The organism is Pseudarthrobacter sp. 01T43, from assembly GCF_056398665.1.
In genome coordinates, this window is record NZ_JBFTPV010000020.1 from 1 (window position 1) to 110,742 (window position 110,742).

The 110,742-nt window shown below is 65.8% G+C and carries 104 protein-coding genes, 2 pseudogenes and 1 riboswitch; of the genes and pseudogenes, 67 read left to right on the top strand and 39 right to left on the bottom strand.

Annotated elements, in window-relative coordinates; translation table 11 throughout:
• Both AC1DIM_RS15505 and AC1DIM_RS15510 read right to left on the bottom strand, forming a co-directional pair.
• Positions 1 to 735 (bottom strand): DUF222 domain-containing protein (locus AC1DIM_RS15505; RefSeq protein ID WP_477711393.1); only part of this gene is annotated, 735 nt, incomplete at its 3' end.
• Between the two features lie 314 nt (positions 736 to 1,049).
• A complete protein-coding gene (locus AC1DIM_RS15510) occupies positions 1,050 to 1,424 on the bottom strand; it encodes a hypothetical protein (protein ID WP_477711394.1) in 375 nt (124 codons plus the stop codon).
• A 145-nt stretch (positions 1,425 to 1,569) separates the two neighbouring features.
• On the opposite strand from AC1DIM_RS15510, the gene AC1DIM_RS15515 reads away from it, so the two are divergent.
• Positions 1,570 to 1,944 (top strand): DUF3846 domain-containing protein, encoded by a 375-nt coding sequence (locus tag AC1DIM_RS15515; protein ID WP_477711395.1) that lies wholly within the window; start codon positions 1,570 to 1,572, stop codon positions 1,942 to 1,944.
• Positions 1,945 to 1,997: 53 nt separating this feature from the next.
• On the opposite strand, the gene AC1DIM_RS15520 is transcribed toward AC1DIM_RS15515, so the two are convergent.
• Entirely contained in the window at positions 1,998 to 3,044 is a 1,047-nt protein-coding gene (locus tag AC1DIM_RS15520; RefSeq protein ID WP_477711396.1) for a LacI family DNA-binding transcriptional regulator, read from the bottom strand.
• Positions 3,045 to 3,271: 227 nt separating this feature from the next.
• Between AC1DIM_RS15520 and AC1DIM_RS15525 the strand changes: the two genes are divergently transcribed.
• From AC1DIM_RS15525 to AC1DIM_RS15560, 8 genes are all read left to right on the top strand, one after another.
• Positions 3,272 to 3,628 carry an L-rhamnose mutarotase gene (locus AC1DIM_RS15525; RefSeq protein WP_477711397.1) on the top strand — a complete coding sequence of 119 codons (357 nt, stop codon included), beginning with the start codon at positions 3,272 to 3,274 and terminating at the stop codon, positions 3,626 to 3,628.
• Between the two features lie 88 nt (positions 3,629 to 3,716).
• Positions 3,717 to 4,883: an L-rhamnose isomerase gene (gene rhaI / locus AC1DIM_RS15530; protein WP_477711398.1), complete on the top strand. Its 1,167-nt coding sequence runs from the start codon at positions 3,717 to 3,719 to the stop codon at positions 4,881 to 4,883.
• A 4-nt stretch (positions 4,884 to 4,887) separates the two neighbouring features.
• Positions 4,888 to 6,924, top strand: coding sequence for a bifunctional aldolase/short-chain dehydrogenase (locus AC1DIM_RS15535; protein ID WP_477711399.1), 2,037 nt, complete (start codon positions 4,888 to 4,890; stop codon positions 6,922 to 6,924).
• Positions 6,921 to 8,435 (top strand): rhamnulokinase, encoded by a 1,515-nt coding sequence (locus AC1DIM_RS15540; RefSeq protein WP_477711400.1) that lies wholly within the window; start codon positions 6,921 to 6,923, stop codon positions 8,433 to 8,435. The genes AC1DIM_RS15535 and AC1DIM_RS15540 overlap by 4 nt, the downstream gene beginning before the upstream one ends.
• A gap of 46 nt (positions 8,436 to 8,481) precedes the next feature.
• Positions 8,482 to 9,501 carry an acetylxylan esterase gene (locus AC1DIM_RS15545; protein WP_477711401.1) on the top strand — a complete coding sequence of 340 codons (1,020 nt, stop codon included), beginning with the start codon at positions 8,482 to 8,484 and terminating at the stop codon, positions 9,499 to 9,501.
• 330 nt (positions 9,502 to 9,831) lie between these two features.
• Entirely contained in the window at positions 9,832 to 10,938 is a 1,107-nt protein-coding gene (locus AC1DIM_RS15550) for a 3-deoxy-7-phosphoheptulonate synthase (protein WP_477711402.1), read from the top strand.
• A 141-nt stretch (positions 10,939 to 11,079) separates the two neighbouring features.
• Positions 11,080 to 11,292 carry a helix-turn-helix domain-containing protein gene (locus AC1DIM_RS15555; RefSeq protein ID WP_477711403.1) on the top strand — a complete coding sequence of 71 codons (213 nt, stop codon included), beginning with the start codon at positions 11,080 to 11,082 and terminating at the stop codon, positions 11,290 to 11,292.
• A 174-nt stretch (positions 11,293 to 11,466) separates the two neighbouring features.
• Positions 11,467 to 11,565: a 30S ribosomal protein bS22 gene (locus AC1DIM_RS15560; RefSeq protein WP_003792170.1), complete on the top strand. Its 99-nt coding sequence runs from the start codon at positions 11,467 to 11,469 to the stop codon at positions 11,563 to 11,565.
• Positions 11,566 to 11,710: 145 nt separating this feature from the next.
• On the opposite strand, the gene AC1DIM_RS15565 is transcribed toward AC1DIM_RS15560, so the two are convergent.
• Entirely contained in the window at positions 11,711 to 12,529 is an 819-nt protein-coding gene (locus AC1DIM_RS15565) for an HAD family hydrolase (protein ID WP_477711404.1), read from the bottom strand.
• A gap of 114 nt (positions 12,530 to 12,643) precedes the next feature.
• Here AC1DIM_RS15565 and AC1DIM_RS15570 point away from each other — a divergent pair, with 114 nt between their 5' ends.
• Entirely contained in the window at positions 12,644 to 12,898 is a 255-nt protein-coding gene (locus AC1DIM_RS15570; protein WP_477711405.1) for a glutaredoxin family protein, read from the top strand.
• Positions 12,899 to 12,988: 90 nt separating this feature from the next.
• Positions 12,989 to 13,696: a redox-sensing transcriptional repressor Rex gene (locus tag AC1DIM_RS15575; RefSeq protein ID WP_477711406.1), complete on the top strand. Its 708-nt coding sequence runs from the start codon at positions 12,989 to 12,991 to the stop codon at positions 13,694 to 13,696.
• A gap of 60 nt (positions 13,697 to 13,756) precedes the next feature.
• Here AC1DIM_RS15575 and AC1DIM_RS15580 read toward each other — a convergent pair whose 3' ends face one another.
• The 3 genes from AC1DIM_RS15580 to AC1DIM_RS15590 all read right to left on the bottom strand — a co-directional run bounded on the left by AC1DIM_RS15580 (position 13,757) and on the right by AC1DIM_RS15590 (position 15,994).
• Positions 13,757 to 14,521 (bottom strand): hypothetical protein, encoded by a 765-nt coding sequence (locus AC1DIM_RS15580; RefSeq protein ID WP_477711407.1) that lies wholly within the window; start codon positions 14,519 to 14,521, stop codon positions 13,757 to 13,759.
• 227 nt (positions 14,522 to 14,748) lie between these two features.
• Entirely contained in the window at positions 14,749 to 15,243 is a 495-nt protein-coding gene (locus AC1DIM_RS15585) for a hypothetical protein (RefSeq protein ID WP_477711408.1), read from the bottom strand.
• A 202-nt stretch (positions 15,244 to 15,445) separates the two neighbouring features.
• Entirely contained in the window at positions 15,446 to 15,994 is a 549-nt protein-coding gene (locus tag AC1DIM_RS15590) for a YceI family protein (RefSeq protein WP_477711409.1), read from the bottom strand.
• A 196-nt stretch (positions 15,995 to 16,190) separates the two neighbouring features.
• On the opposite strand from AC1DIM_RS15590, the gene AC1DIM_RS15595 reads away from it, so the two are divergent.
• The 10 genes from AC1DIM_RS15595 (at position 16,191) to AC1DIM_RS15640 (ending at position 30,144) form a co-directional block, all read left to right on the top strand.
• Positions 16,191 to 16,871, top strand: a complete 681-nt coding sequence (locus tag AC1DIM_RS15595) for a histidine phosphatase family protein (protein WP_477711410.1) — start codon at positions 16,191 to 16,193, stop codon at positions 16,869 to 16,871.
• Between the two features lies 1 nt (position 16,872).
• On the top strand, positions 16,873 to 17,502 hold the full coding sequence (locus AC1DIM_RS15600) for a TlpA family protein disulfide reductase (protein WP_477711411.1): 630 nt from the start codon (positions 16,873 to 16,875) through the stop codon (positions 17,500 to 17,502).
• 15 nt (positions 17,503 to 17,517) lie between these two features.
• The gene (locus AC1DIM_RS15605) at positions 17,518 to 18,273 is read left to right on the top strand and encodes a cytochrome c biogenesis CcdA family protein (RefSeq protein ID WP_477711412.1); all 756 of its coding nucleotides are present in this window, start codon (positions 17,518 to 17,520) and stop codon (positions 18,271 to 18,273) included.
• Positions 18,273 to 19,997 (top strand): cytochrome c biogenesis protein ResB, encoded by a 1,725-nt coding sequence (resB, locus tag AC1DIM_RS15610; RefSeq protein ID WP_477711413.1) that lies wholly within the window; start codon positions 18,273 to 18,275, stop codon positions 19,995 to 19,997. The genes AC1DIM_RS15605 and resB overlap by 1 nt, the downstream gene beginning before the upstream one ends.
• Positions 19,997 to 21,130 (top strand): c-type cytochrome biogenesis protein CcsB, encoded by a 1,134-nt coding sequence (gene ccsB, locus AC1DIM_RS15615; RefSeq protein WP_477711414.1) that lies wholly within the window; start codon positions 19,997 to 19,999, stop codon positions 21,128 to 21,130. The genes resB and ccsB overlap by 1 nt, the downstream gene beginning before the upstream one ends.
• 156 nt (positions 21,131 to 21,286) lie before the next feature.
• Positions 21,287 to 23,425 carry an Hsp70 family protein gene (locus AC1DIM_RS15620; protein ID WP_477711415.1) on the top strand — a complete coding sequence of 713 codons (2,139 nt, stop codon included), beginning with the start codon at positions 21,287 to 21,289 and terminating at the stop codon, positions 23,423 to 23,425.
• Complete coding sequence (locus AC1DIM_RS15625; RefSeq protein WP_477711416.1) at positions 23,422 to 25,467, top strand: LuxR C-terminal-related transcriptional regulator; 2,046 nt, start codon at positions 23,422 to 23,424, stop codon at positions 25,465 to 25,467. Before AC1DIM_RS15620 ends, AC1DIM_RS15625 begins: the two co-directional genes overlap by 4 nt.
• Before the next feature lie 165 nt (positions 25,468 to 25,632).
• Positions 25,633 to 26,685 (top strand): IniB N-terminal domain-containing protein, encoded by a 1,053-nt coding sequence (locus AC1DIM_RS15630; RefSeq protein ID WP_477711417.1) that lies wholly within the window; start codon positions 25,633 to 25,635, stop codon positions 26,683 to 26,685.
• Positions 26,686 to 26,731: 46 nt separating this feature from the next.
• Positions 26,732 to 28,654, top strand: a complete 1,923-nt coding sequence (locus tag AC1DIM_RS15635; RefSeq protein WP_477711418.1) for a dynamin family protein — start codon at positions 26,732 to 26,734, stop codon at positions 28,652 to 28,654.
• Positions 28,651 to 30,144 (top strand): dynamin family protein, encoded by a 1,494-nt coding sequence (locus AC1DIM_RS15640; RefSeq protein ID WP_477711419.1) that lies wholly within the window; start codon positions 28,651 to 28,653, stop codon positions 30,142 to 30,144. Before AC1DIM_RS15635 ends, AC1DIM_RS15640 begins: the two co-directional genes overlap by 4 nt.
• A 7-nt stretch (positions 30,145 to 30,151) precedes the next feature.
• Here AC1DIM_RS15640 and AC1DIM_RS15645 read toward each other — a convergent pair whose 3' ends face one another.
• Together AC1DIM_RS15645 and AC1DIM_RS15650 are read right to left on the bottom strand one after the other, a co-directional pair.
• Positions 30,152 to 30,745, bottom strand: coding sequence for a hypothetical protein (locus tag AC1DIM_RS15645; protein ID WP_477711420.1), 594 nt, complete (start codon positions 30,743 to 30,745; stop codon positions 30,152 to 30,154).
• 5 nt (positions 30,746 to 30,750) lie between these two features.
• Positions 30,751 to 31,152, bottom strand: coding sequence for a PLD nuclease N-terminal domain-containing protein (locus AC1DIM_RS15650; RefSeq protein WP_477711421.1), 402 nt, complete (start codon positions 31,150 to 31,152; stop codon positions 30,751 to 30,753).
• A 57-nt stretch (positions 31,153 to 31,209) separates the two neighbouring features.
• On the opposite strand from AC1DIM_RS15650, the gene AC1DIM_RS15655 reads away from it, so the two are divergent.
• Entirely contained in the window at positions 31,210 to 31,524 is a 315-nt protein-coding gene (locus AC1DIM_RS15655; RefSeq protein ID WP_477711422.1) for a DUF4229 domain-containing protein, read from the top strand.
• 57 nt (positions 31,525 to 31,581) lie between these two features.
• Here AC1DIM_RS15655 and AC1DIM_RS15660 read toward each other — a convergent pair whose 3' ends face one another.
• The 6 genes from AC1DIM_RS15660 to AC1DIM_RS15685 form a co-directional block, all read right to left on the bottom strand.
• Positions 31,582 to 32,463: a 1,4-dihydroxy-2-naphthoate polyprenyltransferase gene (locus tag AC1DIM_RS15660; RefSeq protein WP_477711423.1), complete on the bottom strand. Its 882-nt coding sequence runs from the start codon at positions 32,461 to 32,463 to the stop codon at positions 31,582 to 31,584.
• 79 nt (positions 32,464 to 32,542) lie between these two features.
• On the bottom strand, positions 32,543 to 33,769 hold the full coding sequence (locus tag AC1DIM_RS15665; protein WP_477711424.1) for an AMP-binding protein: 1,227 nt from the start codon (positions 33,767 to 33,769) through the stop codon (positions 32,543 to 32,545).
• 13 nt (positions 33,770 to 33,782) lie between these two features.
• The gene (locus AC1DIM_RS15670) at positions 33,783 to 34,736 is read right to left on the bottom strand and encodes a 1,4-dihydroxy-2-naphthoyl-CoA synthase (RefSeq protein WP_477711425.1); all 954 of its coding nucleotides are present in this window, start codon (positions 34,734 to 34,736) and stop codon (positions 33,783 to 33,785) included.
• 21 nt (positions 34,737 to 34,757) lie between these two features.
• A complete protein-coding gene (locus AC1DIM_RS15675; RefSeq protein WP_477711426.1) occupies positions 34,758 to 35,198 on the bottom strand; it encodes a VOC family protein in 441 nt (146 codons plus the stop codon).
• Between the two features lie 87 nt (positions 35,199 to 35,285).
• Positions 35,286 to 36,047: a lysostaphin resistance A-like protein gene (locus tag AC1DIM_RS15680; RefSeq protein WP_477711427.1), complete on the bottom strand. Its 762-nt coding sequence runs from the start codon at positions 36,045 to 36,047 to the stop codon at positions 35,286 to 35,288.
• Positions 36,048 to 36,147: 100 nt separating this feature from the next.
• Entirely contained in the window at positions 36,148 to 37,398 is a 1,251-nt protein-coding gene (locus AC1DIM_RS15685) for an Nramp family divalent metal transporter (protein WP_477711428.1), read from the bottom strand.
• A gap of 261 nt (positions 37,399 to 37,659) precedes the next feature.
• Here AC1DIM_RS15685 and AC1DIM_RS15690 point away from each other — a divergent pair, with 261 nt between their 5' ends.
• Both AC1DIM_RS15690 and AC1DIM_RS15695 read left to right on the top strand, forming a co-directional pair.
• The gene (locus AC1DIM_RS15690; RefSeq protein ID WP_477711429.1) at positions 37,660 to 39,345 is read left to right on the top strand and encodes an ABC-F family ATP-binding cassette domain-containing protein; all 1,686 of its coding nucleotides are present in this window, start codon (positions 37,660 to 37,662) and stop codon (positions 39,343 to 39,345) included.
• Positions 39,346 to 39,571: 226 nt separating this feature from the next.
• Complete coding sequence (locus AC1DIM_RS15695) at positions 39,572 to 41,032, top strand: amino acid permease (RefSeq protein ID WP_477711430.1); 1,461 nt, start codon at positions 39,572 to 39,574, stop codon at positions 41,030 to 41,032.
• 124 nt (positions 41,033 to 41,156) lie between these two features.
• On the opposite strand, the gene AC1DIM_RS15700 is transcribed toward AC1DIM_RS15695, so the two are convergent.
• Both AC1DIM_RS15700 and AC1DIM_RS15705 read right to left on the bottom strand, forming a co-directional pair.
• Complete coding sequence (locus AC1DIM_RS15700; RefSeq protein WP_477711431.1) at positions 41,157 to 41,906, bottom strand: dienelactone hydrolase family protein; 750 nt, start codon at positions 41,904 to 41,906, stop codon at positions 41,157 to 41,159.
• A 155-nt stretch (positions 41,907 to 42,061) separates the two neighbouring features.
• A complete protein-coding gene (locus tag AC1DIM_RS15705; RefSeq protein ID WP_477711432.1) occupies positions 42,062 to 42,238 on the bottom strand; it encodes a CsbD family protein in 177 nt (58 codons plus the stop codon).
• Positions 42,239 to 42,364: 126 nt separating this feature from the next.
• Between AC1DIM_RS15705 and AC1DIM_RS15710 the strand changes: the two genes are divergently transcribed.
• From AC1DIM_RS15710 to AC1DIM_RS15720, 3 genes are read left to right on the top strand one after another with little or no spacing between them, the layout of a single operon-like run.
• On the top strand, positions 42,365 to 42,823 hold the full coding sequence (locus tag AC1DIM_RS15710) for an SRPBCC family protein (protein ID WP_477711433.1): 459 nt from the start codon (positions 42,365 to 42,367) through the stop codon (positions 42,821 to 42,823).
• Entirely contained in the window at positions 42,823 to 43,485 is a 663-nt protein-coding gene (locus AC1DIM_RS15715; protein WP_477711434.1) for a pentapeptide repeat-containing protein, read from the top strand. Before AC1DIM_RS15710 ends, AC1DIM_RS15715 begins: the two co-directional genes overlap by 1 nt.
• Before the next feature lie 55 nt (positions 43,486 to 43,540).
• A complete protein-coding gene (locus tag AC1DIM_RS15720; protein ID WP_477711435.1) occupies positions 43,541 to 44,149 on the top strand; it encodes a GNAT family N-acetyltransferase in 609 nt (202 codons plus the stop codon).
• A 33-nt stretch (positions 44,150 to 44,182) separates the two neighbouring features.
• Here AC1DIM_RS15720 and AC1DIM_RS15725 read toward each other — a convergent pair whose 3' ends face one another.
• A complete protein-coding gene (locus AC1DIM_RS15725; RefSeq protein ID WP_477711436.1) occupies positions 44,183 to 45,037 on the bottom strand; it encodes an SGNH/GDSL hydrolase family protein in 855 nt (284 codons plus the stop codon).
• Between the two features lie 176 nt (positions 45,038 to 45,213).
• Here AC1DIM_RS15725 and AC1DIM_RS15730 point away from each other — a divergent pair, with 176 nt between their 5' ends.
• The 3 genes from AC1DIM_RS15730 (at position 45,214) to AC1DIM_RS15740 (ending at position 48,683) form a co-directional block, all read left to right on the top strand.
• Complete coding sequence (locus tag AC1DIM_RS15730; RefSeq protein WP_477711437.1) at positions 45,214 to 45,927, top strand: tyrosine-protein phosphatase; 714 nt, start codon at positions 45,214 to 45,216, stop codon at positions 45,925 to 45,927.
• A 104-nt stretch (positions 45,928 to 46,031) separates the two neighbouring features.
• A complete protein-coding gene (locus AC1DIM_RS15735; protein WP_477711438.1) occupies positions 46,032 to 48,173 on the top strand; it encodes a S1 family peptidase in 2,142 nt (713 codons plus the stop codon).
• 102 nt (positions 48,174 to 48,275) lie between these two features.
• A complete protein-coding gene (locus AC1DIM_RS15740) occupies positions 48,276 to 48,683 on the top strand; it encodes a VOC family protein (RefSeq protein ID WP_477711439.1) in 408 nt (135 codons plus the stop codon).
• A gap of 69 nt (positions 48,684 to 48,752) precedes the next feature.
• Here AC1DIM_RS15740 and AC1DIM_RS15745 read toward each other — a convergent pair whose 3' ends face one another.
• A complete protein-coding gene (locus AC1DIM_RS15745) occupies positions 48,753 to 49,040 on the bottom strand; it encodes a hypothetical protein (RefSeq protein ID WP_477711440.1) in 288 nt (95 codons plus the stop codon).
• Between the two features lie 119 nt (positions 49,041 to 49,159).
• The gene (locus tag AC1DIM_RS15750; protein ID WP_477711441.1) at positions 49,160 to 49,339 is read right to left on the bottom strand and encodes a hypothetical protein; all 180 of its coding nucleotides are present in this window, start codon (positions 49,337 to 49,339) and stop codon (positions 49,160 to 49,162) included.
• 21 nt (positions 49,340 to 49,360) lie between these two features.
• Between AC1DIM_RS15750 and AC1DIM_RS15755 the strand changes: the two genes are divergently transcribed.
• Positions 49,361 to 49,810, top strand: coding sequence for a cupin domain-containing protein (locus AC1DIM_RS15755; protein ID WP_477711442.1), 450 nt, complete (start codon positions 49,361 to 49,363; stop codon positions 49,808 to 49,810).
• A 48-nt stretch (positions 49,811 to 49,858) separates the two neighbouring features.
• On the opposite strand, the gene AC1DIM_RS15760 is transcribed toward AC1DIM_RS15755, so the two are convergent.
• Together AC1DIM_RS15760 and AC1DIM_RS15765 are read right to left on the bottom strand one after the other, a co-directional pair.
• Positions 49,859 to 51,055, bottom strand: coding sequence for an acyl-CoA dehydrogenase family protein (locus tag AC1DIM_RS15760; RefSeq protein WP_477711443.1), 1,197 nt, complete (start codon positions 51,053 to 51,055; stop codon positions 49,859 to 49,861).
• A gap of 3 nt (positions 51,056 to 51,058) precedes the next feature.
• Complete coding sequence (locus tag AC1DIM_RS15765; protein ID WP_477711444.1) at positions 51,059 to 51,553, bottom strand: MaoC/PaaZ C-terminal domain-containing protein; 495 nt, start codon at positions 51,551 to 51,553, stop codon at positions 51,059 to 51,061.
• Positions 51,554 to 51,686: 133 nt separating this feature from the next.
• Between AC1DIM_RS15765 and AC1DIM_RS15770 the strand changes: the two genes are divergently transcribed.
• The 3 genes from AC1DIM_RS15770 to AC1DIM_RS15780 are packed head-to-tail and all read left to right on the top strand — an operon-like array spanning position 51,687 to position 54,268.
• Complete coding sequence (locus AC1DIM_RS15770) at positions 51,687 to 53,270, top strand: acyl-CoA carboxylase subunit beta (protein WP_477711445.1); 1,584 nt, start codon at positions 51,687 to 51,689, stop codon at positions 53,268 to 53,270.
• Positions 53,271 to 53,281: 11 nt separating this feature from the next.
• A complete protein-coding gene (locus AC1DIM_RS15775) occupies positions 53,282 to 53,608 on the top strand; it encodes an EthD family reductase (RefSeq protein WP_477711446.1) in 327 nt (108 codons plus the stop codon).
• 3 nt (positions 53,609 to 53,611) lie between these two features.
• A complete protein-coding gene (locus AC1DIM_RS15780; RefSeq protein WP_477711447.1) occupies positions 53,612 to 54,268 on the top strand; it encodes an EthD family reductase in 657 nt (218 codons plus the stop codon).
• Positions 54,269 to 54,344: 76 nt separating this feature from the next.
• Here AC1DIM_RS15780 and AC1DIM_RS15785 read toward each other — a convergent pair whose 3' ends face one another.
• The 3 genes from AC1DIM_RS15785 to AC1DIM_RS15795 form a co-directional block, all read right to left on the bottom strand.
• The gene (locus AC1DIM_RS15785) at positions 54,345 to 55,391 is read right to left on the bottom strand and encodes an MBL fold metallo-hydrolase (RefSeq protein WP_477711448.1); all 1,047 of its coding nucleotides are present in this window, start codon (positions 55,389 to 55,391) and stop codon (positions 54,345 to 54,347) included.
• Between the two features lie 4 nt (positions 55,392 to 55,395).
• Positions 55,396 to 56,154: an SDR family NAD(P)-dependent oxidoreductase gene (locus AC1DIM_RS15790; protein ID WP_477711449.1), complete on the bottom strand. Its 759-nt coding sequence runs from the start codon at positions 56,152 to 56,154 to the stop codon at positions 55,396 to 55,398.
• A gap of 72 nt (positions 56,155 to 56,226) precedes the next feature.
• Positions 56,227 to 57,336, bottom strand: coding sequence for an alkene reductase (locus tag AC1DIM_RS15795; protein ID WP_477711450.1), 1,110 nt, complete (start codon positions 57,334 to 57,336; stop codon positions 56,227 to 56,229).
• Positions 57,337 to 57,454: 118 nt separating this feature from the next.
• Between AC1DIM_RS15795 and AC1DIM_RS15800 the strand changes: the two genes are divergently transcribed.
• A complete protein-coding gene (locus AC1DIM_RS15800) occupies positions 57,455 to 58,126 on the top strand; it encodes a TetR/AcrR family transcriptional regulator (RefSeq protein ID WP_477711451.1) in 672 nt (223 codons plus the stop codon).
• Positions 58,127 to 58,230: 104 nt separating this feature from the next.
• Here the strand turns inward: AC1DIM_RS15800 and AC1DIM_RS15805 are convergent, their stop codons facing one another.
• Positions 58,231 to 59,496: an MFS transporter gene (locus AC1DIM_RS15805; RefSeq protein WP_477711452.1), complete on the bottom strand. Its 1,266-nt coding sequence runs from the start codon at positions 59,494 to 59,496 to the stop codon at positions 58,231 to 58,233.
• Positions 59,497 to 60,013: 517 nt separating this feature from the next.
• On the opposite strand from AC1DIM_RS15805, the gene AC1DIM_RS15810 reads away from it, so the two are divergent.
• From AC1DIM_RS15810 to AC1DIM_RS15850, 9 genes are all read left to right on the top strand, one after another.
• Positions 60,014 to 61,549 carry a class I adenylate-forming enzyme family protein gene (locus AC1DIM_RS15810; RefSeq protein WP_477711453.1) on the top strand — a complete coding sequence of 512 codons (1,536 nt, stop codon included), beginning with the start codon at positions 60,014 to 60,016 and terminating at the stop codon, positions 61,547 to 61,549.
• A complete protein-coding gene (locus AC1DIM_RS15815; RefSeq protein WP_477711454.1) occupies positions 61,546 to 62,367 on the top strand; it encodes a fumarylacetoacetate hydrolase family protein in 822 nt (273 codons plus the stop codon). Before AC1DIM_RS15810 ends, AC1DIM_RS15815 begins: the two co-directional genes overlap by 4 nt.
• A 28-nt stretch (positions 62,368 to 62,395) precedes the next feature.
• A complete protein-coding gene (locus tag AC1DIM_RS15820) occupies positions 62,396 to 64,156 on the top strand; it encodes an acetyl/propionyl/methylcrotonyl-CoA carboxylase subunit alpha (protein ID WP_477711455.1) in 1,761 nt (586 codons plus the stop codon).
• Entirely contained in the window at positions 64,153 to 65,019 is an 867-nt protein-coding gene (locus AC1DIM_RS15825; RefSeq protein WP_477711456.1) for an HpcH/HpaI aldolase/citrate lyase family protein, read from the top strand. Before AC1DIM_RS15820 ends, AC1DIM_RS15825 begins: the two co-directional genes overlap by 4 nt.
• Before the next feature lie 42 nt (positions 65,020 to 65,061).
• The gene (locus AC1DIM_RS15830) at positions 65,062 to 65,559 is read left to right on the top strand and encodes a MaoC family dehydratase (protein WP_477711457.1); all 498 of its coding nucleotides are present in this window, start codon (positions 65,062 to 65,064) and stop codon (positions 65,557 to 65,559) included.
• Positions 65,560 to 65,698: 139 nt separating this feature from the next.
• Positions 65,699 to 67,777 carry a phosphate acetyltransferase gene (gene pta / locus AC1DIM_RS15835; RefSeq protein WP_477711458.1) on the top strand — a complete coding sequence of 693 codons (2,079 nt, stop codon included), beginning with the start codon at positions 65,699 to 65,701 and terminating at the stop codon, positions 67,775 to 67,777.
• A gap of 145 nt (positions 67,778 to 67,922) precedes the next feature.
• Complete coding sequence (locus AC1DIM_RS15840) at positions 67,923 to 70,706, top strand: winged helix-turn-helix domain-containing protein (RefSeq protein ID WP_477711459.1); 2,784 nt, start codon at positions 67,923 to 67,925, stop codon at positions 70,704 to 70,706.
• Between the two features lie 122 nt (positions 70,707 to 70,828).
• Positions 70,829 to 71,518 (top strand): hypothetical protein, encoded by a 690-nt coding sequence (locus AC1DIM_RS15845; RefSeq protein ID WP_477711460.1) that lies wholly within the window; start codon positions 70,829 to 70,831, stop codon positions 71,516 to 71,518.
• A gap of 31 nt (positions 71,519 to 71,549) precedes the next feature.
• A complete protein-coding gene (locus AC1DIM_RS15850; RefSeq protein ID WP_477711461.1) occupies positions 71,550 to 71,789 on the top strand; it encodes a hypothetical protein in 240 nt (79 codons plus the stop codon).
• Here AC1DIM_RS15850 and AC1DIM_RS15855 read toward each other — a convergent pair.
• Positions 71,786 to 72,067 carry a hypothetical protein gene (locus tag AC1DIM_RS15855; protein WP_477711462.1) on the bottom strand — a complete coding sequence of 94 codons (282 nt, stop codon included), beginning with the start codon at positions 72,065 to 72,067 and terminating at the stop codon, positions 71,786 to 71,788. The genes AC1DIM_RS15850 and AC1DIM_RS15855 overlap by 4 nt on opposite strands.
• A 148-nt stretch (positions 72,068 to 72,215) precedes the next feature.
• On the opposite strand from AC1DIM_RS15855, the gene AC1DIM_RS15860 reads away from it, so the two are divergent.
• The 4 genes from AC1DIM_RS15860 to AC1DIM_RS15875 all read left to right on the top strand — a co-directional run bounded on the left by AC1DIM_RS15860 (position 72,216) and on the right by AC1DIM_RS15875 (position 74,838).
• A complete protein-coding gene (locus AC1DIM_RS15860; protein ID WP_477711463.1) occupies positions 72,216 to 72,659 on the top strand; it encodes a hypothetical protein in 444 nt (147 codons plus the stop codon).
• Entirely contained in the window at positions 72,656 to 72,961 is a 306-nt protein-coding gene (locus AC1DIM_RS15865) for a winged helix-turn-helix domain-containing protein (protein WP_477711464.1), read from the top strand. The genes AC1DIM_RS15860 and AC1DIM_RS15865 overlap by 4 nt, the downstream gene beginning before the upstream one ends.
• A gap of 84 nt (positions 72,962 to 73,045) precedes the next feature.
• Positions 73,046 to 74,212: an acetate kinase gene (locus tag AC1DIM_RS15870; RefSeq protein WP_477711465.1), complete on the top strand. Its 1,167-nt coding sequence runs from the start codon at positions 73,046 to 73,048 to the stop codon at positions 74,210 to 74,212.
• Positions 74,213 to 74,280: 68 nt separating this feature from the next.
• The gene (locus AC1DIM_RS15875; RefSeq protein ID WP_477711466.1) at positions 74,281 to 74,838 is read left to right on the top strand and encodes a GNAT family N-acetyltransferase; all 558 of its coding nucleotides are present in this window, start codon (positions 74,281 to 74,283) and stop codon (positions 74,836 to 74,838) included.
• Positions 74,839 to 74,907: 69 nt separating this feature from the next.
• On the opposite strand, the gene AC1DIM_RS15880 is transcribed toward AC1DIM_RS15875, so the two are convergent.
• Positions 74,908 to 76,533, bottom strand: a complete 1,626-nt coding sequence (locus tag AC1DIM_RS15880) for a PucR family transcriptional regulator (RefSeq protein ID WP_477711467.1) — start codon at positions 76,531 to 76,533, stop codon at positions 74,908 to 74,910.
• Positions 76,534 to 76,662: 129 nt separating this feature from the next.
• On the opposite strand from AC1DIM_RS15880, the gene AC1DIM_RS15885 reads away from it, so the two are divergent.
• The 7 genes from AC1DIM_RS15885 to AC1DIM_RS15915 are packed head-to-tail and all read left to right on the top strand — an operon-like array spanning position 76,663 to position 83,798.
• Positions 76,663 to 77,958, top strand: coding sequence for an alpha-hydroxy acid oxidase (locus AC1DIM_RS15885; RefSeq protein WP_477711468.1), 1,296 nt, complete (start codon positions 76,663 to 76,665; stop codon positions 77,956 to 77,958).
• A complete protein-coding gene (locus AC1DIM_RS15890) occupies positions 77,958 to 78,911 on the top strand; it encodes an ABC transporter substrate-binding protein (RefSeq protein WP_477711469.1) in 954 nt (317 codons plus the stop codon). The genes AC1DIM_RS15885 and AC1DIM_RS15890 overlap by 1 nt, the downstream gene beginning before the upstream one ends.
• Before the next feature lie 12 nt (positions 78,912 to 78,923).
• Positions 78,924 to 79,904 carry an amino acid ABC transporter permease gene (locus AC1DIM_RS15895; RefSeq protein ID WP_477711470.1) on the top strand — a complete coding sequence of 327 codons (981 nt, stop codon included), beginning with the start codon at positions 78,924 to 78,926 and terminating at the stop codon, positions 79,902 to 79,904.
• Positions 79,901 to 80,665 carry an amino acid ABC transporter ATP-binding protein gene (locus AC1DIM_RS15900; RefSeq protein WP_477711471.1) on the top strand — a complete coding sequence of 255 codons (765 nt, stop codon included), beginning with the start codon at positions 79,901 to 79,903 and terminating at the stop codon, positions 80,663 to 80,665. Before AC1DIM_RS15895 ends, AC1DIM_RS15900 begins: the two co-directional genes overlap by 4 nt.
• A gap of 59 nt (positions 80,666 to 80,724) precedes the next feature.
• Positions 80,725 to 81,117, top strand: coding sequence for a RidA family protein (locus AC1DIM_RS15905; RefSeq protein WP_477711472.1), 393 nt, complete (start codon positions 80,725 to 80,727; stop codon positions 81,115 to 81,117).
• Positions 81,114 to 82,571, top strand: a complete 1,458-nt coding sequence (locus AC1DIM_RS15910) for a flavin monoamine oxidase family protein (RefSeq protein ID WP_477711473.1) — start codon at positions 81,114 to 81,116, stop codon at positions 82,569 to 82,571. Before AC1DIM_RS15905 ends, AC1DIM_RS15910 begins: the two co-directional genes overlap by 4 nt.
• 42 nt (positions 82,572 to 82,613) lie before the next feature.
• Positions 82,614 to 83,798 carry a metallophosphoesterase family protein gene (locus AC1DIM_RS15915; protein WP_477711474.1) on the top strand — a complete coding sequence of 395 codons (1,185 nt, stop codon included), beginning with the start codon at positions 82,614 to 82,616 and terminating at the stop codon, positions 83,796 to 83,798.
• Between the two features lie 102 nt (positions 83,799 to 83,900).
• On the opposite strand, the gene AC1DIM_RS15920 is transcribed toward AC1DIM_RS15915, so the two are convergent.
• The 8 genes and pseudogenes from AC1DIM_RS15920 to AC1DIM_RS15955 form a co-directional block, all read right to left on the bottom strand.
• Positions 83,901 to 84,272 carry a hypothetical protein gene (locus AC1DIM_RS15920; RefSeq protein WP_477711475.1) on the bottom strand — a complete coding sequence of 124 codons (372 nt, stop codon included), beginning with the start codon at positions 84,270 to 84,272 and terminating at the stop codon, positions 83,901 to 83,903.
• Between the two features lie 13 nt (positions 84,273 to 84,285).
• Positions 84,286 to 86,262, bottom strand: coding sequence for an APC family permease (locus AC1DIM_RS15925; RefSeq protein ID WP_477711476.1), 1,977 nt, complete (start codon positions 86,260 to 86,262; stop codon positions 84,286 to 84,288).
• Positions 86,263 to 86,364: 102 nt separating this feature from the next.
• Complete coding sequence (locus tag AC1DIM_RS15930; RefSeq protein ID WP_477711477.1) at positions 86,365 to 87,048, bottom strand: response regulator; 684 nt, start codon at positions 87,046 to 87,048, stop codon at positions 86,365 to 86,367.
• Complete coding sequence (locus AC1DIM_RS15935; RefSeq protein ID WP_477711478.1) at positions 87,045 to 88,628, bottom strand: sensor histidine kinase; 1,584 nt, start codon at positions 88,626 to 88,628, stop codon at positions 87,045 to 87,047. Before AC1DIM_RS15935 ends, AC1DIM_RS15930 begins: the two co-directional genes overlap by 4 nt.
• A 117-nt stretch (positions 88,629 to 88,745) precedes the next feature.
• On the bottom strand, positions 88,746 to 89,600 hold the full coding sequence (locus tag AC1DIM_RS15940) for a hypothetical protein (RefSeq protein WP_477711479.1): 855 nt from the start codon (positions 89,598 to 89,600) through the stop codon (positions 88,746 to 88,748).
• A 173-nt stretch (positions 89,601 to 89,773) separates the two neighbouring features.
• Complete coding sequence (locus AC1DIM_RS15945; protein WP_477711480.1) at positions 89,774 to 92,047, bottom strand: S9 family peptidase; 2,274 nt, start codon at positions 92,045 to 92,047, stop codon at positions 89,774 to 89,776.
• A gap of 376 nt (positions 92,048 to 92,423) precedes the next feature.
• Entirely contained in the window at positions 92,424 to 93,368 is a 945-nt protein-coding gene (locus AC1DIM_RS15950; RefSeq protein ID WP_477711481.1) for an NAD(P)H-hydrate dehydratase, read from the bottom strand.
• Between the two features lie 22 nt (positions 93,369 to 93,390).
• A pseudogene (locus AC1DIM_RS15955) lies at positions 93,391 to 93,663 on the bottom strand (hypothetical protein); the annotation flags it as partial.
• 242 nt (positions 93,664 to 93,905) lie between these two features.
• Here AC1DIM_RS15955 and AC1DIM_RS15960 point away from each other — a divergent pair.
• The gene (locus AC1DIM_RS15960) at positions 93,906 to 94,244 is read left to right on the top strand and encodes a hypothetical protein (RefSeq protein ID WP_477711482.1); all 339 of its coding nucleotides are present in this window, start codon (positions 93,906 to 93,908) and stop codon (positions 94,242 to 94,244) included.
• Positions 94,245 to 94,655: 411 nt separating this feature from the next.
• Here the strand turns inward: AC1DIM_RS15960 and AC1DIM_RS15965 are convergent, their stop codons facing one another.
• The 3 genes from AC1DIM_RS15965 to AC1DIM_RS15975 all read right to left on the bottom strand — a co-directional run bounded on the left by AC1DIM_RS15965 (position 94,656) and on the right by AC1DIM_RS15975 (position 98,412).
• Entirely contained in the window at positions 94,656 to 96,335 is a 1,680-nt protein-coding gene (locus AC1DIM_RS15965) for an alkaline phosphatase D family protein (RefSeq protein ID WP_477711483.1), read from the bottom strand.
• A gap of 113 nt (positions 96,336 to 96,448) precedes the next feature.
• Positions 96,449 to 97,558 carry an LCP family protein gene (locus AC1DIM_RS15970; RefSeq protein WP_477711484.1) on the bottom strand — a complete coding sequence of 370 codons (1,110 nt, stop codon included), beginning with the start codon at positions 97,556 to 97,558 and terminating at the stop codon, positions 96,449 to 96,451.
• Positions 97,559 to 97,740: 182 nt separating this feature from the next.
• Complete coding sequence (locus AC1DIM_RS15975) at positions 97,741 to 98,412, bottom strand: arsenate reductase/protein-tyrosine-phosphatase family protein (protein ID WP_477711485.1); 672 nt, start codon at positions 98,410 to 98,412, stop codon at positions 97,741 to 97,743.
• 159 nt (positions 98,413 to 98,571) lie between these two features.
• On the opposite strand from AC1DIM_RS15975, the gene AC1DIM_RS15980 reads away from it, so the two are divergent.
• From AC1DIM_RS15980 to AC1DIM_RS16030, 11 genes and pseudogenes are all read left to right on the top strand, one after another.
• Positions 98,572 to 98,946, top strand: a complete 375-nt coding sequence (locus AC1DIM_RS15980) for an ArsR/SmtB family transcription factor (RefSeq protein WP_477711486.1) — start codon at positions 98,572 to 98,574, stop codon at positions 98,944 to 98,946.
• Entirely contained in the window at positions 98,943 to 100,028 is a 1,086-nt protein-coding gene (locus tag AC1DIM_RS15985) for a cation diffusion facilitator family transporter (RefSeq protein WP_477711487.1), read from the top strand. The genes AC1DIM_RS15980 and AC1DIM_RS15985 overlap by 4 nt, the downstream gene beginning before the upstream one ends.
• 179 nt (positions 100,029 to 100,207) lie before the next feature.
• Positions 100,208 to 101,509 carry an alpha/beta hydrolase gene (locus AC1DIM_RS15990; protein ID WP_477711488.1) on the top strand — a complete coding sequence of 434 codons (1,302 nt, stop codon included), beginning with the start codon at positions 100,208 to 100,210 and terminating at the stop codon, positions 101,507 to 101,509.
• Positions 101,510 to 101,592: 83 nt separating this feature from the next.
• Complete coding sequence (locus tag AC1DIM_RS15995) at positions 101,593 to 102,177, top strand: histidine phosphatase family protein (protein ID WP_477711489.1); 585 nt, start codon at positions 101,593 to 101,595, stop codon at positions 102,175 to 102,177.
• A 71-nt stretch (positions 102,178 to 102,248) separates the two neighbouring features.
• The gene (locus AC1DIM_RS16000; RefSeq protein ID WP_477711490.1) at positions 102,249 to 102,623 is read left to right on the top strand and encodes a LapA family protein; all 375 of its coding nucleotides are present in this window, start codon (positions 102,249 to 102,251) and stop codon (positions 102,621 to 102,623) included.
• A gap of 194 nt (positions 102,624 to 102,817) precedes the next feature.
• Positions 102,818 to 102,915: riboswitch (glycine riboswitch) on the top strand.
• 162 nt (positions 102,916 to 103,077) lie between these two features.
• Positions 103,078 to 105,930, top strand: a complete 2,853-nt coding sequence (gcvP, locus tag AC1DIM_RS16005; RefSeq protein ID WP_477711491.1) for an aminomethyl-transferring glycine dehydrogenase — start codon at positions 103,078 to 103,080, stop codon at positions 105,928 to 105,930.
• Positions 105,931 to 105,940: 10 nt separating this feature from the next.
• Complete coding sequence (gene gcvT, locus AC1DIM_RS16010) at positions 105,941 to 107,053, top strand: glycine cleavage system aminomethyltransferase GcvT (protein ID WP_477711492.1); 1,113 nt, start codon at positions 105,941 to 105,943, stop codon at positions 107,051 to 107,053.
• Between the two features lie 187 nt (positions 107,054 to 107,240).
• Complete coding sequence (gene gcvH / locus AC1DIM_RS16015) at positions 107,241 to 107,624, top strand: glycine cleavage system protein GcvH (RefSeq protein ID WP_190987581.1); 384 nt, start codon at positions 107,241 to 107,243, stop codon at positions 107,622 to 107,624.
• A complete protein-coding gene (gene glyA / locus AC1DIM_RS16020; RefSeq protein WP_477711493.1) occupies positions 107,621 to 108,928 on the top strand; it encodes a serine hydroxymethyltransferase in 1,308 nt (435 codons plus the stop codon). Before gcvH ends, glyA begins: the two co-directional genes overlap by 4 nt.
• A 113-nt stretch (positions 108,929 to 109,041) precedes the next feature.
• Positions 109,042 to 110,454: an L-serine ammonia-lyase gene (locus AC1DIM_RS16025; RefSeq protein WP_477711494.1), complete on the top strand. Its 1,413-nt coding sequence runs from the start codon at positions 109,042 to 109,044 to the stop codon at positions 110,452 to 110,454.
• A 13-nt stretch (positions 110,455 to 110,467) separates the two neighbouring features.
• A pseudogene (locus AC1DIM_RS16030) lies at positions 110,468 to 110,742 on the top strand (lipoyl synthase); the annotation flags it as partial.

The following is a 110,742-nucleotide window of genomic DNA, read 5'->3' on the forward strand; positions in this document are numbered from 1 at the left end:
TTGGGTGTGGCGGAGGGCTTCTTCGGTGGGTTCGGTGCCGTCGGTGTCGAGGGTGTCGGCCCAGCGGCGGGCAACGCGGGCGAGGAAGTCGGGGTCGGCGGTCGCGGCGGTGCGGGTGAGGTCGTGTTCGATCCGGTTCAGGGTCTCGGCGGTGGTGTGGTGTTTGAGGCGGTCCAGGGTGGCGGTGATGATGGTCCCGGCCCGGGAGGAGAGCACCGGCCCGGAACCGGCCGGGAACGCAGGTTCCGTAGTCTCCTCGGTGCAGGGTTCCTCGACGGCGGGGGTGAAGGCTGCAGCGAGGTGTTCGCGGGCCGGGGGGATCCGGTCTCCGGTGAGGGTGGTTTCGGGCAGGATAGCGTGGGCGAGGTGGAGGCGGCGTTTGGCTTCGCCGAGCCCGATCCGCAGCCGGACCCGGAGGAACTCGGCGGTGTTTTTGCAGCCGTCGTCCGCCGGGGAGCATGGAACAGCCCTCACGTCCCCATCGTTGGTGATGGCCTGGGTTCGGGTGCGGTCCACGGCCCCTGCGGAGAGGATCTGGGCGTAGTCCACGGAACGGGAGAGCTCCTCGACCTGGGCGGCGAACTCGGCGGCCTCAACGTAGCCGGCCATGGCCAGGTGGTCCGGGGCGGCGGCCACCGCGGCGCGGACCACCGCGATCGCCGTAGCCAGGCTCGCGGGCGCAGGCACCGCGGAACTACCGCCGTTCCCCGCAAGCCGCTCCGTCAAAGCCTCCATGGGAATACTCTGCCGCGCGGGTACGACATTATTGCCGCCGTCGGGCTTCTGTTGTGTGGAACTCACGCCGCTCCCGGCGGCGACGTTCAAAGGAGGGGGCCGTCACCGGGCAGGTTCCATCGAGAGTCCCAACCACCATGGGCTGCCCCTGGTCTGTGAGAATCTCAGCGTTGTGTCAAAATCCCCGAGGACACCTTCGGCCGAGCAGCTGACGGTGTTGCTGTTCGTGTAGGTGAGTCTGCAGTGCTGGTAGTCAATTAGGAGCGTGCCCTGCCAGCCGCTGCGCCGGATGACCTCTTCCAAGTCCRCCCGGGTCAGTTCGAGGAGTTCGGGGCCGGACCACTGGCGGTGCAGGGACGGGCAGTAGGCAGTAACAGCCATGCACGGCAGGAAGGCGGTCGCGCTGACCACTCTTTCCCCCTGAAGTCCTCGGCCTGGCCGGAGTCGAACCCCTCGGGGACTGCGAGCTGATCTGCAACCCTCAGCATCGCGTTGGTCCTGGCGGTTTCGATGTACCCGCTGGCCAGGACCCATCCAGCGATCAGGAGGACGGATGAGATCCCGACGAGCAAGGCAAGAAGCCGCTTCTTCCTTCGGGCAAGGACCAAAGTGATAATGCCGACCATGACGGTGAGGGGAACAGCGACAAGCATCACCGGGAAGCTGATCGAAAAATTGGCGTAATCCATGGGTGTCCTTTGCCCTTGAGGTGCACCCTACAGGTTGCGTCAACCCCCTGCCGCCGGGCTTGTGGTCCTGGCGCCGCAGCACCTTCCCTGCCGGCCTCCGCTGTATCGCCTCGGGCCTTGGGCGGGGAACATCCGGCTCCCGGCGGTGGTTAAAACCATAGGACGAAAAATGAACACCATGTTTACAGCACTAATAATCCCGGCCCGCACCGGAGAACCAGTTCGCGTTGAGCCGATCGAAGCCACTCTGAAGAACCTTCAGGAATTGGTTGAGGGCGATATTGGGTCGATCACGCGCGGCGACTGGCATGTCTACCTCAACGCGGAAGGCATGATCCGGGACCTGCCGTTGAACCTGCGCGCAGCCCAGTTGACCTATGACCGGGGCCTTGACTTGGCCGGAGCCGCACGCGGATGTGCCGTTTTCCTGGGAAATGATGAACACCGGGGAGAAATGGACGTGCCGGAGCATCTTGTCAGGCGGGCCGAGGAGCTTTTTGGGATGCCGCTGGCCGCCTAGTACGGCGTCCGGAGTGCGTCATCAGCCTTCGTTGGCAACCTGAATGGCTGTTACTACCGGATCTCGGCGGCAGCGCCGGCTGTACTTTGGGCTGCGCCCGAGCTCTCGCGCACCACCAACTCGGGGGTGAAGATGACCGCCCGGTGGTTCGGGCTGTCAGCTTCAGCTTCCGCCACCAGGAGTTCGACGGCGGTCCGTCCCAGCGCCTCCGTGGGTTGGCGGATGGAAGAGAGTGGCACAACGGCGGAGGCAGCAAAATCGATGTCGTCATAGCCGATGAGGGCAACGTCCTCGGGAATCCTTAACCGGTGCGTCATGGCCAGCGACTGCATCACGCCGAGGGCCAGCAGATCATTGGCACAGAAGATGCCATCCGGCAGTTCGCCACGTCCTCGCTCGACTAGCATGTCGCCCACGCTCCGACCAGCCAGCACGGTTTGCCCGTCCGAATCCAGAACCTCCAGGGTGGCGTCGGCTTCTTCCTTCACAGCGCGCTCCGCACCCTGGAGCCGGTCCGTGATCTGGCGGATGATGGTGGGACCTCCCACAAAGGCGAGCCGGCGGCGGCCGGTGTCCAACAGGTGCCGCGCGGCGAGGTAGCCCCCGGCGTCGTCGTCCACAGAGACGGAACTGTACTTGCTCTCATCGGCAAGCCGGTCCACGAGGACGGTAGGGATGCCGCGTTCCCGGAGCTGGTCAATTCGGCCGGTGACGTCTCCGACAGGAGAGATCAATAGGCCTTGCACGCGCTGCTCCTGGAAGAGGTCGATGTAGCTGGATTCGCGGCTCGCGTCATGGCCGCTGTCGCCCAGCAAGACTGCGCTGCCCTGGAGCGCGGCGGCATCTTCGGCCGCACGCACTACCGCCGTGAAGAACGGATTGCCAACGTCGAGCACGATCAGCCCAATGGTTCTGCTGTGACCTGCCCGCAACTGCCGGGCGGCGTCGTTGCGGACGAAGCCCAGCTCATCGATAGCCTGCTGCACCCGCTCTTTGGTCCGGGGAGACACTCTGTCCGGGTAATTGAGGACGTTGGACACTGTTCCCACAGCCACGCCGGCCTGGTTGGCGACGTCCTTGATGCTGGCTGAGCGATTCATGGTCCTCCGTGCTGATTTGCCGCGTGCAGTACTTTCCCCGGGTTCCGTAACAGGCGAACGCCCCCAACTAGGTAGCAGCAGGTGTCGTTTTGAGAGGTCATAACGACACCTGCTGCTACCTAGTTGGGTCAGCGGGCCGGGGATTGCTTGACACCTATTTGCCTCAAGGGTACTTTGAATCGTAACAATGAAACGATTCAAATCATGAAAATTCAGGAGAGGCGCAGATGAGGGTGTGTTTCCGCTCGTCGGTCCAGCCGCAACTGATCGACGAATACCGACGGCGGCACGCGGCTGTGTGGCCGGAGATGCTGCGCGCACTCCAAGCGGCGGGGTGGCGTAACTATTCGCTGTTCCTCGGCGCGGACGGGCTCCTGATCGGGTACCTCGAATGCGACGATTTCGACGCCGTCAAGGCGCAGATGGCGCTGACCAGAGTTAACGCCCGTTGGCAGGCCGAGATGGCCGGATTGTTCGACAATCCAGAGAACCCTGACCGGGCGCCAGACGAAGGGTTCCAGGTTCTCGAGGAAGTTTTCAACCTTGATGATCAGCTGGCCGTGACGGAAGCCACCGCGCGCTAGTCACCGGCTCCAGCAGGGCCGAAACCTGGCACCGCACTGGCAACCCAGTACGTATTGATCACAGCATCACCGACCGGAAAGAACCATCATGAATGACGTAGCAACGGCGCTGGGCAGGCTCGGGGAGCTTGCCATCGAGGTCCCTTCGTGGGCCTATGGAAACTCGGGCACGAGGTTCAAGGTGTTCGGCACGCCGGGCACGCCGCGGACGGTGCAGGAGAAGATCGTGGATGCCGCGAAGGTGCACGAGCTGACCGGGCTGGCCCCCACTGTGGCGCTGCATATCCCGTGGGACAAGGTGGATGACTACGCGGCCCTGAAAGAATACGCGGCTGGTCTTGGCGTGGGCCTTGGCACCATCAACTCCAACACGTTCCAGGATGACGAGTACAAGTTCGGTTCCCTGACGTCCTCTAACGAGTCGGTGCGGCGCCGGGCCATCGCCCACCACTTGGAGTGCATCGAGATCATGCACGCCACGGGCTCGCAGGATCTGAAGGTCTGGCTGGCGGACGGCACGAACTACCCKGGCCAGGAYGATATGCGCGGCCGCCAGGACCGSCTSGCSGARTCCCTGCAGGAGATCTAYGCRGGMCTGGGCGRRAACCAGCGCCTGGTCCTGGAATACAAGTTCTTCGAGCCGGCTTTTTACCACACCGAYGTTCCGGACTGGGGTACTTCCTATGCGCAGACCCTGGCGTTGGGGGAGAAGGCGTTGGTCTGCCTGGATACCGGCCACCACGCGCCGGGCACCAACATCGAGTTCATCGTGATGCAGTTGCTGCGCTTGGGCAAGCTGGGCTCCTTTGACTTCAACTCCCGCTTCTACGCCGATGATGACCTGATCGTGGGGGCGGCCGACCCGTTCCAGCTGTTCCGGATCATGTACGAGGTCATCCGCGGCGGCGGCTTCGGGAAGGAGTCCGGCGTTGCGTTGATGCTGGATCAGTGCCACAACCTGGAAGAGAAGATCCCGGGCCAGATCCGCTCGGTGCTCAATGTCCAGGAGATGACGGCCCGCGCCCTGCTGGTGGACACCGCAGCCCTGGGTGAGGCCCAGCGCAGCGGCGATGTTCTGGCCGCCAACGGCATCTTCAACGACGCCTTCTACACCGACGTCCGGCCCATCCTGGCCGACTGGCGTGAAGCCCGCGGCCTGCCCGCGGACCCGATGGCCGCGTTCAAGGCCAGCGGTTACCAGAAACAGATCAACGAGGACCGCGCAGGCGGCCAGCAAGCCGGATGGGGCGCCTAAGAGCATGACTAACAAGACTGTTGAAGACCTGATTTCCCGTTCCAACCGCCTGGGTGCGGACAAGCGGAACACCAACTTCGCCGGCGGCAACACCTCGGCCAAGGGCACGGAGAAGGACCCGGTGACGGGTGAGGATGTTCAGCTGCTGTGGGTCAAGGGCTCCGGCGGGGACCTGGGCACGCTGAAGGCCGGCAACCTGGCCGTCCTCCGCCTGGACCGGCTGACTGCGCTGAAGAACGTCTACCCCGGGGTGGACCGCGAAGATGAGATGGTGGCCGCTTTTGATTACTGCCTGCATGGCAAGGGCGGCGCCGCGCCGTCGATCGATACCGCCATGCATGGCCTGGTGGATGCCGCGCACGTTGACCACCTGCACCCGGACTCCGGGATCGCGATTGCCACCGCCGTGGACGGCGAGGCGCTGACCTCCAAGGTCTTTGGCGACAAGGTGGTGTGGGTGCCGTGGCGCCGGCCCGGTTTTCAGCTGGGCCTGGACATCGCGGCGATCAAGGACGCCAACCCGCAGGCTATCGGCACCATCCTGGGCGGCCACGGCATCACCGCCTGGGGCTCCACGTCACAAGAGGCTGAAGCCAACTCGCTGTGGATCATCGAGCAGGCCGAGAACTACATCGAGGCCAACGGCAAGGCCGAGCCCTTCGGCGCGCAGCTCAAGGGCTACGGTCCGCTGCCGGAGGCAGAACGGCGCGCGAAGGCTGCCACCCTCGCTCCGGTGATCCGTGGGCTGGCTTCCACGGACAAGCCGCAGCTGGGGCACTTCAGCGATGACGCCGTCGTGCTTGAATTCCTGGAGTCTGCGGAGCATGCGCGTCTGGGCGCCCTTGGCACGTCCTGCCCGGACCACTTCCTGCGCACCAAGGTCAAGCCGCTGATCCTGGACCTGCCCGCCGACGCCTCCATCGAGGAATCGATCAGCCGGCTGAAGGAACTCCACACCGCCTACCGTGAGGATTACCAGGCCTACTACGACCGCCACGCGACCCCGGATTCCCCGGCGCTGCGCGGCGCGGACCCGGCCATCGTGCTGGTCCCTGGCGTGGGCATGTTCTCCTTCGGGGCGAACAAGCAGACCGCCCGCGTTGCCGGCGAGTTCTACCTCAACGCCATCAACGTGATGCGCGGGGCCGAGGCGATCTCCACCTACGCCCCGATCGAGGAATCCGAGAAGTTCCGGATCGAATACTGGTCCCTCGAGGAAGCCAAGCTCGCCCGCCTGCCCAAGCCTAAGTCCCACGCGACCCGCATCGCGCTGGTCACGGGCGCGGCGTCGGGCATCGGCAAGGCGATCGCCACCCGGTTGGCGTCCGACGGCGCGTGCGTGGTCATTGCCGACCTGAACCTTGAGAACGCGCAGAAGGTCGCCGATGAGCTGGGCGGCGCGGACGTCGCCATCGGTGTCCAGACTGACGTGACCGACGAAGCCCAGATCGCCGCGGCCATCCAGGAAGCCGTGCTGGCCTTCGGTGGGCTGGACCTGGTGGTCAACAACGCCGGCCTGTCCGTCTCCAAGCCGCTGCTCGAAACCACAGAGAAGGACTGGGACCTGCAGCACAACGTCATGGCCAAGGGCTCCTTCCTGGTCTCCAAGGCCGCGGCGAAGGTCATGATCAGCCAGGACATGGGCGGGGACATCATCTACATCTCGTCCAAGAACTCCGTATTCGCTGGGCCGAACAACATCGCCTACTCCGCCACCAAGGCAGACCAGGCCCACCAGGTCCGGCTCCTCGCGGCCGAGTTGGGCGAGTACGGGATCCGCGTCAACGGCATCAACCCCGACGGCGTGGTCCGCGGCTCGGGCATCTTCGCGGGCGGCTGGGGCGCCAAACGCGCCGCTGTCTACGGAGTGGACGAGCAGGAACTGGGCAAGTACTACGCCCAGCGAACCTTGCTCAAACGCGAGGTCCTGCCCGAGCACGTGGCCAACGCCGCCGCCGTGCTCACCAGCGCCGAACTGTCCCACACCACAGGACTCCACATCCCCGTGGACGCCGGCGTCGCAGCAGCCTTCCTGCGATGAGCGGCATTTCAACCACTGATGTCGACGGCGGTGTGTTCGCCGCCGTCGACATCGGGGCCTCCTCGGGCAGGGTCATTCTGGGCCGGATCGACCGCGGTGCCTCCGCCGCATCGAGCGTGGGACTAGACGTGGTGCACCGGTTTCCCAACGGTGTAGTGGAGGTCGACGGCGGCCTCCGCTGGGACTTCGACGCCCTGTTCGCGGAAGTCCTCACCGGCCTCGCTGCCGCGGCCCGCGTCGCCGGGGAGCGCGGCGAAACCATCACCAGCATCGGCATTGACACCTGGGCGGTGGATTATGGCCTCGTCAACACGGCGGGGGAGCTGATCGCGCAGCCGTACAGCTACCGCGATGACCGCAGCCGCGCCGCCGTCGCGCCCGTGCACCAGAAACTGGACCCTGTCCGGCTTTACGGCACCACGGGCCTGCAGTTCCTGCAGTTCAACACGATCTACCAGCTCGCCACCGAGCCGGACCTGAAGGGTCTGCAGGCGCTGCTCATCCCGGACCTGATCGCGTTCCTCCTGACGGGACAACGCCGCACCGAATCCACCAACGCCTCCACCACAGGCCTGTTCGACGCCGTCGCGGGGGAGTGGGCCACCGAATTCCTCACCGCCCTAGGCCTGCCCAAGGACCTGTTTCCGCCGCTGATTGAACCGGGCGAAACCGTCGGCACACTGCTCCCGGGCATCGCATCCCGCACGGGACTGGACCAGACAACCAAGGCGGTGGCCGTCGGCTCGCACGACACCGCCTCCGCCGTCGTCGCCGTCCCCGCCGGGGCATCCGCGGCCGACGCGGAGACCTTCGCCTACATCTCCTCCGGCACCTGGTCGCTGGTAGGGCTCGAGCTCAAGCATCCGGTCCTGACCGAGGCCAGCCGGGAAGCAAACTTCACCAACGAGCGCGGCGTGGACGGCACCATCCGCTACCTCCGCAACATGGGCGGCCTTTGGCTGCTCAGCGAATGCCAGCGCACCTGGGCGCAGGAGGGGTTCACGCCGGATCTCGATACCCTGCTCAACGCCGCCGCGGCGCTGCCACCGGGCGGCCCGCAGATCAACCCGGATGATCCCTATTTCATCGCCCCGGACAACATGCCCGAACGCATCCGCGCCGCCATCCGCCACACCGGCGACATCCTGCCAGACAACCCCGCAGCCATCACCCGCTGCATCATGGACAGCCTCGCCACCGGCTACGCCCGGACGATCCGAGACGCCGAACGCCTCGCGGGCCGCACCGTGGACGTGGTGCATATCGTGGGCGGCGGCTCCCAAAACCGACTGCTCTGCCAGCTCACCGCGGACGCCACCGGCAAACGCGTCATCGCGGGCCCGGTCGAGGCCACGGCGCTCGGCAACATCCTCGTGCAAGCCCGAGCCGCCGGACGGGTCACCGGCGGACTCGTCGGTCTGCGCCGGTTGGTGGCGGCGTCTCATCGGCTTCATACGTTTGCACCGCAGGTCGCCGGGTTGGCCCCGGGCTGCCGCCGCACAGTTGTATGACATAGGATCTCCAGAGGAATTCCAGACGAGACAGGACCGGCCAACCATGCCCCTCTTCGACCTGCCCCTTGCGCAGCTCCGCGGCTACACCTCAAGCGTCACAGCGCCCGCGGACCTGCGGGACTTCTGGGACGCGACCATCGAGGAAGCGCGGACGCACCCGCTCGGGGCCACGTTCGAGCAGGTGGAGAACCACTTGTCCGTGATCGACACCTTCGACGTCACCTTCGCGGGCTTTGGCGGTGCGCCGATCAAGGCCTGGCTGCACCTCCCGGCGAACCGACAGGCTGGGAGCCGGCTGCCCGTCGTCGTGCAGTACGTCGGCTACTCAGGCGGGCGCGGCCTGGTCAATCAGGACACTAAGTGGGCGCAGGCCGGCTACGCGCACTTCATGATGGACACCCGGGGCCAGGGCTTCGGCGGGATCGTGGGCGAAACGCCAGACCCGCACCCGTCCGCCGGTGAGGTGGCGTATGCCGGACTCATGACCCGCGGTGCCGGCAGCCGAGAGGACTACTACTACCGGCGTGTCTACGTCGACGCGTTCCGGGCCGTGGAAGCCGCGCAGTCCCATCCCGGGGTGGATGCTTCGAAGGTGATCCTGACCGGAATCAGCCAGGGTGGCGGCATAGTGGTGGCCGTTGCCGGGCTGGTGGCCGGAAGGCTCGACGGCGTCATCGCCGCGCTGCCAGACGTCCCGTTCCTGCAGGACTTCCCCCGGGCGATCGACACCGCACCCCGTGGCCCCTATCCGGAAATTGCCGCTTTCCTGGGCCGGCACCGGGACCGGTACGAGCCGATGCTGGAGGTTCTGAACTATTTCGACGGCGTGAACCTCGCTCGGGCAGCCACTGCCCCGGCCCTGTACTCCGTGGCGCTGATGGATGATGTCTGCCCGCCCTCCACGGTTTTCGCCAGCTTCAACGCCTACGGTTCGGGGGCAGGCAATTCGTCGGCGACCGGGGCGGTCAAGGAGATCGACGTCTACCGGTTCAACAACCACGAAGGCGGTCAGGAGCACCACTGGATCAAACAGCTGCAGTACCTCCGCAAGCTCCTGGGCTGACCATCCGGCGCCTACCCGTTACCCGGCCCAACTACGTATTGAGGCTTCAACCCGACACCTACTGCTACCTGGTTGGGGCGGCGTGGGCGCACTGGGATTTCGGTGTGTGACGCCGCCGATTTTGCCGGGGCCAAAGCGTGCGGTTATCGTCTGCCTATGACAAACCGTTGGTATGCGTATTTTTCGTTGGCTCTGGAGGAGCCCGCGTCTAACTGACACGCATCCAACTTCCTTCAGAGCCAACAGGGCAGAGATTATTCTCTGCCCTTCGCCATTTCTCCGGCGGGTTCTGATCTGGGCCCGCTTCCTATCTGGAACAGGACCCCGAGCATGAGCCCCGCAACCGCCACTCCCGCAAAATCCACGTCCAACCTGCGCGTCAGCGAATTCACACCGCTGCCCACGCCCGCGGAACTCATCGCCGAGTTGCCGCTGGACGAAAGGGTGACGGACGTCGTCGAACGCGGCCGTGATGAAGTCCGCGCCATCATGGACGGCGTGGACGACCGCCTTCTGGTCATCGTAGGCCCCTGTTCCATCCACGATCCCAAGGCCGGTCTCGAATACGCCCGCCGGCTGGTCAGCCAGGCGGAGAAGCACAAGGAAGACCTGCTGATCGTTATGCGGACCTACTTCGAGAAGCCGCGCACCACCGTGGGCTGGAAGGGCCTCATCAACGATCCCCGCCTGGACGGCAGCCACGACATGGCTACCGGCCTCCGGACGGCCCGGAGGTTCCTGCAGCAGGTCACCGCGCTGGGACTGCCCACCGCCACCGAATTCCTCGAGCCCATCAGCCCGCAGTACATGGCGGACCTCATCTCCTGGGGAGCCATCGGAGCCCGCACCACGGAGAGCCAGATTCATCGCCAGCTCGCGTCGGGGCTGTCCATGCCCATCGGTTTCAAGAACGGGACCGACGGCGACCTCCAGGTTGCGGTCGACGCATGCGGCGCCGCCGCGGCAGCCCAGGCTTTCCTGGGAATCGACGGCGATGGCCGCGCCGCACTGGTGGCCACCGCCGGGAATCCTGACACGCACGTCATCCTCCGCGGCGGACGCAAGGGACCCAACTACTCGGCCGCCGACGTCGAAGGTGCCTCTGCCAAGCTCGCTAAAAAGGGCCTCAACCCCCGGTTGATCGTGGACGCAAGCCACGCGAACAGCGGAAAGAGCCACCACCGGCAGGCTGAGGTGGCGCTGGAAATCGGTGCCCAGCTCGAGGAAGGCGGCCAGGCGGCGCAGGCCGTCGCCGGCGTCATGCTGGAAAGCTTCTTAGTGGGCGGCGCACAGAACCTGGATGTGGCCGAGCACGCCGCGGGCACGTCCGGGTTGGTCTACGGGCAGAGCGTGACGGACGCGTGCATGGAGTGGGACGTCTCTGTTTCCGTGCTCGACCAGCTCGCAGCCTCCGCCCGGAAACGCCGTATTGCATAGCGAATGCTCCGAATGACTTTCACTACAGCCCCATGAACCTCTAGAGTATCTATCACATGGTTGGTGGATGGCTCAGCATCGGCACACCGCAATGGAACACAGCTGGGGTTAGTCATCATCCGTCAGCAAAGGAATAGGGAAATGTCCGCAGAACAGAACTTCTCGAACGCGAAGTTCCTGACCGTGGCCGAAGTGGCCGAGGTCATGCGCGTCTCCAAAATGACCGTATACCGGCTGGTCCATTCCGGCGAAATGCCCGCGGTGCGTTTCGGCCGGTCGTACCGGGTGCCGGAAAGTGCCGTAGAACAGTACCTTAAAGGCGCTGTTGTGGACGGGCGCACCGAAACGGCCTGAGCACTATTACGGCCTGTGGGACGGCCACGGTCAGTGGCCGCCGCAAAGAAGCGGTACCCTGTTAAGGAACGTTTTACGTCATTGTAAGAATCTGTCAGTTGTTTTTTGTCTGTAGCTCTGTCCACGGACCTTTTCCATCAGACAGGTGCTGCATCTAGTTTGTGAGGAACTTTCGTGGGTTCAGTTATTAAGAAGCGTCGCAAGCGTATGGCCAAGAAGAAGCACCGCAAGCTGCTTCGCAAGACCCGTCACCAGCGCCGTAATAAGAAGTAGAGATACTTCGACAAGCGTGAAAATGCCCGTTGCCTTCCCGGCAGCGGGCATTTTTGTTTGCCTGGGCCCTCAACTGGGCCCAACTGTGCCCAACTGGGTAGCAGCAGATGTCGGTATGAGAGCTCATACCGACATCTGCTGCTACCTAGATGCGGGGGCCGCGGATCCGGGCGAAGCCCTTCCAAAGTCCGTAGACCACGCCGCCGGCTGTTGCTGCCTTCAGGCCAAGGGTGGCGGCGCGGCGGCCGGAGCGGAAATCGTAGACCGGCCAGTTGTGATCACGGGCGTGGCGGCGCAGCTTCGAATCGGGATTGATGGCCACGGGGTGCCCGACGAGTGTCAGCAGCGGGATGTCGTTATAGGAATCGCTGTAGGCCCAGCACCGCCTGAGGTCCAGCGCCTCGGCGTCGGCCAACTCCCGGACTGCCACAGCCTTGGCAGCGCCGTGCAGGATGTCACCCACCAACCGGCCGGTGTACATGCCGTCGGCCACCTCGCCAACAGTGCCCAGAGCTCCGGTAAGGCCCAACCGGGTGGAGATGACGGTGGCAACTTCGATGGGGGTGGCCGTAACGAGCCAGACGCGCCGTCCAACGCGCAGGTGCTGCTGCGCCAAGGCCTTCGCGCCGGGCCAGATCCTGGAGGCGATCATTTCGTCGTACACCTCTTCGCCCAGTGCCTTGATGTCGGCCACCGGGATGCCCGCTGCGAGGGTAAGTGCCGAATCGCKGACCGCATGGACATCGTCCATATTCTCGCCGCGCGCCACGAATTTGAACTGTTTCCATGCAAACCCGGCCGCCTGGACCAGGGTAAAGGCGCCGCGCTGGTGCATCTTGCGGGCGACATGGAAAAGGCTGGCACCCTTCATGAGTGTGTTGTCGACGTCGAAGAAGGCCGCTTCGCCGGTCTGCATCACCGCATCCGGCTGGGTGACTACAGCGACGTACTTCTCCTCGGGCATGTCCACGAGTCTAGTCAATAGTCGGCTGCGCAGATTCCAGCGCAGGCGCTGGCGGGACGGTTCGCAGCGCTGTCCGTCCCGCTGGCCGCCCCTAAAGGGCGATACGGTTAAAGCATGGCAAAACCGGAGGTAGTCCTCATCACCAAGGCAAACTGTCACCTGTGCGCAGACGCGCGCGACGCCGTCGAACGCGTTACATCCGCAATGGGACTTGGGTGGACGGAACAGCAGGTTGACGAACTGCCTGAACTGCGTGAACGGTACGCCGAGGAAATCCCGGTGGTGCTGGTGGATGGCGTCCAGCGCGACTTCTGGAAGATCGACGAAGCTCGCTTGGCGCGGGTCCTCCAACGTGCGCTGGGCCATTAGGCAACCGATTGCGCACCGTGACGCTGGCTTTGTTGGCAGCGGTGGCGGGCATCTAGAGTGGAGTCACAACGCGAGGCAATGGAGGGGAAAGTGAGTTCACTGGATTCGTCTCCCCGGGCCGTAGACGGTACGGTGGCGGCGCCTGCAGGGGAGGCCGCCAAACAGATTCCGCCCGCTGCAGTGGCCAGGCTGACCATCTACCTGCGCGCCCTGAACACGATGCTGGCCGACGGCGTGGAGCGGGTGTCCTCGGAGTCCCTGGCGGAAGCCTCGGGCGTCAGCTCCTCAACCCTCCGCAAAGACCTGTCCTACGTGGGCTCCTACGGTACGCGCGGCGTCGGCTACGAAGTGCAGTACCTTAGCCGCCACATCTCCGCCGCCCTGGGCCTGACCCACGATTGGAAAGTTGCCATTGTTGGCGCCGGCAACCTGGGCAAGGCATTGGCCGGTTACGGCGGCTTTGAGTCCCGCGGCTTTGATGTGGTGGCAATTTTCGACGCCGACCAGCTTGTGGTGGGAAACGAAGTGGGCTGGCTGCGCGTCAGCGACGTCGCGGATCTGGAAGCAGTGCTGCAGCGGACTGGCGCCAACATGGTGGTCCTCGCGCTGCCAGCCGCGGTGGCGCAGGCAGTCTGTGACCGCGTGGTGGCGGCCGGCGTCCACAGCATCCTGAGCTTCGCTCCCGTCATGCTGCAGGTCCCCGACGGCGTCAATCTCCGCAAGGTGGACATGGCCACCGAACTGCAGATCCTGGCCTACCACGCGCAACGGGCGCAGACCCCGGACCAGACCACCTAAGTTGTCCAGCGGCGGCCGGTAGGGTCCACGCCCGTTGAGGTGTGGGTTACTGCGTGGAACCTACTGCCCGTACGGGTTACCCGGCGTGGTGTAGGGGTTGGCGAAAGGCTGCTGCTGCTTGCGGAAATAAGGAGAGCTGGTTCGCAGGTACAGCAGGACAATCGCCGCGATGCCTGCCAGGGTTCCCAGCGTCCCGAAGCTCGGCACCTGGAAGAGGCTAAAGACGGACAGCGCGGCGAACACCGTCCCCAGGATCCGGGCCCAGTTCTTGCCCTTGCGGATGAAGAAGGCCACCAGCAGGTACAGGCCGGCTCCCACGATGGCGACCGCTACCAGCATTCCGGCGAGAGCGCTCTTGAACTCCTCGAAGTTGAACTGAGCGCCGGTGGCGCCGCTGCTGCGCATGGCATCATCAAAGGCCCTGCGCGTTGCCGGGTCATCGAGCATCGGGATGCCCATAAGCATGGAAATGACAAACACCGCGGCGGCGGCGATCAGGAGCCAGAAAGAGATGTTGACCAGCTGCGGAACGCCATTGGAGCCGGTGGCCTGCGGCTTCTCCGAAGGGTACTGGGCGTAGGGGGACTGGCCGTACGGCTGCTGGCCGTAGGCGGGGGGAGCCGGCTGCCCGTACTGCGGCGCCTGTGGGGCGTTCTGTCCATACTGCGGTGCGGGAGGCGGGTTCTGTCCGTACTGCGGGGCGTTCTGGCCGTACTGCGGCGTGTTCTGCTCTGGCTGTGGGCTGTTAGCACCATAACGGGGCGCTGGCGGCTGGTTGCCGGGCTCAGGCTCGTTCGGGACGGGAGGCGGGACGGGGGTGCTCATGAGCGGTCCTTTGCAGGTTGGAAGTCAGTTCGGCTGCTGGGTGCAGTCCACTGGCCCTGCCCCCAGTACGGCTTACTTCAACCGTACCCCCCGGCTGTGCCAAGGTGGGTCATTCCAAAGAGGTATTCCCGCCTGCGCTGAGACCCGAAAAGAGCCGCTGGACCTGCGAAAATGGACCTGCCAAAGTGTTTGGGCGGCCCGCTGGGGAGCTGTCCTCAACGGACCGCTTAAGCGCGGCCCTTGACGGCAGTGAACCAGGCCTGCGAGTTGGGAAGCCACATCAGGACTGTTGCGGCGGCGCTGATCAGGAATCCGAGCCAGTTGTTGCCTATGCCTCCGCCCACACTGCCGCCGATAAGCGCCAGGACCAGTGAGACGCCGGCAACGATGGTGAGCGCCAGCCGGGCCCACTCCTTACCTTCCTTCATCTTCAGGGCGAGGATAATCTGCGCGGCAGCCAGCGCGACTGCCACCAGAACCAGGAGGAGTAGCAAAGCGGCCAATCCGGGGGCGACAGTGAACAGGGCCAAGGTGGCAAGCAAGCCGAAGAAGCCGCCCATAACCCCCAGCATGCCGCCGATGAGCCAGATCCAGTAGGAGACTTTGAGCTCGGTGGGGAGTCCGGTCACGCTGAACATGCCGGAAAGACCACGCTTGGGCATAATGTCGTTGAAGCTGCGGGGACCGTCGGTGGGCATCTGGAACTGACTCGGGTTGCTCATGGCTCTCACTGTAGACGGCGTGTCCTGAGACGGAGTGCCCTGCTGGATCCAGGAACTGAACACGGCCTTAAACACCGCGCGCCCGGCCACCGGGATCGTGTGATCCTGACGGCCGGGCGCGGCGCTGTGAGCTATTGAAGAGCGCAGTCAGCTACTGAATAACTCTGTCAGCCACTGAAGAGCGCCTAAGCAGCTGAAGAAATTACGCTGCGGGGGCGATGAACGCCAGCTCCAGGTTGATGGCCACCTTGTCGCTGACCAGCACGCCGCCGGCGTCGAGGATGGCGTTCCAGGTCAGGCCGAAGTCCTTGCGGCTGATGGTGGTTTCGGCGGAAACGCCGGCGCGGGTCATCCCGAACGGGTCAACGGCCACGCCGTTGAATTCGGTTTCCAGGGTGACCGGACGGGTGATGCCCTTGATGGTGAGTTCTCCGGTCAGTTCGTAGCTGTTGCCGGCAGCCACCAGTCCGTTGGAGACGAAGGAGATTTCGGGGAACTTCTCGACGTCGAAGAAATCTTCGCCGCGGACGTGGCCGTCGCGGTTGGCGTCGCCCGAGTCGAAGCTGGCGGTCTGGATGGTGGCGCTGATCTTCGAATCGGCCACGTTTTCGGCGAGGTCCAGGGTTGCTGCCGCATCCTTGAACTGGCCGCGGACCTTGCTGATGCCGGCGTGGCGAACAGTGAAGCCGATTTCGCTGTGCGAGTTGTCGAGGGTCCAGGTGCCGGTGGTGACGTCTGCGGGAAGAGCCATTGGTGTTTCTCCTTGGGTTTGTCGGGTGGTACTTCCGGATACGTTGATCGGTTGAACTCTCAACTATCCGCTACATTCACTATAAGCATGCATTTGCATGTTTTGTTCCTTGTTCAGGAACTTTTTTCCCAGTGTTTCAGTTCTACGGAATGTAGAAGATTTCGGATCGCACGCCATCTTTGAGAAACTGGTACACATGCCCCAAGCCACTGTCCATCTGCTCCGCCACGGCGAGGTCCATAATCCCGACGGCGTTCTGTACGGACGGCTGCCCGAATTCCACCTCTCAGAGCTGGGTAGGGAGATGGCGCAGACCCTGGCCGCGCACTTTGCCGAGCGCGCCGCAGAGGGTGCGCGGATCGTCTACTTGGCAGCGTCGCCGCTGGTCAGGGCGCAGGAGACCGCAGCCCCCACGGCGGAGGTTCTGCACCTTGAGGTTCACACTGACGAGCGCATCATCGAGGCGGAGAACTACTTCCAGGGCATGAAGGTCACCAAGGCCGAGCTGCGCAAGCCCAAGCACTGGCCGCACCTGATCAACCCGCTCCGGCCATCCTGGGGCGAGCCGTACAAGGAACAGGCCGTGCGTGTCCGGGCCGCCGTCGAGGACGCCAGGCTCCGGGCCATCGAACTTGCCGGCGCGGACTATGGAACCAATGGGCCCGAGGCCATCATGGTCAGCCACCAGCTCCCCATCTGGGCCACGCGCCTGAGCGCCGAAGGCCGTCCGCTCTGGCATGACCCCCGCAAGCGCGAGTGCACGCTGACGTCCATCACCTCACTGGTGTTCGACGACGACGGCTCCCTCCTGCGCGTTGAGTACAGCGAGCCCGCTGCCGCCCTTCTTCCCGGTGCTGCCACCACCCCGGGGGCGTGAGATGAAAAGTACCCCGCTCGCTCCGTCCGGCCGCCCAATGTCCCGCCGCGCCGTCCTGGCCGCCGGCGGCGCCGCCCTGACCGCCCTCACCCTCGGGCTCTCCGCCTGCGCGCAGGAGGATGCCCTCGCCAAGCAGGCGAAGGCCGGTGACAACAAGAACTACATCGCCGGCGACGGCTCCGTGACGGAATTCGCGGCAGGAGACCGCAAAGCCGGCGTCGCCATCAACGGCACCCTGTTCAACGGCACAACGGTCACCCCCGCCGACTTCCAGGGCAAGGTGACGGTGCTGAACTTCTGGTTCGCCGCGTGTGCTCCCTGCCGGGTTGAAGCGCCCATCCTCGAAGAGCTGCACCAGGAGTTCAAGGACCAGGGTGTGCAGTTCTTCGGCGTTAACCTCCGTGACGAAAAAGCCACGGCCGAGGCCTTCGACAAGACCTTCAACCTGACCTACCCCAGCTTCGATGACAAGAACGGCGGCGTGCTCCTGGCCGTCTCCGGGATTGTCCCGCCCGGCGCGGTCCCCACCACACTGGTCCTGGATAAGCAGGGCCGGGTGGCCTCGCGCGTGCTCGGCGAAATCCAGAAGGGCACCCTCAAAGCCCTCGTCGCCGCCGCCGTGGCAGAGTAGCGGCGGCGCCGGACCGTGAACAGCCCTTTCGCTGAAACCATCCTGAACGGCTCGCTGCTGCTTGCCATTCCGGTTGCTTTGCTCGCCGGCCTGGTGTCCTTCCTGTCGCCATGCGTGCTGCCGCTGGTGCCTGGCTACCTGGGCTACGTGACCGGCCTGAGCGGGGTGGACCTGCAAAAACAAAAGCGCGGCCGGATGTTCGCGGGCATCGGGCTGTTTGTACTGGGATTCTCGGTGATCTTTGTGCTGCTGGGCGGCGCCTTCGGCCAGCTCGGCACCTTGATTACAGGCTCCCAGAACGCCTGGATCACCCAGCTCCTGGGGATCCTGGTGATCATCATGGGCGTTGTGTTCATGGGCGGGCTCGGGTGGCTGCAGCGGGACGCCAAGATCCACGCGAAACCGCCAGCCGGCCTGTGGGGGGCGCCCCTGCTGGGCCTCACCTTCGGCCTGGGCTGGGCCCCGTGCATCGGCCCCACCTACTCGGCGGTCCAGCTGCTGAGCCTGTCCGGCGGTTCGTCCGCAGCCAAGGGCGCCTTCCTGGCGTTCGTCTACAGCCTGGGCCTGGGCATCCCGTTCCTGCTGATTGCCTTGGCCGTCCGGCGGGGCATGGGCGTGATGTCCTTTTTCCGCCAGCACCGCCTGGCGATCCAGCGGATCGGTGGCGGCATCCTGGTGGTGCTCGGCCTGCTGATGGCCAGCGGCGTCTGGGGTTCCTGGGTCACCGAACTGCAGTACTGGTTCCAAACTGATGTGAAGTTGCCGATCTGATGAGCGAGCGCGTGAAAGCAAACAAGAAATCCCCGGCCCCCGTGGCCGCTGCCAAGCCTGAAGCGGCCCTCCCCGTCCTGGGGCCCCTGGGGATGGTGCGCTGGGCCTGGACCCAGYTGACCAGCATGCGCACGGCGCTGTTCCTCCTGCTCCTGCTGGCGGTTGCCGCGGTGCCGGGTTCGCTGTTCCCGCAGCGCCCCGTCAACCCCTTCGTGGTGACGCAGTACATCAAGGACAACGGGGACTACGGGAAACTGCTGGACACCCTGCAGCTGTTCGAGGTCTACTCCTCCGCGTGGTTCTCGGCCATCTACATCCTCCTGTTCATCTCGCTGATCGGCTGCGTGGTGCCGCGCGCCATCGCCCACTACAAGGCCATGCGCTCCCAGCCGCCGCGGACCCCCAAAAGGCTCTCCCGCCTCCCTGAGTACGGCACCCTGGTGGTCCCCGCCAGCGCCGGCCTCCCGGCGTCGGACGCCATTAACAGCGCTGCGGGGCTGCTCCGGAAGCGCGGCTACCGCGTTGAGGTGAGGGACGACGACGGCGCGCGGCCGTCTTTGGGTGCCGAGCGCGGCTTCGCCAAAGAGGTGGGGAACCTGGTGTTCCACACCTCCCTGATCGGCGTGCTGGTATCCGTGGCCATCGGCGGCCTGTTCGGTTACAGCGGACAGCGCATCCTCGTTGAGGGCGATACGTTCGTGAACACCCTGGTGGGCTATGACCAGTTCACCCCCGGCACCAACTTCCAGTCCAGCCAGCTGCAGCCCTACTCCATCCAGCTGGACAAATTCGACGTCACTTTCGACCGCGAGTCCCCGGGCAAGTTCGGCCAGCCCATCGACTTCAACGCCCAGGTCACCACCAAGGAAACCCCGGACGCGCCTGCAAAGCAGGAAACCCTGAAGGTCAACGACCCCGTCACCCTGGGTGGCACCAGCATCTACCTCACCGGCAACGGCTACGCCCCCGTGGTGACCATCCGCGACGGCGCCGGCAACGTGGCCATGCAGGGTCCCGTGGTGGCCAAGCTCCAGGGCGAGAACTACTACTCCTCCGTGGTCATCAAGGTTCCCGATGCCCGGCCGGAGCAGCTGGGCTTCGTCGGGTTCTTCCTGCCCACCGCATTCGTCACCGACGCCGGTGTGTCGTTCAGCGGCGATCCGGACCTGTTCAACCCGCAGCTGACCCTGAACTCCTACTTCGGCAACCTTGGCCTTGATAACGGCGCGCCGCAGAACGTCTTCGAACTGGACGTTTCGAAGCTCACGCCGCTCAACAACCGCAAGCTGGCCGCCGGCGGCATCACCCTGGCACCCGGCAGCACCTACACCCTCCCGGACGGCAAGGGCAGCATCAGCTTCGACGGCGTGAAGCGGTACGTCGGCGTGGACATCCACCACAACCCCGGCCAGGTCTCGGCCCTGATCTTCGCCCTGCTGGCCGTGGGAGGGCTCATCGTTTCGCTGTACGTCAACCGCCGCCGCGTCTGGGTCCGCACCGGGACGCACGAGGACGGCCGGACCATGGTGGAATACGGGCTCCTGGCCCGCGGCGAAGACCACCGCCTGGCCGCCGAGGCGCAGGCCGTCCGCAAGTTGCTCAGCGAAGAGTGGCAGCTTGAAGATTCCGACTCCACCCAGCAAACTCCCAGCCGCCAAGGCGATAATGGCGCAGACTCCGTCACCATCCCCACCGGCTTCGCCGGACCCACAAAGGACCAGTAATGCCTTTCGTCATCAACGAAACCATGGGCGCATACAGTGAACTGCTGATGCTGCTCGCCGCCGGCACCTATACCGTGGCCTTCATCGCCTTCGCCTGGGATTTGGCCAAGAGCAGCAAGATGTTGCGCGCCGTTGACCTCAAGGCAGCGGAGGCTGCAGGGGCAGGAGCCGGGGCCAAGGTTCCGGTAGGCGCCGGAGTAGGTGCGTCTGCCGGCACTTCCCTTGACGCTGGCGCGGGAGCGAACCGTGTGGATTCGCACCTGGCCGGGCCGGCCGGACGGGCTGAACGGCCGTCGTCGTCCGCTGCCAAGCAGGCAGGAACTGGCTCCGCAGCAGGGCAAACGGCCGACGCCGACATGCGCTACGCGGGGGAACGCCGAGTTCCGGCCCGGGTGGCTGTCGCCCTGACCGTTCTCGGTGTCCTGATCCACGGTGCCGGTGTTGTCACCCGTGCCCTGGGTGCCGGCCGCGTGCCGTGGGGCAACATGTACGAGTTCCTCACCACAGGTGCCTTTGTGGCCGTGGCCGTCTTCCTGCTGGTGCTGATCCGCCGCGACCTGCGGTTCCTGGGCACGTTCGTTGTGGGGCTCGCGATCGTCATGCTGGTGGCCGCTTCCGTTGCTTACTGGACCCCGGTGGGCCACCTGGTCCCGGCCCTGCAGAGCTATTGGCTGGTCATCCATGTCTCCATCGCCGTGATGTCCTCGGCGCTCTTCACCCTGACTTTTGCCATGTCCGCGCTGCAGCTGGTCCAGTCCCACCGGCAAAAGAGCATTGCCGCGGGAGGTGCCGACAAGCTTGGCTTCATGCGGCTGGTTCCTTCCGCTTTGAGCCTGGAAAACCTGTCCTACCGGATCAACGCCATCGCTTTCATCGGCTGGACCTTCACCCTGATGTTCGGCGCCATCTGGGCCGAAAAGGCCTGGGGCCGGTTCTGGGGCTGGGACACCAAGGAAGTCTGGACTTTTGTGATCTGGGTGGTCTACGCCGGCTACCTCCACGCCCGTGCCACCCGCGGCTGGACCGGGACCCGGGCTGCCTGGTTGTCGATTGTCGGGTACCTCTGCGTCGTCTTCAACTTCACGATTGTTAACCAGTTCTTCAACGGCCTGCACTCCTACTCAGGCCTCTGAGCAGGAGTTTCCTTCCGGCACCCGTAGTGTTTTGAGGTAATACGCCAATCGGTGTACAAATCAGGGTGTTGCCCGGCAGGCGGTGATGCTACCTTGGTTGAAGCTCGTCCGTGATGAAGCTCGCGGACCGGCCTGCTGCGTTCTCCCGAGGTACCCATGAGTTACATTCTCGCCATTGATGTCGGGACCAGTTTCACTGCCGCCGCCATTGCCAAGAATGACCAGGGCGCCCAGTCGGTTCCGGAGAGCCTGCCGTTGGGGCTCCGCGGTACGTCGGTCCCGTCTGTGGTGTACTACCCCGAAGAGGGCCCCGTCCTGGTGGGGGAGGCTGCAGACCGCCGCGGTTTGGACGATCCCGGCCGGGTGGTGCGTGAGTTCAAACGCCGGATCGGCGACAGCGTCCCCCTGGCCGTGGGCACACTCTCACTTCAGGCTGAAGACATCTTTGCCACCATGGCCCACTGGGTTGTGGACAGGGCCGCAGAACGCGAGGGCGCCCCGCCGTCGGAAATCATCGTCTCGCACCCTGCGGCCTGGGGCGGACACCGGACCTCGGCGGTCCTGGCAGCACTCGCCGCCAGGGGGCTGCACAACGTCACGCTTATCAGCGAACCGGAAGCGGCGGCACTGCACTATGCCTCCCAGATGCGTGTGGAGGACGGCAGCACCGTTGCCGTTTACGATCTGGGCGGGGGAACCTTTGACACGGCAATCCTGCGGAAGGACGGCAACGGCCGTTTCGCACTCCTGGGCAGCCCGGAGGGCATCGAAGGGCTTGGCGGTGCCGACTTCGATGCCGAAGTGCTCCGCCACGTCGCAGCCCACACAGGCGATGCTTTGAGAGCCCTTGACCCGGATGACCCGGGCGCGCTGGCGGCGCTGGCCCGGCTCAAGCGTGAATGCGTGGAGGCCAAGGAAGCGCTCTCGGCCGACAGTGAGGCGAGCATTTCGGTGTTCCTGCCAGGCACGCAGCAGCAGGTGCGGCTGGTCCGTTCCGAGTTCGAGGCGATGATCGATGAGTCGATCCGCGAAACCGTGGATGCCCTTGAACGGTCCTTGGAACAACTTGGCCTGGAGCGGGCTGACCTGACCGCGGTGCTCCTGATTGGCGGTTCGTCACGGATTCCCTTGGTGGCGCAGCTGATCTCGGAACAGCTGGACCGGCCCATCGCCGTCGACGCAGACCCCAAGTCTTCCATCTGCCTCGGCGCAGTCGCGGCAGCGATCCGGGCCGCCCCGCCGGTCGCAGTGGATCCCCGTGTAGCCGCTGATGGGGTCCCTGGGATTCCCGCGCCGGCTGATGTAGCTGTTGAGCCGCACGGCGATGACCGCCGTGCCAGCTGGTCCCGCAAGTCCGGGGCAGCGTTTGGCTCTTTGGCTGGCACCGCCGCCGCTGCTGGCGACGGTGCCAGGGGCGTTGGCGCCAGCCATGCACATGCCGTGGGCCACGCCCATGGTGCGAAGGGCGGAGCACATGCCCCACGGCCGGCCATCCGGCTTACTGCAGTGGCTGCCGGGGCGGCCCTGTTCACCATCCTGACTGCCACCGCGGCGGGGAACCCGGAGGGGCTGGGAAGCCTCACGGCGATGTTCGCCCCGCAGTCGTTGCCTGGCGCCCAGGCTGCAACGGATGCCGGTGGCGGCGCACAGGCGGGTGGCCCTGCCGCCGCAGCCCAGGGCGAGCCACAGCAGTCCGAGCCAGGCATTGAGGCCAGCGCGAAGAAGCCGGCAGCGGCCACCCCGGCCACGCCAGCGGGAATCGAAGCGGCAGCATCGCACACCAGCAGGCCTTCCGGGTCGGCATCACCCGCGCCCGGCTCGACACCGGGCAGTTCGACACCGGGCGGTTCGACACCGGGCGGTTCGACGGCGGGCGGTTCGACGCCCGGCGGCGGGGCCGCGGGGTCCACGCCAGGAGGGAAGGGGACGTCAAGCGTTCCCACCCAGGTAGCCGCGCCGGGAACGCCCGGGACTCCCACAAAGGATGCGCCTGCGACGACCCCAGCCGTGGAACCGGCGCCTGCGACGGCACCGCCCACGACGACACCGTCTGCGACGACACCGCCTCCGACGACACCGCCTGCGACGACACCGCCTGCGACGCCGCCGGTGGGATCGCCCCCCGCCACGACGCCGCCACCAACAACATCGGATCCGACGCTGACACCCAACCTCGAGCCGGCGCCAACCACGCCGGCACCGCAACCCACCGCAACGGATTCCGCCTCAACCCCGAAGGCCACGCTGGCTACGGCCGGCGCTGCTCCGACCAACGTGCCGGCGGGTGACGCATGATACCCCGTCAGACCGCGCGGGCTCAGGACCCGACACCGCCCGCCAACCCCCAGCGTGTGGCGGACCAACTCCAAGGGGAAAACGCCGCAGTCAGGGAACTCCTGCTGGCATTGTCGGTGGGATTCACCCTCCCTGGACCGCTGCCGCAGGAACTTGAGCGCAGGGTTGCCGACGGTGAGGTGGAGAGCCTCGGAGCGTTGGTGGCGCGGGCTGAATCGTCAGGGCTTCTTAGCGCGGACGGCACAGTGGTAGGGACCGCCCAACATGCCCTTCTGACGTCTACACCCACTCCACGGGTCCATGCACTGCAGCGCGAACTCGTGGGCCGCTTCGCTGCGGACGGCCGTCCCCTCGGCGAATTTGCCCGCGAGCTGGCGCGGAGCGGGCTGGCGGACCGCCGCGTCGCAGCCGAACTGGAAAAGGCCGGGGACAGGGCGCTGGAGCACAACCCGGGCCTAGCCTCCCAGCTGTATGAAGAGGCCTTGCTCGCGGGAGCCGATGAGCTGGGCACTGCGGCCCGCCGCGCCCAGGCAGCTTCGGCCACTGGGGACCTGGATGCTGCGGGGCGGATCATCGATGGGCTACTCATGAGCCCGGATCCTCCTGACCTCCGCCTCGGAGTGGATGTGGCAGCCGCTGTCTGGGCGCAGCGGGGGATGCTGGCACGCGGCGCTGACGTGTACACCTGGTTGGGCCCGGCGAGGATAGGGCCGTCCGCCCCGGCTGCCGCGGTTGCGATGATTGGCTGTGGGAACCGTTCGGGTGCAGAGGCAATGTTCCCGGCTGGCTCTGCAGCGGAATCGCCTACACTCCTGGCCGTGGCCCAAGCGCAGACAGCCCATGGCATTGTGGAATCGTTGTCCGCAGGTCCGCATCAAGGGCTCCCCACCCTCATCCATGCGTCGGACATGTTGAACGCGTCGGGAGCAGCGTTGCCCGTTCCGGAGACACCCGGTGCCTTGGCCGCGCTTGTGGCCCTGCACAGCGGTGAGCCGCACCTCGCGGAAACCATTGCACGGGCCGCCGCCGCGGCGGGTCAGGGAGGCGACGCCGCCAAGCCCCGGCTTTTCCTGCTTCAGGCGTGGTCGGCCATGCAACAGGACAACCCCGACGAAGCCAGGCTGGCCATCAATGAGGCCTCCAAGGCCAACCATTGGCCGCTGGTACCCCGTGACGAGTTCCTCTGCGCGGCCTTGGAAGTGGGCCTGGCCCGCAGGAGCGGCGAAGTCCATGACCTGGTACTGGCTTGGGAACGCGCCCGCGAAGCCATGCTGCACACCACTGTTGACCTGTACAGCCTGCTGCCGTGGGGGGAACTGATGATCACTGCGGCCCGGCTGAGGGAGACCAGACGCGTCTCCCATTACCTTGACGAAGCGTGGAAGCTCTTGCGGGACTTGGGGGAGCCGCCGCTATGGGCCCTGCCCCTGCATTGGGCTGCCGTCCAGGCAGCACTGTTGAGTGAGAGCCCCAGCGACCTGGCCCCCCACGCCTCGGCGCTGGCCCGCGCAGCCGACCACAGCCACCTTGCCTTGCGGCTGGCCGCTGCGGGCAAAGCGTGGGTATCGGTTCTTGCTGGAAGGTTCCAGGCCGCGGACGTGGAGGCCGCGGCCCGGGGACTGAACGCCGTCGGAATGCCTTGGGAAGGGGCCAGACTGGCCGGCCACGCCGCAGCGCGGGCAGATGAGCGCAAGGACATGGTGCGCCTGCTGTCCTGTGCCCGGGACCTCCATCCGCAGGGGAACTCTGCCGGGCCGAGCCCCAGCGGGCAACAGGAGGTCCGCAGCGGACCTTACGCGGACCAGGTGAATGGCGCCGGCCAGCCGGATGCGTCCATGCTGAGCGAACGCGAAAAGGAAGTTGCAAGGCTGGTGCTGGAAGGAAAAACCTACCGGGAAATCGGGGAAGCAATTTACATTTCCCCGCGTACTGCCGAGCACCATATTGCGCGTATGCGCCGGCGCCTGGGCGCCGAAAACCGCTCCGATCTCCTTGTCAGGCTGCGGCTTGCCCTGGGACCCGATGACACCCAGCATGAGTGATCCCCTAATACCCCTAACGGTGGGGCAGCCAGAGCCCCGGCAGGGGCCTCCCCGGTAGGGGGAAACGACCCGATGCCAGGTCCGGGTGCGGGACCTTAGGTTTGATTCAAGCCAGGCAGTGTGGCCAGGCTACCCACAACTCAGCGCAGACTTGAGGACCATCAAATGCCTACACTCGCAAACGACCTCGTCCAGTTCCTCATGAGCCTTTTCGGAAACCAAGAGGCGGCGCGGGAGTTCCTGGACGATCCCGAGCGCGCCCTGGACCACGCCGGGCTGGGCGGCGTCTGCTCCGCGGATGTTGACGCGGCAATGCCTGTCATTCTGGACTTCGCCCCCATTACCGTCAACGCGTCCTCCTTCGACCGCGCCTACAACACCGGCGGCAACGCCGCTGCAACCGGCGGTGGGGGCGCCGTCGCGGTCACGCCTCCTCCGTCCGGCGGCCACGGGGACAGTGGGGAACACTGGGACCATTTACACGCTGTCCAGCAGCTCCACAACGTGGTGAACAACTACTCCTACACCACGTCGATCGATGACCGGGACACCATCACCGACCAGTCCGTCAACCAAAACATTTGGGCCCACGGCGATATCACCCAGTATTTCGACAACCACGCCGTTATCGCGTCCGGTGACCGGGCAGTGGCTGCCGGCGATGATGTGCACATGAAGGACGCCAACAACATCAGGGACTCCTACAACACCGACAACTCCAACGACAGCTCCACGGACAACTCCGTCAACGCAGGGCGGGACGCCAGCGTCGGCAACACCCACACGGACATTAGTGATGCCTTCAACACCGACGTGGACATCGACGTTGCCGATTCGTACAACGACAATTCCGACCACTCGGACCATTCGGACAACTCGGATAGCTCCGACAACCGCGTTGACAACTCGGACAACTCGGATCATTCCGACCACTCGGTTGACGTGCGGGATGTGGGCAACACGGAGAACAACCTAAACAACGTCGGCAACACCAGCACCGACAACTCGCTGGCCATTGCGGACTCGTTCCAGGACAACTCTGACCATTCGCTTGCAGTGACGGATTCGTTCCAGGACAACTCTGACCACTCGCTCGCGGTGGCGGATTCGTTCCAGGATAATTCTGACCACTCGCTCGCGGTTGTTGACTCGTTCCAGGACAACTCCGGGATCGAACATAACCCGGCCCTGGCCGGGGGCGACGCGGCAGTCTCCTAACCAGGTCCTGGCTGTGGTTCAATCGCAACGACCGGAGGATCCAGCAATGACGGTAGACCCCTCAGGAACCGCGAAGCAGACGGCGCCCGCTACGGCGGCGCAACTGGTCAAACTTGTTGAACAGGGCATCGAAATCGTCAGCGAGGGCGAGCGCGCCGATCTGCGCAAACGGCTCGACCAGACCCTTCGCAGGCTGAGCGATCCCAGCATCCGTGTGATCGTGGTGGGCGAATTCAAGCAGGGGAAAAGCAAGCTGATCAACGCTCTTGTCAACGCGCCGGTCTGCCCTGTCGATGACGACATCGCCACGTCGGTGCCTACGGTTGTCCGGCACGGTGATCCGGCGTCGGCATCTGTCCTCCTGCCGCGTGGGGATGCGGACCACAGTGATGAAGAAGCCCTGGAGCGCCTACCCATCAATATTGCCGACCTGGCAGCGTACGTCTCCGAACGCGGGAATCCCGGCAATGCCAAGAAACTGGTTGCCGCCGAGGTATTCCTGCCTCGCAGGGTGCTGGCCGGCGGCCTGACAGTCGTAGATTCGCCCGGGGTCGGTGGCCTGGGATCGACCCACACTCTGACCACCCTGACGGCGTTGCCGACTGCAGATGCCATGTTGCTCGTCTCGGATGCGTCTCAGGAATACACCGAGCCCGAAGTCCGGTTCCTCCGGCAAGCCATGCGGATCACGCCAAGCGTCGTGGGAGTTTTGTCCAAAACGGATTTGTATCCGGAGTGGCGCCGGGTTGCCGAGCTTGACCGCGGACACCTCTCCCAGGTGTCTCCGGAGATCCCGCTGTTTCCGGTGTCCTCGGATCTCCGGCTCGAAGCCGCGCGGCAGCAGGACGGGGAACTGAACAACGAATCAGGCTTCCCCGGCCTGATCGGCCACCTCCGGACAGAAATTGTGGGCAAGGCCGAAGGGATTCAGCGGCGCTCAGTGAGCCAGGATCTGCTTTCTGTCGCGGATAACCTTCGGCTTTCCCTCCAGTCAGAACTGGCCGCGCTGGAGGACCCGCAAGGGACACCCGCAATGATCGCCAGCCTGGAGGCGGCAAAACTGGAAGCGGATGACCTCCGCAAGAGGTCCGCCCGGTGGCAGATCACGCTCAATGATGGCATCGGCGACCTGATTGCCGATATGGAGTACGACCTGCGTGACCGGTTGCGGCGGATCCAGCGCGAGGCTGAGGCGGCCATTGACCAGGGCGATCCGGGGCCAACGTGGACCGCGTTCACAAAATGGCTCGAAGAGTGCGCCGCTTCCGCCATTTCAGACACCTTTGTCTGGACAAGTGAACGGGCGCAGTGGCTGTCGGGCCAGGTTGCCGAGCACTTCTCCGAAGACGAGGTGGCGCTTCCAGTGCTGCGCATCTCCGACACCGGGGACGCGCTGGATCCCGTGGATGACATGCCCGGGCTGGACGACGGGCGCATCAACTCGATGCAGAAAGTCCTCGTCGGCATGCGGGGCTCCTACGGCGGTGTCCTGATGTTCGGCCTCCTGACGGGGCTCTTCGGGATGGCCCTGATCAATCCGTTGTCCGTCGGCGCCGGTCTACTCCTGGGACGCAAGGCATACCGGGAGGACAAGGAAGCCAGGCTCAAGCGCCGTCAGGCAGAAGCCAAAGCACTGGTCCGGCGCCAGCTGGACGATGTCGTGTTCCAGGTCGGAAAACAGCTCAAAGACAGGCTCCGGCTGGTCCAGCGCGTCACCCGTGACCACTTCACCGAAATTGCCCAGGAGCATCACCGCACGCTTTCCGACTCCGTGGCAGCCGCGCAGAAAGCGGCCACCACGTACACGCTCGAAAAGGACGTACGCATCCGGGACATCAAAGCAGGGCTCAAGCGTGTGGACGCACTGCAGCAAGCAGCCACGGGGCTGGTGGAGCCGGAGCCGGTAAGCAGCGGACGCGGGCCAGCAACCACGCCCGGAGGGGCGCCGGCGGTGGTGGCGGCCGGATGAAGGCGCCAACCGTCTCTGGGGTGGCGGAACTGATTAAGGAGGCACTCGCCGTCTACAGTGATGATCCCGCTGCCGTCGCGGCTTTGGAAGGGTACGCCGCCAGACTGGCCGAACCATTGCGGATCGCCGTGGCCGGAATGGTGAAGGCGGGGAAATCGACCCTGCTCAATGCCATCATCGGGGAGGAGATCGCCCCTACCGACACCGGCGAGTGCACCCGCATTGTGACGTGGTACCGGTTCGCCCACTCGCCCCGCATCACGCTGTACCCAGTCACGGGAGACCCGCGCCTGCTTCCCCTCAAGCGGGTCAAGGGACGGCTCGTTTTTGATTTGGGCGCGGACCGGTCAGAAGACGTGGACCGCCTCGTCGTGGAATGGCCGTCGGAGACTCTTCGGAACGTCACGCTCATTGATACTCCCGGAATCGCCTCGCTGTCCGAGGACGTTTCCGCCCGGTCCATCAGTTTCCTCACGCCGGCCGACTCTCCCTCAGAAGCCGACGCCATTGTCTACCTGATGCGGCATATGCATGCCGCCGATCTCAGGTTTTTGGAGTCCTTTAAGGACACCGAGGCGGGCCGCTCCGGCACCGTAAACGCCGTGGCTGTCCTGTCCCGTGCCGACGAGATCGGAGCAGGACGGATCGATTCAATGATCTCCGCGGGAGACATTGCAGACCGGTACCGCCGGGACCCCGGCCTGCGCAAGCTGGCATTGGGGGTGGTCCCGGTGGCCGGCCTCTTAGCCCAGAGTGCCCGGAGCATGCGCCAGTCAGACTACGAGTCGCTGGCCCTGCTCGCCGCAATGGACCGCGCGGACCGGGAACGGCTGATGCTTTCCGCGGACAGGTTCCTGCGCTCCACCGATCCGGAAGGGCTCACCGCAGAGGCGCGGGAGCAGCTGTTGGAGCGTTTTGGGCTGTTCGGGATCCGGCTGGGCGTCGTCCTGTTCCGGGCCGGCTTCACGGATCCCACCCCGCTGGCGCACGAGCTTGCCCGGCGGAGCGGACTGGACCCGCTGCTTTCCATGCTGGCAGGTCAGTTCCACGCCCGCGCCGACGCCCTGAAGGCACGGACAGCCCTGGTGGGTGTGGACACACTGCTCCGAAACTCTCCGCGGGAAGGAACAGGACATCTTGCCGCGGCGCTGGAGCGCCTGCAGATCAACGCCCACGAGTTTCGCGAGCTACGCCTCCTCGCCACGCTGCGCACCACCGGCGTCACGCTCGGGCACGAACTGGCGGCTGAAGCAGAACGGCTCATTGGGGGTGCGGGTGTGGCAGCCCACGTTCGCGTCGGCCTGCAACTGGAAGCCTCACCTGAGGACATCACCGCAGCGGCCCACCAGATCCTGCACCGCTGGCGGCTGGTGGCCGAGAATCCCCTGACGGACCGGTCAGCACTCGACGTCTGCCGCGTTGTGGTGCGCAGCTGCGAAGGTGTTCTGGCCGGGCCTGCCGGGCCGCACCGGCACCGGCAGCCCGCCTGACCGGAGGCTAGGGGCGGTTACGTCCCGACGTGAACCACCTGCCGGCGGACGGCATGAACAGCGCCACCAGGCCCATGCAGCCCAGAAGCAACTGGGCGCCCCACAGGAGCACAACGTAAGTGCCGGCGTCGCCCTCGGGAACGAGGAAGGCTGCGGCAACCGCCATCACCGCCACCTGACCGGCCAGCAGGGGGATCATCATCCAGCGGGCCCAACTCCGGCGTCCGGAGACGGCCGCAAGGAACGCCGCCTGGAGGAGGATCAGCAGTAGCAGGGCGCTGAGGCTGCCCCAGAAAACAATGGCTGTGGACGTGGTCACGGCGTCGGCGTTCCCGCCAGGGGCCATCTTGTCCACCACAGTGCGGAGCCGCTCCAGGTGGGAGGTGCGGGTAAGGAAGGAGCCGACGACGACCGCTGATCCGGCAACCAGGCTGAGCAGCCAGAGGCCCCGCGCCACGCTGATGCTGCGCGGCGCGGGCGGAATGACAATGATCGGCGCCGGTGCGGCGTAGGACAGGCCGGGCCGCGGTGGGGGAGGGGGCGTGGCAGCCCCGGCGGGGGCAACCGGCAGTTGGTCGTCTCCGTCGGGGTGTTGGGGCATGGGTCCTACTTCACGTCACCGGTGTCATGGGTGTCTGCGTCTCCCGAACCGTCGGGTCCGGTGCCGGCAGGGCCGGCGTCGCCCTTTGACTCCAGTTCGTCCTTGAGCTTTTTGAGGCGCGCCGCTTCGGCCTGTTTCCGCCGGCGCAGCTCCAGGTTCCGGAGGAAATCGGGATCGTCATCCGGAGCGGTAGGCCCGCTGTACTGCCGGCGTACCGGAGCCGTGGTCCCGGGACGGCCGATCAGGAGCCAGAGGATGGCGCCGATCACCGGCAGGACAATCATCACGATGATCCACGCGGGCTTCGAGATGCCGCGGGTCGAACGGGCGTCAGTGCGGATCACGTCCACCAGTCCATACACAAAGATGACGAGTACTGCGACGGCCAGAACCACACGGAAGAGCATGCCATTAAGTCTATCGTCCGCAGGCGGCTGGCGTTCAGGCGGGGCGGCTAAACTTGGATGGTGGCTTTCCTGAAATACTCCCTGATCCGGCTGGCGCTGTTTGCGCCGCTCTTTGTGTTGTTCATGTTCCTGCAGTTGGGGGCAGTGCTGTCAGTGATCTGTGCGGGGCTGATTGCCTTTGCTGTCAGCTACCTGTTCTTCCAGAAGCAGCGCGACGACGCGACCGCCTCCCTGCACCAACGGTTCTCCGGGAAAGCCAAGCCGTTGCGCAGCGCCGGCGAGGTTGCTGACGCAGACGCTGAGGACAGCCTCCTCGACGCCAACCCGGATGTCACCATCCGCTCCAGCACACCCAAGACTCCCGACGCCTGAGCCCGGATCGCCGCGGTCGGTCGCGCCGCGCGGTCCTCCGCGCGGCAGGTGGACGGCTCAGAAGCCGTGGCTGAGGACCAGTCCCAGTGAGAACAGCAGGCTGTAGCCAAGGTTGATCAGGCCGGTCTGCTTGAGCACCGGAATCAGGCTCTTGCGCTTGCGGCCGTTGATCATCAGCCAGGCCGGCATCAGGCAGGCCGGGATGAGGAGCAGCACGATCAGGATCCACGGCCGTCCTGGTGCCAGGATCACCACCAGCAGGATGGCCACGGCAAGCATCAGCACATAGCTTTCGCGGGCGTGCTTGTCACCCAGACGCACTGCGAGGGTTTTCTTGCCGGCCTGGATGTCCGTGGGGATGTCGCGGACGTTGTTGGCCATCAGCAGGGCGCACGCGATCAGCCCCGTGCCGATCGCGCCGATGACGGCCGAAAGGCTGATCTGCCCGGCCTGCGTGTAGGTGGTGCCGAGGGTTGCCACCAGGCCGAAGAAGACAAACACAAAAACGTCGCCCAGGCCCATGTAGCCGTAGGGGTTCTTGCCGCCGGTGTAGCCCCACGCGGCCATCACGCAGCCGATCCCCACCAGGATCAGCCACCAGCTCTGGGTGATCACCACCAGGGCGAGGCCGAACACCATGGCCAGGGCGAAGGTACCGAACGCCGCGTACTTGACGTGTTCCGGCCGGGCAACGCCGGAACCCACCAGCCGCAGCGGGCCCACACGGTCCTCGTCGGTGCCGCGGACGCCGTCGGAATAGTCGTTCGCGTAGTTCACGCCGATCTGCAGGAGCAGTGCCACCAGGGCGGCCAGGATGGCGTTGACGGGACGGAACGAATTCAGCTCGTACGCCGCGGCGGTGCCGATCAGCACGGGGGCGATGGCGGCCGGCAAAGTGCGGAGGCGGGCGCCCTGGATCCATTGTGCGGCTGTGGCCACGGTGAGTACCTCGCTGGGTTGGGGGGAAAACGGTGAAACGGCGCGCACCGGCCGCGGGGGCAGCCGGTGCAGCTCTACTCTACTTTCCCTGGTGCAGGGCGTTGAGTTTCTCGATCATGGCCAGGCGGTCCGGCTTGCCGTTGGGGAGCATCAGCAGCTCCGGCGCGGCCAGCACGGTTTTCGGTGCCAGCAGGCCCAGCCGCTGGTGCCAGTCCTGTTCAAGCACGACGGCGTGATCCCCGGTGGGGGAGGCGCCGTCACCGCCCGCGCCGGACCCGCCCGCGCTGGACAAGGCGCCGGGCGGAGCGCTGCCGCCGGCCAGCGCCACAAAGGCGGCCACGGCCTGGCCCCATTCCGCGGACGGAACGCCGGCCACAAAAGCCGCCGCGACGCCGTCGGACTTTTCCAGCTCTTCCTGCACGTGCGCGGCAGAGACCTTGACGCCGCCAGTGATGATGACGTCGTCAGCGCGGCCCAGCACGGTGAGCCGGCCGTTCCCGTCGAGCGTGCCAAGGTCGTTGGTGCGGTACCAGCGGACGCCGTCTTCCTCGTAGAACGTGTCCGTGCTCTCGGGCGCGTCGAGATAGCCGGCGGCGATGGTGTCGCCGCCCAGCAGGATGCGCCCGTCCTGCGCTAACCGGACCTCCACACCGGTGAGCGGCACGCCGTCGTACACGCAGCCGCCGCAAGTTTCCGCGGAGCCGTAGGTTGTGGTGACCCGGACGCCGGCCTCACGGGCCGCCTCGAGCAGGGCGGCCGACGCCGGTGCACCGCCCAGCAGGATGCCGTCGAAGCGGCGCAGGACGGCGAGGGTATCGGGCGAGGGCGATTCAAGAAGGCGCTGCAGCTGGGTGGGCACCAGCGACGTGAAGCGGAGGCGGTCGGTCAGTTCCAGGGCCCCGGCCGTGAATGCTGCGGGCGTGAAACCGCCGGACATGTCCATGACCCACGGCCGAGTGCCGGCGAACAGCGAGCGCACCAGGACCTGCACCCCGGCCACGAACTGCACCGGCAGCGCCAGGAGCCACTGGCCCTCGCCCTGGAGGGCCAGCGCGGTGGCCATGGAGGAGGCCGCCAGCGCTTCAACGGTCAGGACCGTGGCCTTGGGCGCCCCGGTCGAGCCCGACGTCCTGACCACCGCCACGGCGTCATCGCAGCCGGGGGTTTCCGTGTGCCCCACCACGAGCTCGCCGTCCGGGTTCACGGAAAGTTCGACGGCGGGTCCCTCACCGCGGAGGGCGGCGGCCAGTGCCGTGAGCGCCGGTTCGATGTCCAGGGGCCCGATGTTCTGGCGTCCAATGTTCATGTGCCGTCCTGCCTTAGAAGTAGTGCGGGAAGCGGGACCAGTCCGGGTCGCGTTTCTCCAGGAAGGCTTCCTTCCCCTCCACGGCTTCGTCCGTCATGTAGGCGAGGCGGGTGGCTTCGCCGGCGAAGACCTGCTGGCCGGCCAGGCCGTCGTCGGCGAGGTTGAACGCGAACTTGAGCATGCGGATGGCCTGGGGGGACTGGCGGGCGATGTCCGCGGCGTATTCCAGGGCCACTTCCTCCAGGCGTTCGTGGTCCACGGCCTCGTTCACGGCGCCCATGCGGACCATGTCCTCGGCGGAGTACTCACGGGCGAGGAAGAAGATTTCCCGGGCCGACTTCTGGCCGATCTGGCGGGCCAGCAGCGCGGAGCCGTAGCCGGCGTCGAAACTTCCCACCGTGGCGTCCGTCTGCTTGAACTTGCCGTGCTGGCGGGAGGCGATGGTGAGGTCGGAGACCACGTGCAGGGAATGCCCGCCGCCGGCTGCCCAGCCGTTCACGACGGCGATGACCACCTTGGGCATGGTGCGCATGAGCCGCTGGACTTCCAGGATGTGGAGGCGGCCCGCGCGGGCGGGGTCGATGGTTTCCTGGGTCTCGCCGTCGGCATAGCGGTACCCGTCACGGCCGCGGATCCGCTGGTCACCGCCGGAGCAGAAGGAGTGGCCGCCGTCCTTGGGGGAGGGGCCGTTGCCGGTGAGCAGGACCGTGGCGACATCCGGCGTCATCCGGGCGTGATCCATGGCGCGGTACAACTCGTCCACGGTGCCGGGGCGGAAGGCGTTGCGGACTTCGGGCCGGTTGAACGCGATCCGGACGGTGGGCAGGTCCCTTGTTACGGTGCCGTCTGCGGCGCGTTCCACCTGCCGGTGGTAGGTCATGTCCTGGAAGTCGTCGAAGCCGGACACGGTGCGCCAGCGGGTGGGGTTAAAGACGTCGGACACCTTGGCGGGAATTTGGTTGCTCACCGGACAAGTCTAGTAATCGGGTCAGCTGATGCAGAACTCGTTGCCTTCGGGATCGGCCATGGTGTGCCATCCGTGCGGGCCTTCGTTGGCGGACCAGAGGAAAGTGGCCCCGCGGGCCTCCAGTTGCTTCCGGACTTCTTCCTTGTCCCGGCCGTCCAGGCGGACGTCCCAATGGACGCGGTTCTTGACGGTTTTTCCTTCCGGGACGGCCTGGAACAGGACCCGGTGGGCAGGTGCCTTTGCGTCGAGTTCCTCCGGCGGCCGGATGGCCTGCCCTGTCCGCCATACCAGTTTGCCGCGGTGGGTGAGGGTCTCCTCTTCCGTGGCGTAGCCCTGGCTGATCATGGAGCGGATGAAGGCCTCATCCTGCGGTTCCACGGCCCAGTCCAGGGTTTCCGCCCACCAGTCAGCGAGCTCGTGCGGGTTCTTGCTGTCCACCACCATCTGGATCTTCAGTCCCATCCCCCCAACCTACGCGGGACGGCGGCACGGCGGCTAGGGGAGGGTGCCCCCTCCCCGCAGCAACGCGTTGGTTGGGTTGGCCGGTGGTCAGGGCTGTGCCTGCTGAAGCTGCTCGAAGAGTTCGGGCGGGATGGCGTAGATGAAAATGACCGCGAGCAGGTTCTTCGCCGCGTGCACAAAGTAGGAGAACATCAGGTTTTTTCCGGTCCACACATACACAAAAACCAGGGTGGCGCCCATGGCCAGGTAGGGCAGCAAGGCAGGCAGCGTGATCGCTTCCTGGCCCACGATGTGAAGGGCAGCGAACAGCACCGCGGACAGGGCGCAGCACAGCCAGATATTGAGCCGGCGGCTGAGTTTGCCGATCAGGAGGTGCCGGAAGATGTACTCCTCCACAAACGGGCCCACGATCACCACCACGGGCACCATCAGCCAGGCCGGAACCTGCTGCATCAGGTCCTGCAGCTCGGCCTGGTTGGCGGAGGTCTGCACCCCGCCGGCCGCCGAGACCACCAGTGCGGTGAGAATCATCATGGCTATCACCGCGGCGGGGACCATCATGAGGGTGAACCAGGGCCGGGTGGCCAGCACGCGCAGGTCCCGGCTGGTTACCCTGCGGGCGGAAATCACCGCCAGGATTCCGACGGACCCGTAGAAGAGCAGGTTCACTCCGTAGGACGCCGCTGCGGGGCTGGGTGCCAGTTGCCGCAGGAGCGGGGCGAGCAGTTCACCCGCGACGGCGAACAGTCCGGCCACGGCCACGTACAGGCCCACGGTGGTGAAGTCGAGGGCGGAAAACCGGTAGAGCTCCGGCTGCGGAGCCGGTGGTCGCCGGTGGATTGTAGCCATGGGTTCAGCCTATCCCGCCACTTCCCCCGAGTTGCTCTATCACCTTTGGTCGCCATTCACGGGGCAAAGGGACCATAAGTGATAGAGCAACGAGGGTGCGTCAGGTTTGGCCCGTGATGGTGAGGACGATCAGCACGCAGTTCAGGACAACAATCAGCGCTGCGCTGGTCCAGCCCGCGATCTTCAACGGCATTGAATCCGTGTGGATGCCCATGACGTCGCGCTTCCCGGTGAGCCGGATCAGCGGGATCAGCGCGAAGGGGATGCCGAAGCTGAGCAGGACCTGGCTCAGGACCAGGGCCAGAGTCGGCTCGATCCCGGCCCCGAGGACCACCAGTGCCGGGATCAGGGTGATCACACGGCGGGTTAGCAGCGGCACCCGGACCCTGAGGAGCCCGCCCATGATGGTGGCCCCCGCGTAGCAGCCGACCGATGTTGAGGCCAGTCCCGAAGCCAGCAGCCCGATCGCGAACGCCACACCAATGACCGGGCCCAAAGCCGAGGTGACGGCAGCGTGAGCACCGGCAATGGTATCCGTCCCTTCGATGCCGCGAAGGCTGGACGCGGCCAGCAGGAGCATGGCGATATTGACTATCCCGGCGAGCATCAGGGCCCCGGCAACGTCGAATCGCGTAGCCCGTATAAGCCGTGTCCGGACGGCAGGATCCTCCGAGAAGCCATGCCTGTCCCGGGCCAGCGCCGAATGCAGATAGATGGCGTGCGGCATCACTGTTGCCCCGAGCATGCTGGCCGCGAGGAGGACCGTATCCGTTCCCTCAAAGCGGGGAATCAGGCCATTCAAAGCACTTCCCGCGTCCGGTGGATTCACGAAAAGCCCCGACACGAAACCTACCGCGATCACGCCCAGAAGGATCAGTATCGCGTACTCGAAAGACTTTTGACCGCGGGAGGACTGCAGTGCCAGCAGCAGCATCGACGCAAGACCGATGATGAGGCCACCGGCCAACAAGGGCAGCCCGAAGAGCAGGTTCAGCGCCACCGCACCGCCAATAACTTCGGCCATGTCCGTCGCCCCGGCCACCACTTCAGCCTGGGCCCAATACAACCGCCGGCGGCCCTTGGCCAGGCGCCTGCCCATAATCTCGGGAAGACTCATGCCCGTAGCCAGGCCTAGCTTCGCTGACTGATACTGCACCAGAACAGCCATCGCGTTCGCCGCCACCAGAACCCAGACCAGCAAGTACCCGTAACTGGCACCCGCCGTCAGGTTGGCGGCAACGTTTCCGGGATCCACGTAGGCAATGGCAGCAACAAAGGCAGGCCCCATCAGCAGCAGACGCGACCATCGCCGCCCCGCCGCGGAGCGTGCCTGCAATGTGGGAATAGCCATCCTGGTCCTCGTCATCGGTGGCAATTTGATACCACCAAGATAGCCCAATTTAGGCATGCCGAAAACATTTATTTCGGAGTCCCGTACCGCATGTCATATTGACCTGGTACGCCCGTCCAAGGCAGGCTGGATCGATGAAGTCCTAAGCACCAGCCCGGCCAGCCCGGACTGCCCCCTCCCGAATCCAGCGCCGCCGTCGAGCCTCGTCTGAACCTCCAGCAGCTCCGGCGGTCATACTGCGGAAAATCACAAGGACTTCTCGTGACTGAACACCTCAACCTTTCCGGCGTCTCCCATGGCTACGGCGACCGGCTCCTGCTTGACGGCGTCAGCCTGGTCATCACTGCCGGTGAGCACGTGGCAATCGTCGGTGAGAACGGGGCCGGAAAGTCCACGCTGCTCCGAATCCTGGCCGGGCTCGAGACTCCCAACGAAGGCACCGCAGGCAGCCATGGCCGGGTGGGCTACCTCGCCCAGACCCACGGCCTGCCGGAATCCTTCACCGTGGGTGGCGCCATCGATGCGTCCCTGGCGTCACTGCGGGCCCTCGAGGCCGAGCTGGACCGGCTGGAGGCAGGCCTGGCCGACGCGGAGGACGAGGAGCTGGAGACCTACGGCCGGCTGCAGACCGAGTACCAGCTCCGTGAAGGCTACGCCGCGGAATCGAGGGTGGAGGCCGCGCTGGACCGGCTGGGCCTGGGCGGCCTGGACCGAAACCGGCTCCTGGGCTCGCTCTCCGGCGGTGAACAGGAACGCGTGGCGCTGGCCTGTGTCCTGGCCGATCCTGCGGACATCCTGCTCCTGGACGAGCCCACCAACCATCTGGACGCCCGGGGCACAGCATGGCTGGAGGACCGCCTGGCTGCGCACCGCGGCACCGTGGTGGTGGTGTCCCACGACCGTGTGCTGCTCCGCAAAGTGGCCAGCACCGTCATCGAGGTGGATGCCGAGCGCCGCGCCGTGACGCGCTACGGCAACGGCTATGACGGGTACCTCCGCGAGAAGGCCGCCGAACGCGAGCGCTGGGTCCAGCAATACCACCAGTGGATAGACGCGATGGAGGCCGAACAGCGGCAGGCGGACACCGTGGCAGGGAAAATGGGCTACGCCCGCAAGCGCGACGGCGACAAGATGGGCTTCGACTTCAAAGCCGGCACCTGGCAGAAGGCGGCCACCAGCAAGGTCCGCAACGCCCAGGAACGACTCCGCCGGCTTGAGGCCAGCCCGGTGGACCGCCCGCCGGTTCCCTTGCGCCTGAACGTGGACCTGGCCGTGGACCAGGAAGCTGCGCCGACGCCGGCTGGCCTGGTTGAGCCCTCAGCGGTGCTCTCAGTCCGCGGCGTGAGCGTTCCCGGCCGCCTGCGCCCTACGGACTTCGAAGCCTGGACCGGTGACAAGATCCTCATCACCGGTCCCAACGGCGCCGGCAAGTCCACGCTGCTCTCCGTGCTGGCAGGCACGCTGGTGCCAGCCGGGGGGAGTGTGACCCGGCCGGCACACATCGGCTACCTGCAGCAGGAGCTCGAACTGCCTGAGCGGCCCTCGCTGCGACTGCTGCCGGCCTTCGTGGCAGGCCTGGGCGGCAACATCGATGAACATGCCGAGGCCCTCCTGCGCCTTGGCCTGTTCCGCACCAGCGAGTTTCACGTCCCGGTGGGCAGCCTGTCCGCGGGCCAGCAGCGCCGGCTCGCCCTCGCCCGACTGCTGCTGGGCGGCTTCAGCACCCTGATCGTGGACGAACCCACTAACCACCTGGCGCCCGTGCTGGTGGAGCAGCTCGAGGAAGCGCTGGCAGACTTTGTCGGCACCCTGGTGATGGTCAGCCACGACCGTGCCCTCCGGGACTGGTTTGCCCGGAACGCCAAGAAGAGCGAACAATCGCGGACTGACGACGCCGGACGCTGGATCCGGTACTCGATGGACCGAGGTGTGCTGGCCCGGGTGTGAGGGCGGGCAGTCCGAACGCCTTCGCACCTTCTATGCCCGGCCGGGAAGATATCGGAATATCATTTCGTTCAACAGGCCAATTTGCCATTTTAATTCGCGTTAACTGCCGCTGAGTGTTGTCCGCGTCACGAACGCATAACGGCGCCTTGTAAGATTGAAGGGCCGCGCGGGCCCTCAATGCCTGGGACTTTGTGCTGGCCACCCCCCGACTCCACAAGGAATTGTTGTGCCTCAAAGTACCCCCACAGAACTTAAGAGCCAGGCGGCGCCTTCCGCCGCCGTCGACTCTTCCCTCAGCGCCGAGGGCTACAAAAAGACCCTGGGCCGCCGCCACGTAACCATGATCGCGATGGGCGGCGCGATCGGCGTCGGGCTCTTCATGGGAGCCGGCGGACGCCTGGCCTCCACGGGCCCGGCGCTGATTTTCTCCTACGCCATTGCCGGCGTAATCGCCTACCTGCTGATGCGGGCACTCGGCGAGCTGATCATGTACCGCCAGACTTCCGGCTCATTCGTCAGCTACGCCGGCGAGATGTTCGGCAAGAAGGGTGCCTTCCTGTCCGGCTGGATGTACTTCATCAACTGGGCCATGACTGGTATCGCCGAGCTCATCGCGATCGGCCTGTACTTCCAGTTCTTCTTCCCGAATGTTCCCGTTGAGCTGTCCGCCATCGCCGCGCTGGTGCTGCTGGTGGCCGTGAACCTGCTCAGCGTCAAGGCGTTCGGCGAGTTTGAATTCTGGGCGTCCTGCCTCAAGGTGGCGGCCATCGTCACCTTCCTTGCCGTGGGCACCTTCATGGTGATCACCAACGCCAAGGTGGGTGCGGGCCACGCTTCGGTCAACAACCTCTTCCACGAAGACGGCGGCATGTTCCCCAAGGGCGCCCTGGTGATGATCCTGGTCCTCAACGCCGTCATCTTCGCCTACAACGCGATCGAACTGGTGGGCATCACCGCCGGTGAGATGGAAAACCCCGAACGCGAAGTCCCTAAGGCCATCCGCGCCGTTGTGGTCCGCATTGTGGTGTTCTACGTGGGTTCGGTATCCCTCCTGGCCATGCTCCTGCCGTCGGACCAGTACCACGCSGGYACSTCSCCGTTCGTSACGGTGTTCGGCCAGATGGGCCTGSCKTGGATGGGCGACGTSATGAACATGATCGTCATYACCGCSGCGCTGTCCTCSTGCAATACCGGCCTGTAYTCGATCGGCCGSATCTTCCGCACCATGGCCAATAACGGTCATGCGCCGCAGTGGCTCACCAAGATGTCCAGCCGGCACATTCCCTATGCGGGCATCCTCGCCATCGCCACCGTGTACCTGGTGGGGATCCTGCTGAACATCTGGCTGGGCGGCTCGCACGCGTTCGATCTGGCCCTGAACTCGGCGTCCATTGGCGTGATCTTTACGTGGGGCTCCATCTTCGCCAGCCAGATTGCACTGCGCAATAAGAAGGGCAGGGTGTCCTCGCTGCCCATGCCAGGCTCGCCGTGGACCAGTTGGGTGGGACTCGTGGCGCTGCTGGCCATCACCGTACTGATCGGTTTTGACACTATGACCAGTGAGACCGGCGAGGTCTTCATGCTGGGCCTCTGGACCCTCGCCACCATCCCGTTCTTCGCGCTGGTGCTGTGGCTGGGCTGGCAGAAGGTCAAGCACAACGAGCCCAAGAGCGAGCTGTTCAGCTAGTTTCGGTTCCTGCAGCCGGACGCTAAGAAGTACGACGTCGGCGGGTCACCCTCAGGGGGTGGCCCGCCGACGTCCTTTAACTCCATTGCTCCTTAACGGCCGTTTTCGAGCCGCAAAAGGGCCGCTACGGAGCAACCGATGGCTCAGTGCCGGCTTTCAGGTGCCGGGCGAAGTGGTCCTCAATCCGCTGCCACGCCTCGGGGGAGGACGCCGGGTCCGGGCCGACTCCCATCACGCGCATCAGGGGCCGGAGCAGTGCCGGGCCCTCTTCGGTGTCGTTGAGGAACGCGTGGCCGGCGGTAGGAAATTCCTTGACGTCGTTTTCGATGCCGAGTGTGTCCAAGGCAGTCTCCAGCCTGCGGGCCGCGCCCTTAAGGGTCTTGTCCTTGCCGCCGAAGTTGGCCACGACCGGGCAGGCCCCGCCGAGGGTGCCCTCCAGGTCGCGGGGGAGGCGGCCGTAGTTGACCGAGGCCGCGTCAAAGCCGTCGCGGGCCACCAGCAGGGCAAAACCGCCGCCCATGCAGAACCCGATCACGCCGGTCTTACCTGTGGACAGCGGCGAGGCGGCGAGCCAGGCCCGGGCTGTGGCGAGGTCGGTAAATACCCGGCCGCTCCCCGTCACCATGCTCCGCATGGTGCTGACCAGGCAGCGCCGGGCGCCGCCGTCGCTGAACAGGTCCGCAGCGAGCGTCAGGTAACCGGCCCGGGCCAGCCTGTCCGCATGTGCGCGTATTTGGTCGTTCAGCCCGAATGCTTCGTGAATCATCAGGACTGCAGGAAACGGGCCGGGACCCGAAGGTGTGGCGAGGTATCCGCCCAACGCGGGCGAACCCCCGGCAGCGGCACTCTCGGCGCTCAGGTCGACATACGTCATGGGCCAAGGGTAGCCGCATCGCTTCATCGAGTGCTCCACACGGGCCCTTATGAGGCCCCAAAAGGGCTGTTGTGGAGCACTCGATGCCGAAAAAAGGGCAAAAGGATGGCGGTGGATCCCCCATGAGGATCCACCGCCGTCCGGTATGTGAAGGACTAGTCCTTCTTGAAGGTGTCCTTGACGTCTTCGCCGACCTTCTTTGCGCCGGCCTTGACCTGGTCTGCCTGGCCTTCGGCCTTCAGACGGTCGTTGTCGGTTGCGTTTCCGGCCGCTTCTTTGGCCTTGCCGCCGAGGTTTTCCGCTTCGTTACTGATCTTGTCTCCGAGGCCCATGGCTGGCCGCCTTTCGTTTCGCGTTGATCGAACAGTGCGTTTTCACAATAACACAAAGCATGCTTATCATTTCAAGCCCCTGGGAGAACTGCTGCCGATGTCATGGTCCCCCGCTAGGCTCGATGCATGGATCACACAACAAGACTGACCCAGCACATCCATGCCCGTCCGGACAAGGTTTGGGCCGTCATCTCGGACATTCCGGGCTCCGCCGCAACACTCTCCGGCATCAACGCCGTGCAGCTGCTCACTGACGGGCCCTACAGCGAGGGGACTCGCTGGAAGGAAACGCGGACCGTGATGGGCCGGGCTGAAACGATGGAAATGTGGGTGGCCAAGGCTGATCCGCCCCGCAGCACCACCGTGAAGGCACAGCAGGGCGGTGCCGACTACACCACCCGCTTCAGCCTGGCCGAGCGTGACGGCGGAACTGACCTTACGCTGACCTTTGGCGCGGATGTACTCAAGCCCACGGTTCTCAGCAAGGTCACCATGGCGTTGTTCGGCAAGCTCGGCATGAGCATCACCCGCAAGGCCCTGGCGAAGGATCTTGCAGAAATCGCGGCCAAAGCGGAATCGATTTAGTGGCTGCCAAACCGCCCAAGGTTGTCGGTCCCCGCTTCACCGAGGTCCGGTTGGAGGACCTGACCGACGACGCCGCCCCGAATTTCCGGCGCGGTGAAAAGTACGACGGCGTCCGGTACAGCCGAGTCGCTGCCGACGGTCTCGAACTGAGCGGCACTGACTTCGCCGAGTGCGATTTCCAGGGCGCCTCGTTCAACGACACCCAGCTTCGCGGCGCAGGCTTCCGCGATTGCATCCTGTCCGAGCTGTACGCGCCGGTGTTCAGGGCAGCCCGCTCCACATGGCGTGACGTGCACTTGAACAACCCCCGGCTCGGGTCGGCTGAACTCTACGAGAGCGGCATGCAGTCCGTGCGGATCGACGGCGGCAAGCTGGACTTCCTCAACCTGCGGGGAGCCAAGCTCACGGACGTCCTGATCACTGACTGCATCATCAACGAGCTGGATCTGGGTTCCGCCGCGGGAACTCGGGTGGCACTGAAGAACTGCACCGTCGGGACGCTGGACCTCACGGGGGCGCGGTTGAAGGACTTCGACATCCGCGGCAGCGATTTCCGGACCATCAGCGGCCTGGGCAGCCTGGCCGGACTGGTCATCGATGACTACCAGCTGAGCCTGCTGGCCCCGCTCCTTGCCGGCCACCTGGGTATCCGGGTGGTGTGACGGGCACCGCTCGTCAGAGATGTCGGGCGGGTCTTGCCGGGCCTAGGCTGATGCTGTGACTTTTCTCGAACCCATCACCTTGACCGGCCGGCACGTCATTCTGGAGCCGCTCAGTCATGAGCACCACGACGGGCTGGTGGAGGCGGCCCGTGACGGCGAGCTGTGGAAACTGTGGTACACGTCCGTTCCCAGGCCGGAGGGGATGACCGCGGAGATTGAGCGCCGGCTGGCGATGCAGGAGCAGGGGTCCATGCTGCCGTTCACTACGCGGCTCCTCGATCCGGCTACTGGCGGCCCGGGCCGGATCATCGGTATGACCACGTACTGCAATTTCGACGGCGCCRTGCCCCGTGTGGAGATCGGCTACACCTGGAATGCCGCGTCGGTCCAGGGCACTGGCACCAACCCGGACTCGAAACTGCTGCTGTTGCGCCACGCCTTCGAGACGATCGGCTGCGTTGCGGTGGAGTTCTGCACGCACTGGCTGAACCACCAGTCGCGGGAGGCCATTGCCAGGCTCGGCGCCAAGCAGGACGGCGTGCTGAGAAGCCACCGGCGGACCAGCGACGGCGTGCTCCGGGACACCGTGGTGTTCTCCATCCTGGAGCACGAGTGGCCCATGGTCCGCAACGGCCTTGAACACAGGCTCGCCAAGCACCCGTAGGGGGTGCTTGGCGAGGTTACTTGCTAAGCGACGCTAAGGCGTATAGGCGCCGGCAGCCCTCAGCGCCGAGAAATACGCCTTATAGCCCTTGGCGTTGGGGTGGAAGTTATCAGACTCGGCGGGACTGCCGAGATTTATCCACGGTTCAGGTGTCAGGACGCCATGGCCGGCGAATGCGCGCGTGACGCCGACGTAGTCCGCGTCGATTCCCCGGGTGGCCGCTGCGGTGACTGCGCCTTCTATGGTTCCGTTGAGCCGGTCGGCCAGTCCAGTCGCTTGGTAGATGAACAGGCCCAGCGAATCAGTCCGCCCTGGGTCGATGGGGTCGAAGAGGTAGGGGTAGCCTGTCACGACAATCCTGGCGTTGGGCGCGGCGGCGTGCACACTCTGGATCATCGAAAGCACGTCGAAGTAGAGTTGCCGGCTAGTGAGCTGGGCTTCTGCGTAAACGCTGGCAACCCCACATTCCGTAACCTTTGTGGTATCCCCAAAGGCGACGGCCCCGCAGGAGCCAACGATATTCCCAAATCCGAGGTTGTTGCCACCAGCGGTGATGGTAACGAGTTCGGTCTTCCTGTTTAGCTGGCCGAGCTGCTCTTTCACCACATCCTGCGTGGTTTTACCGCTGCAGGCCGCGTTCGTAGTGACCTTCACCGTCTTGAGTGCATCCGCGAGTTCGGCGTAGGCGTTATTACTGCGGTGACAATCGTCCTTGCCCAAGTACGGTCCGGCCCCCTGTCCGGCGGCGTAGGAGTCGCCCAGGGCAACGTAGTAGTCGTATTTGTCTATCGCGTGGGCAGGGCCCGCTGCGAACCCCAAAGTCATTGCCATGGTGGCGAGGCCGGCTGCAAAAGCCGAGCGCCGCCGTCGTACTGTTGTCGTTGCCATCGGATTCCCCTCAGATTGATCAATTGGACGAGCGACACAAGCAGGTACTGGTTACCGTACGCCTCACACCCAAGCCCGTCACCGATCCGGAGTACTCGACTTTTCCGCGTGCCCGGCTTCGTGTGAATCCCGGCACCCGCGTGCGGCCGCGGGTGGCTTCGTGATTAGCTGTGCGCGTGGACAAACAGGGCGGTGCCGTGGGCTGGGACGGAGCCGTGAATGCCTGGCACATCGCTGGCGGCGTCTACCGCATGGGGCGGCGCGAATGGCTCACCGAAACCGGGTGGCAGCAAGCGTACGACGACGGCATCCGAACCGTGGTGGATCTGCGTCACCCCCGCGAGGCTCTGCGCCGGGACACGGACCCGGCTGTCGCTGACCACGCATGGTCGGGCATAGACATCGTCGTCGCCCCCACCGAAGAGCCCGACGATCCGCGGTTCACGGCCGTGTGCGGCCCGTACCTCAACGATCCCGCCCATTACCTGCATAACGTCCGGCTGTACCCGCAGAAACTTGTTGCCGTTTTCCGCGCCATGGCTGCCGCAACGGGTGCCGTCGTCATTCACTGCGCGGCCGGCCGGGACCGCAGCGGACTGGTGGCCGCCATGGTCCAGGATGTCGCCGGCCACTCGGACCGCCTCATCGCTGACGGCTACTCAAAGGCCGCCCGTGGCATCAACGAGCGTTACCGGACGCACGGGCCTCCGCACGCCCGCGAACGCTACCTGCACGACGCCGAACTGGCGCCCCTGCTGAAAGAACGCGGCCGGACGGTGGTGAAGTTCGTGCGGGAGTTGGATACCCAGGCTTTCCTTCTGGAAAACGGGCTTTCTCCCGAAGAAATCGCCAACATTAAGCGACTCACTGCCAGCCGGGTACCCTTGTGACGTACGTGGCCAGAGTGACAGGTGGTGGCGATGCACGTGAGGAAGGGCTACCGCCCACGGGCGGAATGGCGTACTTGAGCGGGACGAGCGGAACGGCTATCCGAATGAAACGAGTTTTTGCCGCAGGGACCATAGCTGGATTGGCTTTGGCGTTGGGATTCGGTGCTGTGCCGGCCGTGGCCGTCCCGGGCGTCGTCACTCCGGAAAGCGCAGCCTGGGGTAGCTCGGGGGCGAATCATCTTTCCGCCGGCGGTGCCGCAAGTCCGGTTGTCGACGTGTCTGCAACCGCCGGTCCTTCCGAGGCAGGCCTTTCCGAAGCGGTGCTTCGTGACCTGGGCATGAGCCTGGCGGAATTCAATGCCGCCGGCGAACTTGGCCGGCAGGTAGCCGACGCCCTCGATACCCTGCGGGTGCTTCCTGGCTTTGTGGGCGTCAGCCTGAAGAACGGCAAGATCCTGGTTCAAGGTGCGGGACAGGCCCTCCAAGCCACAGTAGATGAGCTAAACCAACCTGGCCCTTCAAACTTTATGCTGGTGGCGCCGTCAACACCTGCCTCGCCTGCCTCCGAGCCCAGTGCCACCGCCTCCGCCGCAGTTCAGCCCGATCTATCTCCTTCTGCACCGGAGCTGGTGGCGCAGAATATCGATCAGCTGTTCCAGGCGTACGTCAGTGACGTTGGAACCCGGGGCCTCCAGGCTGTTGCCTTGACTGACGGGCACTTTGTCATCCGCACTGGTTCCGTGAATACTTCGGAATCCGACGTCCCCGCCACCGTCGGCGGACAGCATTCACCACAGGCGTCCGCACCTGCCTCGGCCGCTTCCGGCAAGTTGACCCCTGCGCAGTTCGTGTCCCGCTACGCGAATGTCCACCTGGAGAAGGGCGCAGCCGTCAAAACCGAGGATGACGTTTTCGGTGGCCAAGGATTCTTCGTCGACAACATGGTTAGGTGCTCCACAGGCTTCAGCGCGTTTGGACCCACGGGATTGCCGCTGGTCCTGACAGCCGGGCACTGCGCCGCAGACGGCTTAGCCAAGGCCGCCGGCATTGAGCCGGTCAGCTGGGCTCCGGCCAGTGGGGGCACTACTCCGGTCCCGTTGCCGGCCCTGGCCCCGCTCGGCAATTTCGGGTTCAGCCAGTTCGGCGGCCCGAACAATGCGGCGGCAACACCGGACGGATCCCCAGTCGGCACGGACATTGCCGTCATCAAGGACATTAGCCCCGGCCTGAATCTTCAGCCGGCCGCCACAACGTGGGCCGATGCAAAGACTCCGGATCCCGTCAAGATTGTGGGGACCGCCGCGCCCGTACTGGGCGTACCTGTGTGCCGGTCCGGACGGACCACAGGGTGGAAGTGCGGCACCATCGATTCCCTTGCGATCCTGATGATGCCTGGACGAAACAGCGTCAACCTGCCCGACGGCACGGCCACTGACCTGCGTCCGGTGCGCGCCTTCGACTCAACGTCCGTAAAGTCGGCGGGCGGAGATTCAGGCGGCCCCTGGATCAGCGGCAACTACGCGGTGGGCACGCACACCGGAGCGGAAATCCTCAACGGCGTACAGACGCGGGCCATTGCCGCCACCCTCGAGGACTCCCTCGCCAGCATCCCCGGGGGAGTCCAGTTGGAACTCTTCCTCAACAAGCCCACTGTCACCGCGCCCGCCCCGGGTGCAACCTTCGACGCCGGCCAAACCATCACAGGTACAGTCGCCGCGGCGCCGGCCTCGGCAGTCGCGGCCGGCTCGAAAATCAAGGTCACGTTGGCAGGGGAAGCGCCCTTTGAAGTGCCCGTGAACGCCGGCGGGGTGTGGGCGTTCACGGCCCCCGCCGGATCGGGGCCGCTGAAATTCACGGCCGAAACGGTCAACGGATTGAGTGCCTCGGGAGCTGTGGCGTTCCAGTTCGCCGCAGTACCCCCGGTTGCGGCTCCCCTTCCGACTCCGGCCGTCCCGCAGGCCGCCGTCCCGGCCGCCCCGGAGACCGTCGCACCGGCCGTCCCGGAGACCGTCGCACCGCCCGCCGCAACCCCGGCTATGGTGCCTGCCGCGAACGGTGCACCGACCCCCGCAGCTGCTGCCGCCGTCGTCGTACTTCCGCTGGAAGGGGAGCGCCCCGCAACCCTGGCCAGCACAGGCGCTTCCGGGCTCTTCCTGGCGGCAGGCCTCGCGGCCGCTGCGCTCGCCGCCGGCGGTGTGTTGCTGGCGGTGGTCCGGCGGCGGAAGCGGCAGCGCTCCACCCCATGATGACCTATCACTTATCGTCGTCATCGGCGACGAATGACGACGATAAGTGATAGAGCAACGGGGGCGGCCAGGCGTAAAATTTCCCCCGTAGGAGGTGGCGAAATGAACCTAGCCCTGAACACAGCCACAACCATCCTGCCCGTTGATGACGTGGCGCGCGCCCACAGTTTTTACACTGAAAAACTGGGCCTCCCGCACCGCGGAATGACAGAGGATGGAAGCGATATGCTCGGTGCCGACGGCGGCCCGATGCTGCAGTTGAAGCCAGTCTCGGATGGTACGCATTCCGAGCACACCGCCCTCAGCTTCGAGGTGCGCGATATTGAGCGGACTGTGCAGGACATGGAGGCCAGGGGCGTCCGGTTCCAGGACTACGACCTGCCGAACCTGAGGACCGAAAACCATATCTGCACCACGGACTCCGAGAAGTGCGCCTGGTTCATGGACACAGAGCACAACATCCTCTGCGTCCACGAAACCTTGGGGACCCAGGCTGACTACCAGCTTTGAGGTGGCCTGCTAGAACAGCGCGCTGCTAATAGACCTGCGAGGGCAACACACCAGCGAGGGCAGGCGTCCTCAGGCTTCCGCGCCGCCATGGAGGCCGTCGTCGCTGCTGTCATCCGAGGGGCCGGTGCCGGTGTCGGTCAAGTCCATGTTCCCGCGCGCTTCCTCTATGGTCGGTCCGCCGCGCGGCACGCTGTAGGTGTCCGGGCGGATGCCGTGCGCCTGCTCCTCGATCAGGGCCTGCTCTTCGCTGAAGCGGATGACGTTGGCTTCGTCACCGGCGTCGCCGGGGCTATCCTCCCGGAGGCTGGAGGGATCGGGAATGATGAATTCGGGCTCTGGTTCTTTGTGGTGGCTCATGGCTGGCCTTTCTTCGGTTGTGGCTGGCTCTGTCCTTCCACCGTAGCCCCATGTGGTGGCGGACAAAACAAAGCGGTGGACCACTCCCGGGTGGTCCACCGCTCTGTAACGGAACGCAGTTAGCTGGCGTTTTCCTCCAGCGTGAGGTCGCGGTCCCTGGTCTCGGGGATGCCGTCCTCGACGGCGAAGATGCGCGGGGAAAGCACAGATGCGAACGAGCGTACGTCTTGACGACGCGTGCCGCAGCCGACATACTGAATTCGGGCCCCGGCTGCAATGACGAACCGGCGGCAGCTCACAAACCTTGGAAGGGAATTGCCATGACTGAAGTGGCCTTTGACATCAACCGCAACGTGGACCTGTTCCGGGTAAACCGGGCAGGCGAACTGGCCGCCGCGCCGGGACAGACTCTGAATGCCCGCCGCATCTCCGGCGTCAGCAAGGAGAACAGCCCGGTCGAGCAGCTCTGGTTCGGCAAGGTCTTCACCGGTCCCGGCGAGATCTCAGACGCCCACCATCACGGCGAGGCCAACACGGGTGGCTACGTGCTCAAGGGCCGCGGCTTCATCCGCTACGGCGAGGGCTACAGCCAGGTTGTCTACCTGGAAGAGGGCGACTTTGTCTTCGTTCCGCCGTTCATGCCCCATATTGAGGGCAACGCCAGCAAGACCGAAGAGCTGATCTGGATGACAACGCGGACGCCGGACAACATTGTGGTCAACCTGCACAACCAGGAGATCGTGGACATGGAGATTGACTACCGCTCCTGACCTTGCGTGACAAAAAGCGGGGTGGGCGCCCGAATGTGGATGGCGTAGTCAGAATGACCGCGGCAGCCCCAGGTGCTTCTCGCCGATGTAGTTGCGTGTCATCTCGTCGGTGAGCGGGGCGAACGTGTACAGCCGGGCGTCGCGGAAGTAGCGCTGCATGGGGAGTCCGCGGAAGAATCCCCAGCCGGCCATGACCCGCATGCCCACGTCGGTGGTGGTGGTGGCCGCATCGGAAGCGGCTAGCTTAGCCATGGCGGACCAGGTCTCGTTGGTGCCCTGGCCGGCGTCGGAGGCTTCGGCCGCCTGGCGCAGGAGGAGCCTGGCGGATTCAATTTTCACGCTGGCGTCCACCAGGCTGTGCTGAAGCCCTTGGAAGGAGCCCACCGCGCGGCCGAAAGCCTGCCGCTGCCGGGCCCAGCCTACGGCGGTTTCCATGGCTCCGCGGGCGATGCCCAAGGCCACTGCGGCGCCGTTGAGGCGCTCCCCGTTGAGCGTATCCAGGACCTGCCGGAAACCCTTGTCCAGTTCACCCAGGACGTTCGAGGCCGGGACCTGCACGTCGTCGAGGTAGATGTCGCACTGGGCCAGCCCGCGGATGCCCACGGTGTCAATGACTTCGGTGCGGATGCCCGCCGTGGAGCGGGGGACCAGGAACATGGTGATGCCGTCGATGGCCGAGCGGGTGGTCTCGCTGGTGCGGGCCAGGAGGATCAGGTAGTCAGCGTCCATGGCGCCGCCGATCCACTTCTTTTGGCCGGAGATCGAGTAGCTGCCATCTTCCAGGCGTGTAGCGCGCGTCTTCATGGCGCGGGCCACGTCGGTGCCGCCGTCGGGCTCGCTCAGTGCGAAGGACATCTTCGCTGCGCCGCTGTGCAGCGGCGTGAGGAACTCTTCCTGCTGGGCCCGGTTTCCGTAGCTGTGGAGGAGCTGAACGCCCATGTACTGGACCACCATGCTTACCGCTACGGATGTTGGCCCGGCGCCGAGTTCCTCGAGCACCACGGCCTGAGCCTGGTGCTTGGGTCCGTGGCCGTGGAGTTCGCCGTCAAGCTTGATGAGGCCGGCGGCGCCTATCTCGCGGTAAAGCTCGACGTCGTACTCTTCGGCTTCGTCGAATTTGTTGAGCCGCTCCGGAGTGACGTGTTCGGCGAGCATGGCGCGGACGCGTTTCCGCAACGCTGCGAATTCCTCCGGCTCGGTGATTTCGGCCGGCGGTGCCGGGCTGAAATTGTCCTGGATTGTCATGGCCTACTTCCTTTTCATAATGAAGCTGCTGCTGAACGTCATGACGGTGGACCCGTCCTGTTTCAGTACTGAGTAATCGATTTTCCAGATGCCCTGTTCAGGCTTTTTTGTCTCGCGCGCCATGGCCACGGTGGCCACGACATGGATGGTGTCTCCAATGAACACGGGGGCGAGGGCGCGAACTTCGTCCAGGCCCAGCCATGCCACCACATTGCTGAAATAGCCTGTCTGGGTCATCAGGCCCAGGCCCAGGGACATGGTCAGCGGCCCGTGGGCGATGCGCTGTCCGAACGGCGTCGTTGCCGCATACGTTTCATCCAAGTGCAGGGAGACGAGATCGCCGGTGAGGCCTGCCCACTGAACCAGGTGCGCATCCGTGATGGTCATGCCTGCCGTACGGACCACGTCGCCTGCCACGAGGTCTTCCCAATAGTGGTCCGGCCGGCCCTTGGGCTGCGGCAGCGTGGTGCCGGCCAGTTGGGGATCAATGCTGTGCATGTCTCTCTCCTGTTCTGGGGAATGAGGTCGGATCCTAACGGAATGGTAAGTCCACCTGGAATAAGACTAGACTAGCGAACGCTTGTTCGTATACTAATAGAGGAACAACAACCCGAATTCCTGGAGGCTCAACATGAGTGAAGCTACGATCGTCGCCCCCGCGCCGGTGCCGGACATGGACGTCCCGGCAGCAACCGTGCACGAACAACTGACCGAGAAGCTCGCTTCGGCCCGCCTCGGTGGTTCAGAGAAGAACCGCAGGAAGATCACCGAATCAGGAAAGCTCCTCGTCCGGGAACGCCTTGCAATCCTGTTCGACGACGAAAACTACATCGAGGACGGGCTCCTCGCCCGCTATGAGGAAGGTCTGCCCGGTGACGCCGTCGTCATCGCGTTCGGCCGCGTTGACGGACGCGAAGTGTGCGTTATCGCCAACGATTACTCGGTCAAGGCAGGTACCTGGGGCAACCGCACGTTTGAAAAGATCACCCAGGCGCAGAAGAACGCGGATGCTGCCGGCATCCCCCTCGTGTACCTCTTCGACTCCGCTGGTGCACGAATCGATGAGCAGTTCGAGAGCTTCGCCGGCCGCCACGCCTGGGGCAACATCTTCTACAACCAGGTCCAGATTTCCGGCCGCGTGCCCCAGGTTTGTGCGCTGTTCGGCCCCTCACCTGCAGGTTCGGCCTACGTTCCGGCGCTCTGCGACATGACCATCATGGTCCGCGGCCACGCAACGGCCTACCTGGGTTCACCCCGCCTGGCCGAAATGGTCACCGGCGAGAAGGTGACGCTGGAGGAAATGGGCGGTGCCGAGATGCACTGCACGGTCTCCGGCCTGGGTGACGTCCTGGTGGAAAGCGACGAGGAAGCCCTAAACGCCATCCGCGTCTGGCTGTCCTTCCTGCCCGCGAACTGGGAAACCCCCGCGCCGCTGGCCCCCGCCCTCGAACCGCGCCCCGGACGCAGCCTGCAGGAGATCGTTCCGCTGCGCGAGGCTGAGGTCTTCGACATGGAGGAGTTCGTGGAATCCCTCGTGGACGAAGGTTCCTGGTTCCCGTACAAGGAACTGTTCGCTCCCGAAATGCTGACCGGTTTCGCGCGGATCAACGGCCGGCCGGTGGGGCTGGTGGGCAACCAGCCCAGGCACATGGGCGGTTCCATCTTCCCCGACTCCTCGGACAAGGCCGCCCGGTTCATCTGGATCTGCAATGCCTATAACATCCCCATCGTGTTCCTGGTGGACATCGCCGGCTACATGATCGGATCCGCCGTGGAGCGCCAAGGCATCATCCGGCACGGCGCCAAGATGATCTTTGCCGTCTCGGAATGCCGGGTTCCGCGCATCACGGTCCTGGTCCGCAAGGCCTACGGCGGAGGCTACCTGGCCATGTCCGGTGCCCCCATGAACCCGGACGCCGTCATCGCGCTGCCCACGGCCCGTCCCGCCCTGATGGGTCCGGACGCCGCCGTCAACGGCGTCTACTACAACCAGATCCACGAGATCGAGGATCCGGCCGAGCGCAAGGCGTTCATCCTGGCCAAGCAGGCCGAGTACGCCGAAGGCATCGACGTCTTCAAGATCGCCAACGCGAACGCCGTGGAAGCCGTAGTCCCCGCCAATGATCTGCGGGCGGACCTGACCAGGCGGCTGGGCCTGTACTCCAAGCGCAAGATGGTCCCCGTGGCGCGGCGCCAGGCCGTCACCCCGGCCTAGGGCTCGCACCCGTGATCAAGGTGGTCGCCGTCATCAAAGCCAAGCCGGAGCTGACCCGGGAGGAGTTCCTGCATTTCTGGAACGTTGAGCACCCGGCCTATGTGCGGCAGCTCCCGGGTATCATCCGGTACCGGCAGAACCCTGCCATCGAGCACCGGAAGGCCTGGCCGTACAGCGGCATGGCGGAAATGTGGTTCGACTCGGTGGCCGACGTCAAGGTCGCCTACGGGGGACCCGAAGGGAAGGAGCTGTTCGACCATGAGCACCATTTCCTGGAGAGCGTCGAATGGTTCCTTGCCGAAGAAGTCGACGTGCCGCTAGCGGCAGCAGGGGACTGACCCGTGCCGAAACGCATCACGTACCTGGAGAAGCGGGACGGCCTGGCCCGGGACGGCTTCCGCACGCACTGGTCCACCACGCACGCGGAAATTGCCCGTGACCTGCCCGGCGTGACGGATTACCGGCAGAACCATGTGCTGGAATCCGAGCCGGGACACGGGGCAGGCCTGTACCGCGTGGACGGCATTGTTGAGCTGTGGTTCGCTGCCGATGACGTGGTGCACGCCGGCTTCGACTCCCACGTGGCGGACCGCCTGATCGTCGACGAGCAGAAATTCCTCAGTGGCCTCACCGGCGGACCGGTGACCGCAGGGACGCCCCATGCCCCCTGGCCGTTCAAGCTCTGGGTCCTGGCACGCTGGAGCGCTGGAACCGAGAACGATTATGAGGCAGTTGACCGCTGGGCGGAGCAGCTGTCCGCAACGTTCGACGGCGCCCTCGGCCGGGGCGTGAACGTGCTGGTTCCGGGAGCGGAGCTGTTGGTCCGCGAGGCACTGCGCCGCGAAGAACAGATCCCGGAGATTGCCATCTCCTTCGGCTTCGCCGACGAGGCGGCCGCACGTGCCGCCGCCAAGGCGCTGCCGTTGCATGTGGACCGGGTTCAGGGTGTCCTCACCGGACTGTACGCCCGGGTCGCCGAGGAACTCATCATTATCTGACCCGTATGAAGGGCAGGCGCAGAAATCCCCGGACTCTACGGAGTCCGGGGATTTCTTGGTCCGTGTGAATCCGGCCCTATACGGCCGGGGTCAGCCCCGGCACGCCGGCGTGGAGGCCGGATGTAGCCAGATACCGGATATGCGCGGCCGTCTCGCTTAAGGCCAGCCTGAACTGCAGCGCGCCAAGCGAATCCCAGCCTCGGGACCAGGTAAGTTGCCGGGCCACCTCGTGCACCGTGGGCGCGCCCTTGCCCAGGACGTCCAGGACTTCCCGTGAACGCTCCGCAATATGTTCTTCGAGGATCCTCGCCCGGTGGCCCACGCCGCGGAAGCGGTATTCGTGCGCCGGGCAGGCTTCATAATGGTCGTTGCCTGCGATGCGCTGCAGTGACTCGATGTTGTGCCGCAGCGGATCGGTGTCGCCGCGGATCTCCAGCGACACGTTGGGGGAGATCCGGGGGAGGACATGGTCGCCGGAGAGTACCAGTTCGCCGTCGTCGTCCCACATGCAGATGTGGCCCGGCGTGTGGCCCGGCGTCTCCATGATTCGCCAGCTTCGCCCGGCCACATCGAGGGTATCCGCATCGCCCAGCCTCCTGTCGGGATCAGCCAGGCGCCGCATATCGTGAAGGCTCTCAGGGCTCATGGCGGCCTCGGCCACCCGACCCTCCGGGACGCCCCAGGACCGCATCCGCTCCCTGTCCCGCTCCGATTCAGCCTGGGCGTCATCGAACGCGGAAATGTGCCGCCGTTCCTGCTGCCCCAGGGCAATCCACGCCCCGGAGCCCCGCGCCAGGCGCGCCGCCATGCCGAGGTGGTCGGTGTGGAAATGCGTGGCCACGATGCCGCTGATCTCTCGGGGGCCCACGTCCAGGCGCCCCAGGGCCGCCGTCAGCTGGCCGTAGCCCTCATCGCTGTCAAAGCCGGGATCCACCACCACGCATTCATCGCCGTCGAGCAGCACGTAGCAGAGCGTGTAGCGCATGGGATTTCCAGGGAAGGTGACCGGGACACTGTGCACGTCGGGCGCCACCACTTCCACCGGCGGAAGCACGCGGCGTTGCCAGGCCTCCTTTTGGGCAGTTCCGGTAATAGTGATGGCATCAATGGCGTTCATCTGCATCGTCTTAGTCTGCATGATTATTGAAAAGGGAAAAAAGCCTGGTGGCGCCGCCGTCGATCAGGAGATCCGCTCCGTTGATGTTGCGGGCGTCATCCGTCAGCAGGTACGCGATCATGGCGCCGATTTCGGCAGGGTCAACGATGGTCTGGGTGGGGACGCGGCGGCGTACCTGGTCACGGACCTCCTGGATGACCATGGGCGTGTCCACCACGCCGGGGCAGATCGAGTTGATGGTGATGCCGGTACCCCAGAAGTCTTCCAGGAGGGAGCGGGTGAGGTTGGCCAGTCCGGCTTTGGACGCGGCGTAGCTCGGGTACGGGTAGCCGGTGACCCCGGCGATTGAAGCTATGTTGATGATCCGGCCCCACCCGGCCTCGATCATGCCGGGGGAGAACGCCTTGATCAGGTTGAACGGACCCACCAGGTTCACGTCCAGGGCGCGACGGAAGGACTCCGCGGTGCTGTCCGCCAGGTACTTCCGGTCGAGGATGCCGGCAGCGTTGACCAGCGCCTGCACAGGCCCCGCCTTGGCCGTGACTTCCGCCAGCAGCGATCCGACGGCGGCCTCGTCCGCCACGTCGGCGGCAAACGCCACGGCCTTGCCGCCGGAGTCACGGATGGCCTGCGCGGCCGCCTCGCTGCTCCCGGCGTCGAGGTCCACGCAGATGATGGTGTGACCGGACTCGGAGAGCCGGGCGTTGATGCCGCGGCACATGCCGCCGCCCGCTCCGGTCACCAGGACGTTGAGGGAAGTGGTGCTCATAATGCTGTGTCTCTTTCAGAGGTTGAGCCGGGGGCGCCCGGCGTGGGGCCTGGCGGGATCAGTTGGGCCCAGTCAGTTGATACTTTCTTCCAGCGTGGGGTAGTCCGTATACCCCTCCGGGCCGCCGCCATAAATTCCTGCCGGGCGCAACGGTTCAAGGGGCGCCCGCGTCCGGAAGCGGCGCGGAAGGTCGGGGTTGGAAATGAATAGCCTGCCGAAGCCCACCAGGTCCGCGGTTCGGTCGGCGAGGAGCTGTTCGGCGGACGCCAGGTCATGGCCACCCGTGACGATGACGACGCCGTCGAACAGTGCAGCCAGTTCGGCGGTGGGGATGGAAGCGGCCGGCCGCTCAACGGTGGTGGACCCGGCGATCTCCGGTTCCACCAGGTGGAGGTAGCCGATTCCCTCGTCACTGAGCAGGCGCACTACCGATGAATACAGGGTGCGTTTGTCCGAATCGTGGGCGTCCATCCAAACCGAAGACGGTGAGAGACGCACTCCAATGCGTTCCAGGGGAAGGTGACGGGCCACTTCGGCCACCACCTCGCGCAGGAACCGCATACGGTTTGCGAGGGAGCCGCCGTAGTGGTCGGTCCGGCGGTTGGACCCGTCGTTGAGGAATTGATCGATCAGGTAGCCGTTGGCGGCGTGCAGTTCCACGCCGTCGAATCCCGCGATGACCGCGTTCTGCGCCGCAGTACCGTAAGCCTGGACGATGCCGGCGATCTCCGCCGCCGACAGTTCGCGGGGCGTCTCGTAGGGGATCCGGCCGGCCGTGCTGCGGTACTGGTAGCCCGTGATGGCGACGGCCGAAGGCGACTTGGGAGGCAGGCCGTCCGGCTGGACGCTGGAGTGGGACTGCCTTCCGACGTGCCAAAGCTGGGCGTAGACCACGGCGCCCTCCCGCTTTGCGGCCTCAACCACAGGCCGCCAGGCGGTCACCTGGTCCTCGGAGTACAGTCCGGGAACCCGGGCATAGGCCGAGGCCTGGGGTGTGATGACCGCGCCTTCGCTGATCATCAGGCCGGCGCCGGCGCGCTGACCGTAGTACTCCGCCATGAGCGGCGTAGGGACGCCGGCGTCGTCGGCGCGGCTGCGCGTCAGCGGTGGAAGCACAATACGGTTCCGCAGCCGCTGGCCCCCTAGGGAGAGGCTGTCAAACAGGGTGCTGTGGTTGTCCACGACGATCTCCTACTGGCTTACGAGCGTTCGTACGGCTAGTCTGAGTCTTACGGATGCAGGAACGCATGTCAATATCCCTTACCGGCAAAAGCGGACGCTTGTTAGGATTGAGGGAGAAATGACGGGCACACATACTAAGGGGGAGGTCACGATGACCGTCCGAGTGGAACGAAACACCGCGCAGACCATCAGAGAAGGCGCGGCCAAGCTCTTTTTCGAGCGCGGCTACGATGCAACCACGCTACGGCAGGTGGCCTCATCCGCGGGGCTGAAGGTCGGGAGCCTGTACAACCACATCGAAAGTAAGGAAGACCTCCTACTGCAAATCATGGGGGGCATTATCGATGACCTGCTGGACCGTGTCCGGCAGGCCGTTACCGACGTGGACGGAGGGGACAGCGTCGACCGCCTCCAGGCTGCCCTGGCCGAGCACATTACCTTCCATGCAGAGCGTGCCCAGGAAGTGTTCATTGGCAACGCAGAGCTGCGCTCGCTGCCCCAGGATGCGCGCGACGTAGTGATCAGGAAACGCGGCGACTACGAGTCGTTCCTCGAGGACCTGGTATCCGCCGCGGGGCAGGCCGGGCTTGCGGACGTGATTGACGCCAAAATCCACGTGTACAGCTTCGTGGCCCAGGCGACCCATATCGCAGGCTGGTTCAAGCATGGGGGCCGCTTCTCGCTGGAGGAGATCGTCCGGATCTACACACGCCTGGCGCTGCGGGAGCTGAACGTGGCGGACGCCGACGAACGCGTGGGGCGGGTAGTCCTGGCCAGCTCCGCCACATAGGTCGCCAGACAGAGCATAGCCACACACCGGAGCGCCCGGCTGGAAGATCCAGCCGGGCGCTCCGGTGTTAAGCGTGGTTGCCCCAACACTGTGGGGAATGCTTGTCAGTGCTCCTCGTGCAGCGACTGCTTGAACCGCTCCGGGAGCGTCAGGGTGGCAATGACGGAGATGAGCACCAGTCCGAGCGCGATTGCCGTCAGGGCGGCCGTTCCGTTCGTGGTGTTCTGGAAGATCCAGGCTGCGATGAACGGGATGGGGGCGCCGAAGATCAGGCCAGCGAGGGTCATGCCCAGAGCCGAGCCCGTGTAGCGCATGCTTGTTGGCAGCGATTCCGAGAAGAACGCTGCCTGGGTACCTGCTGTGACCTGGATGCCGCACAGGGCCACGGCGATGATCGCGACGCTGGCGGGGTAGTTCATGGAGTTCATGATGGGGAACATGGTGCCTGCAGCAATGCCCTGAAGGGCCAGGCCGAGGAGGAAGGTCTTTTTGCGGCCGATGCGGTCGCTGAGCTTGCCGCCGAAAATAGCGGCCGGGATGGAGATCAGGTTGGCCACAAGCAGCAGGCCGAACGTGATCGAGTTTTCGTAACCGAGTTCCTTGGTCAGGTAGTTCACTGCGTAGGTGACGCTGATCCAGAACAGACCGGCGGACGCGGCCCACGACAGCACCAGCTTGATGACGGTTCCCGGCTTCTTTGCGATCACGGCCAGGGCACGCTCCTGCGGAACTAGTGATTCGGCAGCCTTCTTCTGGTTCTCCTTGAAAGCCGGGGTCTCTTCCACCCGGCGGCGGATGAATACGCCAACCACGAGCAGCATCACGCCCATAAGGAACGGGATCCGCCAACCCCACGCGGCAAAATCGTCCTTGGAAAGGAACATCGCCAGCCCGGTGAGGGTGATGGAGGCGAAGGTCTGAGCGAGCGGAGAGCCCGTGGCTAGGATCCCGCCGAAAAGGCCCCGATGGTTGACGGGCGCGTGCTCGACCACGAGCACTTGAACGCCGGTGGCCTCGCCGCCGAGGGCGAATCCTTGGAGGAAGCGAAGCAATACCAGAAGTGTCGGCGCAATGAGCCCCGCTACGGCGTAGGTCGGCAGTAGGCCGATGAGTACAGAGGACACGCCCATGAGGATCAAAGTGAACATCAGGACGTTGCGGCGGCCGATCTTGTCGCCCAGGGCGCCGAAGATGATTCCACCGAGCGGGCGCGCCACCATGCCGGCGCCGAAGGTGGCAAACGAGGCCAGGATGGCCGAGTTTGTATCAAAGCTGGGGAAAAAGAGCGCGGGGAAGAGGGTTGCCGACAGGGTGCCATACACGGCGAAGTCGAACCACTCCAGTGCCGTGCCGAACGTGCCGCTGGCCACGGCTGTCCTCGCTGTTTTCGGATCGAACGTAGGGGTTTCTCGCTCCAAGAGCGGCGGGGGCTGAACAGGATTCGTCAATTCCGACATTGGAACTCACTCCTTGGATAGGTGAAAGGTCAGTGGCGTTCGCCGGTCTCCGTCGCGTGCAGCGAACCGCAACTACACTCCGCATCCGTTTCTCAGGGAGATGCCGGACCCTATCGCGCAATCATAGGGCGGGGATGCGATGGAGAAGAACAAGCGTTCGTGCATGAACAAGCGTTCGTACGAAGTGTAGGGTGTGATGTGAATCTCGCGCAAGGGGGTGCCGGGCCATGCCACCCTCATTCGTCGTTGGCCGTGTGTGCCATCCCCTGCCTTGGCGCCCTTATGGTGGCACTAGGGGTGGCGGATGCGGCTTCCCCTTGCGGTGCGACCCAACTCATACTAAACTTTCGAACGAACGCTTGTTCGTAGAAGAAGAAGCGCTGCGGAACCCGGCTTGCCGGACCCGCACCAGGCACACCGAGGAGCAAAGATGCGAACGATTGGTGAGTGGATCAAACTCAACCACCGGCGCTACCCGACCCGCGAAGCCATCGTCGACGGCACCAGCCGGCTGACCTTCGCCGAGCTGGCCGAGAGCGCATGGGGCCTCGGCCGCGGCCTGCGGGACGCCGGCGTCGCTGCGGGTGACAACGTGGGGGTACTGGCCGGAAACTCGACCTTTAACGCTGAGGTCTTCTTCGGTGTCGCTGCTGCCGGGGGCACCTACGTTGCGTACAACTGGCGCTGGGCACCCGCGGAACTGGCCGCAGGCATGAAGGAGACTGGAGCGAAAGTCCTCCTTGTGGAAGAGCGCCTCGTACCCAATGCGGAGGAGGCCCTGGAAATACTGGGCCGGACCGAGCAGGAGCTTCCGCGGCTGGTCCGCCAGGGAGCGGAAATCAACGGATTGCGCACCGGCTCCGGCCCGCTGGAGGACGTGGCCACCCTGGACAGCCCGCTCTGCATCATTTACACGGGCGGCAGCACGGGGACACCCAAGGGCGTAGTTATTTCCCACGGCGCAGCGGCCGCTAACGCCTTCAACGAGATGTATGACTGCCGGATGGGCAGCCGCCGCGAGGAACGCGGCCTGATCATCACGCCGCTCTTCCACTCCGCGGCGCTGCTGTGCTGGCTGGTGCCGCACTTCATCGGCGGGGCCACCAGCGTGATCGCCGAGAAGTTCAACGAGGAACTTATTGTGGACCTGGTGGGACGGGAGCGGATCACCAACACCTTCCTCATCCCCAATATGATGCGCCGGCTGATGGAAAACGGCGTCTTTGCGGACCCGGCCATCAAGACCCACCTCAAGGCGGTCCATACCGGCGCCGGCCTGCTACGGATGCCGGACAAGCAGCTGTTCACTGAGCTGCTGCCCGACGCTGAACTGTACTTCCGCTACGGACTCACGGAAGCGGGGCCCATGGTCACCCGGCTCAAGCCGGAAGACATGCTGGACCCCGCCGTCGACGGTTCGATCGGCACGGAGTACCTGCTTGCCGAGGCGCAGCTCCAGGATCCATTTGGCGAGCCGGTCAGTCCCGGCGAGCTCGGCGAGATCTGCGTCAAGGGACCGTCCGTGATGACCGGCTATTACGGCCGGCCCGACGCCACGGCCGAGGCGTTCCGCGGCGGCTGGCTGCACACCGGAGACCTGGCGGTCCAGGACGAGCGCGGGTACTACTTCTTCCGGGACCGGTTGAAGGAAATGATCAAGACCGGCGGCGAGAACGTCTACTCCGCCGAGATTGAGCAGGCGCTGTACCTTCACCCCGCCGTGCTGGAAGCAGCAGTGGTGGGTGTCCCGGACCCGCGCTGGGACGAGGAGGTGCGGGCCGTCGTCGTACTCCGCAACGGACTGCAGGCAAACGGCGAGGAACTATCCGCCTTCCTCCGCGGGCATCTGGCCGGCTACAAAATTCCCAAGAAAATCGTGTTCATGGGCGCCGAACAGCTGCCGCGGTCCGCGGCCGGCAAACTCGTGAAGTCCACACTCAAGGCCAACCTGGGATGGGGCGCATGAAACTCGCAACTGTACGGATTGAAGGCGGCACCGCGGCCGCGGTGGAGGTGGACGGTGCCCTGGCGCTCTTGCCGTTTATCGACGTCGGCGAATGGCTCAGTGCCGGATCGCCCGCCGTGGACCAGTACGACGACGGCACCCGCCTCGCGATTGACAGGGCCGACTTCGCGCCGCTGGTCACCGCCCCCGGGAAGATTGTGTGCGTCGGGCTCAACTACCGCGAGCACATCCTTGAGATGGGCCGGGAACTGCCGGAGCACCCCACCCTCTTCGCCAAATTCGCGGACGCCCTGATTGGTGCCAACGATCCGATCGTCCTGCCGCCGGGTTCCGGCTCCGTGGACTGGGAGGCTGAGCTTGCCATCGTCATCGGAAGGACGGTCTCGCGGGCCTCGGCCGAGGAAGCCGCGGCGGCCATCGCTGGATTTACGGTGGCAAACGACATCTCCGCCCGCGACTTCCAGCGCCGGACGCCCGAATGGCTGCAAGGCAAAACCTTCGACGCCACCACGCCGCTGGGCCCGTTCCTGCTGACGGCCGATGACGCCGGAACCGCACCGGACCTGGAGATTACCTGCACGGTGGACGGGGCGGCCAAACAAAAGGCGCAGACCGGCGATTTGGTTTTCAGCCCCATTGACCTTGTCCGCTACATTTCCGCGATCACCACGCTCCGCCCGGGCGACCTGATTCTCACGGGCACCCCGGGAGGCGTGGGCGACGGCCGCACACCCAAAGAATTCCTCACCGATGGCAGCGTCGTCACCACTTCGATCGACGGCATCGGCGAATGCCGCAACGTCTGCATCCTGCGCTGATTCCTGCGCCCTAGACCTAAGGACCATCATGTTCACCAAAATTCTGATCGCAAACCGCGGCGAAATCGCCGTCCGGGTGGCACGCAGCTGCCGCGCCCTCGGCGTCGAGTCCGTTGCCGTCTATTCGGCCGCGGACGCCGGGTCCATGCACGTCCGTGCTGCTGACACCACCATCGACCTCGGCGACGGTCCCGCCAGCGAGAACTACCTCAACATCCCCAAGATCATCGCCGCGGCACTTGCGTCCGGCGCCCAGGCCATCCACCCCGGCTATGGGTTCCTGTCAGAAAATCCGGAGTTCGCTGAAGCTGTGGCGGCCGCCGGCCTCACGTTCATCGGCCCGTCGGCCCACGCGATCACCACCATGGGCGGCAAGGTGGCCGCCCGCGACGTGGCCATCCGCGTGCAGGTGCCGCTGGCCCCGGGCACCAATGGTGCCATTGCCAGCGCCGACGCCGTTGAAGCGTTCGGCGCCGAGCACGGCTACCCGGTCCTGGTAAAAGCTTCGGCAGGCGGCGGCGGCCGTGGCATGCGCCGGATCAACGCAGCGGCCGAGGCGAAGGACGCCTTCGACGCAGCCGTCAGGGAAGCCACCGCTGCCTTCGGCAACGGCGAGGTTTACCTCGAGCGCTACCTCACCCACGCCCGCCACGTGGAGGTCCAGGTCTTCGCCGACACGCACGGGAACGTGGTCTACGTCGGCGACCGCGACTGCTCCGTGCAGCGCAGGCACCAGAAGCTGATCGAGGAGTCCCCGGCTCCCGGCCTCTCCGACGCACTGCGCCAGGCCATGGGTGAATCGGCCGTCCGGCTGGCCCGCGAGGTGGGCTACGTGGGCGCTGGCACCGTTGAGTTCCTGGTGGAAGACGAGAAGTTCTACTTCCTGGAAATGAACACCCGCATCCAGGTGGAGCACCCCGTCACCGAAATGGTGCACGGCGTGGACCTGATCGCCGAGCAGATCCGCGTGGCCGCGGGCGAGAAGCTCTCCATCCTGGACAACCTGAAGCCCAAGGGTGCCGCCATCGAGGCCCGCATCAATGCCGAGGATGTTGCCGAGGGCCTGTTCCTGCCCGCTCCCGGCCCGGTGGATGTGTTGACGGCGCCGAAGGGCGAGGGCTTGCGGTTCGACGCCGGCTACGAGTCCGGAGACACCGTGCTGCCGTTGTACGACAGCCTGATCGGCAAGCTGATCGCCTACGGTCCGGACCGCGAGACGGCCATCAAGCGACTCCTGGACGGCCTGGACCGGCTGCAGATCGAAGGGGTTCCCACCACGGCCCCGGCGGCCAAAATCATTGCTTCCCACCCGGACTTCCAGGAACTGCGCTTCAGCACCCTGTGGCTGGAAGAATCGGTGGACTTCTCCGAACCGGAACCCGTGGACCGCGCCAACGTGGAGGTGGGTGGACGATTCTTCATCATTCCCACGTTCAACGACTACAACAGCGCGGGCGGCTACGGCAACGCAGCCCCGGCCCTCGCCGATCCGTCCGCCGCCGATCCGGTAGCCTCCACCGGCCGGACGCGGCAGGCGCGGGCCAAACGGGAGAAAGTCAGTGACGGCACCGTCAAGGCTCCGATGCAGGGCACCATCATCAAGATCAACGCGGCAGCCGGGCAGACCGTCGCCAAGGGCGACGTGCTGTTCGTCCTGGAAGCCATGAAGATGGAAAACCCCATCACCGCGCCGGCGTCCGGCGTCGTCGGTGAGATCACCGCCGTCGTGGGCGATTCCATGGCCGCCGGCACCCTGCTGACCAAGATCACCGAGGAGGTGGCGGCATGAAACCGTTCCGTTCGCTGCTTTTTGTCCCCGGCCACAAGCGGGACTGGATCGACAAGGCGCTGAACTCCGAGGCCGACGCCATCATCATCGACCTCGAAGACTCCGTCCCCGAACAGGACAAGGAACTGGCACGCACCAACGCCCGTGACGCCCTGGACGCCCATGACGGTTCAAAGGGCATCCTGATCCGCCCGAATGCCCTGGATACCGTCTTCTTCGGCCGCGACGTGGCCGAGGTGACGCACCGCAACCTGACCGCCTTCCTGCTCCCCAAGCTGTTCTCCCGGGACGATGTGGTGAGGTTCGACGCCCTGGTCACAGCGGCGGAACTCGATCACGGCATTGACCGCGGAACCGTTGAACTCATGCCCTCCCTTGAGACCGCCGCCTCCATCAGCAAAGTTGACGAAATCCTCGCCGGCCCCCGCGTTGGCGGTGTGATGGCAGCCGCCGCCAAGGATGCGGACGTCTCCCGCGAAGTTGGCTTCCGCTGGACAGCCGCCGGGGTGGAAACCCTGTACCTCCGGAGCAAGGTGGTGGTGGCGGCGCGTTCCGCCGGCATCCGCACCATCGTGCTGGGGCTCTGGCAGGAGGTACGGAACCTGGAAGGGATGCGCACCTTCGCGCAGGACAACAGCGGCCTGGGCTACACCGGGCAGGTGCTGATCCACCCTTCGCACGCCCCTATCGCCAACGAGGAATACGGCCTGACCGAGACGCTGAAGGAGTACTACGAAGGCCTCATCGGGGCCTTCGAGGAAGGCCAGCGCAACGGCCACGGTGCCGTCTCCTACCGCGGGGACCACATAGACCTTGCCCACGCTAACCACGCACGCGAGGCACTCGCCCTCGCCAGCGCCTGAGATCACCCACCACCTGCCTTACCCACGAAAAGGAGGCCTGTCATGGCCGGAATGTACTACGAAGATTTCATTGTTGGCGACGTCATCAAGCACGAGGTCACGCGCACCGTCACGGAGACGGACAACCTGCTGATCACCACGCTGACCATGAACGTCCAGCCGCTGCACCTTGATGCCGAGTTCGCCAAGAACAGCATCTACGGGCGCCAGATCGTCAACAGCATCTTCACCCTTGGCGTTGTCACCGGCGTTCCCGTCCAGGACACCACGCTGGGCACCACCCTGGGCAACCTGGGTTTCCGGGACATCGAGTTCCCCAAACCGGTGTTCTTCGGCGACACGCTGCGTGTGGAGACCCAGGCTCTGGACAAGCGCGAATCGAAATCCCGCCCGGACACAGGCATCGTGGGCATCGAGCACCGCGGCTACAACCAGAACGACGAACTGGTCTGCGTTGTCCGCCGGACGGCCCTGATGAAGCGCCGCCCCGGACAGGAAACCGCCGCGCAACTGGCCGAAGCCACCACCGTCCCGGCCTAGAGCAACCCACCCGTCCGCCCCACCCCGTGCCCAGAAAACCGACGTTAAGTGAGAGAGCGTTTGGACTGGGGGCGTCACCGGTGCCTGCCTGAAGTGCAAGGATGGTTGGTGACTGCACCAGCACAGCAAAGGGCGGACCATGGCCAAAGGTATTTACGTCAGCGCAACCACTCCGGGCTCGGGCAAATCGCTTGTGGCCCTGGGCCTCGCGGACACGCTGCACCGGCATGCGGACCGGATCGGTTTCTTCAAACCGGTGGTCCACGGCCAGGAAGCGGCGGATGACCCGATGGTGGCCCTGATGAAGGCGCGTTTCGGGCTCGACGACGACCGGTGCCGTGGGGGGCTGACGTCCGGCGAGGTTCGTGCCCTCCTTGCCGACGGAAAGCGCGCCGAGATCGATGCCCGCTGCGTGGAGATCTTCGCCGAGATCGCCCGGTTCTGCGACGTGGTGATTGTGGAGGGAACGGACCTGACCGGCCAGGACGCCGCTGTCGAGTTTGACCTCAACGCCCGGCTGGCCAACAACCTGGCCGCCCCGGTGGTGGCGGTGGTCGGCGCGAAGGGGCTCAGCGTGGCGGAGGCGGCGGCCGCCGTCGAGGTTGCCCGCAAGGAACTGATCGCCGAGAAATGCTCGCTGCTGGCCATCATGGTGAACCGGGCCGACGCGGAACTCGTGGACAGGATTGCCGCCGAGGTGACGGTCGGAGCTTCCGGCCGGCCGGTCTATGTCCTGCCGGAGTTGGGGGAGATCGCCCGGCCCACCACCGGCGAGGTGGCCACGGCCCTGGGCGTGCGGCAGATCGCCGGCCGTGCGGACATGGAACGCGACGTGAAGGACATCAAGGTGGCGGCCATGAATGTGGGCAACTTCCTGAACGTCCTTGATGAGGGTGCGCTGGTGATCGTCCCGGGGGACCGCGCGGACGTGATGGTGGCCTGCCTGGCGTCGTCGTTCTCGCCGGAATTTCCGGTGCCGTCGGCGCTGATCCTCACCGGCGGCCTGGCGCCCGACGCCAACATTTACCCGCTCCTGGCGCAGGCGCCGTTCCCGGTGTTTTCCGCCGGCGAGGACACTTACATGACGGCCAAGCGCGTCTCCGAGGTCCGCAGCGAGATCTGGTCCGGGCACCGCCGCAAGGTGGCCTCTGCTCTGGGCCTCTGGTCCAAGCGCGTGGACGAGGCCGAACTGGTGGAACGTCTCCACCTGCCCCGCCCGGAACGGATGACCCCGCTGCGGTTCCTGCACGACCTCATCGAGCGGGCCCGCGGGCAGCGCCGGCACGTGGTCCTGCCGGAGGGAACAGACGTGCGGATTCTGCGCGCTGCCGAGATCCTGCACCGCCGCGACGTCTGCGACCTGACCCTGCTGGGGCCCGAACCGGACGTGCGTGAACTGGCCGCCTCGAACGGCATCGACCTGTCCGGGATCAACATCATCGATCCGGCCACGTCCGAGCTGCGGCAGGGCTTCGCCGAAGAGTACGCCCGGTTGCGCGCGCACAAGGGCGTGGATCTGCCCAAGGCGCTGGAGACCATGCAGGACGGCAGTTACTTCGGCACCATGATGGTCCAGCTGGGCGTCGTGGACGGGATGGTTTCCGGGGCCGCACACACCACGGCGCACACCATCCGGCCCGCGCTGGAGTTCGTGAAGACCCGCGACGGCGTCAAGATCGTTTCGTCGGTGTTCCTGATGCTCATGCCGGACCGCGTGCTGGTCTATGGCGACTGCGCCGTAAACCCGGACCCGAACGTCGAGCAGCTGGCGGACATCGCACTCGCCTCCGCAGAGACCGCCGCGCAGTTCGGCGTGGAGCCGCGGGTGGCCATGCTGTCCTACTCCACCGGCGGCTCTGGCTCGGGCGAGGCCGTGGACGAGGTCCGGCAGGCCACCGAACTGGTGCGTCAACGCCGCCCGGATCTCGCCGTCGAAGGTCCCATCCAGTACGACGCAGCCGTGGACGCCTCCATCGCGGAGTCGAAAATGCCGGGTTCGTCCGTGGCAGGCCAGGCGACGGTGTTCATCTTCCCGGACCTGAACACCGGCAACAACACGTACAAGGCGGTGCAGCAGAGCTCGGGGGCTGTCGCCGTGGGGCCCGTTCTGCAGGGGCTCCGCAAGCCGGTCAACGACCTCTCCCGCGGCTGCACCGTGGAGGACATCGTGAACACGGTGGCCATCACGGCCATCCAGGCGCAGGTGCCGGCTTCATAGGCAACGCGGGGTCACTCAAGGCCCCCTCCGGAGGGAGTTTCGGGCGTTGAGTGACCCCGCGCTGGGGTTAGGGGTTTACAGGCCCAAACGTCCGACGGCGGCATCTGGCTAGGTGCCGCCGTCGCCAAGGCTGGAACGGGAGCACATGAAACGTTCGATGATTGCCACCAAGCTTTATGTTCCTGCGCCGCGCCGGGGTTTTGTGGCGCGCCCTCGGCTGCGCGAGAAGCTGCGCCTCGGTGCGGAGTCCAGGCTGACCCTGGTGTCTGCTCCGGCGGGGTTCGGAAAGACGGCCCTGCTCGCTGACTGGGTGAGCGACTCCTCTGCCCGGGACCGGCGCGTGGCGTGGCTGTCGCTGGATCCCGCGGACAGCGAGCCGGTCACGTTCTGGAGCTACGTGGTTGCCGCGCTCCGAACCGCGGTGCCGGGAGTTGGGGCCGGGGCGCTGGACCTCCTCGCGTCAGCGCCGCCGGCACACGAGCTTGTCCTCACCGCCCTCGTGAACGACCTCGCCGCTTTGCCCGAAGACGCGGTGCCCCAAGCCGCGGTGCCCGAGGATGTGTGGCTGGTCCTGGACGATTACCACACGGTGGACAGCCAAGCAATCGGCGCCGGCATGGCCTACTTCCTGGAGCACCTTCCACCGCGGGTCCATGTTGTGGTGAGCACGAGATCGGACCCTGACCTGCCCCTGTCCCGGTGGCGGGTCAGAGGAGAGCTGGTGGAAATCCGTGCCGCCGACCTCCGGTTTACCCCTGAAGAGACCGCGGCCTACCTCAAAGACGTGGCGGGACTGGACCTGGCGGCAGAGCAGGTCGCCACGCTGGACCAAAGGACCGAGGGATGGGTTGCCGCGCTCCAGCTTGCCGCGCTTTCGCTCGAGGGGTGCGGCGACACCGCCGGATTCATCGAACGCTTCGCCGGGAACGACCGGTACATCGTGGACTACCTCGTGGAGGAAGTGCTCGAGCACCAGCCGGACGCAGTAAGGAGCTTCCTGCTCCACACAGCCGTCCTCGACAGGCTCACCGGCCCGCTCTGCGATGCAGTCACTGGCCGTAACGACGGCAGCACCATGCTCCTGACCCTGGAACGCGCCAACCTCTTTGTCATCCCGCTGGACAACCAGCGCGAGTGGCACCGCTACCACCACCTCTTTGCCGACGTCCTGCGCGGCCGCCTCCTCGGCGAGGAACCCAGCCGGATTCCGCTGCTGCATCAGCGTGCCAGTCACTGGTATGAGTCCCACGGACATGTTGAGGACGCTGTCCGGCACGCCCTGGCCGGCCGTGACTTTGACCGCGCAGCCCACTTGGCGGAACTGGCCGTGCCGGTGCTCCGGCGCAGCCGCCAGGACGCCATGCTGTTCGGCTGGCTGAAGGCACTGCCGGACGCCGACATCCGGCGCAGTCCGTTGCTGAGCGTCTTCTACGGCGGGATGCTGATGGCGGCCGGTGACCTCGCCGGAGTGGAGCAGCGGTTCGACGACGCGGAGCGCGCGATGGCGTCTTCCGGACCTGAGGGGCCCGCCGTCGAGGAACTCCGGATGCTGCCGGCCACCATCGCGATGTACCGCGCCTCGCTGGCGCAGGCAATGGGCGATGTGGCCGGTACGTCGGCCCACGCACGGAAGGCCCTTGAGCTGGGGGCGCCGGACCACCACTTTGCGCGCGGCGCGGCGGGCGCCTTCCTGGGGCTGGCAGCCTGGGCGGAGGGCGATGTGAAGGAAGCGCTGCAGACCTTCAAGGAGGCCGTTGCCAGCCTGCACGCAGCCGGAAACTTGCTGGACGAGCTCAGCAGCACCGTCATCCTCGCGGACATGTGGCTGGCCGCCGGCCGGCCGGGCGAGGCGCGCCGAATCAGTGAGCGTGCCCTGCGGCAAGCTGACGCCGGAGGCCACTCGATGCTGCGGGCAAGCGCCGAGCTGCACGTGGCACTCAGCGAGATCAGCCGGCGCGGCGGGGACCTCCGCGGCGCCAGGAACCACCTCAAGGCCGCCGCGGAATTCGTCCACAAAGGGCCCATGACCGAGAGCCGCTACCGGTGGTTCGTTGCGAGCGCGCTGGTGGCCGAGGACGAGGGCGACCCGGACCCCGCCGTCAACTTCCTGGATCAGGCGGAGCAGCTTTTCCGTCCCGGGTTTTTCCCGGAGGTACGCCCCATTCCGGCCATCAAAGCGCGGGCGTGGGTGCGCCGGGGCAACTTGTCCGGCGGCGCCGGCTGGGCACGTGCTGCGGGTGTATCCGTCTCAGACGAGGCCAGCTATATGCAGGAGTACAACCACCTCACCCTGGTCCGGCTGCTGATTGCCCAACAGCGGGCCCGCCCGGACGGGGACGCCGCCCACGGCGTGATGGGCCTGCTGGACCGCTTGCTCGCCAGCGCCACCGCCTCCGGACGGGAGGGGAGTGTGGCGGAAATCCGCATGCTCCAGGCTCTCGCCCACGAGGCGTTGGGCCAGCACCGCCAAGCACATGTGGAGCTCCGTGCTGCGCTTGCCGGACCGCCCGAACCGGAAGAACATGTGCGGCTGTTCCTGGACGAAGGGCAGCCCATGATCGAGCTGCTTCGAGCAGTCACGCGCGACCCTCCGGATGACGCAACGCACGACGGCGGCGCTGCCGCCCACGCACAACGTCTCCTCACCTTGGGCGCGCCCCCGCACTCAGCACCTCCGCTGACGACACCCGCGCACCCGGCAACGGGGCACCAGAGTGAGCATCCGGCGTCGGACGTTGACCCGCTGAGCGAGCGGGAACTGCAGGTCCTCCGGCTCCTCGACAGTGAACTAAGCGGTCCGGAGATCGCCCGCGCGCTGTTCATTTCGCACAACACGCTGCGCACGCACACCAAACACATCTTCACCAAGCTCGGCGTCTCCAGCCGCCGGGCGGCCGTACGCCGCGCACGCGAAAGCGGCATGCTGTAGCGGCCCAGGTTTCACCCTGTCAGTCACATCATGGGGTGACGCGCGCTCACCCCGTCGGTCCCTACCTTGGAGGTAGCCGGCAGCGCCCCGCTGCCGCAGGAAGACCATTCAGGGAGCCGGACATGTCCATCACCACCACGAAACTCACCCGCTGGGCAGGCCTGAGCGCGGCCGCCGCGGGCCTGCTGTTCATCGGGGTCCAGATCAACCACCCCCACCTGGACGCACAGTTTGCCACCACCACGGAGTACACGGTCCGCCAGATGCTGAAGGTGCTCATGGCCGGCCTGTCACTCATCGGCATCACCGGCATGTACCTGCGCCAGGTGACGCAGGCCGGAGTGCTCGGGCTGGTGGGCTACCTCGTGTTTGGTGCCGGCTACCTCATCATGATCAGCGTCGAAGTCATCGGGGCGGTTGTCCTGCCGACCGTCGCCCGCACGGAACCGGGCTACGTCAACGACATTTTTGCCACCGTCATGGGCGACCCCGTGACCGGCGACATCGGCCTGATGTTCGGCCTTAACCTGGCCTCCGCCGCTACCTTCCTCGGCGGCGGCCTCATCTTCGGCATCGCACTCTTCCGTGCCAAGGTGCTCGCACGCTGGGCAGCGGCGCTACTCGCCGTCGGGTCCGTGGCCACCCTCTTCCTCCCGCTACTGCCGCAGGTCAACGACAGGCTGTTCGCTGTGCCCATCGGCGTGGCGCTGATCGGACTGGGTTACTCGCTCTGGAACGGGCTGCGCACGACGGCGGGCCGGACCCTGCCGGGCGCCGTCAGTTCGCCGGTCCAGCCGGAAGCCGCGAAGTGACAACCGCGGCGCCTGCCCGTGTGAGGGCACCATGAGTGCCTTCCCAAACCAAGAGGTGCCCACCCGATACGACATTCGTATCGGCGGGCACCTGGACCAGCACTGGTCGGCCTGGTTCGACGACCTCGCGGTGACCCCTGAAGCCGACGGCACCACGAAGTTGAGTGGGTTCGTCGCCGATCAGGCCGTGCTGCACGGGGTGCTCACAAGGATCCGGGACCTGGGGCTGGTCCTGATCTCCGTGGAAGCCGGGGAGGCTAAGGGCCCCTAGCTGTTTTCAGGCTTGGCTACGCTGTCCGGGTCCTCCTGCTTGGCCGGCTCATCGGAGAGGCCTTCGGGCGTAAGGTCCAGGTTCTGCGGATCCGCAGGCTGTTCCGGGGCTTCGCCGACTTCCGCGGCTTTGGGCTTTCCGGTGTCGTCCAGGGCCGGGTTGGCGCCTTCGACGCCGGTGGGGTCCTGCGTTCCGCCGGTGTTGGCGGAAGCCGCGTCTGTGGAGTCAGGGTTGGCGTCCGGGTTGGAGTTGTCGGGCTGAGTGGTGTCGTTCGGCATGGAAGTCCCTCTCTGCGTAGTGCAACGTGTCCGCCGACTCTATGCAGGCCTGGGCCCCTGACGCAACGGACCGTGGAAAGTACTTGACGCAATGGAAAGTACTTTCCTAGACTGGGCGCGTCAGCAACCGCCACGGAAAGGCACCACCATGGACGAGGCAACCCAACGCCCCACCCCAGCCGAGGCGCAGGAACTCCTCGCGAAGGCGCAGTCAATCAGTGCCACCTCCGTCAACGCAGCAGCGTGGCCCGTTGCCATGGTCTTCACCAGCCTCGCCATCCTGGGCTCCATGCTCATGATCGGCATGCACATCGTGTCCCACACCGGCTACGGGGCTCCTACCCTCGCCACCGCAGTCGGAATATGGGCCGCGGCCACGGCGTGCATCTGGCCCATGTTCCAGACGTCCACCAAAGCCGGGTACACCAAGCGGTTCCTGACGTCATTGATTGCCTATATGGTCCTGTACGGCGTTGCACTGGGGGCCGGAGTCAGCCTCTTCCGCGACGGGAACCTCTGGTATTACGCAAGCGCCGCCGTCGTACTCGCAGGAGTGGGCCTGGCAGGAGCATTCCGCGAGCTGCGGGCATGAGTACGGCCGCGGATCATCCCCGCCACCGGCTTAATGACCTTATCCACGCGCCGGTGCGTTTCTCCATCATGGCCGCCCTGGGCGGCGCGGAATCGATGGATTTCAGGGACCTGCGGGACGCCATCCAGGTCAGCGACTCCGTCCTCAGCAAGCAGTTGGCCGTCCTGGAAAAGGCCGGCTATGTGAAGATCGGGAAGAGCTTTGCGGGCAAGATGCCGCGGACCTCAGCGAGCGTGACTCCTGCCGGGCGGACGGCCTGGGACGGGCATCTGCAGACCCTGCGGGACATCGCGGGAGGCTGACATCACCCTTGCCGGTCCCGCCCAACACGCGCCGGCCCCACCTATAGTGGCAGTAACCACGCCAGCAACGCTCAGGAGGCCCGCATGCTTGTGCTCGTCATCAATTCCGGCTCGTCCTCGCTCAAGTACCAGGTGCGCGATGTCGCCGCCGGCAGTGTGCTGACCGAGGGGCTGATCGAGAAGATCGGCATGGGCAACGGCGGTGGCGGGGACGGCGAAATCGAAGGTCCCCGCGACCACGCGGAGGCGCTGGAGCAGGTGGATGCGGCAATCCATGCGGAGCTCGGCGACCTGGACCTGGAGGCGGTGGGACACCGGGTGGTGCATGGCGGGGAGCGGTTCGCCGAACCTGTCCTGATCGACAATGAGATCGCCCGCGCCATCGAGCGGCTGAACCCGCTGGCCCCGCTGCACAACCCCGCCAACGTCCTGGGCATCCGCGCCATCACCAAGAAATGGCCGGACCTGCCGCAGGTTGCCGTGTTCGACACCGCTTTCCACCGCAGCCTCCCCGAGCACGCCTGGCGGTACGCCGTCCCCGATGAGCTCTACGCCAACCACGGCATCCGCCGCTACGGTTTCCATGGCACCTCGCACGAGTACGTCACGCACCGGGCCGCCGGGCTGCTGGACGTTCCGGTGGGAGAGTTCGACGGCGTCATTGCCCACCTGGGGAACGGCGCCTCGGTCACGGCCATCCGGGGCGGCAAATCCGTGGACACGTCCATGGGCTTCACGCCGCTTGAAGGGCTGGTGATGGGCACGCGCTCGGGCGACCTGGATCCCTCCATCCTGGTGTTCCTCGGGCGGGCCGGCTGGACCCCGGAGGACCTGGACTCCATGCTCAACCGTGAATCGGGGCTTAAGGGCCTGGCCGGGAACAACGACATGCGCTCCGTGGTGGAGGCCGCCGAGGCCGGCGACGCCAAGGCGTCCATGGCGCTCGCGGTCACGTCCTACCGGCTGGCCAAGTACATCGGCGGCTATCACGTGGCCGTCGGCGGCGCGAAGGCGCTCGTGTTTACCGCTGGCATTGGCGAGAATTCGCACCAGTTCCGCGCCTTGGTAGCGGACAAGCTGGGAGCGCTGGGCATAGAGCTCGACGCCGGCCTGAACAGTCAGCGGTCCAAGGAACCGAGGGTGATTTCCACACCCGAGTCGGCGATTCCGGTTTTGGTGGTGCCCACCGACGAAGAGCGTGCCATCGCGGAGGCGACTGCCGCCGTCGTCCACTCGTCGGTTGCTCCGTAACGGCCCTTTTGGGCGCCCAAAAGGGCCCTTACGGAGCAGTGGTTGGGGGTGCGGGTAGCGTTCAGTCCATGCCTGAGATCATTTTGCCGATCCACACCGACCGCCTGATCCTGCGCCGCTTCGAGGCAGGCGACCTGGCGGCCTTCCATGCCTACCACTCCTTGGCGGAGACCGCCCGTTTCCTGCCACGGGAGGCCAAGACGTATACCCAGTCCATGGAGTACGTCGGGAAATATGCCAACTTCACCTTCGAGAAAGAGGGCGACTGGCTGGCCTTGGCTATCGAGGCCCGGGACTCGCCCGGGCTGCTTGGCGAGGTGGTGCTTAAATGGCTGGAGGGGACCGGGCAGGCCGAAATCGGCTGGAGCCTGGCGCCTGAGGCCCGCGGCAAGGGGATCGCAGCAGAGGCGGCCGAGGCCTTGCTGCGGCTGGGCTTCGAGGACCTGGGTTTCCATCGGATCGATGCCAAGCTGGATGCGCTCAACACCACCTCCGCGGCTCTTTGCGGACGGCTGGGCATGCGCCTGGAATCTCGCCAGGTGGACAAGTGGCGTTACAAGGGCCAGTGGGCCACGGAGCTGGTCTACGCGATCCTTGAGGATGAGTGGCGCGCCCGGCACGAATAACCCCATCGGTTGCTCCGTAACCGCCCTTTTGAGCGCTCAAAAGGGCGCTTACGGAGCAACCGATGGGTGTTAGGTGGCGAGGTCCATGGTGGTGAGGCGCAGCCACAGCCAGAGACGCTTCTGCGGGTCGTCCAGGTCGAGGTTGAAGTCCTTGGCCAGGCGTGAAACCCGGTAGCGCACGGTGTTGTTGTGCACGTGCAACAGCGAAGCCATCGCGGTGACGTTGCCGTTGGACTCCAGATAGGCCCGCAGGGTGGCCAGATAGTCAGTCTGTTGGCCGGCATCGTGACCCTGGATCCGGGTGATGTCGTCGACGTCGGACAGCCCCGTGTCGGCGATGAACGCCCCGACTTTCAACAGGCTCAGCGGGATCCGGTAATCCTCGAACAGCCCGGCGGCGGGGGACCGATCCCGAAGCAGGTACTGCAGCGTCTGCAGCGCTTCGGATCGTGAGCCCGGCAAGTCCTCAACGTGAGGGGCGATGCCACCCACCGCAGCGATGAGCGGGTAGGAGCTGATGGTGTGGGAGTAGGCGCCGATCTCCTGGATCACCCGCCGGTGGACCGCCCTCGGTGTGGTTCCCTCGCAGGGCAGCAAGGCGTAGACCACGGAGTCGATGAGGGCGCTGTGGCTGGTGTTGAACTGGATGTTGCAGACAGTGGTGACCAGATGCAGCAGCCGTTGGATCTCCCGGACCGATTCGAGGCTCCCCGTTTCGGGGCGGACGATCGAAAATGCCGCGACGGCGAGACCGTTGGCCGCATCGAGTCCGAGCTGGGCGGCCGCAAACGAGGCATGCTCGGGGTCATCCATCAGCGTGCGGATCAGGTCCCCGTTCCGGCGTTCGCCGAAGTCCGACGCCGAGCGGGCGTGCAGCATGTGGAGGCCGGCCAGCGGTGCCATTCTGTCGAGGGCGTTCAGTGCCGCCTCCCGCTTGCCTTCGCCCGGGTCGATGACCCAGATCGATCCCAGCAGTTCCCCGCCGGCCCTGACGGCGAGGGCGAGCCTTGCCATTTCCTCGCCCTGTTCGGGGATCAGCACCGCGCCTGCGGACGCGTAGACGATCTTAAAGTCCGTATCGAAGGCCGGTGACTGGATTTCCTGCAGGGAAAGGGTGGTCACCCGGCGCAGTTCGTCCACCGGCTGGCCCGGCAAAGTGGAGTATCCCAGCACGCGACCCAGCGGATCCACGATGCTGGTTGCGCCGCTGGCGAGCGATGCTGCTGCATTGGCGAACGCGTAAAGGTCCCCGAGGCGGACTCCGGAGACCGAATCTGCGGCGGCCCCCATGACGGAGGCCTTGGCCAGGGTCACCAGGCGTGTCCAGTCCACCTGGTCGGGTGCAACGAGAACGGCCAGGCTGTGCCGGACTGCAGCTGACCGAAGCGGTTCCATCGGCGTTCCGTGGGCTTTAACGATCACGGCAGCGGCGTTACTGTTGGCCGCCCGGTGCAGCAGCTGGTCGAAGTCCACGGAGCCGCACACCAGCCCCACGGCCAGGATGATGCGGTCATCGAGGCTTGTCCATTCGTCCAGGGGGTCGTACATCAGGACATCCGAGACCGCATGATCAAGATTTTCCGGCGTGGGGTTGGCATGAACCAGGTCGGCCTGCATGAGCTGGATGCAATCGGACAGGCGCACCACCGACCCGTGGAGATCGCCTTCTGTCAGGCCTGGTCCTGCAGTATTCATACCTGGAATTTATCACAGGCTTAAGCAGAATCTTTTGGTCGAACTCACATATAGACCGCACGAGATCTGCGTCACCATTGAGGAAGCGGCGGACAGAGAAGTCCCGCGAAGACCCCCAGAGGATTAGCAATGAAATTCAAAGACATCACGGCGCTGGCCACGGTTCAAGGCCCTGCCCGGACCGAAGCGGAACGCCTGTCCCGGCGTTGCTACAGCGTTGAGGACATGAGGAAGCTCGCAGCGAAGCGGCTTCCCGGCAGCATTTTTGACTACATTGAGGGCGGCGGGGAGGACGAGGTGTCGCTGCGGCGCAACCTCTCGTCCTTCGACGACTGGTCCTTCCTGCCGAAGTGGGGATCGGTGGAAAACTTTGACCTCAGTTCAACACTTCTCGGTGGCCCGGTTTCCATGCCCCTGACGCTCGCCCCCACCGGTGGCACCAGGCTCTTCCATCCCGCCGGCGAAAAAGCCGCCGCCCGCGCAGCCGAAGATGCCGGGGTCCCTTACGGCCTGGCGCATCTGAGCACGACGCCGATGGAACAGGTGACTGCCGCCGCCCCCGGCGGCCGGCGCTGGTTCAACATCGAACCGATGCGGGACAAGGTGGAGCTGCAGGCGGTCCTCGACCGGGCTGCAAAGGCGGGCTACGAAGCCCTCCTGGTCAACGTCGACTGCCGGGCCATCGGCCACCGCGAACGCGACTACCGCAACGGGTTCACCGCGCCGCCGTCCATCAAGCTGAAGACCGTTGTCGAAGGTGCCCTGCACCCCCGGTGGGCCCTTGGGTTCCTGGCCAATGACGCCATCGCCTTCCCCAACCTGGATGCGGAGGTCACCGAAGGTCCGCTTTCCAGTACGCCTGACATGTGGCGGACGCTGCTTGCCGGTTCGTACGAACCCACCGACTGGGATGACATCCGGGACCTGCGGGCACGCTGGAACGGCCCCATCATCCTCAAGGGCGTGGTCAATCCCCGCGACGCCGTCCTGGCCGCCGAGATCGGCATCGACGCCATCCAGGTCAGCAACCACGGCGGCCGGCAACTCGATCACATGGCCTCAGCCCTGGACGTGCTCCCGGACATCGTGGACAGGGTGGAAGGCCGGCTTGAAATCATCGTCGACGGCGGCATCCGCCGGGGCTCGGACATCGTCAAGGCCATCGCCCTCGGCGCCGACGCCTGCTCCATCGGCCGTCCGTACCTGTACGGCCTCGCAGCAGCCGGCCAGGCCGGCGTTGCCCACATCCTCAGCCTCTTCCAGGCCGAGATGACCCGCACCATGATGCTCCTCGGAGTGTCCACCATCCAGGAACTCCGGCTGGAAGGCCGCGACCTGATCCGGCACCGCACCGCACCCCTCACCTCGCCAGCGCAGGACGCCCCGGCCGCACTCCAGGGCCTGGCAGAAATGAGCACCCCCTGATGAAAACTCTCTCTGTACCCCTGCGGCCTGAACGCTGCCGCCCCGGCGCGCCTGCCGCCGTCGGACGCGCCGCCGTCGTGACCGCAGCGCTGATGCTGGCCGTTACGGCCTGCGGGACGCAGGTGCCCGCTTCCTCAACGTCCGACGCCGGGCAGGGCACCGGTGTGCCGGCCGTCGCGGTCAACGAGGCTGCGGCGCAGTTGCTCCCGGACTCCATCAAGGCCACCAAGGTGCTGCGCGTGGCGATCCCGACCAACGAGCCGCCTACTCAGTTCTACCGGGAGGGCACCCAAGAGATGACGGGCACCAACCCGGACGTCGCGCGCCTGATCGGGGAGGCCCTGGGCGTGAAGGTGGAAATCCAGGTGACCAATTTCGACTCCATCATTCCGGGGATGGCCGCGGGCCGGTACGACATGACCGTCTCCTCCATGACCCCCACCACCAAGCGCATGGAGGTCCTGGATTTTGTGGACTACATGCAGATGGGCAATTCCATCGCCGTGCCCGGCGGCAACCCCCTGGGGATCAACGGCGAAGTGTCCCTGTGCGGCAAGAAGGTGGGCCTCCTGACCGGTTCCTACCAACTCGCCGTCAACGTCCCGGCCATCGATGAAAAGTGCACTGCGGCCGGCAGCGGCACCATTCAGCGAAGCGAGTTCCAGGACACGCGGCAGGCCATCTCCGCGCTGACCAGCGGGCGGCTCGATGCCGTCCTGGCGGATTCACCCATCCTCGACTTCGCCGCCAAGCAGAACCCGCAGATCGAGATCGCCTCGAAGTACGACTTCACGCCGGTGGGGGTCGGCATGCCGAAGGACTCCGGCATGGTCAAGGCCGTTTCCGCGGCGCTTTCCGAGGTGGTCAAGAGCGACTCCTACCTCCAGGTGCTGGGCAAGTACGGCCTCGAATCCAGCGCCATCACCGACCCCCGCGTCAATTTCGCCCAATAGGACGTGAACATCATGCAGCAACAATCAATCCCTGACACCAGGGCGGAAAGCCCGACGGCGGCCGCGGACTCGATCCCGGTGGTGCCGCTCCGGCACCCGGTCCGGTTAGCCATCGCCGTCGTCCTTATTGTTATCGCCCTCAGCGCGGCCTGGGATGTGGCCGTGAACCAGCGGTACCACTGGGACGTGGTGGTCTCCTACCTCTTCGCCCCGCAGATCCTGGCCGGCGCGGGGCTGACGGTCCTGCTCACCGTGGTGTCCATGACGGCCGGCATCGCCCTCGGCACGGTCCTCGCAGTCATGCGGCTCTCGGCGAACCCGATCCTGAGCACCCTCAGCCGGGGCTACATCTGGTTCTTCCGCGGCACACCGCTGCTGGTCCAGCTGATCTTTTGGTACAACATTGCAGCCCTCTACCCGGTGATTGCCTTCGGCCTTCCCTTTGGCGGCCCGTCCCTGGTCCTCGGTTCGGCGAACGTGCTCATCTCCCCGCTGGCCGCCGCGTTGCTGGGACTGTCCCTGAACGAGGCCGCCTACATGGCAGAGATCATCCGCGGCGGCATCGGATCCGTGGACAAGGGCCAGTACGACGCCGCTCGGGCCCTCGGCATGGACGGCGGAAAGCTCATGCGCCGGGTCATCCTGCCGCAGGCGATGCGCGTAGTCCTGCCGCCCACCGGCAACCAGGTGATCTCCATGCTCAAGGGCACGTCCCTGGTGAGCGTCCTCGCGATCTCGGACCTGCTGTACTCGGCCCAGATCATCTACGCCACCAGCTACCAGACCATCGCGCTGCTCATCGTCGCCAGCCTCTGGTACCTGCTGATGACCACCATCCTGAGCTTCTTCCAGACCAAACTCGAACGGCGGTACGGCCGCGGCTTCGACGCGGCGCCGCGGCGGAGACGCCAGCCCAAATTCCCGCAGCACACCGCCCGGCACACCGTTCCGGCCCACATCCAGGCCCAGCCAGAGACAAGGACAGCATCATGAACACCGCCATGGTGGAAGCCCAGGGAGTCCGCAAGAACTTCGGTTCAACGGAAATCCTCAAGGGCATTGACCTGAGGATTGAGCGCGGGTCCGTGACCTGCCTGATTGGACCGTCCGGTTCCGGGAAGACCACCTTCCTCCGCTGCATCAACCACTTGGAGAAGGTCGACGCCGGACGGCTGTACGTGGACGAGCACCTGGTGGGCTACACCGAGCGCAACGGCCGGCTCTATGAAATGAAGGAACGCCAGACAGCCCGCTCACGGCTGAACGCGGGCATGGTCTTCCAGCGGTTCAACCTCTTTCCGCACATGACCGTGCTGGAGAATGTGGTGGAAGCGCCCGTCCACGTGCTCGGCCGTCCCCGGAACGAGGTCACAGCCGAAGCCCAGACGCTGTTGGACCGCGTCGGGCTTGGCGACCGCGGGCACTCCTACCCCCAGGAACTCTCCGGCGGCCAGCAGCAACGGATCGCCATTGCACGGGCGCTGGCCATGAAGCCCAAGCTCATGCTGTTTGACGAACCCACCTCGGCGCTCGATCCGGAACTGGTGGGCGAAGTCCTCGACGTTATGAAGTCCCTGGCCGAGGCCGGGATGACCATGGTGGTGGTGACCCATGAACTTGGCTTCGCCCGCCAGGTCAGCGACCAGGTGGTCTTTATGGACCAGGGCGTCGTGGTGGAAAGCGGACCCCCTGAGCAGGTCCTTGGCTCCCCGCAGCACGAACGCACGCGGGCCTTTCTGTCCAAGGTCCTCTAAGAACATCACCCACCTGGCCGGGCCCTATCTGCCTGGCCAACCCGAAAGGAAACAGCACCATGCTTCGACAGCAGGTCACCACAGAACTCGCACCCATGCCCGCGGGACCCTACTCCCAGGCCATCGCCGCCAACGGGTTCCTCTTCACTGCCGGCCAGACACCCCACCACCCCGTCACCGACCACACCGTGGGCACCACCATTGAGGAGCAGACAGTCCAGGCCCTGGAGAACCTGGCCGCCGTCCTGGCCGCGCACGGCCTGGACTTCTCCCACGTCGTCAAAACCACGGTCCATCTCCACCACCCGGGCCGGGACTTCGCAGGCTTCAACGCCACCTACGAACGCTTCGTCAAAAACCCGTACCCCGCACGAACAACAGTCGGCTCGTTCCTCGGCGATTTCCTGGTCGAGATCGACGCCGTCGCAGCCCTCCCCGAAAGGACATCATGATAAGCCTCAACCGCGACGTGGTGGTGGTGGGAGCCGGACTTTCCGGCTTGACCGCGGCCCGCGAACTGAAGAAAGCCGGCTTCACCGTCGCCGTGCTGGAAGCGCGCGACCGCGTGGGCGGCCGCACCTGGACGGACACCGTTGACGGTGCGGTGCTGGAAGTCGGCGGCCAGTGGGTGTCCCCGGATCAGGCCGTGCTGCTTGACCTGCTGGACGAGCTGGGCCTCAAGACGTACTCCCGCTACCGCCGCGGCGAGTCCGTGTACATCGGCGCCGACGGCAAACCCGTGCGCTACACCGGCTCCTTCCCGGTGGACCCGGCCACCGCCGTCGAGATGGACAAGCTCGTTGCCCTCCTGGATGGGCTGGCAGCGGAAATCGGCGCCACTGAGCCGTGGGCGCATCCCAAGGCCCGCGAACTGGACACGGTTTCGTTCCACCACTGGCTGCGGGCCAACTCGGACAACGAGGAAGCCTGCAACAACATCGGCCTGTTCATCGCCGGCGGCATGCTCACCAAACCCGCGCACGCCTTCTCCGCGCTCCAGGCCGTGCTGATGGCTGCCTCCGCCGGGTCCTTCAGCCACCTCACGGACGAGGACTTCATCCTGGACAAGCGCGTGGTGGGCGGGATGCAGCAGGTCTCGTTGCTGCTGGCACAGGAGCTGGGCGACGACGTTGTGCTTAACAGTCCGGTGCGCACTATCAACTGGGAGGACGCCGGAGCTGGAGACGGCCACGGTGAGAGCCGCCGCGTCAGCGTGGTGTCCGAGCGCACCACCGTGAACGCCCGGTTCGTGATCATGGCCGTGCCGCCCAACCTGTACTCGCGCGTGTCCTTCAACCCGCCCCTGCCGCGCCGCCAGCACCAGATGCACCAGCACCAGTCGCTGGGCCTGGTAGTCAAGGTCCATGCCGTCTACAGCACGCCGTTCTGGCGCCAGGACGGTCTTTCCGGGACCTGCTTCGGCGCCGGGTCGCTGGTCCAGGAGGTCTACGACAACACGAACCACGGCGACACCCGGGGAACGCTGGTGGCATTTGTCTCCGATGAAAAGGCCGACGCCGTCTTCGAGCTGGGTGCCGACGAACGCAGGCGCGTGGTGCTGGAGTCGATCGCCGGGTACCTGGGGGACCAGGCGTTGGAGCCCGAGGTGTACTACGAATCGGACTGGGGCGCCGAGGAATGGACCAGGGGCGCTTATGCCACCAGCTACGACCTGGGCGGGCTCCACCGTTACGGGAAGGACCAGGCCACTCCCGTGGGCCCCATCTACTGGTGCTCCTCTGACATCGCCGCCGAAGGCTACCAGCACGTGGACGGCGCCATCAGGATGGGCCGGCTGACTGCAGCACGGGTCTGCGACGCCGCAGGTGTGGCCGAGCCTGCGCACCTTGCGTTCACTGCCAGTTCCGGGGCCGGATGCTTGGCTCCTCTAGCGTCTCGGTGGTAAGACGGCACGCAATTGAGGCCGTCACAGCAACGAGAGGCAACAGTGACTTCACGCATCAACCAGCCCACACTCAGCAGGCGGGCGGCCCTCGCAGCAGCGGGAACGCTCGGGGCGCTGGGAATCACAGTGTCCGCCGCGGCCGCCGGCAAGGCCGCGCCTGGTGCGAAGGCGCCGAAGCCCACCCTGGCTTTCCGCCCGGACGGGAAGTTCAAAGTGGTGCAGTTCAATGACACCCAGGATGACGAGCAGACGGACCGCCGCAGCATTGAAGTCATGGAGCGGACCCTGGATGCGGAGAAGCCGGACTTCGTGGTGATCAACGGCGACGTCATCAACGGCGGATGCGACACGGAGCTGGACGTCAAGCAGGCGCTCAACCACGTGGTCAAGCCCATGGAGAGCCGGCAAATTCCGTGGGCTGTGACCTTAGGAAACCATGACGAGGATTCGGCGCAGAAAACAGGGATGACCGAGGCCAAGATGCTGCAGTTCCTGCAGAGCTACGCCTATAACGTGAACGCCGACTCGGTGCCGGGCCTGACTGGTACCTCCAACTCGCAGCTGCTGGTCCAGTCCTCACGGTCGAAGGACCCGGCCTTCGGCCTCTGGCTCATCGACACCGGCCGGTACGCCCCGGACGCCATCAACGGCCAGAACTTCGAGGGCTACCCGGACTGGGACTGGGTGCGCATGGACCAGGTCACCTGGTACCGGAACCAGTCCATCGCCACGGAGAAGAAGTACGGAAAGAAGATCCCCTCGCTCATGTGGGGCCACATCGCCCTGCACGAGCACCGGAACATGTGGTTCGCCAGCATTGACTCGCGTACCGCCGCCGACCACGCACGCGCCGTCGCAAAGCACAGCATCGTCGGCGAGCGCAATGAGGATGAGTGCCCGGGCCCCTTCAACTCCGGCCTGTTCAGCGCCTTCCTGGAGCGCGGGGACGTCCGGGGCTACTTTGTGGGGCACGACCACGTCAACACCTACGTCGGTGACTACTACGGCGTGCAGCTTGGCTACGGTCCCGGCACCGGATTTGGCGCCTATGGACTGGACGGCGCAGGGCGAAACCGGCTGCGTGGCGCCCGCGTCTTCGAAATGGACGAGAGCCACCCGGGAATCTACAAGGACACACGGCTGGTCTTCGCGAAGGACTTTGGCATTGACCTGACGGCGAACGACCAGCCGATCGTTCCACTCCCGCTGGACCCGGCCCAAAGCTGATCGGTTGCTCCGTAACAGCCCTTTAGACGGCCCAAAACGGCGGTTACGGAGCAATGGATGAGGCCCCTCCCGGCCCGGGCGGCGAGCGATCACGCGGTGGGTTCAGCCGCCGGGGCGGGGGATGCGGGCGGCAACTTCGGCGGCGTCCTCAAAGCTGAGCGGTGCGTTCTGCCGGAATGCGGCGTCGGCGTCGGCGCGGAGCACGTCTGCGGCCAGGATACGAACGTGGACCAGCTCGTCGTGGTGCTCGCTGCAGGCCAGGACGTCACCGCGCACCAGGGCCCGGCGGGAATAGTTGCCGGGGGATTCCTGGAAGATGACCCACCAGGGATCGCCGGCGGCGTCCAGGAACAAGATGCCGCCCCGGGGCAAATACGCGGTGCCGTCCACGCCGCGGCCCTGGAACCCTACTACGTCCTCCGGCGGAGCTGCGAACCTGACCCCGCCCGCTCCGTCCACGTCACGCCAGTTCATCGGGACACTCCGCTCAGCCCACGTGGACCCAGGGGCGGTTGGTGACCTCCGGCACGGCCTCGCGCAGGACTTCCCGGGTGACGGGAGCGATCTCGCCCTCGCCGAGGAACAGGAACCGCAGGAGATTCGTCACCGGATTCCCCTCAGTCCAGCGGAAATAGATGTGGGGCATCAGCCCGGTCACGTCCCTGATGTGGAGCAGCACCGAGGCGATGGTGTTCGGAACCACGGGGCCGTGGACTTCCAGGATCCGGTAGCCGTGCCGTTCCACGCCGTGGACTTGCAGTTCGGTCTCGAAGTCCGAGGAGTCGTCCACGATCACTTCCAGGAACAGAGCCTGGTGGTCCAAGGGAAGATGGCTGACTTCGATCGCCGAGGTGAGCTTGTCCTCGTACGCGGCAGCGCTGGTCCGGAGCGGTTCGTGGGAAATGATGGCCAGGGGCCCGTCCACCACCTCAGACATGAACTCCAGTGCCTGCCGGTCCATGTGCACATGGGTGGCGTGCAGTTCGAAGGAGCGGCGGATCCGCGACAGCAGGGAGATGATGATGATCCCGGCGATGAAGACCGCGGCGATTCGGATGCCTTCGGGGCGTTCGAAGATGTTCGCGACGGTGGTGTAAATGAAAACCACGGCGATGACGCCGAACCCGACTGAGCGTTTGCGCTGCCGGCTGCGCCGGGCGGAGAGCGTGACCGCCACAGATGCCGATGTCATCAGCACCAGCACGCCGGTGGCGTACGCGCCGCCCTGGGCATCGACGTCGGCCTTGAACAGGAAGGTGATGACGAACCCGATCACAGTGAACACCAGAACCAGGGGACGAACGGCTTTGGCCCATCCCGGCGCCATGCCGTAGCGCGGCAGGTACCGCGGCACCAGGTTCAGCAGCCCGGCCATGGCGGAAGCACCCGCGAACCAGAGGATGGCGATGGTGCTGATGTCGTAGACCGTGCCGAAGCCGACGCCCAGGTATTCGTGCGCCAGGAAGGCCAGGGCCCGGCCGTTGGCCTGGCCGCCGGGCTGGAATTCCTCCTGCGGGATCAGCACCACGGTGATGAAGGAGGTGGTGATCAGGAACGCGCTCATAATCACCGCGGCTGTGGTCAGCAGCCGCCGGGCGCCTTTGATCCGGCCCGCGGGGTTCGCCTCGGTGTCGGTTTCCGCTCCCCGGATCTGCGGCATGACGGCCACCCCGGTTTCAAAACCCGACAGGCCGAGCGCCAGCTTCGGGAAGACGAGCAGCGCGATGCCGATCACCATGAACGGGTTGCCGTGAGAGGTGGTCAGTGCCTGCCACCAGTCGGCTACGGCAACGGTGTGGGTGAATACTTCCGCCAGCGTCAGGACAACGACGACGGCGTTGAGCCCCAGATAGATGACCACGAGGACAACCGCGACGCCGATGGCTTCCTTGAACCCGCGCAGGAACACGGCCGCGAGCAACGCCAGCAGGAAGAGGGTGACGCCGATGTTTTGTCCCGCCAGCCAGCCGGGGGCCAGGGGGTTCTGGATCAGGTGGGCGGTGGCGTCGGCGGCGGACAGGGTCATGGTGATCATGAAGTCCGTCGCTGCGAAGCCCAGCAGGACCAGGACGAAGAGTTTGCCGCTCCAGCGTGGCAGAAGCCGCTCCAGCATGGCGATGGAGCCTTCACCGCGGTGGCTTTCCCCGGCCACCCTCCGGTAGACCGGCAACGCGCCGAGCAGGGTGACGGCCACCAGCACGATGGTGGCCAGCGGGGAGATGACGCCCGCGGCAAGGGCGGCGATGGCGGGCTGGTAGCCCAGGGTGGAGAAGTAGTCCACACCGGTCAGGCACATGACCTGCCACCAGGTGTGCTTCTTTTCGTGGGCGGTGGTGACGCCGCCCGGGCCCTGATGCGTACCCTTGCTGTCCTGCAGCCCGAAGAGCAGCCAGTTCCGCAGGGCCGTCCTGCCGTGCGGACGCTGGGCCGACGGGTCTGTCGGGGTCCTGCTTAGCGTGGTCATGGAGTCCTTTCCGGGCCGCACACACGCACCCGCGATCACACTCCGAAGCTAACACCGGCGGAATATGGCGGCCCGGGAAAGACGAAATTATTGACGAATCATTTACGGCTCGAAGCGGTACCCCATGCCGGCCTCGGTGAGCAGGTGCCTGGGCCGGGCCGGGTCGGCTTCAAGCTTGCGGCGCAGCTGCCCCATGTACACCCGCAGGTAGTGGGTTTCGTTGCTGTAGCCCGGACCCCAGATCTTCGCCAGCATCTGCTGCTGCGTGATGAGCCGTCCCGGGTTGCGGACCAGCAGCTGCAGGATGGCCCACTCCCGCGGGGTAAGCCGTACCGGTGCTCCGTCGCGGACCACCTTCTGGCTGGCCAGGTCCACTTGGAAATCCCCGACGTCGATGGTCCTGGGTTGTTCGCCTCCGTCGGACGAACTGAGCCGGCGCTCGGCCACCCGCAAGCGCGCAAGGAGTTCGTCCAGCCCGAACGGCTTGGTCACGTAGTCATCGGCTCCGGCGTCGAGGGCCCGGACCTTGTCCACGGATCCGTGCCTGGCAGACAGCACAATGATCGGTGTGGTGCTGGAGCGGCGGATCCTGGTAATGACGTCCACCCCGTTGATGTCCGGCAGGCCAAGGTCCAGCACGATGATGTCCGGCCGGCTGTTTTCGGCGTGCTGGAGGGCGGCGGCTCCGTCCAGGGCGGTAAGCACCGTATATCCCTCGGCATGCAGATTGACCTGCAGCGCCCGCAGGAGCTGGGGTTCATCGTCGACGACGAGGACTGTTCTCATCGCCCACGGCCTTCTGTGGAGCGTCCTTCATCCGGGGACCTAACGTGGGCGTTCTCCAGTCCGTTGGAGAGAGGGAGCCGGATGACCATCGTCAGTCCACCGCCGGGAGTCGGTACGGCGGACAACTGGCCGCCCATTGCCTCGGTGAAACCCTTTGCGACGGCAAGGCCCAGGCCGATTCCGAGGCCGTCCGGGGCGTCGTCGAGGCGTTGGAAGGGCTCGAACATGGTGATGACATTCGCGGCGGGAACTCCCTGGCCGTGATCCACGATCCTCAGTTCGCCGCAGGGACGCCCGTCGATGGTGGCGGTTGCGGATCCGCCGGCGGGGCCCACTATGGCGACGTCGGAACCTGGTGCGTATTTCAAAGCGTTCTCTGCGATGTTGGCGATGACGCGCTCCAGCATGCCCAGGTCGGCGTCGATGAGGGGCATGTTCGGGGCGAGATCCACCCTGATGGCCCCGCCGGGGATTCCCCGCAGCGCTTCTTCGATGGCATCGCGCCAGGTCACGGCCGCGGTGAGCGGTGCCGCGGATCCGCTCGAAATCCTGGACATGTCGAGGAGGTTGCCCACCAGGGACTCCAGGCGGTCTGAATACGACTCGATGGTTTCGAGCATCTCGGCCTTGACCTCCTCCGGGAGCCGCTTATTCTGGCGCCGCAGGGCCGTGACGGCAAGCTTTATTCCTGCGAGGGGTGTCCGCAGGTCGTGGCTTACGGCGCGCAGAATGGACGTCCGGATGCTGTTGCCCTCAGCCAGCTTCGCCGTCTCACTCAGTTTGAGCTGGAGTGACTGACGCTGCCGCAGCAGGAGGAGATGGGACCCGTATGCCGTCAGCAGCCGCCGGTCTCCGGCGGTCAGGGCCCGGCCGGCGACCACCAGCGCAGTCGCCGGGTCCGCACGTTCAACGGCACCGGCGGCGGGATCAACGGAACCGGGGGACGGCGGGGGTGCCTTGCCGGAGTAGGCCTGAAGCGCCCAGTCTTCGCCGGTATCCGTACGCAGGGCATCCGCACGCAAGGTAAACAGCCCTGCCGACGGGACCTGGAAGGTCTTCCGGACCTTGTTAAGAAAGGCCGCCACCGTATCATCCTCGATCAGCGCATCCCGGGCCAGGTCAGCCAGAATTGCCGCTTCGGAGCGCGCACGGGCGGCTTCGCGGGCGCGCCTGGCCGAGAGCCCCACCAGCAGGGACACCGCAATTGCTGAGCCAAGGAAGACCAGCAGCGCGAAAATGTTCTGCGGATCCTTGATGCTGAACGTCCCTACCGGGTCCGTCTCGAAGTAGTTGAGCAGCAGGGCGTCCAGGAGCGCAGCCACCACCGCCGGCCAGAGGCCGCCGATGAAAGCCACGGCCATCACCCCGGTCAGATGGACCAGCACGTGCGTGGCAAGGTTGAGGTCCGGGGCACGGGAAAGCATTGCTGTGGCGAGTGCCGGCAGGAGCACGGCAAGAATGAAACCTGCCGTTGTCCGGGCGCGACCGAGCATCAGCGGGGCGGTTTTGGGCAGCCTCGTGAAGGTTTTGCCCACGCCGGGAGCCGCGACCGGCACTATGCGATGAGTTTCCCTTGCCACATGGACAGTCTGTCAGTTGACGGGGCGCCGCGTGGCCGGGTTTTGTCGGATTCCGTGGTTGAGTTGCAGGGGCACAGGTTCCTCAACGCCCGGAGCGGACGACGGCGGCGGATCGCCTCATGCGTGCCGCGTCGGTGCCGGTGTGGAGGGCGCAGTGGACTGGCCGTCGCCGGTTTTGGTGGACGTGGCGCTGCCGTCTTCCCTGGCACTCGGATCGGACTGGACGATGGCGATGATCTGCGCCTTGTACGCCTCCAGCCGGGACTGGATCTCCGAAGGCGGGACGTTCCGAAGGTTGTTTCCGTACTCGTCGATTTCGGCCCACAGTGCTGACAGTTGCTCCATCCCGTCATCGCTGAGCCCACAGCCTCCCACAGTCAGGACCAACTGGCTGGCCAGCGCCTGGGTGTGGCATTCCCGGCAGTTGTAGTTCACGGCCGCGGAATGGTTCTCCGGAGCTATGACATGGGGGTGATCCACAATCAGGACCACCTGGAAGCCCACGGCCACGGCCGTGCAGCCTGTGCAGTTCGCGAAAGCATACGCTTCGTTGCTCGTCGTCACCGGATCGCCGTCTTCGGCCCAGACCAAATCGAACTCTGCGCTGTAGGCCGCTGAGCCGTCGGTGGTGTTCACCGCCAGGGCCTGGTTGCCGTCCCCTTGCGGGACGGCCGGCCGGGCGAAAGGGAACGCCCAGCGCGGCGCCGGACGTTTCCAGCCGGCAGGTACGGTCCGCATGGCCTGTTCAACGGTGCTGCCGGCTTTCCCGTCCCGGGGCACGGCACCGGACTGCGGAACCACCGGCGGGGTGGCGTCTGCCAGCGTTACGCGCTCGGACTGCTGGGCGGAACGGTACGTCCCGCCGTCGGGCCACGACGCCCCCGTGAGTCCGGCCAGAAGGGCCGCAGCGGCCGCCAGGGCAACGAAACTTGGCCCTGCCTTACCGCGGAATTCCCGCCAGAGTCCTGTCATCAACTGCTGGGCAACCATACTCACGTCACCTCGAGTCCGGCGCGGGTTGATCTGCCCCCAGCGGACAGCACTGCATCAGACAATGGTAAGCCTGGTTACCTTTTTCGTCACCGGTTGCTCCGTAACTGCCGTTATGGCCGCTGATAACGGCCGTTACGGAGCAACCGGTGGGGTTATTTGAGGCCGGCTCCCGGCAACAGCTCAACCGCGCCGAGGGAATCGGCGATGAACGCGTAGTCCCACGCCCGCTCGCGCCACTGGACGTACCGGCCCGACGCGCCGCCGTGGCCACCGTCCATTTCGATTTTCATCACGATCGGCGCTGTGCCGGTGGTCTTGTTTCGCAGCTCTTGGACCCACTTGGCGGGCTCCACGTAGAGGACGCGGGTGTCGTTGAAGGAGGTCACCGCGGCGATCTTCGGGTAGGCCACCTCCCTCACGTTTTCGTACGGCGAGTAGGAATTCATGTAGGCGTACACCTCAGGGTCGGTGATGGGGTTGCCCCACTCCTCCCACTCAAGGGCGGACAGTGGAAGCTCCGGGTCCAGAATGGACGTCAGCGGGTCCACGAACGGCACCTGCGCCACCACCGCGGCGTACTTTTCCGGCGCCAGGTTGGCCACGGCGCCCATCAGCAGGCCGCCCGCGGACCCGCCCATGGCCGCGATCCGGGCCGGATCCACCCAGCCCGAGTTCGCGAGCCAGTCGGTGGCGGCCACGAAGTCCGTGAAGGTGTTCTTCTTGGTGAGCTTCTTGCCGTCCTCGTACCAGTGCCGCCCCAGCTCACCCCCGCCGCGGATGTGGGCGATGACAAACACCACCCCGCGGTCCAGCAGCGACAGCCGCGCGATGCCGAAGCCGGGGTCCATGCTCAGCTCATACGAGCCGTACCCGTACACCAGGCCCGCCGCCGTCGAATCCTGCGTGATGCTCTTGTGCCGCAGCACGGAGAGCGGAATGCGGGTGCCGTCCGGGGCGTCGGCCCACTCCCGGCTGGCCACATAGTCGGCAGCGGAGTAGCCGCCCAGCACCGGGCTTTCCTTGCGGAGCAGCAGTTCGCCGGCGGACTGTGCCGGGGTGGGAAGGACGAAATCGTAGACGCGCGACGGCGTGAAATAGGACGTGTAACCCAGCCGGATCACCGGCGCCTCATAGTCGGATCCGCCGACGCCGGCCGTGTACAGTTCCTCGTCGAAGGCGGGTTCCACGGGTGCCTCCTGCGCCGGGGTTCCCAGCCCGGAAAGCCCCATCACCTGGACCCGCTCGATGGTGTCCTTGCGGACGGAGACGATCAGGTGCGTGGAGGTGACTCCGGCACCGTTGACGCGGACGTCGTCGGAATGTTCGACGACGGTGCTCCAGTGCTGCTCGGCGAGCGGCTTGGTGAGCTCGGTCGGGTCAACCAGGGAGACCATGGAGTTCACGGCGTTCCGGTTGTGCGTGATGATGATGCGCTCCTGCTTTCCGCCGTCAGGGCCGGTGAGCAGGAAGGGTTCGGCCTCGTAGAGCACGCGTTCGTCCCGCGAAATCACGGTGGCCAGGGCCGCCGTCGGGTCATCAAAACGAAGCAGCCGGGTCTCGCTGTACTCGGAGCAGCCGATGCCGAGCACGAGGTGACGCCTGTCAGAGGAGAGCTCAAAGCCCAGCCACATGGCGACGTCGTCCTCCTGGTAGATCACCTCATCGTCGGTGACGGGCGTGCCCAGCACGTGGGACTTGACCTGGTAGGGGCGCCAGGAATCATCCACCACCGTGTAGAAGATGCGGGTGCCGTCGGGGGAGAAGCTGACACCGTAGAAGACGTTCTCGATGACGTCCGGCAGGAGCTCGCCGGTCCGCAGGTCCTTGATGTGCAGGGTGAAGCGTTCGTCGCCGGCGTTGTCCACGGCGTAGGCGAAGAGGTTTCCGTCCACGGTGACGGCCGAGCCGCCCACGGAGAAGAACGGCTTGCCTTCGGCCTCCACGTTGCCGTCCAGCAGTAATTCCTCGCCCGGGATTTCGACGCCGGCCTCCACCGCCGGGGGAGCCCAGTCGGCCACGGGGTTGCCGGTGTCCTCGGCGCGGACCCGGCACTGGATGCCGTACTCCTTGCCCTCCGCCGAGCGGCTGAAGTACCACCAGCCGTCCTTACGGTTCGGGACAGACAAGTCTGTCTCCTGCGTGCGGCCCTTGATTTCCTGGAAGATGGCCTCCCGCAGCGGCTCCTGGTGCGCGGTGACCGCCTCCTGGTACGCGTTCTCGGCCTTCAGGTGCTCGACGACCTCGGCGGATTCCTTTTCGCGCAGCCACTCGTAGTTGTCCACGAAGGTATCGCCGTGGTGGGTCCGCTCGTGGGGGACCTTCTTGGCGACCGGCGGCCGGAGACTGCTGGCGCCAGTGGCGTCAGCGGAGGTGGCGGCGGAATCGGGGGAGGAGCCGGCGGAATCCTGCAGCGGAGTCTGAGTCATTCCTTCAATATAGATACCCCCGCCGGCAAGGGCACGCCCGTTCGCTACCGGGGTAGCGGCCGCCCTTCCCACCCCCGTTGCTCTATCACCTTTGGTCCCCAAACCGGCGGCAGAGGGACCATAAGTGATAGAGCAACTGGGGTGGGCCGGAGGGGCCCTAAGTTACTCGCGGGGACCCCTTGATCGATACTCGGTGCAGTGCTAAAACGGCATTACCGGGAGGATCCGGACGCGTTCTTTTTCATCTGCCTCTTGAGGGCGGCTAGCCCGTTGGGCACGCCACAGCGCCAGATAGCGCATCGGCAGTTTGCGGGTGACCCTTCCGATAAGGTGGCCCCCGGCCGTGCCGGGGGCCATCCCTATGAGCAGCCTGGACTCAGGTAGCCAGCTCCAGCATGAGCGCCGGCAGTTCGTCGGTGAGTTCGCTGGCCAGGAACCCCAGCGGACCCAGCCTGCTGGCGAGCCTGTCGGCCGCGGCCGCATGAAGGTGCGTTCCCCAGCATGCGGCCTGGGCGTCACTGGCACCCCGTGCGCGGAGCCCGGCGATGGTGCCGGCCAGAACATCCCCGCTGCCGGACGTGCCCAGTCCGCCGTAGCCGGTGGTGATCTCCCACAGCTCGGCACCCTCCGGCCCCTGCCAGTCAGGTGGGCGCGCGATGAAGCCCTGGCAGCTGACCACCGCCTGGTACCGCCCCGCAATCTCGCGCACAGCCGCCTCCAGTTGGTCCACCTCCCGGCCCAGCAGGATCTCTGCCTCCTTCGGATTCGGAGTGAGGATCAGCCGCCCGTGCCACGGCTGCAAAGCATTCCCCAACCTCGGCAGGCAGCCCACGGCGTATGCGTCCAGAATGATGGTGGCACCGCCGGTTCCGAAGCCTGCGCCCGTGCTGCCGCCGTCGTCATCCCATTCCAGCAGGGTCCTGAGCACGTCCTCCGTACGGCCGGCATTGTCCAGTCCCGGCCCGATCAGAACGGCGTCGGTACTCTCGAGATCCCCCTGAAGAGGCTCCAGCCCGGTGCCCCGCCCGGAGCCGTCCCCGGTTTCCGGAAGTCCTATGACGCCGGCCTCCGGGAAGCTGACAGCAAGCTGCGTGGCCACAGATTCGGCGACGGCCAAGGTGAGCCTCCCGGCCCCGGCCCGGAGCGCTGCGATTCCGGCCAGCAGGGCGGCGCCCGCCGTAGCCCGGGCGCCGCCGATCACCATCACCGAGCCGCGGGAGTACTTGTCCTCCCCGGCCGACGGCAGCGGCCAGCCGCGCAGGAGTGACTGCGTGACCGGCGTCGCCCGCGAACCGGCAGACTGGCTACCGGGGGTGGACACTGGCATCCCCTGTGTGTTCGGTGACCTCGACGCAGGACTTTCCGCCGGGCGGACGGTAGTAAAACTTGCCCAGCCAGCACCGTCGGTCGGCTTCTCCCGGGAGCCGCCGCTCCACGCCCTGGGCGGTGAGCATGTCCGGGATGCCGAATTCGCGGGCGGGGACGTCGATCACGTCGGCACCGGCGCGGCTGGCCTTGGTGGCCGCCACGTTGCCTCCGCTTTCACCATGCCGGACCAGGATAAGCTCCACGGCCCCGGGCTTCCCGACCGCCTGCCTCAAACCGCTGTTTCCCAAGACCAACCACCCCGTCGTCGTGCGGCCCTGCCGGTGCGGACCCTATTTGAGGCGTACCCACTTTAAGCTTCGGATAACACTCAATGTGGGTTGCCACAAAGTACTCAGCCAGACCCTTGACAGGGCTTCATTACCGCGCAGTAATAGAAAGCACACTTTGTTAATTGGGGTCGATGATGAGAAACCTAATACCGAAAGGCACCCTCCGCCAGATGCTCCTGCCGCCCACATTCGGGCGGCACATGACCAGTGCTGCAGACTTCACGGTACTCTCCGTGGAGGTCTGGAGCACCTGCCTGGTGGTCAACATACATGTCGAATCCGGGGCCGGCAGAGCGGCCCCCGAAATCGCCGTCGAGGATCATTGGGGCACGGCCTACACGTTGCAGGACTCCGCCAGTTTGGGCTCGCGGAACCTGCAGGTGTTCACACCTTCCGTGCCGGCCGGCACCAGGAGCCTGACGATCCGGTCCACCGACGCCGCCGAGGCCCGCCTGGTGGTGACTTTCGCCGTCCCGGTCATGCGCGATGCCAGCGACCTGAACGCTTATCAACCGCACCACCTTCGCCGCCCCGCGTAAATGCCGTATCCCCCTTCGTTGCTCTATCACTTTTGGTCCCCAAACGGCCGGCAGAGGGACCATATCTGATAGATCAAACTCGGTAGGCGGGCGTATCCTGATCACGCAAAGGCGCATCCGCCCAGCGTGAGAGGGGAAGCTTCATGACCATCCCGCCAGTGCACGAACCCGAGCCGTTTCCGCCGGAGCCCGGGCCTGACCCGTTAACACCGGACCCCACCTATCCCGGCCACCCGGGACCCGCCAGGCCCAGCCCCGTTCCGACGCCGGAACCGCCCGGTCCGCTGCCCATCCCGGATCCCGGGCCGGCGCCACTGCACCCGGACCCCACGCGGAGTTGACCACCCGGGAGTTGACACAGCTGGCCCCCGGCTCGAGCCGGGGGCCAGCAGTGTTCCACTACAGGACCGGCTACCTTTCCGGGGTCAGCACTTTCGAAAACACTGTGGCGCCGTTGGCGTTGCGGAGGCTGGCAGTGAAGGAGTTGTCTCCACCCAGCTGGACGTGCCCGAAGAACTGGCTCTCGCCGTCACGCGGGGACTGATTCACTGTCCGGCCGGCCTTGGCGAACACCACTTCGGGGCCAAACGTCCCATCCATGGCGTTGGGCCCGAAGGAACCCGCGGCAATCGGGCCCGCTACGAACTCCCAGAACGGATCGAAGTCCGTGAACGCGGCGCGCTCGGGGGAGTAGTGGTGGGCGGCGCAGTAATGCACGTCGGCGGTCAGCCACACCACGTTCTTGACCCGGTTCCGCTTGAAGGCGCTGAGCACGCCGGCGATCTCGAGTTCGCGGCCCAGCGGTGCGCCGTTGTCGCGGTTGGAGACGCTTTCCTCGTTCACCGGGCCGTCCGGGACCACGATGCCCAGGGGCAGGTCGGCCGCGATGACTTTCCAGGTTGCCTTGGACTTTGACACTTCGCGGATCAGCCAGTCCACCTGTTCCTGGCCCAGGATGGACGTGGCGTACGCTTCCTTCCCGTCCGTGTTCGGGGATTTGAAGGTGCGCATGTCCAGGCAGAAGATGTCCAGTTGCGGGCCGCGGCTGATCTTCCGGTAGATGCGGGCTGGCTTGTACTGCCCGCCGTCGTCGAACGTTCCCGGGCGCCACAGCGCCGAACTGTCCGCGATGGGCATGTTCTCCTGCCACGCCTGCCGGCCGCGGGCGGCGAGGGTGTTGACGTCGCGGACGGTGTACCGGGCGTCGTCGATGATCTGTCCCGGGTACCAGTTGTTGTGGGTCTCGTGGTCGTCCCACTGGGCAATCACGGGGACGTCCGCGAACATGGCCCGCATGTTTGCGTCCAGCGAGTTGTAGCGGTGCCGGCCGCGGAATTCGGTGAGGGTTTCGGCCACCTTGGACACTTCTTCCGTGACCAGGTTCCGCCAGATCTGACCGTCCGGTTCCACCACCGTTGCGGCGATGGGGCCGTCGGCGTAGATGGTGTCGCCGGAGTGGATGAAGAAGTCCGGGCGCGTCTGGTGCATGGCCCGGTAGCCGCGCATCCCGCCGAGTTCCTCGTTGATGCCCCAGCCCTGGCCGGCGGTATCGCCGGTCCAGACGAAACTCTGGACGGCCGACGGCGAGCCGTCGGCTTTGGCGCCTCCGTTGCCCTTGGTGCCGCTCTTGAAGGTCCCGGTGTCCGGGGCCGTGCGAAAGGTGCCGTTGATGGTTTCCCCCGCGGCGCCGTTCTCATCCTCGAAGCTCATTTCCAAGGCGAAGCGGGTGTTGGCGGGCAGGTGGCCGGCATGGATCTTGGCGGTGAAGTCGGAGGCCTGGGTGGCGCGGGGGCCGCGGAGGGTCCGTTCAAAGGCGCCCCGCCCGCTCAGTGTGGCGCCGCCGTCGTCCACGGCCCGGAGGGTGGCCAGCATCCGGCCGGGACCCGAGGCGCGCGACCACAGCACGGCGGAATCGGCGGTGACGTCGCCGGTGGCGATCCCGCTGGGGAGGGTGAGCCGGTTGCGGACCAGCGGGATGCCCGACGGCGTGGGGCTGCCGGGTGCGGCGGCCTGGGCGGCTGTGGGTGCGGCAGCCAGGGCGGCGGCGAGGACGGATCCCTTGACAATGGTGCGGCGCGAAAGTTCAGTCATGCCTCCACCCTTCACGCAGCGGGCACACAGACGCCCACCCGCAGGTGAACGCCTGATGTGCCGCGCCTGAACAGCTCCGGCGGCCGCGACGGCCCCTGCGGCGGCGCCCGAAGTTATCTCGCGTACTCGGGCAGCCGTCCTTCACGCAACGCCGCGGACATCTGGGCGATCCCGCCGTAGTCGGGGAACACCACCGAGGCTCCGCTGGCAACTGTGCCCGTTCCGGCGGTCGGCAGGGTGAGGGACACGAAGCTGTTGGGGTCGATGCCGCGCATCGCGTAGGCCAGGACGGCCACGCCCACTGGATCGAAGCCCTGGTCCACGGTGAGGTAGCTCCCGGCGAAGTTCACCAGGCCCCGCAGGGCTGTAACGTCCGTGAGGACGCTGGCACTGGTCAGCCGGGCGAGGATGGCGCGGAGGAACGTCTGCTGGTTCCGGACCCGCTGGTAGTCGCCGTCCGTGAAGGCGTAGCGCTCGCGGGAGAACTCGAGCGCGGCCTGGCCATCGAGGTGGTTGATGCCCTGGGTGAAGACGTGATGGGTGTCGAACGAGGCCTGGAACGGCAGGGTGACGTCCACGTCGATGCCGCCCAGCGCGTCCGTGAGTGCCCTGAACCCGTTGAAGTCCAGCATGAGGGTGTGGTCAATGGGAGTGCCCGTCAGTTGGCTCACGGTCTGTGCTGCCAGGGGCATGCCTCCCACCGACAGGCTGTCGTTGATCTTGGACGTGCCGTAGCCGGGGATGTTCACCCACAGGTCCCGCATGATGGAGACCACCTGCACGCTCCGCCGGTCTGCGGGGACGTGGACCAGCATCATGGAGTCGGCCCGCTGGTCCTGGTACTCGCCGGTGGACTGGGTGATGCCGGCCTGGTCCCTGGCGTTGGCGCGGCTGTCGCTGCCGATCAACAGAATGTTCATGGGAACTGCCGGGAGCTCGGCGATGGGCTCCGGCGGCGGCGGGGGCGCGGGTGCGGGCGGAGGCGGCGGCGTCGTCGTCTCGGAAGGCGTGGGCGTCGGAGTGTCCGTGGCCGCGGGTGCGGGCGCAGCAACCTCCGCGGGCGGCCGGCTGAAGACGAGGGCCGAGACCGCCACCGCCGCCACCAGCAGGAGGGACAACACGGCCGCGATCAGGCGCCGCCGTTTCAGCCCTGTAGGGGCCGCATTTTCGTGGCCCGGAGTGCCGGGGCCGATGCGATCAGGACCGCTTGGGGTGCTCACCATGACTTAGTGTCCGCCACCGGGCCCGGTTCCCGCCATGGGCAGGAGTGTGTCGTTTTGCTAACACTTGACCTGACCCAAACGCGGGGTCACCTCGTGCGCCTTCCGAGGCCTCTGAGCGGCAGGGAGTGACCCCGCGTTGCTCTGCGCGCCGGGGACTGGGCGTACGACGCCGGCGTGCCGGGTTATGCGGGCACGTTCAGTCGGGCGTGGCGGAGGACTGAGATGATCGCCGGTGCGAGCTCGTCTTCCATCTGGCGGTAGACGTCGGGTCCGCGGCGGTAGGGGTCGATGATGTCGTTCTCGACCGAATCCGCCGGCAGTGACAGGTGCCGCACGGACGCGGCCCGGGCGGGCAGCCCGCGCCAGAAGGCGGTGTTGGCACTCAGTGCGGTGTTGGCACTCAGGGGATCGCCGCCGTCGACCGTTCCAGCCCGGTCCGGGGTCCCGTCCGCGCGGTCATCCAGGACGTCGAGCATCCGGGCGAACTCACGGATGGTGAAGGTGCGCTTGAGCAGGGACGCGTCCAGCTGAAGCACTTCGCCGCGGTGGCCGGAGGTCATGGTAAGCACCAGGTCCACGCCGCGCAGGATCTTGCCGGTCAGCTGCCGGGATACAAAGCCGTCGGGGTTCCCGCCGAAGGTGCGCACGATGTCCCCGGACAGGGGCTGCATGGGGTCGCCCACCATGGCCCGGGTCCCCGCACTGGTTACCACAAACGCGCCCGGCATGACCTGGTCCAGTCCTGCTTGCAGCAACCGCTCGGCTACCGGGGAACGGCAGATGTTGCCGGTGCAGACGGTCAGGATTCTCACGGGGGCGGCGTCGGGGGCGGGGGCAGGTGCGGGGGATTCCACGGAACTTCTCTTTCCAGCCGGGGCGCCGGACCGGGTACGGCCGGGCATCTTTCAACTTAACACGAGTGGACCCGGGGATGCCCCGACGCCCCGCCCCGAGGGCCCGTAGCAGCCTGCCTCAACTTGAACCAGACTGTGCTGCCATGTCATTATCTGCGTATGAATGCAGATACGAAGGCTTATGAGCTGACGCCGGACAGCCAGTACGTGGAGCTGGCTGTGGAAGTCTTTGCGATGCTGGCCGATGCCACCCGGGTGCGTCTGATCCTGGCCCTCCGTGACGGGGAACTTCCCGTGAACGCGCTCGCCGAGATTGCCGGAAAATCGGCCGCGGCCGTGTCCCAGCACCTGGCCAAGATGCGGCTGGCACGGCTGGTCTCCACCCGCCAGGAGGGGACCAAGGTCTTTTACCGCCTGCAAAACGGCCACGCCTGGCAGTTGGTGGCCGACGCGATCCACCAGGCAGAACATTCCCTGGGGGCAGCCCCGAGCCATGGCATGGCCCCGCACGAGCCGCTGGAGGCCGGCGAATGAGCCACCAGCAAGCCGATGCCGAAAGTCACCCGCACGTGCACCCGGAAACGCCCGACGGCGGGCCTCACCACGAGGAGGAGGCGCACCACCGCGACGGCCACGACCACGACGGCCACGATCACCACCACGCCTCCGGGCTCAAGGGCTGGTTTCAGGAACTGTTCGTCCCGCACTCCCACGACTCCGCGGACTCTGTGGATGACGCCTTGGAGAGCAGCAGCCAGGGCATCCGGGCCGTCAAGATCTCCCTGCTTGGACTCGGCGCCACATCGCTCTTCCAGCTGGCCATCGTCCTGATCAGCGGATCCGTGGCCCTGCTGGCGGACACGGTCCACAACTTCTCAGACGCCCTCACCGCGGTCCCGCTGTGGATCGCGTTTGTACTCGGCCGCCGGCCGGCCTCCCGGACATTCACCTACGGCCTGGGCAAGGCCGAGGACCTGGCAGGCCTGTTTATTGTGGCCATGATCGCCCTTTCAGCGGTGGTTGCCGCCGTCGAATCCATCCGCCGCTTCTTTGAGCCGCAGCCCGTGCACAACCTGGGCTGGGTGCTGGCGGCAGGGCTGGTGGGCTTTGCCGGCAATGAACTGGTGGCCATTTACCGGATCCGGGTGGGCCGGCGGATCGGTTCGGCGGCGCTGCTGGCGGACGGCATCCACGCCCGGACGGACGGGTTTACGTCGCTGGCCGTTGTCGCCGGGGTCGTGGGCATCTGGCTGGGCTTCCCGCTCGCGGATCCCATCGTGGGGCTGCTCATATCCGTGGCCATCGGCGTCCTGTTGTGGGGCACGGTCCGCGACGTCGGCCGCCGGCTACTGGACGGCGTCGATCCTTCGCTTTCGGACCGGCTCGCCGCACTGGTGGAAGAGAACGCGCCGGCGGGAAGTTCCTCGCGTCTGCGGTGGAGCGGGCACCGGCTGCACGCGGAGATCACCGTCCCGGCCGCCGCCGGGGCGCACCTGGGGGAGTTCGCCGCCGTCGCGCATGGCCTGGAAGCGAAGGCGCGAGGCGCCCTGCGCAACCTCGGCTCGGTCACGGTGGTACCGCTGGTGGAACGCGGTCCGGCCAGTGGTGTCCGCTGAGGATCTGCTCGCCTTGGCCGGGCCAGTCGATGAATGGCTGACCGCCCCGGTATCATCGGCGGGTGACCGGGTGAGCAGCCCGGCCTTGGTTCAGCGGTCCGGCAAGCCCTGCGGACGCCCGGGTAGGTACAGGCCCGGGAGCGGGGGACGGGTGGCCGCCCGACGCTTCATTAGGTGCTATGGATTCATCCTTGCTGGCCCTCAACATCGTTGAGGGGCCTGTGATCCTCGTCTGCTACGTGCTCAGTGCCGTCTGCGCCGTGGTCCTTCTGCTGCGCCGCCCGCGGCGAGTGGCGTTAGTTTCGTGGCTGGCAGGGGTTGCCGGCGCCCTCGTCGGGGCCGTGGCCTTGGTGGTGGCAGAACGGTTCATGAACGCTTTTGGCGGCCCCCTTGGTTGGCATGTTCGCATCTGGGTCATTCTTCTTTTCGCCGGGCTTGGAGTCTGCGGGGCGAATCTGCGCGGATCGCGTCCTTGGCGGAAGGCTCTTGCCTGCGTGGGGGCCTTGGTCTTTGCCGTCACCGCAACGTTGGGAATCAACGCGTTTTACGGGCTGCACCCCACAGTGGCCTCTTTCCTTGGAATTTCCCTGGCGCCGAAGGTGGAGCTGGATCCCGTGCAACCCCACACGCAGGTCCATAGTCAAGTCCCGTTATGGGAGAGCTGGAAGCGGCCGGCGGAGCTGCCGGCCGAAGGCACCAGCGCTCAGGTTGCCATTCCGCCGCAGAAGTCCGGTTTTGCCGCGCGGCCGGCGGGGCTGTACCTTCCCCCTGTCGCACAGGTTCCCAACCCGCCCGCTCTTCCCCTGGTGGTTTTGATGATGGGGCAACCCGGGAACCCGGACCCGCAATATGTCGCCGCCGTCCTGAATGAGTACGCTTCCCACCATGATGGGCTGGCGCCGATCGTCATCGTGGCAGACCAGCTGGGCGACCCCTTCGTTGACAACCTCTGCCTGGATTCGCCCCTCCACGGGCGCCCCGAGACGTACATCAACCGCGACGTCGTGGACTGGGCGCGGAGTCATCTGAACATCATCGACGACAGGAAATACTGGACCATCGCCGGATACTCCCACGGCGGACAGTGCGCCATTTCCTTCGCCGCAAAGTACCCCTCGGTCTGGGGCAATGTGCTGGACATATCCGGTGAAGAATACCCCGGCGCAGAGCAGCCCGAGACGAACCTCAGGGAAATGTTTGGCGGCAACCAGGCGGCCTACGACGCTGAAAAACCAATCAACATCCTGAAGCAGCGGAAGTACCCGGACACTGACGCGATTTTCACCGCATCCACGGACGACCCCGTTTACTTGGAGGCATCCCGCCGGCTGGGGGCCGCTGCCACGGCCGCGGGCATGACCGTCACCAACTATGAGGTCCCCAACGGCGGCCACGTCATCGGGGCGCTGAACGGCGGCCTCAATAAGGGGTTCGAAGTCCTCTATCCGCGGCTCGGACTCTCGCGGCCAGGGCCACCGTAGCTGACGCCGTTTCAGAGCTGGTAGTAAGGGGGTTGCCCGGCTGTGTGCCCGGCACCCTCCCGCCGTCGGGGACAATGGAAGGCATGACCCTCACGACGTTCGCCCTCGTCCGCCACGGCCAGACTGACTGGAACGCCGAGCGCCGGCTCCAGGGCGCCACTGACATTCCACTGAACGACGTCGGCCGCGGCCAGGCGCGCGACGCCGTCGCCAACCTTTCCGGTCACGAGTGGGACACCGTAGTGTCCTCGCCGCTCAGCCGCGCCGCGGAAACGGCCAACCTGATTGCGGCGGGGCTCGGGCTCAGCGTCGCCCGGCACGTCCCGGAGCTCACCGAGCGCAGCTTCGGAATGGCGGAAGGCATGCAGGCGGGCCCCGGGCTGGAGGCACTGCGCATTCCGGGCGGTTTCCAGGGCGCTGAAAGCGAAGAGGACGCGGCGAGACGCGGGCTGACCGCGTTGGAGGCCCTGGCCGAGGAGTTCCGCGGCCGGCGCGTCCTGGTGGTCGCCCACGGCACCCTCCTAAGGGTGAGCCTCAGCCGCGCGATCGGCCGCACCCTGCACAGCATCGACAACGCCGTGCTCAACCTCGCCCACCACCACGTCGACGACGGCTGGAAGCTGGAGTACTACAACGGGGAGCAGCTGGCCGCCGAGGCCCGGGCCTGACCGTCCGAAGCCCTTCAGGGTCACCGGCCGGGTTGGCCCCGAAAGCCTTGATGGAGGGGGACAATGACGGTATGAGCTCAGAAGAACCGCTGCGACCTTCAGACCTGCCTCCCACCCCAGCTGCCCAGCCCGCGGCCCAACCCACAGCGCCTGCCACCCCAGCTCCGAAGAGTACGGCTGACAGGACCCGCACAACCCGGACCGCAGTCATCTGGAGTGCGGTGGCAGTCAGCCTCGTGGTGTTGGTGCTCCTGATCATTTTCTTTATCCAGAACCAGGACATGGTCGCAGTCAGGTTTCTCGGCTGGGAGGGCAGCCTTGCGCAGGGTGTGGCGTTCTTCATAGCTGCCGTCGGGGGCGGGATCCTCGTGGCCATCGCCGGTGGAGCGCGCATCCTGCAGCTGCGGCACAACGAAAGACGGCGGCGGAAGAGCATCGACGCTTAACCGCCTCTCAAACCGACGCCCGAGCCTGACCCAGATTCCATCGATTGCTCCGTAACCGCCCTTATCACCCCTCAAAAGGGCCGCTACGGAGCAATCGGTGGGGCTGTGACGACCATCCCCGTCCAAGAAATTGCGGGCCGAAAGGATTCCGAGTAAGCTGTGAGGCGTGTCACGAACTATTGTGATGCGGCTTTTGATCTGCGGCGGGAGAGTCCTGCCAGTACGTTACGCAGGCGCCGTAGGAGCAAATCCTCTCCGGGAATCTCTCAGGCCCACGTACCGCCGCGGTTAGGCAACTCTGGAAAGCAGTCCGGCAACGGGCTCACCGACGGTGCAAGCGCCATCCTGTAAAAGCAGGTGGAGCGGAAACTCTCAGGTCCAATACAGAGCGGAGAGGAACCCGAATCAATGTGGCGTACCCAGCGGACGCCACCTGAATTATGGAGTTCCTTTCATGACTGTTCAGTCGTCCCCTTCCATCTTTGCCGACCGGCATATCGGTGCGCGCCGCGAGGCCGATATAGAGACCATGCTCAAAGCTGTTGGCTATGACAGCGTTGACGGCCTCGTGGACGTTGCCGTTCCCGATTCCATCCGCCAGGCCAAGCCGTTGGCCCTCCAGGACGCCCTGAGCGAGGTTGAGGTCCTGGCTGAGCTGCGGAAACTCGCCGCCAAGAACAAGATGGCCGTGCAGATGATCGGCCAGGGCTACTACGACACCGTGACGCCCGCCGTGATCCGCCGGAACGTCCTCGAGGCCCCGGCCTGGTACACCGCGTACACCCCGTACCAGCCCGAGATTTCCCAGGGCCGGCTCGAAGCCCTGCTGAACTTCCAGACCATGGTCCAGGACCTCGTGGGCCTGCCCATCGCCAACGCCTCCCTGCTGGACGAAGCCACTGCCGTGGCCGAAGCCGTCCTCATGATGCGCCGCGCCAACAAGAACAAGACCGCGCATGACGGCAAGACCGTCCTGGACGCGGATCTGATGCCGCAGACCATCGCCATCGTCAAGGGCCGCGCCGAAGCGCTCGGCTTCGAGGTGGAGGTCGCTGACCTCTCCCAGGGCCTGCCCGACGGCGTCATCAACGGCATCGTCCTGCAGCAGCCTGGCGTATCCGGCCGGGTCTTCGACCACGCCGACGTCATCGCAGCAGCCAAGGAGCGCGGCGCGCTGGTGACGGTTGCCGCTGACCTGCTGGCACTGACGCTGATCACCCCTCCCGGTGAGCAGGGCGCGGACATCGCCGTCGGCTCCACCCAGCGTTTCGGTGTCCCGCTGTTCTTCGGTGGCCCGCACGCCGCGTACATGGCCGTTGCCAAGGGCCTGGAGCGTTCCATGCCCGGTCGCCTGGTGGGTGTGTCCAAGGACGACGCCGGCCTCCCCGCCTACCGCCTCGCCCTCCAGACCCGCGAGCAGCACATCCGCCGCGAAAAGGCGACSTCSAACATCTGCACCGCGCAGGCCCTGCTGGCCATCGTGTCGTCCTTCTATGCTGTGTACCACGGCCCGGACGGCCTGAAGGCCATCGCCGAGCGCGTCCACAACCACGCCCGCACCCTGGCCACCACGCTGCAGGCCGCAGGCCGCGAACTGGTCACGGACACCTTCTTCGACACCCTCACCGTCAAGGTTCCGGGCAAGGCCGCGAAGGTCATCGCCGCCGCCCAGGCACACGGTATCAACCTCCGCGAAATCGACGCGGACACCGTGGGTGTCTCCGCTGATGAAACCACGACGGCGGACGTCCTGTCCGCCATCGCCGTCGCCTTCGGTGCCGGTCCGGTTGCCGACGCGAAGGGTTTCGACCTTCCCCAGGACGTGCTCCGCACCTCCGAGTACCTGCAGCACCCGGTGTTCAACACGCACCGGTCCGAGACCCAGCTGCTGCGCTACATCCGCAAGCTCTCCGACCGGGACCTGGCCCTGGACCGCACTATGATCCCGCTGGGTTCGTGCACCATGAAGCTGAACGCCACGGCCGAGATGGAAGCCATGTCCTGGCCGGAATTCGCCTCCATCCACCCGTTCGCCCCGGACTCCCAGACTGTGGGCTGGCGCGAACTGATCAGCGGCCTGGAAGCGGACCTCGCAGAGATCACCGGTTACGACCAGGTGTCCCTGCAGCCGAACGCCGGTTCCCAGGGTGAGCTCGCCGGCCTGCTGGCCATCCGCGGCTACCACCGCTCCCGCGGCGACCAGCAGCGCAACGTCTGCCTGATCCCGGCCTCGGCGCACGGCACCAACGCCGCGTCCGCCGTCCTGGCGGGCATGAAGGTTGTTGTGGTGGCCACCGCTGCGGACGGCACCATTGACAACAACGACCTGAAGGCGAAGATCGAGGCCCACAAGGACGCGCTCTCGGCCATCATGATCACCTACCCGTCCACCCACGGCGTGTACGACTCGAACGTGACCGAGATCTGCGACGCGGTCCACGCGGCCGGCGGCCAGGTTTACGTGGACGGCGCCAACCTGAACGCCCTCGTAGGCCTCGCCCAGCCGGGCAAGTTCGGCGGCGACGTCTCGCACCTGAACCTGCACAAGACGTTCTGCATCCCGCACGGCGGCGGCGGACCCGGCGTTGGCCCGGTTGCGGCCAAGGCCCACCTGGCACCGTTCATGCCCGGCGATGCGAACAAGGCAGCGCACGAAGAGGGCCACGGCGTGGCCATCTCGGCGTCGAACTTCGGCTCCGCAGGCGTGCTCCCGATCTCCTGGGCCTACGTGAAGCTCATGGGCGCGCAGGGCCTGACCGAGGCCACCAAGTCCGCACTGCTGGCTGCGAACTACGTTGCGGCCCGCCTGAACGAGTACTTCCCGGTCCTCTACACCGGTGAGGGCGGCCTCGTGGCCCACGAGTGCATCCTGGACCTCCGCGATCTGACCGCCAAGACGGGCGTCACCGCAGAGGACGTGGCCAAGCGCCTCATCGACTACGGCTTCCACGCCCCCACCCTGGCGTTCCCGGTTGCCGGCACGCTGATGGTGGAGCCCACCGAGTCCGAGGACCTGGTGGAAATCGACCGCTTCATCGACGCCATGATCACCATCCGCAAGGAAATCGACCAGGTCGCCGCCGGTGACTTCACCGTGGAGAACAGCCCGCTGCGCCACGCACCGCACACCGCGTCCGCCGTCGTATCCTCCGAGTGGACCCGCGAATACACCCGCGAACAGGCCGTCTTCCCCGTCCACCACCTCAAGCAGGACAAGTACTTCCCGCCCGTGGGCCGCATCGACGGCGCAGCCGGGGACCGCAACCTCATCTGCTCCTGCCCGCCGCTTTCCGAGTTTGAAGACTAAGGATCCCGACATGACTGAGAACTACACCGCCCTTTACGAGGAGCACAAGAAACTCGGCGCCTCCTTCACCGATTTCGGTGGCTGGCAGATGCCCCTCAAGTACAGCTCCGAGCTGGCCGAGCACCACGCTGTCCGCAAGGCCGCCGGCCTGTTCGACCTCTCCCACATGGGCGAAGTCTGGGTTACCGGCCCCGCAGCCGGCGCGTTCCTGGACTACGCCCTCGTGGGCAAGCTGTCCGCCATCGCGGACGGCAAGGCCAAGTACTCGCTGATCTGCAACGCCGACGGCGGCATCATCGATGACCTGATCGTCTACCGTTTCGGTGACGAGAAGTACCTCGTGGTCCCCAACGCAGGCAACGCACCTACCGTTGCCGCCGCGCTGGCGGAGCGCGCCGCGGACTTCGACGTGAAGGTGGACGACGCCTCCGCGGCAACCTCGCTGATCGCCGTGCAGGGCCCCAAGGCCGAGGCCATCCTGCTCAAGCTGACCGACGAGTCGCAGCACGCCCTGGTCACCGACCTGAAGTACTACGCGTTCAACGAGCTCACCATCGCCGGCCACAACGTCATCCTGGCCCGCACCGGCTACACCGGCGAAGACGGCTTCGAACTGTTCATTCCGAACGCCGACGCCGCGGACCTGTGGGCAAAGGTCGCCGAGGCAGGGGAAGAGTTCGGCATCATCCCGTGCGGCCTCGCGTCCCGTGACTCGCTCCGCCTGGAAGCCGGCATGCCGCTCTACGGCAACGAGCTTTCGCTCGAGCGTTCACCGTTCGACGCCGGCCTGGGCCCCGTTGTGGCGCTCAAGTCCAAGGAAGGCGACTTCGTGGGCCGCTCCGCCCTCGAGGCTGCCAAGGCTGCCGGTTCCAAGCGCAAGCTCGTGGGCCTGAAGGGCCTCGGCCGCCGCGCCGGCCGTGGCGGCTACCCGGTCCTCAAGGACGGCAACGTCGTCGGTGAAGTCACCTCCGGCCAGCCAAGCCCCACCCTCGGGTACCCTGTTGCACTGGCCTATGTCGACGTCGAGCACGCCGAACTGGGCACCGCCCTGGACGTCGACCTGCGCGGCAAGGCAGAACCCTTCGAGGTCATCGCCCTGCCGTTCTACAAGCGGGCCAAGTAGTCCTTCGGGGGCTGGGGCTGACATCCTCTGCATGCTGCTCGTTCCTCGCTTTGACGCATGCTGCCGGATGCCAGCCCCAGCCCCAACTCCGGTGGTTGAGCTCAAACCCCGGGCCGCCGGGCCCCTCGAGCCAACCACCCCCGAACGCTCTCTCACTCTTGAACTCCAAACTTAAGGAATAGACAACATGGCTAAGGTTGCCGCTGAACTGAAGTACTCCGCTGAGCACGAGTGGATCGCCGCTGACGGCGACGGTCCGTCCGTTGTTGGCGTGTCCGCTGTTGCCGCCGAGGCGCTGGGCGACATTGTGTACGTCGACCTGCCCGAGGTTGGCTCCACTGTTACCGCGGGGGAGACCTGTGGCGAGATCGAGTCCACGAAGTCCGTCTCGGACCTGTACTCCCCGGTCACCGGCGAGGTCACCGAAATCAACGACGAAGCTGTCGCCGATCCCGCACTGATCAACTCCGATCCGTACGGTGCCGGCTGGCTGTTCAAGGTCACCGTGACCGAAGAAGGCCCGCTGTTGTCCGCACAGGAATACGCCGAGGCCAACGGCGGCGAACTGTGAGCACCACAACGGAAGCCACGTTCGAGCAGGTAGTGTCCCCGTCCCTGGACGCGGACCTGAGCACGCTGGACCCGGAAATCGCCGTCAAGATCAACGACGAACTGGGCCGCCAGCGTGACGGCCTGGAAATGATCGCCTCGGAGAACCACACCGCCGTCGCCGTGATGCAGGCGCAGGGCTCGGTCCTGACCAACAAGTACGCCGAGGGCTACCCGGGCAAGCGCTACTACGGTGGCTGCGAGCACGTGGACGTCATCGAGCAGCTGGCCATCGACCGGGTCAAGGCCCTGTTCGGCGCCGAGTTCGCCAACGTGCAGCCGCACTCCGGCGCCCAGGCCAACGCTTCGGTCATGCACGCGCTGATCAAGCCGGGCGATACCATCATGGGCCTGAACCTGGCCCACGGCGGCCACCTGACGCACGGCATGAAGATCAACTTCTCCGGCAAGCTCTACAACGTGGTCCCGTACCAGGTCCGCGAAGACACCCACACCATTGACATGGCCGAGGTGGAGCGCCTGGCACTGGAGACCAAGCCGCAGCTGATCGTTGCCGGCTGGTCGGCTTACGCCCGCCAGCTCGACTTCGCCGAGTTCCGCCGGATCGCCGATCTGGTGGGCGCTTACCTGATGGTGGACATGGCGCACTTCGCCGGCCTGGTGGCAGCCGGCCTGCACCCGAGCCCGGTGCCGCACGCCCACGTTGTCACCTCCACCACGCACAAGACCCTCGCCGGTCCGCGTGGCGGCATCATCCTCTCCAACGATCCCGCGATCGCCAAGAAGATCAACTCTGCTGTCTTCCCGGGCCAGCAGGGCGGACCGCTGGAGCACGTCATCGCCGGCAAGGCCGTGGCCTTCAAGATCGCGGCATCGCCGGAGTTCAAGGAACGCCAGGCGCGCGTCTTGCTTGGTGCCAGCATCCTGGCCGACCGCCTGGTCCAGCCGGACGTCACCGCCAAGGGAATCTCCGTGATCTCCGGCGGCACGGACGTCCATCTGGTCCTGGTTGACCTGCGCAACTGCGAGCTGGACGGCCAGCAGGCCGAGGACCGCCTGGCCGCGATTGACATCACCGTCAACCGCAACGCCGTGCCGTTCGATCCGCGCCCGCCGATGGTCACCTCCGGCCTCCGCATCGGCACCCCCGCCCTGGCCACCCGTGGCTTCGGCGAGGCAGCGTTCCGTGAAGTTGCGGACATCATCGCCGAGGCATTGATTGCCGACGCCGACGCGGACCTTTCCGGCCTGCGTCACCGGGTTGAAGTCCTCGCTTCGGCCCACCCGCTTTACCCGGGGCTTTAGCCCCACCGAGGGAGTTTTTGTCCAGATAATGCCGTTTTTTGCTTGTTTTAGGCGCATTATCTGGACAAAAACTCCTGACTGGTCACGAAGAATTAGTTAGTTAGGAAACGCACATGGCCGTTGGAGTCTTTGATTTGTTCTCCGTCGGGATCGGGCCTTCGAGCTCGCACACGGTGGGTCCCATGCGGGCTGCTGCGGTGTTTGCCGAAGAGCTCCGGGGCGCCGGCGTCCTGGACAGGGTTGCCGGGCTGCGGGTGGACCTGTACGGGTCGCTCGCGGCGACGGGCCACGGCCATGGGACCATGACGGCCATCCTGCTGGGCCTTGAGGGGTACCACCCCGAAAAGATCCTGCCGGYCGAGGTGGAGGAGCGGCTCGCCACCATCGCGGAAACTGGCATGCTGCAGCTGGCCGGCGCCGGTGAAGGCGGAGGCGTGCAGCTTCCCTACGGCGTCAAGGACATCATCCTGCGCCCGCTGACCATCCTGCCGCGGCACACCAACGGCATGACCTTCACCGTCAGCGACAAAGACGGTGCAGAACTCCACAAGGCCACGTTCTTCTCCGTTGGCGGCGGCTTCATTGTCCGCGAAGGCGAAGAGGACGCGGCCCTGAAGGAGCTCGACGAGTCCAAGAAGGAGCTGCCGCTGCCGTTCCGGACGGCGGCGGAACTCCTGGGCAGGTGCCAGTCCAAGGGCCTGTCCATGGGGGATGTCATGTTCGTCAACGAGCGCGCCTCCCGCACCGAGGCGGAGATCCGCGAAGGGCTGCTGCACATCTACTCCGTGATGGAGGAGTGCGTGGAAGTCAGCCTCAAGCGCGAGGGGCTGCTGCCCGGGGGACTGAAGGTCCGCCGTCGTGCGCCTGACTGGCACGAACGCCTCCTGAAGGAGGACAAGGACCGGGACCCCAAGTACTGGCAGGAATGGGTGAACCTGATCGCCCTGGCGGTCAACGAGGAGAACGCGTCCGGCGGCCGGGTGGTCACCGCGCCCACCAACGGCGCGGCCGGGATCATTCCCGCGGTCCTCTATTACGCACTGCATTTCGCACCCGGGATGGACAAGGCCACGCAGGAAGACCGCGACGACGTTGTGGTCAAGTTCCTGCTCACGGCCGGTGCCGTCGGGGTGCTTTACAAGGAACAGGCGTCCATTTCGGGCGCCGAGGTGGGCTGCCAGGGCGAGGTAGGCTCGGCGTCGTCAATGGCGGCGGCAGGGCTCGCGGAGGTCATGGGCGGCACACCGCAGCAGGTGGAGAATGCCGCGGAAATCGCGATGGAGCACAACCTGGGCCTGACGTGCGATCCGATCGGCGGCCTGGTGCAGGTTCCCTGCATCGAGCGGAACGCCATCGCGGCGGCGAAGGCCATCAACGCGGCCAAGATGGCGCTCTGGGGCGACGGGACACACCGCGTGTCGCTGGATGAAGTGATTGTGACCATGCGCGAAACCGGCAGGGACATGAGCTCCAAATACAAGGAAACGGCCATGGGCGGCCTCGCCGTCAACGTCGTGGAATGCTAAGGAAAGAGAACTGATGACACTGGCACCAGAAGGCCGGAAGTTGCTGCGTGTTGAGCAGCGTAACTCGGCTGTCCCCGTGGAGCGGAAGCCGGAGTGGATCAAGGCCAAGGTCCAGATGGGTCCTGAGTATGTCCAGCTGAAGAACCTGGTGAAGAAGGAAGGCCTGCACACGGTGTGTGAGGAGGCCGGCTGCCCGAACATTTTTGAGTGCTGGGAAGACAAGGAAGCCACGTTCCTGATCGGCGGCTCCGAGTGCACCCGGCGCTGTGATTTTTGCCAGATCGATAC

Excerpts from the sequence above, each read along its gene's own strand:
- AC1DIM_RS15510 (WP_477711394.1), bottom strand. The coding sequence starts at position 1,424 with ATGGATTACGCCAATTTTTCGATCAGCTTCCCGGTGATGCTTGTCGCT.
- AC1DIM_RS15520 (WP_477711396.1), bottom strand. The coding sequence starts at position 3,044 with ATGAATCGCTCAGCCAGCATCAAGGACGTCGCCAACCAGGCCGGCGTG.
- AC1DIM_RS15525 (WP_477711397.1), top strand. The coding sequence starts at position 3,272 with ATGAGGGTGTGTTTCCGCTCGTCGGTCCAGCCGCAACTGATCGACGAA.
- AC1DIM_RS15535 (WP_477711399.1), top strand. The coding sequence starts at position 4,888 with ATGACTAACAAGACTGTTGAAGACCTGATTTCCCGTTCCAACCGCCTG.
- AC1DIM_RS15540 (WP_477711400.1), top strand. The coding sequence starts at position 6,921 with ATGAGCGGCATTTCAACCACTGATGTCGACGGCGGTGTGTTCGCCGCC.
- AC1DIM_RS15545 (WP_477711401.1), top strand. The coding sequence starts at position 8,482 with ATGCCCCTCTTCGACCTGCCCCTTGCGCAGCTCCGCGGCTACACCTCA.
- AC1DIM_RS15550 (WP_477711402.1), top strand. The coding sequence starts at position 9,832 with ATGAGCCCCGCAACCGCCACTCCCGCAAAATCCACGTCCAACCTGCGC.
- AC1DIM_RS15555 (WP_477711403.1), top strand. The coding sequence starts at position 11,080 with ATGTCCGCAGAACAGAACTTCTCGAACGCGAAGTTCCTGACCGTGGCC.
- AC1DIM_RS15570 (WP_477711405.1), top strand. The coding sequence starts at position 12,644 with ATGGCAAAACCGGAGGTAGTCCTCATCACCAAGGCAAACTGTCACCTG.
- AC1DIM_RS15580 (WP_477711407.1), bottom strand. The coding sequence starts at position 14,521 with ATGAGCACCCCCGTCCCGCCTCCCGTCCCGAACGAGCCTGAGCCCGGC.
- AC1DIM_RS15585 (WP_477711408.1), bottom strand. The coding sequence starts at position 15,243 with ATGAGCAACCCGAGTCAGTTCCAGATGCCCACCGACGGTCCCCGCAGC.
- AC1DIM_RS15590 (WP_477711409.1), bottom strand. The coding sequence starts at position 15,994 with ATGGCTCTTCCCGCAGACGTCACCACCGGCACCTGGACCCTCGACAAC.
- AC1DIM_RS15595 (WP_477711410.1), top strand. The coding sequence starts at position 16,191 with ATGCCCCAAGCCACTGTCCATCTGCTCCGCCACGGCGAGGTCCATAAT.
- AC1DIM_RS15600 (WP_477711411.1), top strand. The coding sequence starts at position 16,873 with ATGAAAAGTACCCCGCTCGCTCCGTCCGGCCGCCCAATGTCCCGCCGC.
- ccsB (WP_477711414.1), top strand. The coding sequence starts at position 19,997 with ATGCCTTTCGTCATCAACGAAACCATGGGCGCATACAGTGAACTGCTG.
- AC1DIM_RS15620 (WP_477711415.1), top strand. The coding sequence starts at position 21,287 with ATGAGTTACATTCTCGCCATTGATGTCGGGACCAGTTTCACTGCCGCC.
- AC1DIM_RS15625 (WP_477711416.1), top strand. The coding sequence starts at position 23,422 with ATGATACCCCGTCAGACCGCGCGGGCTCAGGACCCGACACCGCCCGCC.
- AC1DIM_RS15630 (WP_477711417.1), top strand. The coding sequence starts at position 25,633 with ATGCCTACACTCGCAAACGACCTCGTCCAGTTCCTCATGAGCCTTTTC.
- AC1DIM_RS15635 (WP_477711418.1), top strand. The coding sequence starts at position 26,732 with ATGACGGTAGACCCCTCAGGAACCGCGAAGCAGACGGCGCCCGCTACG.
- AC1DIM_RS15640 (WP_477711419.1), top strand. The coding sequence starts at position 28,651 with ATGAAGGCGCCAACCGTCTCTGGGGTGGCGGAACTGATTAAGGAGGCA.
- AC1DIM_RS15645 (WP_477711420.1), bottom strand. The coding sequence starts at position 30,745 with ATGCCCCAACACCCCGACGGAGACGACCAACTGCCGGTTGCCCCCGCC.
- AC1DIM_RS15650 (WP_477711421.1), bottom strand. The coding sequence starts at position 31,152 with ATGCTCTTCCGTGTGGTTCTGGCCGTCGCAGTACTCGTCATCTTTGTG.
- AC1DIM_RS15655 (WP_477711422.1), top strand. The coding sequence starts at position 31,210 with ATGGTGGCTTTCCTGAAATACTCCCTGATCCGGCTGGCGCTGTTTGCG.
- AC1DIM_RS15665 (WP_477711424.1), bottom strand. The coding sequence starts at position 33,769 with ATGAACATTGGACGCCAGAACATCGGGCCCCTGGACATCGAACCGGCG.
- AC1DIM_RS15675 (WP_477711426.1), bottom strand. The coding sequence starts at position 35,198 with ATGGGACTGAAGATCCAGATGGTGGTGGACAGCAAGAACCCGCACGAG.
- AC1DIM_RS15680 (WP_477711427.1), bottom strand. The coding sequence starts at position 36,047 with ATGGCTACAATCCACCGGCGACCACCGGCTCCGCAGCCGGAGCTCTAC.
- AC1DIM_RS15685 (WP_477711428.1), bottom strand. The coding sequence starts at position 37,398 with ATGGCTATTCCCACATTGCAGGCACGCTCCGCGGCGGGGCGGCGATGG.
- AC1DIM_RS15700 (WP_477711431.1), bottom strand. The coding sequence starts at position 41,906 with ATGACGTATGTCGACCTGAGCGCCGAGAGTGCCGCTGCCGGGGGTTCG.
- AC1DIM_RS15705 (WP_477711432.1), bottom strand. The coding sequence starts at position 42,238 with ATGGGCCTCGGAGACAAGATCAGTAACGAAGCGGAAAACCTCGGCGGC.
- AC1DIM_RS15710 (WP_477711433.1), top strand. The coding sequence starts at position 42,365 with ATGGATCACACAACAAGACTGACCCAGCACATCCATGCCCGTCCGGAC.
- AC1DIM_RS15725 (WP_477711436.1), bottom strand. The coding sequence starts at position 45,037 with ATGGCAACGACAACAGTACGACGGCGGCGCTCGGCTTTTGCAGCCGGC.
- AC1DIM_RS15735 (WP_477711438.1), top strand. The coding sequence starts at position 46,032 with ATGAAACGAGTTTTTGCCGCAGGGACCATAGCTGGATTGGCTTTGGCG.
- AC1DIM_RS15740 (WP_477711439.1), top strand. The coding sequence starts at position 48,276 with ATGAACCTAGCCCTGAACACAGCCACAACCATCCTGCCCGTTGATGAC.
- AC1DIM_RS15745 (WP_477711440.1), bottom strand. The coding sequence starts at position 49,040 with ATGAGCCACCACAAAGAACCAGAGCCCGAATTCATCATTCCCGATCCC.
- AC1DIM_RS15755 (WP_477711442.1), top strand. The coding sequence starts at position 49,361 with ATGACTGAAGTGGCCTTTGACATCAACCGCAACGTGGACCTGTTCCGG.
- AC1DIM_RS15760 (WP_477711443.1), bottom strand. The coding sequence starts at position 51,055 with ATGACAATCCAGGACAATTTCAGCCCGGCACCGCCGGCCGAAATCACC.
- AC1DIM_RS15765 (WP_477711444.1), bottom strand. The coding sequence starts at position 51,553 with ATGCACAGCATTGATCCCCAACTGGCCGGCACCACGCTGCCGCAGCCC.
- AC1DIM_RS15770 (WP_477711445.1), top strand. The coding sequence starts at position 51,687 with ATGAGTGAAGCTACGATCGTCGCCCCCGCGCCGGTGCCGGACATGGAC.
- AC1DIM_RS15785 (WP_477711448.1), bottom strand. The coding sequence starts at position 55,391 with ATGCAGATGAACGCCATTGATGCCATCACTATTACCGGAACTGCCCAA.
- AC1DIM_RS15790 (WP_477711449.1), bottom strand. The coding sequence starts at position 56,154 with ATGAGCACCACTTCCCTCAACGTCCTGGTGACCGGAGCGGGCGGCGGC.
- AC1DIM_RS15800 (WP_477711451.1), top strand. The coding sequence starts at position 57,455 with ATGACGGGCACACATACTAAGGGGGAGGTCACGATGACCGTCCGAGTG.
- AC1DIM_RS15810 (WP_477711453.1), top strand. The coding sequence starts at position 60,014 with ATGCGAACGATTGGTGAGTGGATCAAACTCAACCACCGGCGCTACCCG.
- AC1DIM_RS15815 (WP_477711454.1), top strand. The coding sequence starts at position 61,546 with ATGAAACTCGCAACTGTACGGATTGAAGGCGGCACCGCGGCCGCGGTG.
- AC1DIM_RS15820 (WP_477711455.1), top strand. The coding sequence starts at position 62,396 with ATGTTCACCAAAATTCTGATCGCAAACCGCGGCGAAATCGCCGTCCGG.
- AC1DIM_RS15825 (WP_477711456.1), top strand. The coding sequence starts at position 64,153 with ATGAAACCGTTCCGTTCGCTGCTTTTTGTCCCCGGCCACAAGCGGGAC.
- AC1DIM_RS15830 (WP_477711457.1), top strand. The coding sequence starts at position 65,062 with ATGGCCGGAATGTACTACGAAGATTTCATTGTTGGCGACGTCATCAAG.
- pta (WP_477711458.1), top strand. The coding sequence starts at position 65,699 with ATGGCCAAAGGTATTTACGTCAGCGCAACCACTCCGGGCTCGGGCAAA.
- AC1DIM_RS15840 (WP_477711459.1), top strand. The coding sequence starts at position 67,923 with ATGAAACGTTCGATGATTGCCACCAAGCTTTATGTTCCTGCGCCGCGC.
- AC1DIM_RS15845 (WP_477711460.1), top strand. The coding sequence starts at position 70,829 with ATGTCCATCACCACCACGAAACTCACCCGCTGGGCAGGCCTGAGCGCG.
- AC1DIM_RS15850 (WP_477711461.1), top strand. The coding sequence starts at position 71,550 with ATGAGTGCCTTCCCAAACCAAGAGGTGCCCACCCGATACGACATTCGT.
- AC1DIM_RS15855 (WP_477711462.1), bottom strand. The coding sequence starts at position 72,067 with ATGCCGAACGACACCACTCAGCCCGACAACTCCAACCCGGACGCCAAC.
- AC1DIM_RS15860 (WP_477711463.1), top strand. The coding sequence starts at position 72,216 with ATGGACGAGGCAACCCAACGCCCCACCCCAGCCGAGGCGCAGGAACTC.
- AC1DIM_RS15865 (WP_477711464.1), top strand. The coding sequence starts at position 72,656 with ATGAGTACGGCCGCGGATCATCCCCGCCACCGGCTTAATGACCTTATC.
- AC1DIM_RS15870 (WP_477711465.1), top strand. The coding sequence starts at position 73,046 with ATGCTTGTGCTCGTCATCAATTCCGGCTCGTCCTCGCTCAAGTACCAG.
- AC1DIM_RS15875 (WP_477711466.1), top strand. The coding sequence starts at position 74,281 with ATGCCTGAGATCATTTTGCCGATCCACACCGACCGCCTGATCCTGCGC.
- AC1DIM_RS15880 (WP_477711467.1), bottom strand. The coding sequence starts at position 76,533 with ATGAATACTGCAGGACCAGGCCTGACAGAAGGCGATCTCCACGGGTCG.
- AC1DIM_RS15885 (WP_477711468.1), top strand. The coding sequence starts at position 76,663 with ATGAAATTCAAAGACATCACGGCGCTGGCCACGGTTCAAGGCCCTGCC.
- AC1DIM_RS15890 (WP_477711469.1), top strand. The coding sequence starts at position 77,958 with ATGAAAACTCTCTCTGTACCCCTGCGGCCTGAACGCTGCCGCCCCGGC.
- AC1DIM_RS15895 (WP_477711470.1), top strand. The coding sequence starts at position 78,924 with ATGCAGCAACAATCAATCCCTGACACCAGGGCGGAAAGCCCGACGGCG.
- AC1DIM_RS15900 (WP_477711471.1), top strand. The coding sequence starts at position 79,901 with ATGAACACCGCCATGGTGGAAGCCCAGGGAGTCCGCAAGAACTTCGGT.
- AC1DIM_RS15905 (WP_477711472.1), top strand. The coding sequence starts at position 80,725 with ATGCTTCGACAGCAGGTCACCACAGAACTCGCACCCATGCCCGCGGGA.
- AC1DIM_RS15910 (WP_477711473.1), top strand. The coding sequence starts at position 81,114 with ATGATAAGCCTCAACCGCGACGTGGTGGTGGTGGGAGCCGGACTTTCC.
- AC1DIM_RS15920 (WP_477711475.1), bottom strand. The coding sequence starts at position 84,272 with ATGAACTGGCGTGACGTGGACGGAGCGGGCGGGGTCAGGTTCGCAGCT.
- AC1DIM_RS15925 (WP_477711476.1), bottom strand. The coding sequence starts at position 86,262 with ATGACCACGCTAAGCAGGACCCCGACAGACCCGTCGGCCCAGCGTCCG.
- AC1DIM_RS15930 (WP_477711477.1), bottom strand. The coding sequence starts at position 87,048 with ATGAGAACAGTCCTCGTCGTCGACGATGAACCCCAGCTCCTGCGGGCG.
- AC1DIM_RS15940 (WP_477711479.1), bottom strand. The coding sequence starts at position 89,600 with ATGACAGGACTCTGGCGGGAATTCCGCGGTAAGGCAGGGCCAAGTTTC.
- AC1DIM_RS15945 (WP_477711480.1), bottom strand. The coding sequence starts at position 92,047 with ATGACTCAGACTCCGCTGCAGGATTCCGCCGGCTCCTCCCCCGATTCC.
- AC1DIM_RS15960 (WP_477711482.1), top strand. The coding sequence starts at position 93,906 with ATGACCAGTGCTGCAGACTTCACGGTACTCTCCGTGGAGGTCTGGAGC.
- AC1DIM_RS15965 (WP_477711483.1), bottom strand. The coding sequence starts at position 96,335 with ATGACTGAACTTTCGCGCCGCACCATTGTCAAGGGATCCGTCCTCGCC.
- AC1DIM_RS15970 (WP_477711484.1), bottom strand. The coding sequence starts at position 97,558 with ATGGTGAGCACCCCAAGCGGTCCTGATCGCATCGGCCCCGGCACTCCG.
- AC1DIM_RS15980 (WP_477711486.1), top strand. The coding sequence starts at position 98,572 with ATGAATGCAGATACGAAGGCTTATGAGCTGACGCCGGACAGCCAGTAC.
- AC1DIM_RS15985 (WP_477711487.1), top strand. The coding sequence starts at position 98,943 with ATGAGCCACCAGCAAGCCGATGCCGAAAGTCACCCGCACGTGCACCCG.
- AC1DIM_RS15990 (WP_477711488.1), top strand. The coding sequence starts at position 100,208 with ATGGATTCATCCTTGCTGGCCCTCAACATCGTTGAGGGGCCTGTGATC.
- AC1DIM_RS15995 (WP_477711489.1), top strand. The coding sequence starts at position 101,593 with ATGACCCTCACGACGTTCGCCCTCGTCCGCCACGGCCAGACTGACTGG.
- AC1DIM_RS16000 (WP_477711490.1), top strand. The coding sequence starts at position 102,249 with ATGAGCTCAGAAGAACCGCTGCGACCTTCAGACCTGCCTCCCACCCCA.
- gcvT (WP_477711492.1), top strand. The coding sequence starts at position 105,941 with ATGACTGAGAACTACACCGCCCTTTACGAGGAGCACAAGAAACTCGGC.
- gcvH (WP_190987581.1), top strand. The coding sequence starts at position 107,241 with ATGGCTAAGGTTGCCGCTGAACTGAAGTACTCCGCTGAGCACGAGTGG.